Here is a 115,343-nt window from a genome sequence, read left to right as displayed (position 1 = left end):
TAAAAAGTACGAAGGGCGTGAGCACCCGTTCGTTCAGGCGCTGATTGACGAGTACCGTTTTGATCTGGTGATCCTGCTGGAAAACAACACGCCGTGGGTCGCAGACGGGATGCGCAGCCTCGGTAGCTCCGTTGATCGTAAAGAGTTCCAGACCATGCTGGTGGATATGCTGCGCGAGAATAACGTGGAGTTTGTTCACGTCGAAGAGTCGGACTACGATGGCCGCTTCCTGCGCTGTGTGGAGCTGGTGAAGGAGTTGATGGGGGAGCGGGAGTAAAGACTGCTCCGATCGATCCCCTCTCCCTTTGGGAGAGGGTTAGGGTGAGGGGGCAATGACCTCAGAACGCCACCACCACTTTTCCGCGCATATGCCCGTCCAGCACTTTCCGGTGTGCCTCGGTGATGCTCTCCACGCTTAAGCCGTGCAGGGTTTCGCTCAGCGAACTTTCCACCACGCCAGCATCAACCAGCTTCGCCACCTCATTCAGGATCTCGCCCTGACGCGCCATGTCTGCGGTCTGGTACATGCTGCGGGTGTACATAAACTCCCAGTGCAGCGCGGCAGATTTTGACTTCAGCTTACTCTGATCCAGCGGACGGTCGTTCTCCACGATGGTGCAAATATGCCCCTGCGGCGCAATCAGTTCGCTGACTGCGTCCCAGTGTCCGTCGGTGTCATTGAGGATGAAAATGTAGTCGACGAATTTGATGTCGTGCTTCGCCAGCTCGCCCTTCAGGTCACGATAATTCACCACCAGATCGGCGCCGCGATCCCGGCACCATTGGGCTGAGTCCTCGCGAGAGGCGGTGGCGATCACCTTGATCTGGCTGTTGTGTTTGGCGAAGGGGATCGCCAGCGATCCGACGCCGCCCGCACCGCCGATAATCAGCAGCGTTTTGTCCGATCCGGCGTCCTGAATATGCAGGCGTTCAAACAGTCCTTCCCATGCCGTCAACGCGGTTAAAGGCAGTGCCGCGGCGGCGGCCCAGTCGAGGCTTTGCGGTTTGTGGCCGACGATGCGCGCGTCAATCAACTGGTGGGTGGCGTTGCTGCCCGGACGGGTGATGTCACCGGCGTACCACACTTCGTCACCGGCTTGGAACTGCGTGACACTCGCACCGACCGCTTTCACAATGCCGCTCGCGTCCCAGCCCAGAATGCGCGGTGCTTGCAGGCCGTTCTTAGTCAAGCCCGCATGGACTTTGGTATCGACCGGGTTCACGGAAACGGCTTTCACTTCGACCAGCAGATCGTGCTCGCCGGGTTGCGGCATCGGCTGGGTAATTTCAATAAAAACAGACGGCTGGTCTGGATTAACGGCGATAGCTTTAACGGACATGGTGAGCTCCTCATGGAATACGTGTGTTGAGGCTAGTCTATTAAGTCACCACTTGCGTGATAAGATGGACAATCAATAACAAAGTGTTCGCATGAGATGAACAATTATGTTTAAGCAGCTTCAGGATATGGCCCTGTTTACGCTGGTGGCGGAGATGGGCAGTTTTACCGCGGCGGCGCAAAAAGCGGGGCTGCCGAAATCGAGCGTCAGCCAGCGCGTTAGTCAGCTTGAGCAGCAGGTAGGCATCCGGCTGCTGAACCGCACCACCCGCAAACTCAATTTAACTTTTGCGGGCGAGCACTATCTGGTGCATTGCCGCGAGATGCTGGCGGCCAGCGAGCGGGCGGAATACGCCATTCAGCGCCTGCGCGATAATCCCGGTGGACGGCTGCGCGTCACTTCCCCGGCGGGAATTGGCGCGACGCTGCTGGCGCATCTGAATGCGGAATTTCAGCGCCGATACCCGGACGTTTCTCTCGATGTCTGTATTTCCGATGATGTGCAGGATCTGGTGCAATCGGGCTATGACGTGGCGCTGCGCACCGGTAAACCGCAGGATTCTTCTCTGATTGGCCGCAAGATTGGTAACTGCCCGCGCTACATGCTGGCCTCACCCGAGTATCTGGCGCGTTTTGGCCCGCTGGAACATCCGCGGCAGTTGGTCGAACACCGGTGTATTACGCACAAGGCCTGGCCGGAGTGGCTTTTACGCCATAACGACGAGGATTATCGTCATCTGCCGAACAATGCCCACGTGACGGATAACCTGGTCTACGCCCGCGAAAGTGCCATCGCACGCGCGGGAATCACGCTGCTGCCCGCATTTTTGCTGGAAGATAAAATCGAGAAGGGCGCGCTGGTGCAGGTTTTGCCGGAATGGAGCGTGGAAGGAAACGAGCTGTGGCTGGTCTATCCGAGCAGGAAACTGAATTCACCTGCGCTGATGAGCTATATCCAGTTTGCGATGCAGTTTGATGAGGTGAAGCGGTTTTACGTTGGGATGTGATTGCCGGGTGAATAGTGCGGCCTGGTGCCCTCACCCCGGCCCTCTCCCACAGGGAGATGGAGCAAAGACTAAAAACGGCAACCGAAGTTGCCGTTTTGCTTTTATTTCGAAATACGCTTGTACTTGATACGTTTTGGCTCCAGCGCATCCGCGCCGAGGGTACGTTTCTTGTACTCTTCGTATTCGGTGAAGTTACCTTCGAAGAACTCCACTTTACCCTCGTCCTGGTAATCCAGAATGTGGGTCGCGATACGGTCAAGGAACCAACGGTCGTGCGAGATAACCATTGCACAGCCTGGGAACTCCAGCATGGCGTTTTCCAGCGCGCGCAGGGTTTCGATGTCCAGGTCGTTGGTTGGTTCATCGAGCAGCAGCACGTTACCGCCAACCTGCAGCAGTTTCGCCAGATGCAGACGACCGCGCTCACCACCGGACAGTTCGCCGACGCGTTTACCCTGATCGACACCTTTGAAGTTGAAGCGGCCAACGTAGGCACGGCTTGGCATCTCGGTGTTGCCGATACGCATAATATCCTGCCCGCCGGAGACTTCTTCCCACACGGTTTTGCTGTTATCCATCGCGTCACGGAACTGGTCAACGGAGGCCAGTTTCACGGTATCGCCCAGCGTAATGGTGCCGCTGTCAGGTTGTTCCTGACCGGACATCATGCGGAACAGCGTCGATTTACCCGCGCCGTTAGGACCGATGATCCCGACAATCGCCCCTTTCGGCACGGAGAAGCTCAGGTCGTCGATCAGCACACGGTCGCCGTAGGACTTACGCAGATTGCTCACTTCAACGACTTTATCGCCCAGACGTGCTCCAGGTGGAATAAACAGTTCGTTGGTTTCGTTACGTTTCTGGTACTCGGAATTGTTCAGCTCTTCAAAGCGTGCCAGACGGGCTTTGCCCTTAGACTGACGGCCTTTCGCGCCCTGACGAACCCACTCAAGCTCTTTCTCAATCGATTTACGACGAGCGGCTTCCTGAGAGGCTTCCTGCGCCAGACGCTGATCTTTCTGCTCCAGCCAGGAGGAGTAGTTGCCTTCCCACGGAATACCTTCACCACGGTCCAGCTCCAGGATCCAGCCCGCCACATTATCGAGGAAGTAACGGTCGTGGGTAATCGCCACAACGGTCCCTTCGAAGTCGTGCAGGAAGCGTTCCAGCCAGGCGACGGATTCGGCATCCAGGTGGTTCGTCGGTTCGTCGAGCAGCAGCATGTCTGGCTTTTCCAGCAACAGACGGCACAGCGCGACGCGGCGGCGTTCACCACCGGACAGTTTTTCAATTTTCGCGTCCCAGTCTGGCAGGCGCAGGGCATCGGCCGCACGCTCCAGCTGGACGTTCAGGTTGTGACCGTCGTGCGCCTGGATAATTTCTTCGAATTTACCCTGTTGCGCCGCCAGTTTGTCGAAGTCAGCATCCGGTTCAGCGTACTTCGCGTACACCTCATCCAGACCTTTCAGCGCGTTAACGACTTCGGCAACGGCTTCTTCGACGGATTCGCGAACGGTGTGTTCCGGGTTTAGCTTCGGTTCCTGCGGCAGATAGCCGATTTTAAGGCCCGGCTGTGGACGAGCTTCACCTTCGATGTCTGTATCGATGCCCGCCATGATGCGCAGCAGGGTGGACTTACCGGCACCGTTGAGACCCAGGACACCGATTTTTGCGCCCGGGAAGAAGCTCAGCGAGATATTTTTCAGAATATGGCGTTTCGGCGGAACGACTTTGCCGACACGATGCATGGTATAAACGAATTGAGCCACGTGGACTTCGCCTCTTTTATCGTGAAGAAAATAGAATTCAGCTGCGAAGTGTAGCCTTTTTCAGTGCCTAATCCCAGACACGAACGTCGGGAGTGTTAAAGCACGCAAGAAAGGTAAAAAAGTGTCCATGACGTGGCGCGTTGCCTTATGCCTGGTTAGCATAGATCCATTACATTTTTACGTGGCACGACGCTGCAACTGTATTTAACACATTGAGGAAGAGCTTGTGGAAAAAGCCAAACAGGTGGTCTGGCGTCTGCTGGCTGCCAGCGTATGCGTGATGACGATAAGCCACGCAGCGCATGCCGATTCACTGGATGAACAGCGTAACCGCTATGCGCAGATCAAGCAGGCGTGGGACAGCAAGCAGATGGATACCGTGCAGGCACTGATGCCGACGCTGAAAGAATATCCGCTGTACCCGTATCTGGAATACCGTCAGATTACCGACGATCTCATGAACCAGCCGACGCTCACCGTCGCCAATTTTATTCAGGCCAACCCGACGTTGCCGCCTGCTCGAACTCTACAGTCACGCTTTGTGAACGAACTGGCGCGACGTGAAGACTGGCGCGGCCTGCTGGCGTTCAGTCCGCAAAAACCAGGTACCACCGAAGCGCAGTGTAATTTCTATTACGCCAAATGGGCGACAGGCCAGCAGCAGGAAGCCTGGGACGGTGCGAAAGAGCTGTGGCTCACCGGCAAAAATCAGCCTAATGCCTGTGATTCCCTGTTTGGGGCCTGGCGTGCGTCGGGCCAGCAAGACCCGCTGGCCTACCTCGAACGTATTCGCCTGGCGATGAAAGCGGGTAATACGCGCCTCGTGACTACGCTCGCAGGGCAAATGCCTTCTGATTATCAGACCATTTCCACGGCGGTTATTCAGCTTGCCAACGATCCGAATTCTGTTCTGACTTTTGCTCGCTCAACGGGCGCGACCGATTTCACTCGTCAGATGGCGGCGGTGGCCTTTACCAGCGTGGCGCGTGACGACGTTGAAAATGCGCGGCTGATGATACCGCAGCTGGTTCAGGCGCAGCAGCTTAACGATGATCAAACTCAGGATTTGCGCGATATCGTCGCATGGCGTTTGATGGGCACCGATGTGACCGACGAACAGGCGCGCTGGCGTGACGACGCGATCATGCGCTCAAATTCGACCTCGCTTGTCGAACGTCGGGTGCGCATGGCGCTGGGCGCTGGCGATCGCCGTGGTCTTAATACCTGGCTTTCCCGCTTGCCGATGGATGCCAAAGAAAAAGATGAATGGCGCTACTGGCAGGCCGATTTGCTGATGGAGCGCGGACGCGATGACGAAGCGAAAGAGATCCTCCATTCTCTGATGCAGCAGCGTGGCTTCTACCCGATGGCGGCGGCGCAGCGTCTGGGCGAGGAGTACACGCTCAAAATCGACAAAGCTCCGACCAACCTCAACTCAGCTCTGGTTCAGGGGGCAGAAATGGCGCGCGTACGCGAGCTGATGTACTGGGGAATGGACAACACGGCGCGCAGCGAGTGGGCCAATCTGGTGACCAGCCGTACTACCGATGAAAAAGCGCAGCTGGCGCGTTATGCCTTTGATAATCGCTGGTGGGATCTGAGCGTTCAGGCAACGATCGCCGGTAAATTGTGGGATCATCTGGAAGAGCGTTTCCCGCTGGCCTATAAAGATCTGTTCGATCGCTACACCAGCGGAAAAGACATTCCGCAGAGCTATGCGATGGCAATTGCTCGTCAGGAAAGCGCATGGAACCCTAAAGTGCGCTCACCGGTGGGTGCCAGCGGCCTGATGCAAATCATGCCGGGCACCGCCACGCATACGGTGAAGATGTTTAATATTCCAGGCTACAGCAGCCCGTCGCAGCTGCTGGACCCGGATACCAACATCAATATCGGCACCAGCTATTTGCAGTATGTTTATTCCCAGTTCGGCAATAACCGCATCTTCTCGTCTGCGGCCTACAACGCAGGGCCTGGACGCGTGCGTACCTGGCTTGGCAACAGCGCCGGGCGCATCGACGCTGTGGCGTTTGTCGAGAGCATTCCGTTCTCTGAAACACGCGGTTATGTGAAGAATGTGCTGGCGTATGACGCTTACTATCGCTACTTCATGGGGCAGAAAGATACCCTGATGAGCGACGCCGAGTGGCAGAGAAAGTATTAATTACGTACACAAAATCATTCAAGTTGCATCGCGGCGGCAAGCCTGTGAATCCCCGGGAGCTTACATTAGTAAGTGACCGGGGTGAGCAGGCGCAGCCAACAAAGATGCAGATGGAATGATGAAGTGTATGTTATGCTTGTACTCGTCTAAGAGTACAAACGGCGGCATAACATGACCCAGCATTCCCCTTATTCATCGGCAATGGCCGAACAGCGCAATCAGGAGTGGCTTCGTTTTGTGGAGCTGCTTCGCCAGTCCTACGAACAAGATCTGCACTTACCGCTGATGCAATTGATGCTGACACCCGACGAGCGTGAAGCGTTGGGCACGCGTGTGCGTATCATCGAAGAGTTGCTGCGTGGTGAGATGAGCCAGCGTGAGCTGAAAAGTGAGCTGGGCGCAGGCATTGCGACGATTACCCGTGGTTCGAACAGTCTGAAATCGGCCCCGGTGGAATTGCGCCACTGGCTTGAGGACGTGCTGCTGAAAAATGCCTGATGGCGCTGCGCTTATCAGGCCTACGGTTCATGGATTGGGTTTTGTAGGCCGGGTAAGGCGAAGCCGCCACCCGGCAATGGCGTGGCCGGTTGCCTGATGGCACTGCGCTTATCAGGCCTACAACGGCGGAATCAGTCGTACACCGCGTTATGAAACGGGCTTAATGCCAACACCACCGCCTGATGATATACGCTCGAACGCGTCAAAGCTCCGGCGGTAAACACGCCAATAGCCCCTTCTTTGCGGCCAATTTCATCAATGCCGGTGTACTGAGACATCACCGGCCCGAGCGCTTCTCCAGCACGCACTTTATCCAGAATGATGGCCGGTAAAGGCAGCGTCGCTGAGCGCGATTCCCCACGCTGTTCGCGGCTTTCGATAACCACCCAGCTAAAGGTGGCACCCTCGTCAATCCCTGCTTCAATAGCCACCCAAAAATCTGCCTCAGGGCGTGCGGCCTTCGCATTCACGACGCGATTTCGTGCGCCAGCGCGCGTTTCCTCGCTCCCAAACGGCTGTTCAGGAACACCGCTCTCGACGCCGACGGCGTCAATATGGCAGGATCCTTCGCCGAAGATCTCTTCAAATGCCCTTAGAATTGCCTGAATTTTGGCAGGATTAGTGGTAGCAGAGACAACCTGGTGCATAATTAAGCTCGATTCAAAAAAAACTCATCGCATTATAACGGAAAAAAACATGTTACAGGTTTACCTTGTTCGCCACGGTGAAACGCAGTGGAACGCCGAGCGACGTATTCAAGGCCAGTCCGACAGCCCTCTCACCGCCAAGGGTGAGCAACAAGCGTGGCAGGTAGCGGAACGTGCCAGAACGTTAGGCATCACGCACATTATCTCCAGCGACCTGGGTCGCACGCAGCAAACGGCGCGCATTATCGCCGAGGCCTGCGGGTGCGACATTATCCTCGATCCTCGCCTGCGCGAATTGGATATGGGCGTGCTGGAAAAACGTCATGTGGATACACTGACAGAACAGGAAGAGGGCTGGCGCCGCACGCTGGTCAACGGTACGGAAGATGGCCGTATTCCTGAAGGCGAATCCATGCAGGAACTGAGCGTGCGCGTTCAGGCGGCGCTGGCGGATTGCCTCAAATTGCCGGCCGGCAGCCGCCCGCTGCTTGTTAGCCACGGTATTGCGCTGGGTTGTCTGGTGAGCACTATTCTCGGATTACCGGCCTATGCGGAACGCCGTTTGCGTCTGCGCAACTGCTCTATTTCCCGCATCGATTATCAGGAAAGCCCGTGGCTGGCGTCCGGTTGGGTGGTGGAAATGGCAGGGGACATATCGCATCTGGATGCCCCTGCGCTGGATGAGCTGCAGCGCTAGCGGCGCACAGGAATCAAGTATTCCATCCGCAGATTGATTGGGCCTACTTCCGGTTTTGCATCGCTGGCCGGATAGTAGCGCTCAATGTCCTGACCTTTGCGGCGGTTCAGATTCAGCATCGGCATACAGGTTCCGTAAACGGTCAGGATGAATTCCTGCACGCCAGTGCCCAGCCCTTCATAGTTGAACATGACGTATTCGCCGCCTTCCAGCACCACCGGTTTCGAGCCCTGAATATAGCCGTTGGCCATCTCTGGCGTGAGCGCGGTGGTATAAAACACTTCCTGCTCGTCGTCTTTTTCCTGGCTTGGGTGCGTCTCGTTCAAACCATATAGCAGCGGCGGAAGCGCCGGGGCGTGGCTGAGGAAATCGCGCCAGAACTGGGTTCGCATCTGATGGCGGAATTCTGAAATCTGTTCCAGTGAACACGTATAGCTTTGCGTGGTGCCGATCAGGTGCGTTTCTGGCAGGTCGAGGAATTCGTATTTTGGCATCGCGAATTCGCCCAGACGCAGCGGTGGACGCATGCCGAATGAGCTCCAGTCGGGAGAACGGCGATAGAGCGCAGGTGTCAGAGAGAACTGTTTTTTGAAGGCGCGAGTGAACGTCTGCTGAGAATCAAAACGGTATTGCAGGGCAATATCCAGAATCGGGCGCGCGGTCAGGCGCAGTGCCACAGCCGATTTTGACAGGCGACGAGCGCGAATATAGGCACCGATGGCATGACCGGTGACATCCTTGAACATCCTTTGCAAATGCCACTTGGAATAGCCTGCTTTTGCCGCCACATTATCCAGTGACAAAGGCTGGTCAAGATGACCTTCCAGCCAGGTAAGCAGATCGCGAATAATTCCAGCCTGATCCATATACTATCCTCATCCTTAAAACAGCAGGTGCCTGATAACAGGGTAGCGGATAATAGCATTTTTTGATGTTTTAGCATTCAGTGTTTTTTTTGCGCATAAATGCTTTTTGCCGCACATTATGGGCATCAAATTGCTAATCCTGTGATCTTGCTACATTTTTATTCTGTTTGTTGAATAATTGCCCAACGTAATTTTAAAGAATGGTAACAATATGAAATACAAGACATTGATCTTCACTGCTCTGATGCTGTTGGTTGGCCGGACGGCGTTTGCTGAACAAGTTGGCTCCGTCGATACCGTGTTTAAGATGTTTGGCCCGGACCATAAAATTGTGGTCGAAGCCTTTGACGATCCGGATGTGAAGAACGTGACCTGCTATATCAGCCGCGCGAAAACGGGTGGGATTAAAGGTGGGTTGGGGCTGGCAGAAGATACGGCCGATGCGGCGATTTCCTGCCAGCAGGTCGGGCCGGTTGAACTGAGCGATAAAATCAAAAACGGCAAAGCGCAGGGCGATGTGGTGTTCCAGAAACGGACATCGCTGGTGTTCAAAAAACTGCAGGTCGTGCGTTTTTATGATGCGAAACGCAACACCTTAGCGTACCTCGCCTACTCCGATAAAGTGGTCGAAGGATCGCCGAAAAACGCACTGAGCGCGGTGCCTATTATGCCGTGGCGCTAATTCAGGGACAGACAATGCAGCAACCGTTGATTTGGCTGGTGGAAGACGAAATCAGTATCGCTGAGACGCTGATCTATATGCTGTCGCAGGAAGGGTTTGCGGTGAAAGCCTTCGAGCGCGGGCTGCCTGCGCTCGAAGAGGCGCGTCGCCAGGCCCCGGCGCTGGCGATCCTTGATGTCGGTTTGCCTGATATCAGCGGGTTTGAGTTGTGCCGCCAGCTGCTGACGCAACATCCCTCGCTGCCGGTGCTGTTTCTCACGGCCCGCAGCGATGAAGTGGATAAGCTGTTGGGCCTGGAAATGGGAGCGGATGATTATGTTGCTAAGCCGTTTTCACCCCGCGAAGTCTGCGCCCGCGTACGGACCATTTTGCGGCGGATGCAGAAATCCACGCTGCCTTCAGCAATCGTGCGCATTGGACATTTTGAACTCAATGATCCAGCGGCGCAGATCAACTGGTGCGGCGAGCCGCTCATTCTGACGCGCTACGAATTTTTGTTGCTCAAAACCCTGCTTCACGCACCGGGCCGCGTTTTCTCGCGCCAGCAGTTGATGGACAAAGTCTGGGGCGAGGACGGCGACAGCTTTGACCGAACCGTCGATACCCATATCAAAACCCTGCGCGCCAAACTGCGCGCGGTGAATGCGGATCTTTCGCCGATCAGCACCCATCGCGGTTTGGGCTACAGCCTGGGGCTGGTGTAATGCGCATCGGAATGCGTCTGCTGCTGGGTTATTTTCTGATTGTGGCCATCGCTGCGTGGTTCGTGCTGTCGATCTTTGTGCAGGAGGTTAAACCCGGCGTGCGCCGGGCCACCGAAGGGACGCTTATCGATACCGCCACCTTGTTGGCGGAAGTGGGACGCGACGATCTCCTCACCGGTGCTGCGCAAAACGGTCGGCTGGCGCAGGCTTTTTCGCAACTGCATCAGCGCCCGTTCCGTGCCAACATTGGCGGTATTCACAAGGTTCGCAACGAATATCATGTTTACATGACTGACGCGCAGGGCCGCGTGGTTTTTGATTCGACCGGGAAAGGCCTGGGCGAAGATTACTCGCGCTGGAACGATGTCTGGCTGACTCTTCGCGGGCAGTACGGCGCACGCAGCACCCAGGACGATCCCAGCGATCCAGAAAGTACCGTGATGTACGTGGCGGCCCCGATTGTTGATCAGGGAAAAATAATTGGCGTCCTGTCGGTAGGAAAACCGAATAGCGCGATGGCCCCGGTCATCCACCGTAGCGAACGGCGCATTCTCTGGGCGGGTGGAGCGTTGCTGGGTATTGCCCTGTTGATCGGGCTGGTTGTGGCCTGGTGGATTAACCGCTCAATCAGCTCTTTATCACGCTATGCCGATTCGGTGACCCAGGATACACCGCTGCCGTTGCCCGATCCCGGCAGCAGCGAATTGCGCAAACTGGCACAGGCGCTGGAAAACATGCGTATTCGCCTTGAAGGCAAAAATTACATAGAGCACTACGTTCACGCCCTGACTCATGAGCTGAAAAGCCCGCTGGCGGCGATTCGCGGTGCGGCGGAGATCTTAGCAGAACAGCCGCCGCCGCAGGTGGCTGCGCGGTTTGTTGATAATATTCTGGTGCAGAATGCGCGGATGCAGTCACTGGTCGAAAAACTGCTTGAGCAGGCTAAGCTGGAAAACCGCGTGGAGATTATACCGACTCCCGTGAGTATTGATGCGCTGTTCACGCGCATCAGTGATGCCCGTTCTATGCAGCTGGCGGTGAAGAACATCACGCTGACAGGCAACGGCGCAGCGTTAACGGTTAATGGCGATGCGGATCTGCTGGAGCAGGCGCTCGGCAATTTGCTCGATAACGCCATCGATTTCACCCCCACAGGCGGGAGCATTATTCTCAGCGCTGAAGAGACGCAGAAACAGACCTTGTTAAAGGTGACGGACAACGGCAGCGGGATTCCTGATTACGCGCAATCACGCATCTTTGAGCGCTTTTATTCACTTCCCCGCGAGACGGGCCTGAAAAGCAGCGGCCTCGGGCTAGCGTTTGTGCAGGAGGTAGCGCGTTTGCATCATGGTGAAATCCAGCTTCAAAACCGCGAAGAGGGCGGTGTTGAAGCGATTCTGAGACTTCACCGTCCCTTCACATAGCTTCAAATTCAGCGCACATAGCCGCGTTACGCTCTCTCCATCAAATAAGGAGAAGGCAATGAAAAAATCCCCACTGTTCTGGAAAGTAAGCACCCTGATGGGGTGCATCCTGCTGCTGTTAGTTCCCCTGTTTATGGTGAGTAACCTGATTTCTGAGCGCGCTAGCTATCGCGATGACGTTGAGGATACGCTGCGTCAAAGCACCAGTGGGCCGCAGCAGCTCACCGGCCCGCTAATCGCCATTCCGGTCACGGAAATTTATTACAAGTTCGAAGATAACGTGAGGGTTGAGCATAAGCGCAGTTTCCTGCATTTTTTGCTGCCTGAATCGCTGGTGATTGACGGTAATCAACGGGTAGAGTCCCGAAGCATCGGGATCTACGACGGGCAAATCTGGAGCACCGATCTCAAACTGAAGGCGCAATTCAATACCGACAAGCTGGACGCGCTAAAAGGCGAAACGCTCTCTCTGGGGCAGCCGTTTATCGCTGTCGGCGTGGGCGATGCGCGTGGGATTGGCGCAGTGAAAGTATCTAACGTTAACGATGAAACGCTGACGGTCGAACCGGGTTCAGGTATTTCTGGGCAACAGGCGGGGGTCCACATTCCTCTGACGTGGGAGATGCTCAATGCGAAAAGTGTGGACCTTGAGATGTCGTTGAATCTCAACGGAACGGGAAGTTTCTCCGTCGTGCCAGTGGGGCGAAATAGTGAGTTAACCCTGCGCAGTAACTGGCCGCATCCGGGTTTTATGGGCGATTACTTGCCGTCTAAACGTGAAATCAGCGCGTCAGGCTTTGAAGCGCACTGGCAGAGCAGCTGGTTTGCCAACAATCTTGAAAGCCAGTTTAGCGCTATCGAACCGCCAGAGTTTCGTACCGTTCCCGCATTTAGCGTCACCGTGGCGACGCCAGCCGATCAGTATCAGCTAACTGACCGGGCGATTAAATATGCCATTTTGCTGATTGCTCTGACGTTTATGGCTTTCTTTGTCTACGAAACTATCACTCACCTTCGCCTGCACCCGATGCAGTATCTGCTGGTGGGGTTGTCACTGGTGCTCTTTTACCTGGTACTGCTGGCGCTCTCTGAGCACGTGGGCTTTACGGCTGCATGGATTATCGCAAGCTTGGTCGGGGCGATGATGAACGGTGTTTATCTTCATGCGGTGCTTAAGGGCTGGAAGCGCAGTGCGGTGTTTGTGGTGGCGTTGCTGGGGCTGGATGGCGTGATGTGGTGTTTGCTGCGATCTGAGGATAGCGCGTTGCTGCTGGGGTCCGGCGTGCTGGCGATAGCGCTGTTTGCGGTGATGTATCTGACGCGCCACTTTGACTGGTACTCGCTTTCACAGGTTAAGCAAAGTGTGCCGAAAGGGGAAGGGGACGACGATTCATTACGGATTTGGAAATAAAAAAACGGCGCGTAAAGCGCCGTTTTTACTGCGTGGCGTGCGGGATTACTCCTGCAGGTCGCCGCAGAAACGATAACCTTCGCCGTGGATAGTGGCGATGATTTCTGGCGTATCCGGCGTAGATTCGAAGTGTTTACGAATGCGACGGATCGTCACGTCAACAGTACGGTCGTGCGGCTTCAGCTCGCGACCGGTCATTTTCTTCAGCAGCTCTGCACGGGACTGAATTTTGCCCGGATTTTCGCAGAAGTGCAGCATGGCGCGGAATTCACTGCGCGGCAGCTTGTACTGTTCGCCGTTCGGGCTCACCAGCGAGCGGCTATTGATATCAAGTTCCCAGCCGTTGAATTTGTAGCTGTCGACGCTACGACGCTCTTCGCTCACCGTGCCCAGATTCATGGTACGGGACAGCAGATTGCGTGCACGAATGGTTAACTCGCGAGGATTAAACGGCTTGGTGATGTAATCATCAGCGCCGATTTCCAGGCCAAGAATTTTATCCACTTCGTTATCACGGCCTGTCAGGAACATTAATGCGACGTTCGCCTGTTCACGCAGTTCGCGTGCCAGAAGAAGGCCGTTTTTTCCTGGCAGATTGATGTCCATGATGACCAGATTGATATCATTTTCAGAAAGGATCTGATGCATCTCTGCGCCATCGGTCGCTTCAAAGACATCGTAGCCTTCTGCTTCGAAAATGCTCTTTAACGTGTTGCGTGTTACCAACTCGTCTTCAACGATAAGAATGTGCGGGGTCTGCATGTTTGCTACCTAAATTGCCAACTAAATCGAAACAGGAAGTACAAAAGTCCCTGACCTGCCTGATGCATGTCGCAAATTAACATGATCGGCCTAACGTGACTAAAGTACGTAATTGCGTTCTTGATGCACTTTCCATCAACGTCAACAACATCATTAGCTTGGTCGTGGGCACTTTCCCTCAGGACCCGACAGTGTCAAAAACGGCTGTCATCCTAACCATTTTAACAGCAACATAACAGGCTAAGTGACACCAGACACCCAATAAAACTACGCTTCGTTGACATATATCAAGTTCAATTGTAGCACGTTAACAGTTTGATGAAATCATCGTATCGGATTGCTAGCCTTTGTCACAAATTTTCAATAAACCAACTAGTTGCAGCTATTGATTAATAAACAACGCGAATCCAATTCGAAAAACCAATCATTACGAGTATTATCATTAATAAACATATGGATAACGACTGTCTGTTAACATTTGAATCAATAGTTCAGTCACGGAACAGTTTAGCGCTTTTAATTTGTGGTGAAACGCTATTTCGGTGATTTGTGTTGCAATTTTGTAAATTCGCGCTGCGTAATATGTTGAGCTGCATCACACTTTAGCGCGCTAACTGATTAAAAAGAGAGCATAAATGCACTTATCGATAGTGCTGGTATCGCCAGCAAGAGCAGAAAATATTGGCGCCGCTGCGCGCGCGATGAAGACGATGGGATTCACCGATTTGCGTATCGTGGCCAGTGAGGCGCACCTCGAACCCTCCACTCGCTGGGTGGCGCATGGATCGGGGGAAATTCTCGACAACATAACCACTTACGCGACGCTTGCCGACGCGCTGCACGATATTTCGTTCACCGTTGCGACCACGGCACGCAGCCGGGCGAAGTTCCATTACTACGCGACACCGACAGAACTGGTGCCTATTCTCGAAGAAAAAAGTACGTGGGCGACGAAGACCGCGCTGGTGTTTGGTCGTGAAGATTCGGGTCTGACCAATGAAGAGCTGGAGCTGGCAGACGTGCTAACGGGCGTACCGATGGTCGCGGATTACCCGTCGCTCAATTTGGGCCAGGCGGTGATGGTCTATTGCTATCAATTAGCATCCTTAATACAAATTCCCACACCTTCCGCAGATAGCGTAGATGAACACCAGCTGCGCGCGTTACGTGAACGGACACAATCGCTTTTGGCACAGCTGGGCGTGGATAACGATCGGAAAATGGTCGACTGGTTGCACCAGCGCCTCGGGCTGCTTGAACAGCGCGACACCGCAATGTTGCACCGATTGCTGCATGATATTGAAAAAAAATTGGCAGAATAAAAATCTGACATTTGTTTTTCGTATGGATTAACTGTCTGTGTATAAGGGTTGCAACTGGTGGTATGCGGTTAAAAATAAAACCGCAAGCAGCGGGTCGTGAAAGGGTTACAAATTGTGATCAAAGTAAAAATTCATTGACTTAAGGTGCCGGATACTTTAACCCTAAAAGGATACAGGACAGACAGAAAACAACACAGAGCACACAACATCCATGAATCGCGTTAGCACCACCACCATTACAACAACCATCATCATTACCACAGGTAACGATGCGGGCTGACGCGTAACAGGAAAAACAGAAAAAAGCCCGCACCTGAACAGTGCGGGCTTTTTTTTCGACCAAAGATCACGAGGTAAACCATGCGAGTCTTGAAGTTCGGCGGTACATCAGTGGCAAACGCAGAACGTTTTCTGCGCGTTGCCGATATCCTGGAAAGCAACGCCAGGCAGGGGCAGGTGGCTACCGTGCTTTCTGCTCCGGCGAAAATTACGAACCACCTGGTAGCGATGATTGAGAAAACCATCGGTGGTCAGGATGCCGTTGTGAACATCAGCGATGCCGAGCGTATTTTTGCAGAACTGCTTCAGGGACTGGCCGATATCCAGCCGGGTTTCCCGCACGCTCAGCTCAAGGCCTTTGTGGAGCAAGAGTTCGCCCAGATCAAACACGTTCTGCACGGCATCAGCCTGCTGGGCCAATGCCCGGACAGCATCAACGCGGCGCTGATTTGCCGCGGTGAAAAACTGTCCATCGCCATCATGGCGGGGCTGCTGGAAGCGCGCGGTCACGCTGTCTCGGTGATCGACCCGGTCGAAAAGCTATTGGCCGTTGGGCATTACCTCGAATCTACCGTCGATATCGCTGAATCCACGCGCCGCATCGCGGCCAGTAAAATCCCGTCTGAGAATATGATTTTGATGGCGGGCTTTACCGCCGGGAATGAGAAAGGCGAACTCGTGGTGCTGGGCCGTAACGGTTCTGACTACTCCGCCGCCGTGCTGGCTGCCTGTTTACGCGCTGATTGTTGCGAAATCTGGACCGACGTTGACGGCGTGTATACCTGCGATCCGCGCCAGGTACCGGACGCAAGGCTGTTGAAATCGATGTCTTATCAGGAAGCGATGGAGCTGTCGTATTTCGGCGCGAAAGTTCTCCACCCGCGCACCATCTCTCCGATTGCTCAGTTCCAGATCCCCTGTCTTATCAAAAACACCGGTAATCCGCAGGCACCGGGCACTCTGATTGGCGCCAGTCATGACGAAGACGATTTGCCGGTAAAAGGTATCTCTAATCTGAACAACATGGCGATGTTCAGCGTCTCCGGACCGGGCATGAAAGGCATGGTCGGCATGGCCGCGCGCGTCTTTGCTGCCATGTCCCGCAACGGTATTTCCGTTGTGCTCATTACGCAGTCCTCTTCTGAATACAGTATCAGCTTCTGCGTGCCGCAGGCCGATTGCGCCCGTGCGCGTCGTGCTCTGGAAGAAGAGTTCTATCTGGAGCTGAAAGAAGAGCTGCTGGAACCGCTGTCTATCCAGGAGCGTCTGGCGGTTATCTCGGTTGTCGGCGATGGAATGCGCACTCTGCGCGGGATCTCTGCCAAATTCTTTGCTGCCCTGGCGCGTGCCAACATCAATATCGTGGCCATTGCTCAGGGTTCTTCCGAGCGCTCCATTTCCGTTGTCGTGAGCAATGACGATGCAACAACCGGTGTGCGCGTAACGCACCAGATGCTGTTCAACACCGATCAGGTGATCGAAGTGTTTGTGATTGGCGTCGGCGGTGTCGGCGGGGCGTTGCTGGAGCAGGTGAAGCGTCAGCAAGGCTGGCTGAAGAACAAACATATCGATTTGCGCGTGTGCGGCGTGGCGAACTCTAAAGCACTGCTGACCAACGTGCATGGCCTTAATCTTGAAAGCTGGCAGGACGAGCTGGCGCAGGCCAAAGAGCCGTTTAATCTTGGCCGACTGATTCGCCTGGCTAAGGAGTATCACCTGCTGAATCCGGTGATTGTGGACTGCACCTCAAACCAGGCCGTAGCAGACCAGTATGCTGACTTCCTGCGTGAAGGCTTCCACGTGGTAACGCCGAACAAAAAGGCCAATACCTCGTCGATGGATTACTACCATCAGCTGCGTACCGCCGCCAGCAAGTCACGTCGCAAGTTTCTGTACGATACTAACGTCGGTGCAGGCCTGCCGGTGATTGAGAACCTGCAAAACCTGCTCAATGCGGGTGACGAACTGCAGAAATTCTCCGGCATTCTTTCCGGATCGCTGTCGTTCATTTTCGGCAAGCTGGATGAAGGGATGAGTCTTTCTGAAGCCACCCGCGCGGCGCGAGAGCTGGGCTATACCGAGCCGGACCCACGTGACGATCTCTCCGGGATGGACGTGGCGCGCAAGCTATTGATTCTCGCCCGTGAAACTGGCCGCGAGCTGGAGCTGTCCGATATTGTTATCGAGCCAGTGTTGCCTGCGAGTTTTGATGACAACGGTGATGTCGCCACGTTTATGGAACGCTTGCCGCATCTTGACGATGACTTTGCGGCGCGCGTGGCGAAAGCCCGTGATGAAGGCAAAGTATTGCGCTATGTTGGCAACATTGAAGACGACGGCGTGTGCCGCGTGAAGATTGCCGAAGTGGACGGGAACGATCCGCTCTTTAAAGTGAAAAACGGCGAAAACGCTCTGGCGTTTTACAGCCATTATTATCAGCCATTGCCGTTGGTGTTACGCGGTTACGGCGCAGGGAATGATGTGACAGCGGCTGGCGTGTTTGCCGATCTGCTGCGTACCCTGTCATGGAAGTTAGGAGTTTAACATGGTGAAAGTTTATGCCCCGGCTTCCAGCGCCAATATGAGCGTCGGATTTGATGTGCTGGGTGCGGCGGTTACGCCTCTCGACGGTTCTTTGCTGGGTGATACCGTCACCGTCGAAGCGGCGGACAGTTTCAGCCTCAATAATATTGGCCGCTTTGCCAGTAAGTTGCCGCCAGAACCGCGCGAAAATATTGTTTATCAGTGCTGGGAGCGCTTCTGTCAGGAGATCGGCAAAAACGTGCCGGTTGCCATGACCCTCGAAAAAAGTATGCCGATTGGCTCGGGCCTCGGCTCTAGCGCCTGTTCCGTCGTCGCCGCGCTGGTGGCGATGAACGAACACTGTGGTAAACCGCTGAATAATACCCGCCTGTTGTCGCTGATGGGCGAGCTGGAAGGGCGCATCTCTGGCAGCATTCACTACGATAACGTCGCGCCGTGCTTCCTCGGCGGCATGCAGCTGATGATCGAAGAGAACGGCATTATCAGCCAGCAGGTGCCAGGCTTTGATGAGTGGTTGTGGGTGCTGGCGTATCCGGGGATTAAAGTCTCGACTGCCGAAGCGCGCGCGATCCTGCCTGCGCAGTATCGCCGTCAGGACTGTATCGCGCATGGTCGCCATCTGGCGGGCTTTATTCACGCCTGCTACACCCGTCAGCCAGCGCTTGCCGCGAAGCTGATGAAAGATGTGATTGCCGAACCTTACCGCACCAAACTGCTGCCGGGCTTCAATGAAGCGCGTCAGGCGTCGATGGATATCGGCGCGCAGGCGTGCGGCATTTCGGGCTCCGGTCCGACGCTGTTCGCATTATGCGATAAGCCAGATACCGCGCAGCGCGTAGCGGACTGGTTGTCGAAAAACTACCTGCAAAATCAGGAAGGCTTTGTTCATATTTGCCGTCTGGACACGGCCGGCGCACGAGTACTGGGATAAACGATGAAACTCTACAATCTTAAAGATCATAACGAGCAGGTGAGCTTCGCGCAGGCCGTGACTCAGGGGCTGGGTAAAAATCAGGGGCTGTTTTTTCCGCACGATTTGCCCGAATTTAGCCTCACTGAAATAGACGAAATGCTGAAGCAGGATTTTGTCAGCCGCAGCGCGAAAATCCTGTCTGCCTTCATTGGCGATGAAATTCCACACGAGCTGCTGGAAGAACGCGTGCGTAGCGCCTTTGCCTTCCCGGCACCGGTGAAATCCGTTGAGCCGGATATCGGCTGTCTGGAGCTGTTCCACGGTCCAACTTTGGCGTTTAAAGATTTCGGCGGGCGCTTTATGGCGCAGATGCTGACCCACATCAGCGGCGACAAACCGGTTACGATTCTGACTGCCACGTCGGGTGATACCGGCGCGGCGGTAGCTCATGCGTTTTACGGGCTGAAAAACGTCCGCGTAATCATTCTTTATCCGCAGGGGAAAATCAGCCCGCTGCAGGAAAAACTGTTCTGCACGCTGGGTGGCAATATTGAAACCGTCGCCATCGACGGCGACTTTGATGCCTGCCAGGCGCTGGTGAAAAAGGCTTTCGACGACGAAGAACTGAAAGTAGCGCTGGGGCTGAACTCGGCAAACTCGATTAACATCAGCCGTCTGCTGGCACAGATTTGCTACTACTTCGAAGCGGTGGCACAACTGCCGCAGGAAGCGCGTAATCAACTGGTTGTCTCAGTGCCAAGCGGTAACTTCGGTGATTTGACCGCTGGTCTGCTGGCGAAATCTCTCGGCCTGCCGGTGAAACGTTTTATCGCTGCGACTAACGCCAACGACACGGTTCCACGTTTCCTGAAAGACGGGAAATGGACGCCAAACGCGACCCAGGCGACGCTGTCAAACGCGATGGACGTTAGCCAGCCGAACAACTGGCCGCGCGTGGAAGAACTGTTCCGCCGTAAGATCTGGCGTCTGGGCGATCTGGGCTATGCGGCAGTGAGTGATGACACCACCAAAGAGACGATGCGCGAGCTGAAAGCGGTGGGGTATACCTCTGAGCCGCATGCCGCGATTGCCTATCGTGCGCTGCGTGACCAGCTTAATCCGGGCGAGTACGGGCTGTTCCTCGGAACGGCGCATCCGGCGAAGTTCAAAGAGAGTGTGGATGAGATTCTGGGTGAATCGCTGCCACTGCCAAAAGAGTTGGCCGATCGCGCTGACCTGCCGCTGCTGTCCCACAACCTGCCGGCAGATTTTGCGGCGTTGCGTCAGTTGATGATGACGCGCGGTTAATTATTGTGTCGGGTGTCGGCTTCGCCTTACCCGACCGACAAAATTCACACTGTAGGCCGGGTAAGGCGAAGCCGCCACCCGGCTTTTTTGTGAAGAAATTATGGAGGAAAAATGCAGGGAATAAGTAGAAATTCCCAATAAATGCGGTTACTTACAGATTAGGATTGCAGAGAATAACATCCCCGACTTCCCTCACGTAATCTCCTTCCATCGGCCCACGTTGGGCAAGAATGAAAAGGAGTAACCTATGTCTAAATTGAAACCTGCACTACTCGCACTTTCACTGATGCTGGTCGCTCCCACGCTGGTACACGCCGGAGAAATCACCCTGATTCCGGCGGTAAAATTACAGATTGGCGATCAGGACAGAAGTGGACACTACTGGGATGGCGGTCGCTGGCGCGATCATGACTGGTGGAAATCGCATTACGAGTGGCGCGACAACCGCTGGCACCAGCATGACGATCATCGCGACCACCATGACAATCGTCACGGCGATAAACATGACGATCATGGGCGTGGACCGGACTGGAAGCATCATTAACAACGCCTGATGGCGCTGCGCTTATCAGGCCTACGTAAGCGTAGCGCCACCGGGGAAATTACTGCTCGTGCCGCTTAAACACCAGCTCGCCTTTCCCTGACGCTTCGCCGTCAAAGACATACCCGTCAGTGTTAAATTGGGTCAACTGCTCTGGCTTCGTCAGGCGGTTCTCAATGATGTAGCGGCTCATCAGCCCACGCGCTTTTTTGGCGTAGAAGCTGATCACTTTAAACTTGCCGTTCTTCTCATCCAAAAATACCGGCTTGATGACTTCCGCGTTGAGCTTTTTCGGCTTCACGGATTTGTAGTATTCGTCGGACGCCAGGTTGATGACGATGTTATCGCCCTGCGCTTTCAGCGCGTCGTTCAGTTTCTCGGTGATGATATCGCCCCAGAAGTGGTAAAGATCTTTGCCTTTGGCGTTTTCCAGACGGATACCCATCTCCAGGCGATACGGCTGCATCAGATCCAGCGGGCGCAGCACGCCGTATAAACCTGAAAGCATGCGCAAATGCTGCTGGGCAAAATCGAAATCGGCTTCGCTGAACTCTTCGGCCTGTAATCCGGTGTAAACATCGCCTTTAAACGCGAGGATCGCCTGACGGGCATTTTTCGGCGTGAAGTCCGGGTGCCAGTCGTGGAAGCGGGTGGCGTTGAGATCGGCCAGTTTGTCGCTGATGCTCATCAGCTTGCCGATCTGCGGGGCGGAAAGTTTACGCGCCTCACGGATCAGCTGCTGTGAATGGTCCAGCAGTTCGGGCTGGGTATAGCGCTCGGTGGCGAGCGGGCTCTGGAAATCGAGCGTTTTTGCAGGTGAAATCAGAATCAGCATATCCAGTCCTTGCAGGAAATTTAGTGCGACTTTAGCAAAAAAATGGCCTGATGAGATCGATGGCTGTTATTGACGTGGCAAATCATCCCAACTTCCCGGCGCAATTTGTGACTCAATTTCCGGATAACGGGTGGCGTCAAACACTGGCTGAACCCCGAGCTTGCGCTGGCGCAAATAGTCGCGGGCGATGAGCGTCACCACCGGCGACAGCAGCAAAATTGCCGTCAGGTTGGTAATGGCCATCAGCGCCATAATCACATCCGCCAGTTGCCAGACCAATGGCAGGCTCATCACCGAGCCGATCAGCACCATTCCCGCGATACCAATGCGCAAAAACCACAGCGTTTTACGCGAATCGAGACGCAGGAATATCAGATTGTTTTCGGCATAAATGTAATTGGCGACGATAGAGCTGAAGGCAAACAGCATGACAATCAGCGAGACAAATCCCGCGCCCCAGGTGCCGGACAAATTGACCAGCGCCTGCTGAACAAGCTGGATGCCTGCGGTGCTCGACGTATGAGCGACAGGCCCTGCCAGCAGAACAATCATTGCGCTGGCCGAACAGATGATGATGGTATCGGTAAACACCCCGATCATCTGCACGATCCCCTGCGCTGCCGGATGCGGGGGCCATGATGCCGCTGCCGCTGCGGCATTCGGCGTGGAGCCCATTCCTGCTTCATTCGAGAACATGCCGCGCTGAAAGCCCGCCGTCAGCGCCTGGCTGACGGTGTATCCCAGCGCGCCTGCTGCGGCCTCTTGCCAGCCAAATGCGGCTTTAAATATTGCGGCAATCACCGCCGGAACCTGTTCAATATGCATGGCCGTCACCACGAGGCTGGCGATCACCCACAGCAGCGCCATCACCGGAACCATCCACTGCATCAGGCGTGCAACGCCTCTGATTCCGGTCACGATGACTAAGAGTGTGAGTACGGCAAGGGAAACGCCTGTTATCCATTCAGGGAAGTCGAACGCATAGCGCAGCGCGTGGGCCACTGAGTTGGCTTGCACGGTGTTAAAAATGAGGCCATAAGCCACGAGAAGGAAGATTGAAAACAGGACGCCCATCCAGCGCATTCCAAGGCCTCGGGACATATACCAGGCCGGGCCGCCGCGAAACTGACCGTTTTTATCGCGCTCTTTGTAGAGTTGTGCCAATGAGCACTCAGCAAAGGAGGTCGCCATACCAATCATGGCCGTAACCCACATCCAGAACACCGCGCCAGGACCGCCCGCGCTGATGGCAAGCGCGACACCGGCTAAATTCCCACTGCCGACGCGCGCGGCAAGGCTGGTGCAAAGCGCCTGAAAGGAGGTTAATCCACCGGGCTGTGGGCTGACGCTGTTTTTAAGACTTTTGCCAAACTGGCGAATATAGCGAAATTGAATAAAACCGCTGCGGACGGTAAACCAAATTCCGGCCCCCAGTAATAAATAGATCATTACTGAGCCCCACAGGACTTCATTAATAAAAGCGAAGAAATCAGGCATTAACGTCCCTCTTGTTGATGCCACTGAATAGATACGCGGTAACGCTGAATGAGCACGCTGTTAATTAGCAGGCTGTTAATATTTCGAGTTTACCATACTATCAGTAAGCGCACTGTCTGCGGTTGCGCTGTCATTCCGTCGTGTTATCATCAGGGCAGACCGGTTACATCCCCCTAACAAGTAAACCTGTCATTTTTCCGCTGCTGGCAGGCTGTCGGTAGCGTGAATTATCCAGGGCACGTTAAAAGAGAAACACTATCATGACGGATAAATTGACCTCCCTTCGTCAGTTCACCACTGTCGTAGCTGACACCGGAGATATCGCGGCAATGAAGTTGTACCAGCCGCAGGATGCCACAACTAACCCTTCTCTGATTCTTAACGCCGCGCAGATCCCTGAGTACCGCAAACTGATCGACGAAGCTGTGACCTGGGCGAAAAGCCAGAGCAACGATCGTGCGCAGCAGGTTGTGGATGCAACTGACAAACTGGCTGTGAATATCGGTCTGGAAATCCTGAAACTGGTTCCGGGTCGTATTTCTACCGAAGTTGACGCGCGTCTGTCCTACGACACCGAAGCGTCTATCGCTAAAGCCAAGCACCTGATCAAACTGTATAACGATGCGGGCATCAGCAACGATCGTATTCTGATCAAACTGGCTTCCACCTGGCAGGGCATCCGCGCTGCAGAACAGCTGGAAAAAGAAGGCATCAACTGTAACCTGACTCTGCTGTTCTCCTTCGCTCAGGCGCGTGCGTGTGCAGAAGCAGGCGTGTACCTGATTTCTCCGTTTGTGGGCCGTATTCTGGACTGGTACAAAGCCAACACCGACAAGAAAGAGTACGCAGCATCAGAAGATCCAGGCGTGGTTTCTGTGACTGAAATCTACGAATACTACAAACAGCACGGTTATGAGACTGTCGTCATGGGCGCAAGCTTCCGTAACGTCGGTGAAATCATCGAGCTGGCTGGCTGTGACCGTCTGACCATCGCCCCTGCGCTGCTGAAAGAGCTGGCAGAGAGCGAAGGCGCACTGGAGCGTAAACTGAGCTACACCGGCGAAGTGAAAGCGCGTCCAGAACGCATCACTGAATCCCAGTTCCTGTGGCAGCACAACCAGGATCCAATGGCGGTAGACAAACTGGCGGACGGTATCCGTAAGTTTGCTGTTGACCAGGAAAAACTGGAAAAAATGATCGGCGATCTGCTGTAATCATTCTTCATGGCCGGGCGTTTGTCCGGCCATGTTACTTCGTTCGTCCCCTGTCTGATTTCCCCCTCTGCGTGTATCATTCCTCTTAATCAGTATTGTTATGAAGGGAATAGATATGAATACCTTACGCATCGGCTTAGTGTCGATTTCTGACCGCGCGTCCAGCGGCGTTTATGCCGATAAAGGCATCCCGGCTCTGGAAGAGTGGCTGGCAGCCGCGCTCACCACACCTTTTGAACTGCAAACCCGTCTGATCCCGGATGAACAGCCGATAATCGAGCAAACCCTGTGCGAGCTGGTGGACGAAATGAGCTGCCATCTGGTGCTGACCACCGGCGGAACAGGCCCGGCGCGTCGCGATGTCACGCCTGATGCGACAATGGCGGTAGCCGATCGCGAAATGCCTGGTTTCGGCGAGCAGATGCGTCAGATAAGCCTGCACTTTGTGCCGACGGCGATCCTGTCGCGCCAGGTGGGGGTTATCCGCAAACAGGCGCTGCTCCTCAATCTGCCGGGCCAGCCGAAGTCGATCAAAGAGACGCTGGAAGGTGTAAAAGCCGAAGATGGCAAAGTGGTGGTGGCGGGGATTTTTGCCAGTGTACCGTATTGTATACAGCTGCTTGACGGCCCTTACGTCGAGACCGATCCGCAAGTGGTAGCAGCTTTTCGCCCGAAAAGCGCACGTCGCGAAACATTATCCTGAAATGAATGCGTTTGTGACATAAGCTACAGCCTCAATGGCGTGTTAATTTATTTACGGTATAGTCATTTTTTCTTTACGATTACTGTAAAACTAAATCAACACCGCTGGTAAAAGGTTCGCTATGTCACATTACACCCGGCCTCTGAATCGTCAGGACTACAAAACGCTCACGCTCGCGGCTCTCGGCGGCGCGCTGGAGTTTTACGATTTCATCATTTTCGTCTTCTTTGCCGCCGTGGTAGGGGAACTCTTCTTCCCGGCGGATATCCCTGAATGGCTGCGTCAGGTTCAGACCTTCGGCATATTTGCTGCGGGCTATCTGGCGCGTCCGTTGGGCGGCATTATCATGGCGCACTTTGGCGATTTGGTCGGGCGCAAAAAAATGTTCACCCTCAGTATTCTGCTGATGGCGGTCCCGACGCTGGCGATTGGCTTGCTGCCGACGTATGCCTCGATGGGCATTGTTGCGCCGGTATTGCTGCTATTGATGCGCATTTTGCAGGGCGCGGCGATTGGCGGCGAAGTGCCGGGCGCATGGGTGTTTGTCGCTGAACACGTTCCGGCGCGTCGCATCGGGATTGCCTGCGGGACATTAACCGCCGGGCTGACCGTCGGTATTTTGCTCGGCTCGGTCGTTGCGACGCTCGTCAATACCAGCATGACCCCACAGGCTGTGCATGAGTGGGGCTGGCGTATTCCGTTCCTGCTTGGAGGGGCGTTTGGCCTGGTGGCGATGTATCTGCGCCGCTGGTTACAGGAGACGCCAATTTTCCTTGAGATGCAGCAGCGTAAAGCGCTGGCGCAGGAACTTCCGGTGAAAGCCGTGGTGGTGCGCCATCAGAAAGCGGTGGTGATTTCCATGCTGCTCACCTGGCTGCTGTCCGCAGGAATTGTGGTGGTGATTTTGATGTCGCCGGTCTGGCTGCAAAAACAGTACGGCTTTGCTCCCGCGGTAACGCTGCAGGCCAACAGCATTGCCACCATTATGCTGTGCTTTGGCTGTCTGATTGCCGGCCTGGCGGCGGATCGCTTCGGTGCCAGCCGCACGTTTATCGTCGGCAGCCTTCTACTGGCCGCATCGAGCTGGGCGTTCTATCACCTGGCGGGCGCACACCCGGAACAGCTGTTCCTGCTCTACGGCGTGGTGGGGCTGTGCGTCGGCGTTGTCGGGGCAGTGCCTTACGTCATGGTTCGTGCTTTCCCGGCGGAAGTGCGCTTCACAGGGATATCATTTTCCTACAACGTTTCGTACGCCATTTTTGGCGGCTTAACGCCGATTGCCGTCACGCTACTGATGGGCGCGTCGCCGATGGCGCCGGCCTGGTACGTGCTGGCACTTTCGCTGATGGGGTTAGGGCTTGGGATCTGGCTTCGCGGTGAGCGCCATCAGTTGATGGCGCACGCGCAGGCTAATGAGGGGTAAAGCTCAGGATGATGTTGTCATCCGGGATATGCGTAAAGCTTTTGATCAGCTCGTGATAGTCCGCCTGTGGATCAACATCTTTAAAAAGCGTTGGGTAGAAGATTTTACTCAACGCTTCAATAGCAATGATGTTGTACGGATTGTTGTAAAAATGATGGTACAACGCGCCGGTATGCCCTTCTGCAACGGCAGGGATGCTGCTCACGCCCTGACGCGCAACCAGCGCATTAAAGGCGCTAGCGACATCACTTTCCGCCACGTTGTAGCCAAACGGAATAATCGCGGTGCCTTTGCCTGAGCGTTTTGAACCGGTCATCAGGTAGTAATCTGGATTCAGGGAAATAATTTTCTCCACCGAGATATTCCCGGTTGCGCCCGGCAGCAGTTGCGAGCCAATATTCACGCCGCCTGCGGCTTCCACCAGTCCGCCCCAGCCGTTGTGTGCGTGGGTGAAACAGCAGCCGTTATCCAGTCCGGCCACGCCAGCGATCGGCTCGATAAACACCAGTGGTTTTTTCTCTGCTTCCGTCAGGCGCTGATGAATCCGGTCCAGACGCTGCTGATAGAAATCGACATAGGCCTGCGCACGATCAGTCTGGCCTAACACCTTGCCCAGCAGATCAATGCTCGGCAGGGTGTTTTCCACCGGATGCAGCTCGTAATCGACGAAGACTACCGGGATGTGCAGGGCCTCAAGCTGGGTTAACACACCGCTTTGCGTCAATGACGGTTTAGCGCGCAGCTGGGCAATCATCAGATCCGGATGGCGCGAGATCACCGTTTCAAGATCGACATTCCCCTGATCCGAGAACTGCATATCGAGGATCTTCTCGGCTTCTGGCCATTTGCGCTTCAGCACGTTCCAGGTTTCGGTGTCCTGTTTCTTCGGCAGGTTGTTCCACGCCACCACTTTGGCGAAAGGATCGTCGCGCTCCAGCATTGCCAGCGTCAGAATATCGCGGCCATCCTGCAAGATAATGCGTTGCGGCTCCTGAGGGATCGTCACCGTGCGGTTATCCATATCCTTCACGGTCACAGGCCAGTTTTGCGCCATCGCCAGCAGCGGCGAGAGCAGCAGCACTGCGCCGAAGATTGTCTTCTTAATGTTCATACTTCCCCGTCTCACGTTTATTGTGATGTTGTTAACCCACCGACCACCACATGCGGCAGCCCTTGTGAACATTGTTCCACCCGGCCTTTTACGCCGTAGACCGTCGCCAGATTTGCAGGCGTGACCACCTCGCGTGGAATGCCGCTCGCAACCAGCGCGCCTTCTTTGAGCATCACCGCATATTCGGCGTGGCGTAGCGCGATATTGATGTCGTGGATCACCACCACCGTCACGATATTGCGCAGTCGCGTTTCGCGGGCAACGATGTCCATGACGTGAAACTGATAGTTGAGATCGAGGGCGCTGAGCGGTTCATCCAGAAGCAGAAGATCGGGCTGGCGGATCAGCGACTGGGCCAGGCCAATCAGCTGTTTTTGTCCGCCGGAAAGCTGGTCGAGATAACTCATTGCCAGATGGGCGACGCCGAGTTTTTCCAGGATCGCAAAAGCTTCCTCCCCGGCGTTGCTGTCAACGGGAGAGCCGCTGGCGCGTCTCGCGACAATCACCGACTCCAGGGCATGCAGATGCACGCCTGCCGGGAGCGACTGCGGCAAATACACCACTTTTTGCGCCCGCTGCGCGGAGGGCAACGTCATCAAATCTTCGCCGTTCAGTTCAAGCTTGCCCTGGGCAGGATTCAGATCGGCCATCGCGCGCAGCAGCGTCGATTTCCCCGAACCGTTTGGCCCTAATAACGCGGTGATTTTTCCGCGCGGCAGCAGGGGCGTAGTCAGCCCGTCGATGATTTTCTTTTTGCGATAGCCGGTGTGCAGGTTGGTGACGATCAATCCATCCATTACAGCGTCCCCCGGTGACGAATAATGATGCTCAGGAAGAACGGCACGCCGACCAGTGAGGTGACGATTCCAACCGGAATGATGACGCCGGGAACGATATTTTTGGACAGAACCGAGGCCAGCGAGAGCACCAGCGCGCCGATCAGCATGCTGCCAGGCAGGTAAAAGCGATGGTCTTCGCCAAACATCATGCGTGAAATATGCGGGGCGACCAGACCTATAAACCCGACCGGGCCGACAAACGCCACCGTCAGCGCCGAGATAACGCTGATGCGTAGCAGCGTCGCCAGTCGTAGTTTGCGCACGTTGATGCCAAAACTCACGGCCCTGTCTTCGCCAAGGCGCAGGGCGGTGAGCTTCCACGCGTTTTTCAGCGACAGCGGGACGACGATGATTAACACCACGAGCAGAATAGCGAGTTTATCCCACGACGCGCGGGCCAGGCTGCCCATTGTCCAGAACACCAGCCCCTGCAAGGTATCTTCGCTGGCGACAAACTGCAAAATGGAGATCAGCGCGTTAAAGGTGAAGACCAGGGCGATACCAAACAGCACCACGCCGGAGGTGGCGACGCGCGTCCAGCGGCTGATGCCGTCGAGAACGAAGCACGCCATTAGCGCAAAGACAAAGGCATTGGCGGAGATAAACCATTGATCGGGAATACCGGGGATTCCCAGCCCAAGAATAATCGCCAGCGCGGCGCCAAAGGAGGCAGCAGAGGAGACGCCCAGCGTAAACGGGCTGGCGAGCGGGTTATTCAGAATGGTTTGCATTTCAGCGCCCGCCAGGCCCAGCGCCATTCCCACGACCACGGCCATCAGGGCGAAGGGCAGGCGTAAATCCCAGACAATCACCCGCGTGCCCGCGTCTGCGGAGGCGGCATCAAACAGCGTGTGCCACAGGGTGGTGATGGAAATTCCGGAAGGCCCGAGGGTAAAATCCAGCAGCAGCGAGAAGATGATCATCAGCAGGATCGCGCCTGCGACGATAAAGCGTTTCATCACGACTTTACGGTACTGTGACGCCACCGCCGATCCGTCAGGTTTCACGCTGGCGACAAGAGGGGAACTCATTGGCTTACCTTATGCAACAAAAGCAGAATCGTAGTTTATCCCGAAACGTTCCTGTCCAGTTGCTGCCTGATATCCAATATCCGGGGATGCTCCCGGCGACAATATTCGGGATGATAATGCTTATCAATTAAAATCATGAGAAGAGCGCAGCTCGTTTAGCTGCGGTTGCTGTTTTGTGCAAAAATCAGCCTTCCAGGTGTCGGCAGGTCATATAGGCTCCCGTCACGCACAGGGCCATCGGCACCAGAAAACTGTGGTCCATCCGGGTGGATTCCATGACCAGCACAACGGCGGTGATCGGCATTTGCAGGGAGGCGGCGAGAAAACCCGCCGCACCTGTTAATGCAAAACTCGCCATATCGGTTCCGGGGAAGGCTTTCCCCAGCAGAATAAACAGTACCGAGCCGAGCAGGCCGCCCACGGCGAGGCCTGGCGTCAGCAAACCGCCCTGAGCACCGGCGCGCAGTACCGCCCAGATCACCACCACTTTAAGAATGAGGATCGCGATGGCGAGCTGGAGTGTCACATCGCCGCTAAAGGCGAGCTGCGTCGGGCCTTTACCGTTGCCGGGCAACTGCGGGAACCAGACGGATAATGCGCCCAGCGCGGTAAACGCGATCAGACTAAAAAGCGGCATTTGCCAGTTGCTACGCACTTTGCTGCGTGCGCGCTGGGTAACGCGACGAAACAGAAACGCTGCGCCGCCGAACAGCGGGCCGGATAGCGCTCCCCAAAATACCAGCGAGGTGGCGGCGATTTCGGTGGTGAAGTGGTACTGATGTTCGTCACCCAGGCCCAGAGTAGCGATCCACGCCGCCAGTGCAGACGTTACCAGCGCTGCGACGGCTTTCTCCCAGCTAAAACTGACGAGTAAAACCTCAAGAGTAAAAATGGCTCCGGCCAGCGGAACGTTATAAACCGCCGCCAGCCCGGCACCCGCGCCGCAGGCGATCATCAGCTGGATATCGGCGGCGCTCAGGTGCAATCGACGGGCAACGCCACCAGCAAACAGTGCGCCGACTTCGCGGGGAGCGACTTCACGGCCCAACGGCGAGCCCATCGCGACGGTGACAATTTGCAGCAGTGCGTTAATGAGTGTGGTGACGGCGGGCATTGGTTTATCAGGGTTTTTTATTGCTTCGCCGATGCTGACGCGTTGCTTTGCAAATCGAGCGAGTAACCACCAGCCGATTCCCGCCACCAACCCTGCGGAAGTGAGAGCAAGAAAACGCCGCTGGGCGCTGGCATCCGTCACGCCCTCTAAAAAGGACTGCGGACTGATCAGGAGCGTTTGGCTGTATCCGTACACCAGATGTTGAATCTCATGCAGTAACATAGCGAGCAGCATACCGCCCAGCCCCGCCAGAATCCCGGTGAGCAGTAAAGCAGTCCAGCGATGCAGCCAAAAGGCGCGAGACGGATCATGAGCCATCATACGGAATGTCTTAATAAAAAGAGGGAGAAACAGTGTCCCACAAAGCGGCAAAACGCGGAATCAATCAGAAGAATTAAAGCGGGAGATTCGTGCCCGCGAAACGGGCACGAAAGGAGATTAGTGTTTTTCACCAATCGGCAGAACGGTGCGGCCAAATTGCTCGTTCAGCACTTCGCCCATTGCCAGGTAGATAGCGCTTGCGCCACACACCAGGCCAATCCAGCCAGCAACGTGAACGATGCTTTCGTTATCCGCCAGGTGGCCAATCGCCAGCAGGGCGAACAGTACGGTCAGGCTCAGGAACACGAACTGCAGGGCGCGGTTGGCGACCAGAGTACCGAAGAACATGAACAGGGTGAAGACGCCCCACAGGCCCAGATAAACGCCGAGGAAATGTCCGTTTGCTGGAGCAAAGCCCATATTTGGCATCACCAGAATGGCGACCAGAGTCAGCCAGAAAGAGCCGTAAGAGGTGAATGCGGTTAAACCGAAGGTGTTGCCTTTTTTATATTCCAGCAGGCCCGCGAAGATTTGCGCGATACCGCCGTAAAAAATGCCCATCGCCAGGATAACATTGTCCATCGGGAATAAGCCGATGTTATGCAGGTTCAGCAGAATGGTGGTCATGCCGAAACCCATCAGGCCCAGCGGAGCCGGATTAGCCAACTTAGTGTTGCCCATAAGTCCTCAAAAAATCATCATTAGTATGGTGAAATAGATAAATCCACGCCTACTCTCCCAGGCGTGGCGCGGCATAATAATCAGCGCGACCCTCGCCGTCTATGATCTGAGCAGGGTGAAATTAAAAAATTTTTTATCCTTCCCCCTTGATGGATGCCGTTACGACCCCATCTTGTAGTCAACCGCAGTGAGTGAAGCTGAAAAAAATCAAATTGGGGCAGTTGAAACCGCACGTTTCGCCCTTATTACAGATTCACAACCACATGATGAACAAATTTTTAGTGGAGACGTTTAGATGGGTAAAATTATTGGTATCGACCTGGGTACTACCAACTCTTGTGTAGCGATTATGGACGGCACTACTGCACGTGTGCTGGAGAACGCCGAGGGCGATCGCACCACGCCTTCTATCATTGCTTATACCCAGGATGGTGAAACTCTGGTTGGCCAGCCGGCTAAACGTCAGGCCGTGACTAACCCGCAAAACACTCTGTTTGCGATTAAACGCCTGATTGGCCGTCGCTTCCAGGACGAAGAAGTGCAGCGTGATGAAGCTATCATGCCGTACAAAATCATCGGTGCTGACAACGGTGATGCATGGATCGACGTGAAGGGTCAGAAAATGGCACCTCCGCAGATCTCTGCTGAAGTGCTGAAAAAAATGAAGAAAACGGCTGAAGATTACCTGGGCGAACCGGTGACTGAAGCGGTTATCACTGTACCTGCATACTTCAACGATGCTCAGCGTCAGGCTACCAAAGATGCCGGTCGTATCGCGGGTCTGGAAGTCAAACGTATCATCAACGAACCTACCGCAGCCGCACTGGCTTACGGTCTGGATAAAGAAGTTGGCAACCGTACTATCGCGGTTTACGACCTGGGTGGTGGTACTTTCGATATCTCTATTATCGAAATCGACGAAGTTGACGGCGAAAAAACCTTCGAAGTTCTGGCAACCAACGGTGATACCCACCTGGGTGGTGAAGACTTCGACAGCCGTATGATCAACTACCTCGTTGATGAATTTAAGAAAGATCAGGGCATTGACCTGCGTAACGATCCGCTGGCCATGCAGCGCCTGAAAGAAGCCGCAGAAAAAGCCAAAATTGAGCTGTCCTCTGCGCAGCAGACCGACGTGAACCTGCCGTACATCACTGCAGATGCGTCTGGTCCAAAACACATGAACATCAAAGTGACTCGTGCAAAACTGGAAAGCCTGGTCGAAGACCTGGTGAACCGTTCTATCGAGCCGCTGAAAGTTGCTCTGCAGGACGCTGGCCTGTCTGTCTCTGACATCCAGGACGTTATCCTGGTCGGTGGTCAGACGCGTATGCCAATGGTTCAGAAGAAAGTGGCTGAATTCTTTGGTAAAGAGCCGCGTAAAGACGTTAACCCGGACGAAGCTGTGGCAATCGGTGCAGCGGTTCAGGGTGGTGTATTGACCGGTGAAGTGAAAGACGTTCTGCTGCTGGACGTTACCCCGCTGTCGCTGGGTATCGAAACCATGGGCGGCGTGATGACTGCGCTGATCACCAAAAACACCACAATCCCGACCAAGCACAGCCAGGTGTTCTCTACCGCTGAAGACAACCAGTCTGCGGTAACCATCCATGTGCTGCAGGGTGAGCGTAAACGTGCTGCGGATAACAAAGATCTGGGCCAGTTTAACCTCGACGGTATCAGCCCGGCACCGCGCGGTATGCCACAGATCGAAGTCACCTTCGACATCGATGCTGACGGTATCCTGCACGTTTCCGCGAAGGACAAAAACAGCGGTAAAGAGCAGAAGATCACCATCAAGGCTTCTTCTGGTCTGAACGAAGAAGAGATTCAAAAAATGGTTCGTGAAGCGGAAGCAAACGCTGAATCTGACCGTAAATTTGAAGAGCTGGTTCAGACCCGTAACCAGGGTGACCATCTGCTGCACAGCACTCGCAAGCAGGTTGAAGAAGCAGGCGAACAACTGCCAGCTGACGACAAAACCGCTATCGAGACTGCACTGAGCGCGCTGGAAACTTCCCTGAAAGGCGAAGACAAAGCGGACATCGAAGCGAAGATGCAGGAACTGGCGCAGGCGTCCCAGAAGCTGATGGAAATCGCTCAGCAACAGCACGCACAGCAGCAGGCTGGCGCTGAAGCGGGTGCTTCCGCGAACAACGCGAAAGACGACGACGTTGTCGACGCTGAGTTCGAAGAAGTCAAAGACAAAAAATAATCGCCCTGATGCAGGGTAATTAATCAGCACGGGCGAAGAGGTTTCCTCTCCGCCCGTGCTCGCATGTTAAGGGGCTGAAAAAACCAATGGCAAAGCAAGACTATTACGAGATTTTAGGCGTTCCGAAAACAGCGGAAGAGCGTGAAATCAAAAAGGCGTACAAGCGCCTGGCCATGAAATTTCACCCGGACCGTAACCAGGGTGACAAAGAGGCCGAAGCCAAATTTAAAGAGATCAAAGAAGCGTATGAGATCCTGACCGACGCTCAGAAACGTGCAGCCTACGATCAGTACGGTCATGCGGCGTTTGAACAGGGCGGCATGGGCGGCGGCGGATACGGCGGTGGCTTTGGTGGCGGTGGCGCTGATTTCGGCGACATCTTTGGCGATGTTTTCGGTGATATCTTCGGCGGTGGCCGTGGTCGTCAGCGCGCGGCACGCGGCGCGGACCTGCGCTACAACATGGATCTGACGCTGGAAGAAGCCGTACGCGGCGTGACCAAAGAGATCCGTATTCCGACGCTGGAAGAGTGTGATATCTGCCACGGCAGCGGCGCGAAAGCGGGCACTAAACCGCAAACCTGTCCGACCTGTCACGGTTCCGGCCAGGTGCAGATTCGTCAGGGCTTCTTCGCGGTTCAACAGGCTTGTCCGCACTGTCATGGTCGCGGTACGCTGATTAAAGATCCGTGCAACAAATGTCACGGTCATGGCCGCATTGAGAAGACCAAAACCCTGTCCGTTAAAATTCCGGCAGGTGTGGATACCGGCGATCGCATTCGTCTCTCAGGCGAAGGTGAAGCAGGCGAGCATGGCGCACCGGCAGGCGATTTGTATGTTCAGGTCCAGGTTAAGCAGCACGCGATTTTCGAGCGTGAAGGCAATAATCTGTACTGTGAAGTGCCGATCAACTTTGCGATGGCAGCGCTGGGCGGTGAAATCGAAGTGCCTACGCTGGATGGCCGTGTGAACCTGAAAGTTCCGGGTGAAACACAAACCGGCAAGTTGTTCCGCATGCGTGGAAGAGGCGTGAAGTCCGTTCGTGGCGGAGCGCAGGGCGACCTGCTGTGTCGCGTGGTTGTTGAAACACCGGTCAGCCTGAATGACAAACAGAAACAGCTGTTGAAAGAATTGCAGGAAAGCTTCGGCGGCCCAACGGGTGAGAAAAACAGCCCGCGCTCTAAAAGCTTCTTCGATGGCGTGAAAAAATTCTTCGATGATTTGACCCGCTAAGACCTTAGCGAGTGTGAATTTTTCAAAGCCCGGAAGCCATTCCGGGCTTTTTCTTTTTGCGCGGTATAGCTCGGTAAAACCGAGCTTATGCTCAATATTAATCTGATTTTTTCGATCTGTTTACCTTGGTATTATGGTTTTATCGAGGTATGGTCTTAAAGAGAGAACTAAAGTGAAACTTTTACAACGATTCTTCAGCAATGAGGCATCCGGTGGCGTCATTTTGATTATCGCCGCTGTCGCTGCGATGGTGCTGGCAAACCTGGGGGCGACCCAGGGCGCGTATCATGCGTTTCTGGACACACCCGTTGAGCTGCGCGTGGGTGCGCTGGAAATTAACAAGAACATGCTGCTGTGGATCAACGATGCGCTGATGGCCGTGTTCTTCCTGCTGGTCGGTCTGGAGGTGAAGCGCGAGCTGGTGCTGGGCTCTCTTAACAGCCGTCAACGGGCTGCGTTCCCGGTTATCGCTGCGCTTGGCGGTATGGTGGTACCGGCGCTGCTCTATCTGGCGTTTAACTACCACGACCCGGTAGCGCGTCACGGTTGGGCTATTCCGGCGGCCACGGATATTGCCTTCGCGCTCGGCGTGTTGGCGCTGCTCGGCAGTCGTGTGCCGGTGGCGCTCAAGATTTTCCTGATGGCGCTGGCGATTATCGATGACCTGGGCGCGATCGTGATTATTGCCCTGTTCTATACCAGCGAGCTGTCGATTTTGTCGCTGAGTGTGGCGGCGGGCGCCATTGCGGTGCTGGCGTTGCTCAATATCTTTAACGTGCGCCGAATTGGCCTTTACGTGCTGGTGGGCGTTGTGCTGTGGACGGCGGTGCTGAAATCGGGTGTTCATGCGACGCTGGCGGGCGTCATTATCGGCTTCTTCGTCCCGCTGAAAGAGCAGGACGGTAACTCTCCGGCTAAAACGCTGGAGCATGTGCTGCATCCGTGGGTCGCGTTTATGATCTTGCCGCTGTTCGCTTTTGCCAACGCGGGCGTGTCGCTGCAAGGCGTGACCCTAAGTGGCCTGACGTCCATGTTGCCGATGGGCATTATCGCCGGGCTGTTTATTGGCAAGCCGCTGGGCATCAGCTTGTTCTGCTGGCTGGCTCTGAAGCTGAAGCTGGCATCGCTGCCGAATGGAACCACTTTCCGGCAGATTATGGCGGTCGGCGTACTGTGCGGAATCGGTTTTACGATGTCGATTTTCATCTCGACACTGGCGTTTGATTCGCTCGATCCGCAGCTCATTGTGTGGGCTAAGCTTGGGATCTTAACCGGTTCGTTGCTCGCGGCATTTAGCGGCTACACCTTACTGAAGGTGAAGCTGTCAGGACAGGTGCAGCCGGCGTAACAGACTAAGGGGGAGGGCAGAGGCCCTCTCCTGACAACATTCTCAGGGAGCGATTACGTAATGTCTCACATCAATTACAACCATCTGTACTATTTCTGGCATGTCTACAAAGAAGGCTCGGTCGTGGGCGCGGCGGAAGCTCTGTATTTGACGCCCCAGACGATTACCGGCCAGATAAAAGCGCTCGAAGAACGCCTGCAAGGAAAACTGTTTAAACGCAAAGGCCGTGGGATTGAGCCGAGCGAGTTGGGTGAGCTGGTTTTTCGTTACGCGGACAAGATGTTCACCCTGAGCCAGGAAATGCTCGATATTGTGAATTATCGCAAAGAGTCCAACCTGCTGTTTGATGTCGGTGTTGCGGATGCGCTATCTAAACGTCTGGTGAGCGGCGTGCTGGATGCGGCAGTGGTGGCCGATGAACAAATCCATCTGCGCTGCTTTGAATCCACTCATGAGATGCTGCTGGAGCAACTGAGCCAGCACAAGCTGGATATCATCATCTCGGACTGCCCGATTGACTCCACCCAGCAGGAAGGGCTGTTTTCAGTGAAGATTGGCGAATGTGGTGTGAGTTTTTGGTGCATCAACCCGCCGCCAGAAAAACCGTTTCCTGCCTGCCTTGAGGAGCGACGTTTGCTCATACCAGGGCGACGTTCGATGTTAGGCCGTAAATTGCTGAACTGGTTTAACTCACAGGGATTGAAGGTTGAGATTCTGGGGGAGTTTGATGATGCGGCGCTGATGAAAGCCTTTGGCGAAGCACATAACGCGATTTTCGTTGCCCCGACGCTGTATGCGCACGATCTTTATACCGACAACAGGGTCACGGAGATTGGCCGGGTGGATAACGTGATGGAAGAGTACCACGCGATTTTTGCCGAGAGAATGATTCAGCATCCGGCGGTACAGAGGATTTGTAACGGCGACTACTCGACGCTGTTTACGCCGCCAGCGCCAAAATGAGCCAATAAAAAAACCCGCATTAAGCGGGTTCTTTACAACAAGCAACAACAAGTGGCGATTAAGCCAGTTTGTTGATCTGCGCGGTCAGGTTTGCTTTATGACGCGCTGCTTTGTTTTTGTGGATCAGACCTTTAGCAGCCTGACGATCCACAATTGGTTGCATTTCGTTAAATGCGTTCTGCGCTGCAGCTTTGTCGCCAGCTTCGATTGCTGCGTATACTTTCTTGATGAAAGTACGCATCATAGAGCGACGGCTTGCATTGTGCTTACGAGCCTTTTCAGACTGAACGGCACGTTTCTTAGCTGATTTGATATTAGCCAAGTCCAACTCCCAAATATGATCTATGTGGACAATTCAAAGGCCGAGGAATATGCCCTCTATACCTTCTTTTGTCAATGGATTTGTGCAAATAAGCGCCGTTGAATGGCGACGCTACGTTACGTAGTGATGGCGCAGGATTCTACCAGCTTGTCTCACCTGAATACAGTCTTTCGGTGTAAAAAACGCAGTTTGCTGGCAGTTTTTTTGCCTCCTAATGGTAAGCATCATGAAATCATTACTGCTTTATGATTTGAGGCAACAATCGCCGGTTAACCTTAATCGCTGTACAAGGTATACTCGGGCGTTTTTCACTGTTTTGAGCCTGTCATGAAGCTGATACGCGGCATACATAATCTCAGTCACGCGCCGCACGGGTGCGTACTGACCATTGGTAATTTCGACGGCGTGCATCGTGGGCATCAGGCGCTGTTGCAGGGATTGCGTAAAGAGGGCCAGGCCCGTGGGCTGCCGGTCGTGGTGATGATTTTCGAACCGCAACCGCTGGAACTGTTTGCAGGTGATAAAGCGCCCGCGCGCTTAACTCGCCTGCGCGAGAAATTGCGCTATCTGGCGGAGTGCGGCGTGGACTACGTCCTGTGCGTGCGCTTCGACAGGCGTTTTGCGGCACTGACGGCGCAAAATTTTGTCGGTGAGTTGCTGGTCAAACGGCTGGGCGTGCAATTTCTCGCCGTGGGCGATGATTTCCGCTTCGGCGCTGGTCGTCAGGGCGATTTCTTGTTATTACAGAAGGCTGGTCTGGAGTATGGCTTTGATGTCACCAGCACCATGACCTTCTGCGAAGGCGGCGTGCGCGTGAGCAGCACGGCGGTGCGACAGGCACTGGCTGACGATCAGCTGGATGTGGCGGAGAACCTGTTAGGGCATCCGTTCTCTATCTCAGGTCGTGTCGTGCATGGCGATGAGTTAGGTCGCACAATAGGTTTCCCGACGGCGAACGTCCCGCTGCGCCGTCAGGTGTCCCCGGTAAAAGGGGTGTATGCGGTAGAAGTCACCGGACTGGGTGATAAACCGTTGCCCGGTGTTGCCAATATTGGCACCCGTCCCACGGTGGCAGGCGTACGCCAGCAGCTCGAAGTGCATCTGCTGGATGTTGTAATGGACCTCTATGGCCGCCATATAGAAGTTATCCTGCGTAAAAAAATACGCAATGAGCAGCGATTTGCATCGCTCGATGAGCTGAAAGCACAAATCGCGCGTGATGAGTTAACGGCCCGCGAATTTTTTGGGCTATCGAACCCGGCTTAATGCCTGAACGAGTTTTAAATACGGAACCGAGAATCTGATGAGTGACTATAAATCAACCCTGAATTTGCCGGAAACAGGGTTCCCGATGCGCGGCGATCTCGCCAAGCGTGAACCGGGAATGCTGGCGCGTTGGACCGATGATGACCTGTACGGCATCATCCGTGCAGCCAAGAAAGGTAAAAAAACCTTCATTCTGCACGATGGCCCTCCATATGCGAATGGCAGCATTCATATTGGTCACTCTGTAAACAAGATTCTGAAAGACATTATCGTGAAGTCCAAAGGACTCACCGGTTTTGACTCGCCTTACGTTCCGGGCTGGGATTGCCACGGTCTGCCGATCGAGCTGAAAGTGGAGCAGGAATACGGTAAGCCGGGTGAGAAATTCACCGCCGCCGAGTTCCGCGCAAAATGCCGTGAATACGCCGCTGCGCAGGTTGACGGTCAGCGTAAAGATTTTATCCGCCTCGGCGTGCTGGGCGACTGGTCTCGTCCATACCTGACGATGGACTTCAAAACTGAAGCCAACATCATCCGCGCGCTGGGCAAAATCATCGGCAACGGCCATCTGCATAAAGGCGCGAAGCCGGTGCACTGGTGCGTTGACTGCCGCTCTGCACTGGCAGAAGCGGAAGTGGAATATTACGACAAAACCTCTCCATCCATCGACGTGGCTTTCCACGCGGTTGATCAGGATGCGGTGAAAGCCAAATTCGGCGTGACCTCCGTCAACGGCCCAATTTCTCTGGTGATCTGGACCACCACCCCGTGGACCCTGCCTGCAAACCGCGCGATCTCTCTGTCCGCTGATTTCGACTATGCGCTGGTGCAGGTTGAAGGTCAGGCGGTGATCCTGGCGAAAGACTTGGTTGAGAGCGTCCTGAAACGTGCTCATATCAGCGAATACACCGTGCTGGGTACCGTGAACGGCGCTGAGCTGGAACTGCTGCGCTTCAAACATCCGTTCCTTGATTTCGACGTCCCGGCAATCCTGGGCGATCACGTCACTCTGGAAGCGGGTACCGGTGCGGTACATACCGCCGGTGGCCACGGCCCGGACGACTACAACATCAGCCTGAAATACGGTCTGGAAATCGCTAACCCGGTCGGTCCGGACGGTTCTTACCTGCCTGGCACTTACCCGGCGCTGGACGGTATCAACGTCTTCAAAGCTAACGACATTATCGTCGACATGCTGCGCACCAGCGGCGCGCTGCTGCACGTTGAGAAGATGCAGCACAGCTATCCGTGCTGCTGGCGTCACAAGTCGCCAATCATCTTCCGTGCGACCCCGCAGTGGTTCATTAGCATGGATCAGAAGGGCCTGCGTGAGCAGTCTCTGAAAGAGATCAAAGGCGTCCAGTGGATCCCAGATTGGGGCCAGGCGCGTATCGAATCTATGGTCGCTAACCGCCCTGACTGGTGTATCTCCCGTCAGCGTACCTGGGGCGTGCCGATGTCCCTGTTCGTTCATAAAGAGACGCAAGAACTGCACCCTCGCTCGCTGGAGCTGATGGAAGAAGTTGCTAAACGCGTTGAAGTGGATGGCATCCAGGCGTGGTGGGATCTGGACTCTAAAGAGATCCTGGGCGACGACGCAGCTAACTACGAGAAAGTGCCAGATACCCTCGACGTGTGGTTCGACTCCGGATCTACCCACTCATCTGTTGTGGATGTGCGCCCTGAGTTCTATGGTCACGCGGCCGATATGTATCTGGAAGGCTCTGACCAACACCGCGGCTGGTTTATGTCATCTCTGATGATCTCCACTGCGATGAAAGGCAAAGCACCGTACCGTCAGGTTCTGACCCACGGCTTTACCGTAGATGGTCAGGGACGCAAGATGTCCAAATCCATCGGTAACACCGTTTCTCCGCAGGACGTGATGAACAAACTGGGCGCGGACATTCTGCGTCTGTGGGTGGCCTCAACGGACTATACCGGCGAAATGGCGGTTTCCGATGAGATCCTCAAACGTGCTGCCGACAGCTATCGTCGTATCCGTAACACCGCGCGCTTCCTGCTCGCTAACCTGAACGGTTTCGATCCGGTTAAAGACATGGTGAAACCGGAAGAGATGGTGGTGCTGGATCGCTGGGCCGTAGGCTGTGCGCAAGCGGCGCAGGAAGATATCCTGAAAGCCTACGAGTCTTACGACTTCCACGAAGTGGTGCAGCGTCTGATGCGTTTCTGCTCCATCGAAATGGGCTCGTTCTACCTCGACATCATCAAAGACCGCCAGTACACCGCGAAAGCGGACAGCGTGGCGCGTCGTAGCTGCCAGACTGCGCTGTTCCACATCGCAGAAGCGCTGGTGCGCTGGATGGCACCGATCATGTCCTTCACCGCCGACGAAATCTGGGCTTACCTGCCTGGCGAGCGCGAGAAATACGTCTTCACCGGCGAGTGGTACGAAGGTCTGTTTGGTCTGGCCGACACCGAAGCGATGAACGATGGCTTCTGGGACGAGCTGCTCAAAGTGCGCGGCGAAGTGAACAAGGTGATCGAACAGGCGCGTGCTGACAAGAAAGTCGGCGGTTCTTTGGAAGCGGCAGTGACCCTGTACGCTGAGCCAGAGCTGGCGGCGAAACTGACGGCTCTCGGTGACGAATTACGATTTGTCCTGTTGACCTCCGGTGCAGCTGTTGCCGATTATGCACAGGCGAGCGCCGACGCCCAGCAGAGCGAACTGCTCAAAGGGCTGAAAGTGGCGCTGGTGAAAGCCGAAGGTGAGAAATGCCCGCGCTGCTGGCATTACACCACTGACGTCGGCCAGGTGGCGGAACACGCAGATATCTGTGGACGCTGTGTCAGCAATATCGCCGGTGATGGCGAAAAACGTAAGTTTGCCTGATGAGTCAATCAATCTGTAAAAGTGGACTGCGCTGGCTGTGGCTGGTCGTCGTCGTACTGATTATTGATCTGGGCAGCAAGTTCCTGATCCTCCAGAATTTTGCTCTGGGGGATACGGTCCCGCTGTTCCCGTCACTTAATCTGCATTACGCGCGCAACTATGGCGCAGCGTTTAGCTTCCTCGCCGACAGCGGCGGCTGGCAACGCTGGTTCTTCGCAGGCATCGCACTCGGTATCTGCGTAATTCTGGCGGTCATGATGTATCGCTCGAAAGCGACGCAGAAGCTGAACAATATCGCCTACGCGCTGATCATTGGCGGCGCGCTGGGCAATCTGTTCGACCGTCTGTGGCACGGCTTTGTCGTCGATATGATCGACTTCTATGTCGGTGACTGGCACTTCGCCACCTTCAACCTGGCCGATAGTGCGATTTGCATCGGTGCGGCGCTGATTGTGCTGGAAGGCTTTTTACCGAACGCAGCCGCGAAGAAACAGGCGTAAGGTCAATGCCGGGTGGCGCTTCGCTTACCCGGCCTACAGAATTTGTCGCCTCCCGTAGGCCCGGTAAGCGAAGTGCCACCGGGCAAACCGATGAGGCAAAACAAGCGAGCAACTGGCATGTCAAAATCCATACAGAGCAATAGCGCGGTGTTAGTCCATTTCACGCTGAAACTGGACGATGGCTCCACTGCGGAATCGACCCGCAATAATGGCAAACCTGCGCTGTTTCGCCTGGGCGATACCTCTCTTTCGGAAGGCCTGGAGCAGCAGCTGCTAGGCTTGAAAGAGGGCGAGAAAAAAGCCTTCTCTCTGGAGCCTGATGCGGCGTTTGGCGTGCCGACCCCGGATCTTATCCAGTATTTCTCGCGTCGTGAATTTATGGACGCAGGCGAGCCAGAAATCGGCGCGATTATGCTCTTTACCGCAATGGATGGCAGCGAAATGCCTGGCGTGATTCGTGAAATTAATGGCGACTCCATCACCGTTGATTTCAACCATCCTCTTGCCGGGCGTACCGTCCATTTTGATGTTGAAGTGCTGGAGATTGATCCGGCGCTGGAGGAAGTGAATGCAGATCCTGTTGGCTAACCCGCGCGGTTTTTGTGCCGGAGTAGACCGCGCTATCAGCATTGTTGAAAACGCGCTGGAAATTTACGGCGCGCCGATTTATGTCCGTCATGAAGTGGTGCACAACCGCTATGTGGTGGACAGCCTGCGCGAGCGCGGCGCAATCTTTATCGAGCAGATCAGCGAAGTGCCGGACGGTGCGATCCTGATCTTCTCGGCGCACGGCGTCTCTCAGGCGGTGCGTAACGAAGCGAAAAGCCGTGACCTGACCGTGTTCGATGCCACCTGCCCATTAGTGACCAAAGTCCATATGGAAGTGGCTCGCGCCAGCCGTCGCGGTGAAGAGTCGATTCTAATTGGCCACGCCGGTCACCCGGAAGTCGAAGGCACGATGGGGCAGTACAGCAACCCGGAAGGGGGGATGTATCTGGTTGAATCGCCAGACGATGTGCTGACGCTGAACGTGAAAAACGAAGCGCGCCTGTCGTTTATGACTCAGACCACGCTCTCGGTGGATGATACGTCAGATGTGATCGATGCTCTGCGCAGCCGATTCCCGAAAATCGTCGGGCCGCGTAAAGACGACATCTGCTACGCCACTACCAACCGCCAGGAAGCGGTTCGCGCGCTGGCGGAGCAGGCTGATGTAGTGTTGGTGGTCGGTTCCAAAAACTCTTCCAACTCTAACCGTCTGGCCGAACTGGCGCAGCGTATGGGGAAAGCGGCGTTTCTGATCGACGACTCCACCGATATCCAGGAAGCCTGGGTGAAAGATGCGACCTGTGTCGGTGTGACTGCCGGAGCCTCTGCGCCGGACATTCTGGTGCAAAACGTGATAAAGCGTTTGCAGGAACTCGGCGGTGGCGAGGCCGTGCCGCTGGAAGGCCGCGAAGAGAATATCGTCTTCGAAGTGCCGAAAGAGCTGCGCATCGACGCCAAAGAAGTCGAATAATCCCCTCTGTTTTGAAAATGCCGGTCCCGCAAGCGACCGGCATTTTTTTGTCTGATTACCTGTGATTAACCCGACAGTTCCTTTTTCCTGACATCAGGTTAATCGTTTAATCTGATAGGCTGGTGATGCCGTTCTCCTTGGGCCGGAGACCAACTATGATTCCTGATCTTATCCTGCCACCGCATGTGGCATGGGCCAGCGGCGCGTTCGCCAATGGTTCTGTTATTCATAAAGCCACGCGCGTGGGCGATCTTAATGGCGTGTTCAGCGACGTGCTCGCTTATCAGAAACGCGATCCGCTTGACGTCGTTTATCACGTTGAAGTGCTCGACTCCCCGGCAGACGCAGGGGCGCTGTATGTCGGCGTTACCCACCTCAATGCCGGGAAAATCGGCGACGAATTTTTTATGACGCGCGGGCATTTTCATAAGCAGAGAGAGCAGGGTGAAGTCTACTTTGGTCTCTGTGGCGAAGGTTTGCTGTTGCTCCAGACGGAGCAGGGGAATGCACGGCTGGAGCGCGTCGCGCCAGGCTCAGTGCATATTATTCCTCCCTTCACCGCGCACCGTTTGATCAACACCGGACCTGCAACCCTCTCTTCTCTCGCCGTCTGGCCGAGTGTCGCGGGACATGATTACGCCGCGCTGGCAGAGGGGTTTGCGCTTCGCGTGTTCTCCTCTGCTCACCACTCTGAAGGCTGGGAGGCGCGCCATGAATAAGTTTGGGCTGGACATGACCATCACTCATCAGCCGCTTGGGTTTAGCTACGGTGATGATGTCACCGGGCCGATGCCGGAGATCCGCACCCTGGATCAGATCCGCCTGTCGCTGCGCAACCCTGACTGCGCCGGGCCCGAGCAGGTCTATGCCATCGCGATGGACGTGGCGCGGATGGCGGATCGTCAGGAGCTGGAAAAACGGATGCTGCTGTTCGGCGTGGTGACCTATGCTGCCGGGACGCTGGGCGATGAGCCAGTGCGTAGTCAGGGACATGTGCACCGCAAAAGCCAGCACAGCGGCTGGTCACCGCCGGAGCTGTACGAGATCTGGCAAGGGAAAGCGATTATCTACATGCAGGAAAGGGTCGAGGACGATCCGGGGCGCTGTTTCGCGGTGCTCGCCGGACCAGGTGATAAAGTGCTGGTCCCGCCGGGATGGGGACACGCGACGATCTCCGCCTCGCCCGATGAACCACTGACCTTTGGCGCGTGGTGCGACCGGGAATACGGGTTTGAATATGAAGCCGTCCGTGCGCGCAAAGGGCTGGCATGGTATCCGCTGGTGCAGGGAAATCATATTATCTGGCAGCGCAATCATCACTATCAGCCGGGGCGATTACACACTATTACGCCGCGTCGATATAGCGAATTTGGGATTACCGACGAGCCAATCTATCAGCAGTTTATTGATGATCCGGCGCGTTTTCAGTTTATCTCCCGCCCGGACCGAGCGGCTGAGTTGTGGCAGAATTTCCATCCATAAACAGTGTTTCCCACAAAACTTAGGCCCGGTAAGCAAAGCGCCACCGGGCATTAAACCGCACGAGCTTTACCTTTTTGCCGGGTGGCGGCTGCGCCTTACCCGGCCTACGGTTCGAGCTGTTATAGGTCGGGTAAGCGCAGCGCCACCCGACATTTTTTAACCCGATGTAACATCCTTAGGCAAACAATCCGCTCGCCACGCCCGCCGCCGCCAGAATCAGCAGTAACACCATCGCTTTCACCGGCGACACGCCGCGTTTCGCCATCAGATACCAGGTCCCCAGCACCACAATCAGCGGCAACAGCTGCGGGAAAATCCCGTCGAGCATCTGCTGTACATGAATGTTCACGCCGTCTTTGGTGATGAACTCCAGCCCGGTGCCGAGCTTCACATAGCTCGCCGCCACGCCGCCCATGACGAACACACCCAGCAGCGACAGGGCTTCACGCAGGCGAGTCGATTTGCTGCTGACCAGCATCTCCACCGATCCCGATCCCATCTGATACCCTTTGAGAAACAGATACCAGGAGCCAGGAAGGATGATCGCCAGCCACGCGACGGTATAAAACAGCGGGCCGAGAATATTGCCGCCCGCCGCCAGCGCCATCCCGATACTCAGCAAGATCGGGATCAGCATGCCGGGGATCATCGAATCCCCGATCCCGGCGATCGGCCCCATCAGCCCGACTTTGAGGGTGTTAATAGTCTCGCCGTCGATCGGTTCGCCGTTGGCTTTTTTCTCTTCCAGGCCCAGCGCCATTCCGTTGACGATCGCGCCGATTTGCGGCTCGGTGTTGTAGAACGACGCATGGCGCTTAAGCATCTCCTTGCGCTGAGTGGCATCCGGATAGAGTTTTTTCGCCACCGGGAGCATGCTCAGGCAGAAGCCGAACGATTCCAGACGCTCAAAGCTCATCGACGACAGGTTGTGCATCATCCACGCGCGCCAGCAGCGGCGCAGATCTTTGCGGGTTAATTTACGCTCTTCCATCAGAATTCATCCTCATCGTCGTCAACCCTGCGTGCCGCCACCGCCTGCGGGGCTTCCGGTTTGTAGTTGTAGTGGATCAACGCCAGCAGACTGCCGACGATCACCAGCGCCACCATGTTCAGCTTCAGGAAAACGATGCAGATAAAGCCGACGAGGAAGTAGATCAGCATGGTGTAATTTTTGATGATCTGTTTCAGCAGAATGGCGATCCCCACCGCAGGCAAAATCCCGCCCAGCACGTTCATGGTGGAAAGCACGATTTTTGGCAGGCTGTCCATAAAGCCGCTGATGTACTGCGCGCCGAAATAGACCGCGATAAAGGTCGGCACAAAGCGCAGGACAAAGTTCATTGCCTGCGGGCCGATAGCGCTGTTGAAGTAGATTCCGCGCTCATCGCCTTTCTCCAGCGCCACATCGGCGCGGTGGTTCCAGTACGAGTTCAGCACCATCATCGCGTTGAACAAAATCGTCCCGGCGATGCCGATGGTCGCCGCCAGCGCGACGGCCACTTCCGGCCCTTTTCCAGAGAGAATGCCCAGCGCAATGGCGGGGTAGGCGACAAAGTTCAGATCGGCGGGCATCGAACCGCCCGGCGTGACCATCGCGATGTAGACCGCCTGCACCGCCACGCCGATCATGATCCCGGTTTTGACATCGCCCAGAATCAGACCGACCAGCATGCCGGAGACCAGCGGACGGGAAATCAGATACCAGCCGCCGGTTAGGCCCAACAGCCACGGGCTGCTGAGGGCGCCGAGATAGCACAGCAGGCCAATGAGTGAAGCTTCGATAATCATTCTGCGCTCCTTATTTCAGCTTTTGCCGTGCGTCCTGCCAGGTGTAAAAGCTGGCATCCGGCACGAGGCGAAACTCAACGGTATGCCCCTGAGCAGTCAGCCACTCAAACGCGGCGGCTTCGTCAGTGGTGACGGACTGATTTGGGCCGATGGTGGTGGTGTTAGCGCGTGCGCTCATCGGCCCGACGTTAATTTTGCCATTGCTGTTTTTTAAGCTGATCCCTGCCTGCTCAAGCCGTTGCAGGGTGACAGGCGATTTGCCAATCACGAAATAGCGCTTATCGCTGGCGATCACTTTGGGCAGTTTTTCGATGGCCGTTGCAGTGTCGAACAGCCACACTTTGGTGTCGGATACGGCACCTTTCATGACTGAAGAGAGCAGCGGATCGGCCGCGACGGCGTCGTCAATGGCGACGATACCGTCACAGGGCAGCTCTTTGGCCCAGCGTGTGATGAGCTGCCCGTGGATCACCCGGTCATCAATGCGAACAAACGAAATACTCATGGCATTCTCCTTAAAAGTCATCTGACTGCGCTGACACGACAGGTTTTGCCTGAATCAACGTAGGATGGGTCAGTTCAATCAGTCGGGCCGCCGCGATATTGACGTCGGGCAGGTGCGCCACGTCGTCGGTTTGCAACAGCATCGGGAAATTCACCCCAGCAACCACCGCGATGGGCGGTTGAGTGTGTGGATTAAATGCCGCTTCGCAGGCCACGTTCCACGGCGTACCGCTCTGCATATCGCACAGCACCAGAACGCCGTCTGCCTGTGCGCTGGCCGACTCCAGCACCGCAGCAAAATCGCGACGAAAACCTTCGATACCGGCCTGTTCGGTCAGGCATACCGCCTGAACGTGAGGAAGCTCGCCATAGACCATCCGCCCACTTTGCAGCAGCGCGTCGGCGAGCGGACCGTGGGTGGCGACGATAAATCGAATCATGTTTACCCCCTTACCCAGGCTTTAATGGTGGCCAGCGGCTTGCCGGGATTGGCTTCGGAAGGTGAGATGCGGTATTCGCCGACATCTGCCGGAATGATAAAGGTCTCGGCGTAACGCACGGTGAAGGGAGCAAAAGCACCGCTCGGGCTGTCGACGACAGCTTCTGTGCCTTCCACCAGATTGAGCACGTTGACGCCGCCGTGGGTGTGATGAATGACCGGGGCGCTAAACCAGTGACGGCGCGTTTCGATAAATTCGCGTTCGTGCAGCCCGGTGCGCTCTTCCCGCCAGCCTTCACCCTCGGCAATCGGCTCCACCTGATTCACCAGATGCTGATGCACCCATTGGGTATCGCGCTGCCAGTCGATCACTTTTTCACCGTGTTCCAGATGCACTGGTCGCGGCAGGCCGTCCATGCCCAGGCGGCCCCAGTCCCACAGTTTGAAGGTGAAGATATACGGCGTGGCGCTGATCTCCAGCACCATCGTCCCGGCACCGGAACAGTGAACAGTTCCCGCGGGGATCAGGAAATGATCGTGCTTCTTCGCCGGGATCTGATTCACAAAGCGCGCATCATCAAACGGCTGTTCACCGCGACCGGCGCTTCTGAGGTTGTCGAGTATCGCCTGCGGCTCAGTGCCGGTTTTGGTCCCGAGATAGACCATTGCGCCCGGCTCTGCTTCCAGAATGTAGTAGCTCTCATCCTGGGTGTAGTGCATGCCAAACTGCTGCTGGATGTACTCCGTGAGCGGATGCACCTGGAAACTGAGGTTCTGCCCGCCGATGGTATCGAGAAAATCGAAGCGAATCGGGAACTCGGCGCCAAAGCGGGCGTGGACTTTTTCACCCAACAGCGCGCGAGGCTCAAGCAGAACAAGGTCCTGAGAGGGGATCTCGATCCGCACCGCACCAAAACGCAGTAACAGGCTGTTCTCCTCGGGCACACAGTCAAAACACCATGCGTAATTGGGTGCGGAGGGATCGAGATCGAATTTTTGCTTCATCCACTGACCGCCCCAGACGCCGGGGTCGAAGAAGGGGACGACGCGAAACGGCTGCTGCGTGGTCTGTTTCAGTCCGGCACGCAGCGCGTCACCCGTGACCATTGCCGGGGTGTCGGCGAGGGTAGTATCCAGCAGGAAATCGGCGCGTTTTAAGAGCGGGGTTTTATGGCGGTCGAAGACGCGCCACTCGACGAAGAACGCGCGCTTGTAGCGCCTGAGTATATCTTCGCTCTGGTTCTCTGCGCCCCAGTTATCCAGCTCGCCGCTGCGCATCCGTTGCTGAATTTCCCAGCGCGGCAGATCCGCATACACCAGCACATCACCCGGATGCACCAGCGCCGCGCCGGGACCGTAAACCACAACCAGCCCTTCAGCCACGTTGTTCACCTGCTCTTTCAGCGCAGCCAGCTTTTGCGGGTCGATAAACTCGCTGAGCTGGTGGCAGGAGAGCACGCCAAAGACGCGGTCATCGGTGAGATTGCGCGCCAGAAGCTGATGCAGGGCCGACTCATCGAGCCGCGCCTGTTCGGCGTTAATCGCAAGGACCGGATTCAGCGCGGTCAGCAGTTTTTCTTCCAACTCGGCCAGCCGAACGCCCGGATAGCAGTCAATCACCACAACGGTTCGCTGGCCTGTTCTGGCGCCAAGCCGGGCCGTTATCGCTTCCCAGCCCTGCCAGGCGCTGTCGTCGTAGCCTTCAATCTGGAGCGTGGGATATTTCTCGTAGCAGCTCATTTTATCCTCCGTAATCGTTGCTTAAGGTTATTCGATTAACCGAGTTTGAGAAGGGTGGTTAACGCGATTAACCCGCCATTCCAGGCAATGAAAGGGGAAAAAGCGGGCGGAATGTGAAGAGGCTCACAGGGAAAAATGCAAAAAATAGGTTATTCGATTAATCTGGAATGAAGTCTTAAAGGAGTCACTATGACAGGAATCACGCTGGCCGATGTCGCGAAGCGGGCCGGAGTCTCAACGGCGACGGTCTCGATGGTGTTGTGCAACAAAGGGCGCATTTCGCAGGCGACGCGCGAGCGGGTGCTGAAAGCCCTGGATGAATCGGGCTACGTTTATAACCAGACGGCGGCCAACCTGCGCAATCGCAGCAGTAATCAGGTGGGACTGCTGCTGCACGATATCACTAACCCCTTTTACGGGGAGATGACGGCGGGGCTGAGCCACGAAATGGAGCGTCACGACCTGATGCTGTTTCTGGCGAACAGCGAAGAGTCCTCCCAGCGGCAGCAGAAATTTGTCGATTCCCTGATGCGCAATAACGTCGGCGGAATGGTGCTGTGCGCCGCCCGTGAAACGCCGCAGGCGTTTTTCGACGGTCTGAAGCGACGCAATATTCCGGCGATCATGGTGGTGCGTCCGCTCAACGACCCGGATTTCGATTTTGTCGGGACGGATAACTTCCTCGGCACGCAGATGGCGACGGAACATCTGCTGCGGCTGGGGCATCGGCAGATTGCGTTTATTGGCGGCAGCCAGAATTCCGGCTCGCGGGCGCAGCGTATCGGCGGCTTTACCAGCCAACTGCTGGAGTACGGCGTCGCGCCGAATCCCGACTGGATCATCACCTCCCAGGCCAGCCAGAGCGACGGCGCGCGCGTGGCGGAAACGCTGCTGAAAGAGAACCCGCAGATCACGGCGGCCATTTGCTATCAGGATATTGTGGCGCTCGGCGTTATGCAGAGTTTACGCAAACTGGGCCGCGAACCGGGGCGGGATTTTGCGCTGGTCGGCTTCGATGACATCACCGAAGCGGCGTTGGTGCAGCCCGCCCTGACCACGGTATCGGTCGCGGCCAAAGAGATTGGTCGTAAAGCGGGGGAGCTGTTATTCAGCCGGATTCAGGGGAACGATGAGCCAGCGAAAAGGATCATTTTACCGCCTGCGCTGGTGGTGCGTGAATCATGCGGTTTTCGCTGATCCTCATGTCTTTTACTGATACTGCTCCCTGTTTATCATAAAATTCTAATTATCGGCGTTTTAAGATAGCGGGTTCTTCACAGGCTGGTTAATCTGAAAACGATTTACATACTTTTAACGTAAGAGAATAACTATGCATGATGCACAGGTGCGTGTCGCGATAGCGGGCGCGGGTGGCCGTATGGGCCGTCAGTTAATTCAGGCAGCGCTGCAGTTAGACGGCGTTGCGCTTGGCGCGGCGCTGGAGCGCGACGGCTCCTCATTACTGGGAACCGATGCGGGCGAACTGGCAGGTGTGGGTAAGACGGGCGTCACTGTGCAAAGCAGCCTGGATGCGGTGAAAGACGATTTTGATGTATTCATCGATTTCACCCGCCCGGAAGGGACGCTGCACCATCTGGCCTTTTGCCGTCAGCACGGTAAGGGCATGGTCATCGGCACCACCGGTTTTGACGACGCGGGCAAACAGGCCATCAAAGAGGCGTCCCAGGACATCGCCATTGTCTTTGCGGCTAACTTCAGCGTCGGCGTGAACGTGATGCTCAAGCTGCTGGAGAAAGCGGCCAAAGTGATGGGTGACTACACGGACATCGAGATTATCGAAGCGCACCACCGTCATAAAGTGGATGCCCCGTCCGGTACAGCGCTGGCGATGGGCGAAGCGATTGCTTATGCACTTGATAAGGATTTAAAGGACTGCGCGGTCTACTCTCGCGAAGGGCATACCGGCGAGCGTGTTCCGGGCACTATTGGGTTTGCAACAGTGCGTGCGGGCGATATCGTCGGCGAACACACGGCTATCTTTGCCGATATCGGTGAGCGCGTGGAGATTACCCATAAAGCATCGAGCCGCATGACCTTTGCTAACGGTGCAGTGCGCTCCGCATTGTGGCTTAAAAATCTGGATAATGGTCTTTTTGATATGCGAGATGTGCTTAATCTTAACGATTTATAAGTGTTATTACCCATCGTGATGTGGTTATTGCAGTCTTAATTGATTGATTGCACAGGGTAATATTTTATTGCCCTTTTATTTTGGCTATTTAAGATGCTTTTTAAGCAATCATCATTAAAAATCACAGTTTTCTTCCATTTTTGTGTTATTGAACTGTAAATTTTGACCATTTGGTCTGGTTTTTACTGACTTAAACGTACAGATCCCACTAAACTCAGCATACAAACGTTTTCTAACGTGATTTTGTTGATCTTTTTATGGCTTAAACGCCGCCAAACGCCAAAGCCTTGCAAAATAATACACAAAAAAGCCGTTTTGAGTTGACTTTACCCCACCAAATCCCCAGAATGCCGCCGTTTGCCGAAAATCCACTGGCAGCAAATTTGCATTGATTCATAGCGCCGTTGTGAATTAATATGCAGATAAAGTGAGTGAATATTCTCTGGAGGGTGTTTTGATTAAGTCAGCGCTATTGGTTCTGGAAGACGGAACCCAGTTTATCGGTCGGGCCATAGGGGCAACAGGTTCGGCGGTTGGGGAAGTCGTTTTCAATACTTCAATGACCGGTTATCAAGAAATCCTCACTGATCCTTCCTATTCCCGCCAAATCGTCACCCTTACTTATCCTCATATTGGTAATGTCGGCACCAACGAAGCCGATGCCGAATCCTCCCAGGTCCACGCGCAAGGTCTGATTATTCGCGACCTGCCGCTGATTGCCAGCAACTACCGCAACACTGAAGACCTCTCTTCCTACCTGAAACGTCACAACATCGTGGCGATTGCCGATATCGATACCCGTAAGCTGACCCGTCTGCTGCGCGAGAAGGGCGCACAGAACGGCTGCATCATCGCGGGCGATAACCTGGATGCGGCACTGGCGCAGGAAAAAGCGAAAGCCTTCCCTGGCCTGAACGGGATGGATCTGGCGAAAGAAGTGACCACCGCGGAAGCTTACAGCTGGACGCAGGGGAGCTGGACGCTGGCGGGTGAACTGCCAGAAGCGAAGAAAGAAGAAGAGCTGCCGTTCCACGTGGTCGCCTACGACTACGGCGCGAAGCGCAACATCCTGCGCATGCTGGTGGACCGTGGCTGCCGCCTGACGGTGGTTCCGGCGAAAACGCCTGCGGACGAAGTGCTGAAGATGAACCCGGACGGGATCTTCCTCTCCAACGGCCCTGGTGACCCGGCGCCGTGCGATTACGCGATTGAAGCGATTAAAACCTTCCTCGAAACCGATATTCCGGTATTTGGCATCTGCCTCGGCCATCAGCTGCTGGCGCTGGCGAGCGGTGCGAAAACCGTCAAGATGAAGTTCGGTCACCACGGTGGTAACCACCCGGTGAAAGATATCGACAACAACACGGTGATGATTACCGCGCAGAACCACGGTTTTGCGGTGGACGAGGCGTCAATGCCTGCCAACCTGCGTGTCACCCACAAGTCGCTGTTCGACCACACCCTGCAGGGTATCCATCGCACCGACAAACCGGCGTTCAGCTTCCAGGGCCACCCGGAAGCCAGCCCAGGCCCGCACGATGCTGCGCCGCTGTTCGATCACTTCATCGAACTTATCGAGCAATACCGTCAGACCGCTAAATAATCAGGAGCCGAGAACAAAATGCCAAAACGTACAGATATAAAAAGCATCCTGATCCTTGGCGCTGGCCCGATCGTTATCGGCCAGGCCTGCGAATTCGACTACTCCGGCGCACAGGCGTGTAAAGCCCTGCGCGAAGAGGGTTACCGCGTCATTCTGGTGAACTCTAACCCGGCCACCATCATGACCGACCCGGAAATGGCTGATGCGACCTACATCGAGCCGATTCACTGGGAAGTGGTCCGCAAAATCATCGAAAAAGAGCGTCCGGACGCCGTGCTGCCAACCATGGGCGGCCAGACCGCGCTGAACTGTGCGCTGGAACTGGAACGCCAGGGCGTGCTGGCTGAGTTCGGCGTGACCATGATTGGTGCCACCGCCGACGCGATTGATAAAGCCGAAGACCGCCGCCGTTTCGACGTGGCGATGAAGAAAATCGGCCTCGATACCGCGCGCTCCGGCATCGCGCACACTATGGAAGAAGCGCTGGCGGTTGCCGCTGACGTGGGTTATCCGTGCATCATCCGTCCTTCGTTCACTATGGGCGGCACCGGTGGCGGTATCGCCTACAACCGCGAAGAGTTTGAAGAGATTTGCGAACGCGGTCTGGATCTTTCCCCCACCAAAGAGCTGCTGATTGACGAGTCGCTGATTGGCTGGAAAGAGTACGAGATGGAAGTGGTGCGTGATAAAAACGACAACTGCATCATCGTCTGCTCTATCGAAAACTTCGATGCGATGGGTATCCACACCGGCGACTCCATCACCGTGGCACCGGCTCAGACCCTGACCGACAAAGAGTATCAAATCATGCGTAACGCCTCGATGGCGGTACTGCGTGAAATCGGCGTCGAAACCGGCGGGTCCAACGTGCAGTTCTCCGTGAACCCGAAAAACGGTCGCCTGATTGTTATCGAAATGAACCCGCGTGTATCCCGCTCCTCGGCGCTGGCCTCCAAAGCCACCGGCTTCCCGATTGCGAAAGTGGCAGCGAAACTGGCGGTGGGTTACACCCTCGACGAGCTGATGAACGACATCACCGGCGGTCGCACACCGGCCTCGTTCGAACCGTCCATCGACTACGTCGTCACCAAAATTCCTCGCTTCAACTTCGAGAAATTCGCGGGCGCGAACGACCGTCTGACCACTCAGATGAAATCTGTCGGCGAAGTGATGGCTATTGGTCGCACTCAGCAGGAATCCCTGCAGAAAGCGCTGCGCGGCCTCGAAGTCGGCGCGATGGGCTTCGACCCGAAAGTGAGCCTGGATGACCCGGAAGCGCTGACCAAAATCCGCCGTGAACTGAAAGACGCGGGTGCTGAGCGTATCTGGTATATCGCCGATGCCTTCCGCGCGGGCCTGTCTGTCGACGGCGTCTTCAACCTGACCAACATCGACCGCTGGTTCCTGGTGCAAATCGAAGAGTTGGTGCGCCTGGAAGAGAAAGTGGCAGAGATGGGCATCACCGGTCTCGACGCTGACTTCCTGCGTATGCTGAAGCGTAAAGGCTTCGCCGACGCGCGTCTGGCTAAACTGGCGGGCGTGCGCGAATCTGAAATCCGCAAGCTGCGCGACCAGTACAACCTGCACCCGGTCTACAAACGTGTGGACACCTGCGCCGCAGAATTTGCCACCGACACCGCCTACATGTACTCCACGTACGAAGACGAGTGTGAAGCGAATCCGTCCAACGACCGCGATAAAATCATGGTCCTCGGCGGCGGCCCGAACCGTATCGGCCAGGGCATCGAGTTTGACTACTGCTGCGTACACGCTTCGCTGGCGCTGCGCGAAGACGGTTACGAGACCATCATGGTCAACTGTAACCCGGAAACCGTATCCACCGACTACGACACCTCTGACCGCCTCTACTTCGAGCCGGTAACGCTGGAAGACGTGCTGGAAATCGTGCGTATCGAGAAGCCAAAAGGCGTTATCGTGCAGTACGGCGGCCAGACTCCGCTGAAGCTGGCGCGCGCGCTGGAAGCGGCAGGTGTGCCGGTTATCGGCACCAGCCCGGATGCGATTGACCGCGCGGAAGACCGCGAGCGTTTCCAGCAGGCGGTTGACCGTCTGAAGCTGAAACAACCGGCCAACGCCACTGTGACCGCGATTGAAATGGCGGTTGAGAAGGCGAAAGAGATTGGTTACCCGCTGGTGGTGCGTCCGTCCTACGTGCTGGGCGGCCGTGCGATGGAAATCGTCTACGACGAAGCCGACCTGCGCCGCTACTTCCAGACCGCGGTAAGCGTCTCTAACGATGCGCCAGTGTTGCTCGACCGCTTCCTCGACGATGCGGTGGAAGTGGATGTGGACGCCATCTGCGACGGCGAAATGGTGCTGATTGGCGGCATCATGGAGCACATCGAGCAGGCGGGCGTGCACTCCGGTGACTCCGCGTGTTCTCTGCCAGCCTACACCCTGAGCCAGGAAATTCAGGATGTGATGCGCCAGCAGGTGCAGAAACTGGCCTTCGAGCTGCAGGTTCGTGGCCTGATGAACGTCCAGTTCGCCGTGAAAGATAACGAAGTTTACCTGATTGAAGTTAACCCGCGTGCGGCACGTACCGTACCGTTCGTCTCCAAAGCGACCGGCGTTCCGCTGGCGAAAGTGGCGGCGCGTGTGATGGCGGGCCAGACGCTGACCCAGCAGGGCGTGACCAAAGAAATTATTCCACCGTACTACTCGGTGAAAGAAGTGGTCCTGCCGTTCAACAAATTCCCGGGCGTTGACCCACTGTTAGGGCCAGAAATGCGCTCCACCGGTGAAGTCATGGGCGTTGGCCGTACCTTCGCAGAAGCGTTCGCCAAAGCACAGCTCGGCAGCAGCTCAACCATGAGAAAGCAGGGCCGTGCGCTGCTCTCCGTGCGCGAAGGCGACAAAGAGCGTGTGGTAGACCTGGCGGCGAAACTTTTGAAACAAGGCTTTGAGCTGGATGCGACCCACGGCACGGCTATCGTGCTGGGCGAAGCCGGTATCAACCCGCGTCTGGTCAACAAGGTGCATGAAGGTCGTCCGCACATTCAGGACCGTATCAAGAATGGCGAGTACACCTACATTATCAACACCACTGCGGGTCGTCAGGCGATTGAAGACTCCAAGCTGATTCGCCGCAGCGCGCTGCAGTACAAAGTGCATTACGACACCACCCTGAACGGCGGTTTCGCGACAGCGATGGCGCTGAACGCCGATGCCACCGAGAAGGTGATTTCGGTGCAGGAAATGCACGCGCAGATTAATAAGTAAGCCGCACCGCGTGTATCTGGCGGGTGGCGCTGCGCTTACCCGCCCTACAAAACCCAAATACTCCACTCGTAGGCCGGGTAAGGCGTAGCCGCCACCCGGCAATTTTTGTCCGTGCGGTCATCAGGCGGGTGGCGCTGCGCTTACCCGCCCTACAAAACCCAAATACTCCACTCGTAGGCCGGGTAAGGCGTAGCCGCCACCCGGCAATTTTTGTCCGTGCGGTCATCAGGCGGGTGGCGCTTCGCTTACCCGCCCTACAAAACTCAAATTCTCCACCTGTAGGCCGGGTAAGGCGCAGCCGCCACCCGGCAACACATCTCTTTGTACCTCTTCAGAGTGTTCTGGTTTTCCATCTCCCGTCAGTCAGTTAGCCTAAAATGGTTAGGTCGATAATTAAATTCAACTGAAAAGCAGGGAGAACACCATGCGAAATAAACTTCTGGCTACCTCAATTTTTGCTGCAGCAGCCCTCTTCACCGTTGCCGGTTGTTCATCCAACCAGGCGGTAAAAACCACCGATGGCAGAACGATCGTCACTGACGGTAAACCACAGGTGGATGACGACACCGGACTGGTGTCTTATAAAAACGCAGAGACCGGTAAAACCGAGCAGATTAACCGTGACCAAGTTAAGAACATGAGCGAACTGGATAACTAACTGTCTGGCAGGCCCTGCCGAGCGGCGGGGCCATCATGTGATGCTCAGAGCAGAGCATAGTCGATTTTGACAATGATTTTACGCAGCGGTGCGCCCGCACCAATTGCACCCATCGGACGATGAAGCTCACCCGGAAAAAGAATGGCCAGCTCAAACGGATGCAGGTGAATCAGGGTTTCACTGCTGATTTGCGTACAAAAACCGATATCATGAGCCTGATTAAACGGGCCATCTTCGATAATCTCCAGCCCTTTATTTCCCGCCCCAATGACCTCTTTACCCGCCAGCACAATGTGTATGTCGAGGTACTGACGATGATATTCCGGGCGCTGCTCTGCAAGCGGGCGCGTTTCGCCCTCGACCACCGTGAAGAAAAGATTATCCCCGTCGATGGTATATTTGCCGGGCGGCAGTGAATGTGGCTCTTGCCCAATCACTGCCTGTAGCGCTTTGCGGATGACAGGCGGATAAAAAGCATTTTTGGCGGCGGCGGTTAACGTATCAATAATCATGCGGGTACCCTTACAGAAGGCGTTTTGTCGAGCAACGCTAATGATTGCTCCACGATAAGACTGACGTCGGGGGCGATATCCACCGCGATAATATCCGGCTCGCTGTCGTCCGGGATTTCCAGTGCGGCAAACTGACTCTGCAAGAGCGCTTCAGGCATGAAATGGCCTTTGCGCTGCTGCATACGATGCAGAATGCAGGTGTAATCTCCGGTGAGCCAGAGAAAGCGCAGATTGCGGCTCCCCTCGCGCAGACGATCCCGGTAGCGCTTTTTCAGCGCGGAACAGACCAGTACACCTGACTCATTTTTTTGCTCAAGGCTAAAAATCACGTCGGCGATGCGTTCCAGCCAGGGCTGACGGTCATCGTCGTCAAGCGGCTGGCTGGCGGCCATTTTCACGATATTGTTTCGCGGATGCAGATCGTCACCGTCGATAAATTTTGCGCCAAGTACGCCGGCCAGCGCCTGGCCGACCGTCGTTTTTCCCGTGCCAGAAACACCCATCAAAATGATGCATTGTCCTGCCATAATTTCCCCCATGATCAGACGGCGACCAGCATGCCGCCATCAACGAATAGCAGGTGACCGTTGACAAAATTGGACGCCTTCGACGACAGAAATACCGCCGCACCGATCAGCTCTTGTGGATCGCCCCATCGCGCAGCGGGAGTGCGTTTGCACAGCCAGTCGGTGAACGCCTGGTCATCGACCAGAGTTTGGGTCATCGCCGTTTTGAAGTAGCCCGGCGCTATTCCATTCACCTGAATGTTGTAGCGAGCCAGCTCAACGCACATGCCACGGGTCAGCATTTTCACTGCACCTTTGGCGGCGGCGTAAGGAGTGATAGTGTCCCGGCCTAACTCGCTCTGCATCGAACAAATATTGACGATTTTTCCCTGATTGCGGGTGACCATTCGTTTTGCGACGGCCTGAGATACCAGGAACACCGCCGTCTGATTTACCGAAATAACGTCATTCCATTCCTGTACCGGGAATTCTGTAAATGGGTGACGACGCTGAATGCCCGCATTATTAAATAGCACGTCAATTACGCCTATTTCCGCTTCGATTTTAGCGACTGCATTTTCAACGGATTCTGCATCCGTCACATTAAAGACTGCGGAATGCGCAATTGCGCCTTCATCGCGTAATTTCATTACTGCATCATTTGCCCGTGGCGCAGAAATATCGTTGATGATTATCTCTGCTCCGTATTTCGCCAGCCCTTGCGCCATAACAAAACCAATACCTTGTCCGGCACCGGTAATTAAAATGCGTTTGCCTTGTAAGCTAAAAAGATCGTTCATTTCGCTATCCTGATTAACGGCTGAATATCAATGAATTCGTGTGTCCTATCTCACGGATTTTCGTCGCTTCAAACTGTGATAAAGATCACTCAACTCCGTGTTACGAAAAGGGGTTACGTTAAACGTGATGCGGGGCGGGAATCGGTGCGTCATACAGGGGATTCACGGGGGAAGGGCGATTCTCTTTTCCCCCTCTGACAGGCATAATGGCCTGAAGTCGTGGAAGTATTTGACGGACAAATGAATGAAAGCACAACGCATTACGCTCAATGATATCGCTGAGCTTGCTGGCGTAACGAAAATGACCGTCAGCCGTTATTTACGTACACCGGATAAAGTGAAACCTGAAACGGCAGAGCGTATTGCCAGTGTTATTGCGGAAGTGGGTTTCGAGCCAGACCCGGATAATCCGGCGATGAGCAGCGTCTCTGTTCCCCGCATCGGCGTGCTGATCCCTTCTTTTCATAATCAAATTTTTGCCGATCTGTTAGCCGGGATTGAGTCGGTGACGGCGGCTCACGGCTATCAAACGCTGGTCGTGAACTACGACTACGACCGCCAGCGCGAAGAAGAGCAAATTGCCGCCGTACTGGCCTTTAACGTCAAAGGGTTGCTGTTGACGGAGTCGGTGCACACGCTCAGAGCGGAGAAGTATCTCAACGCCGCGAAAATTCCTGTCGCTGAAGTGATGGGCTTATCGGACAACCCTGGGCGCATCAACGTCGGGTTTGATAACTTCAAAGCCGGTTTTGATATGACCAATATGCTGCTGGCGAGCGGTAAGCAGCATGTTATTTACTTTGGCTCGATGTCCGATGTGCGCGACGAGCAGCGTTACGCGGGTTACTGCGAAGCGATGAGCAATGCCGGGCTGGCCGTGGGGCGCATCGCGCCAAATAAAGTCTCGTCAGTGTCGATTGGCACCGGGATGATGACGCTGGCGCGGCAGATGTACGCCAGTATGGACGCTATTCTCTGTACCAACGACGATCTGGCTGTGGGTGTATTGCAGGAGTGCATTGCCAGTGGAATCGCGATTCCGCAGGAGATGGCCATTGCCGGTTTCCACGGTCTGGAGATTGGCCAGATCGTTTCACCGCGCCTGGCGAGCGTCCTGACCCCGCGTAGCGAAATGGGCAAAGTGGCGACCGAGATCCTGATTAAGAAAATTAAAGGGCTGCCCACCATCGAAAAAGTCGATCTTCATTATCGGCTGTCGATGGGTGAAACCATCTGATTTGTCATACAGATCACGGACGCTGTAACAGCGTTTGTTAACACGATTCAGCGTGACGCAGATCGCAAAAAACCCTACAAAAAACCCGTTTGATAGTGGCATCCATTTTCACGACACATCAAACAGGTGATCTGATGAATATTGCAAATAACCGCGCCGTCCTTTTAATCGCTCCCGTTGTCGAGAGCCTGCAACAGCAGCTCGCCAGCCAGTTCCCGCTGTATCGTCTCTATGAACAGGACGATCCCATCACCTTTTTACGCGAGCAGGGCGAGAACATCGCCGTGGTGGTGACGCGCGGCGATGTTGGTGTACAAAACAACGTTCTTGAGATGCTGCCACACGTAGGGCTGGTGGCGATTTTCGGTGTGGGAACTGATGCGGTCGATCTGGATTATCTCCGCACTCGCCAGATATCCGTCACCATCACCTCCGGCGTATTGACCAACGACGTGGCCGATCTGGCGATGGGGCTACTGCTATCCGGCGCACGCCAGCTGTGCCAGGGCGACCGCTTTGTGCGTGAAGGCCGCTGGGCGAACGGCGGTCTTGCGCTGGGAACTCAGGTCAGCGGCAAACGCATTGGGCTGCTGGGAATGGGGAACATTGGCCAGGCTATCGCCCGTCGTGCCCGTGGTTTTGATATGGAAGTGCTCTATACCGATCGCAAAAAGTTGGCTGATCTGGATTATCAGTGGTGCGCAGATTTACATACGCTGGCTCACGAGAGTGATTTTCTGGTGATTGCGGCCTCAGGCGGGGAAGCGAATCGCGGTTTGATCGACGCTTCAGTTTTTAACGTCATGCCGAAACACGCGTGGCTGATTAATATTGCTCGCGGCTCGCTGGTGGATGAAAAGGCGCTGATTCAGGCGTTACAGAAGGGTGTTATTGCCGGAGCCGGGCTAGACGTTTTTGACGATGAGCCCAATGTGCCGGCGGAACTGATGGCCCTCGATAATGTGGTTCTACAACCGCACGTCGCCAGCGCCACGCATGAGACGCGGCAAAAAATGAGTGACGTGGTTTTTGCTAACATCGCTGCTTATTTTTCCGGGACTGCTTTACCGAATGCGATTAATTAATTTAAGAGTCTTATTTCTGCCCCTGTTTTCATGAAATGACAACAATAACCTCTGCATAGAGAGTGAGAAATATGAACGATAACATTCCCAGCACTCGCTGGCTGCGTATCATTGCGCCGGTATTAATTGCGTGCATTATTTCGTTTATGGACCGGGTTAATATTAGTTTTGCGCTACCCGGTGGGATGGAAGCAGATTTAGGCATTACCAGTCAAATGGCCGGTGTCGCCAGCGGAATATTTTTTATTGGCTATCTTTTTTTACAAATACCGGGCGGGAAGATTGCTGTTAATGGCAGTGGAAAACGGTTTATTGCCTGGTCGTTGGTAGCCTGGGCGATCGTTTCTGTTGCGACCGGTTTTGTGACTCATGAATATCAATTGCTGGTCCTGCGCTTTATTCTGGGCGTTTCCGAGGGCGGGATGCTGCCGGTCGTTTTAACAATGGTCAGCAACTGGTTCCCCGAAAAGGAGGTGGGTCGCGCGAACGCATTTGTGATGATGTTTGCTCCGCTGGGTGGGATGCTGACCGCGCCCGTTTCCGGTGCCATTATCTCGGCGTTTGACTGGCGATGGCTGTTTATCATCGAAGGGTTGCTGTCGCTGGTAGTGCTGGCCGTCTGGTGGTTCATGATCAGCGACCGGCCCGAAGAGGCGCGCTGGTTGTCGGACCGTGAACGCGATTATCTGGTGACGACCTTAGCCGCCGAGCGCGCCGCAAAGCTTGCCGAAGCGCCGGTCAGCAACGCGCCGGTGAAAGATGTTTTTCGCAATTCAGGGCTGATGAAACTGGTGATCCTTAACTTCTTCTACCAGACCGGTGATTATGGCTACACCCTGTGGCTACCCACCATACTGAAAGGGCTGACGGGGGGGAGTATGACGAGCGTGGGTTTTCTGGCGGTGTTGCCGTTTGTTGCCACGCTGGCGGGGATTTACGTCATTTCACTGTTCAGCGATCGCAGTGGCAAACGTCGCCTGTGGGTACGGTTCTCCCTGTATAGCTTTGCTACGGCGTTGGTGGCCTCGGTTATCCTGCGTGAACATGTGGTTGCAGCCTATATTGCGCTGGTGATTTGCGGGTTCTTCCTCAAGTCTGCAACCAGTCCATTCTGGTCGATGCCTGGGCGGATTGCGGCTCCGGAAGTAGCCGGAAGTGCGCGTGGCGTGATTAACGGACTGGGGAATCTTGGGGGATTCTGCGGCCCGTATCTGGTGGGCGTGATGATTTATCTCTATGGGCAGAACGTTGCAGTGTGCGCCCTGGCGGGATCGCTGATTATCGCCGGGACGATGACTTTCCTGCTGCCGAAGAAATGCGACCTGGTGGTCAGCGAGCCGGACGTGAAGGTGAGCGAACAGCCTGGACACACATCACCGTGAATACATAAATAACAGTTATCATTGTAAGCGGTTCGATTAACTGTCTACACTCTTGCTGATTACAACAAGCGTTAAAACAGGCAATACAATGATTCTGATAATTTATGCGCATCCTTATCCGCAGCACTCTCATGCGAATAAGCGGATGCTTGAGCAAGCAAGGGAAATCGACGGCGTAGAGATACGCTCCCTCTATCAACTTTATCCTGACTTCAACATCGATATCGCCGCCGAACAGGAGGCGATATCCCGCGCAGATCTTATCGTCTGGCAACATCCGATGCAGTGGTACAGCACACCGCCACTGCTCAAACTGTGGATCGACAAAGTGTTCTCTCACGGCTGGGCCTACGGCCACAACGGTCACGCGCTGAAGGGCAAAAGCCTGCTGTGGGCCGTCACTACCGGCGGTGGTGAAAGCCATTTTGATATCGGCTCCCATCCGGGGTTTGACGTCTTGTCACAGCCGCTACAGGCAACGGCGGTTTACTGTGGGCTTACCTGGTTACCCCCTTTCGCCATGCACTGCACGTTCGTCTGTGACGACGAAACGCTGCAGGCGCAGGCCCGCCACTACAAACAACGCTTACTCGACTGGCAGGAGCACCATCATGGATAGCCATACGCTCATACAGGCGCTGATTTATCTGGGGGCGGCGGCGCTGATTGTGCCGGTTGCTGTGCGTCTGGGCCTGGGCTCGGTGCTGGGGTATTTGATTGCCGGTTGCGCTATCGGCCCGTGGGGGCTGGGGCTGGTTACGGACGCTGAGTCTATTTTGCATTTCGCCGAAATCGGCGTGGTGCTGATGCTGTTTGTCATTGGTCTGGAGCTGGACCCGCAGCGCCTGTGGAAACTGCGCGCCTCGGTGTTTGGCGGCGGGGCATTGCAGATGGTGGCGTGCGGCGCGCTGCTCGGCGGCTTTTGTATTCTGCTCGGCATGGACTGGAAGGTCGCCGAGCTGATCGGCATGACGCTGGCGCTCTCCTCGACGGCGATTGCCATGCAGGCGATGAATGAGCGCAACCTGACTGTTTCCCAGATGGGACGCAGCACGTTTTCTGTCCTGCTGTTCCAGGATATCGCCGCCATTCCGCTGGTGGCGATGATCCCGCTGCTGGCGGCAAGCGGGTCGTCCACCACGCTGGGGGCCTTCGCCCTGTCGGCGCTGAAAGTGGCGGGCGCGCTAGCGTTAGTGATTCTTTTAGGACGTTATGTGACGCGTCCGCTGCTGCGTTTTGTAGCCCGCTCTGGGCTGCGTGAAGTCTTCAGCGCCGTGGCACTGTTCCTGGTCTTCGGCTTTGGTTTGCTGCTCGAAGAGGCCGGTCTGTCGATGGCGATGGGCGCATTCCTGGCGGGCGTGCTGCTGGCCAGCTCCGAATACCGTCATGCGCTGGAAAGCGATATCGAACCCTTCAAAGGTTTGCTGCTGGGGCTGTTCTTTATCGGCGTCGGGATGTCGATCGACTTTGGTACGCTGGTAACGCACCCGCTGCGTATTCTGACTCTGCTGGTCGGGTTCCTGGTCATCAAGATGGGGATGTTATGGCTGATCGCGCGTCCGCTCAACGTGCCGAATAAACAGCGCCGTTGGTTTGCCGTCTTGCTTGGACAGGGGAGTGAGTTTGCTTTCGTGGTGTTTGGCGCTGCGCAGATGGCGAACGTGCTCGACGCAGAATGGGCAAAGGCACTGACGCTGGCGGTGGCACTGTCGATGGCTGCTACGCCAATACTTCTGGTGCTGTTGACTCGTCTTGAGCAGTCTAATAGCGGGCAGGATCGGGAAGCCGATGAAATTGATGAAGAACAGCCACGAGTGATTATCGCCGGGTTTGGCCGCTTCGGGCAGATCACAGGCCGTTTGCTGCTCTCCAGCGGAGTGAAAATGGTGATTCTGGATCACGATCCTGACCACATCGAAACCCTGCGTAAATTTGGTATGAAAGTGTTTTACGGCGATGCGACGCGCGTCGATCTGCTGGAGTCCGCCGGAGCGGCAAAAGCCGAAGTGCTGATCAACGCGATTGACGATCCGCAGGCCAGTCTTCAGCTGGCAGAGCTGGCGCTGGAGCATTTCCCGAACCTGAAAATCATCTCCCGCGCGCGTGATGTAGACCATTACATCAAACTGCGTCAGGCAGGGATTGAAGCGCCAGAGCGTGAAACCTTCGAAGGGGCGCTCAAGTCCGGGCGCATGGCGCTGGAAGGGTTAGGGCTGGGGGCTTATGAAGCACGAGAACGCGCCGACCTGTTCCGCCGTTTTAACACCGATATGGTCGAAGAGATGGTGGAGATGGCAGAAGAGGATGCATCGTCTCGCGCAGCAGTGGTGAAACGCACCAGCGCGATGCTGACGGAGATCATTAATGAGGATCGTAATCATCTGTCATTGACCCAGCGTCACGGCTGGCAGGGAACGGAAGAGGGGAAACATACCGGCGATCCGAAAGATGAACCCGAGAGTAAACCTGTCGCGTGAAGTGGAGTTGCCAGCAATATTGAAATATTTCCCTTTCTTTACTCGGGCTGGAGTCGACGAAAGATTAAGCTTTACGTATAGTGGCGGCAATTTTTTGCATCCGGGAAATTTTCAATGATCAGTCTGATTGCAGCGCTGGCGGTAGACCGCGTTATCGGCATGGAAAACGCCATGCCGTGGAACCTGCCTGCCGATCTCGCATGGTTTAAACGCACCACCTTAAACAAGCCGGTAGTGATGGGCCGCCTGACCTGGGAGTCAATCGGTCGTCCGCTGCCGGGCCGTAAAAACATCGTTATCAGTAGCCAGCCGGGTACCGACGATCGCGTCGAGTGGGTTAAATCCATCGACGACGCGATTGCCGCCTGCGGTGACGCGGAAGAGATTATGGTGATTGGTGGGGGGCGTGTTTACGAGCAGTTCCTGCCGAAAGCACAGAAGCTCTATTTGACCCACATTGACGCAGAAGTGGAAGGGGATACGCATTTCCCGGACTACGATCCTGACGAATGGGAATCTGTGTTCAGCGAATTCCACGACGCTGATGCGCAGAACTCCCACAGCTACTGCTTCGAAGTGTTAGAACGTCGTTAAGTTTTAGTCCCCGGTGGCGCTTCGCTTACCGGGGCTACAAAACCTGAACGTAGGCCGGATAAGGCGGAGCCGCCATCCGGCAATAGCATCAGGAGGCAACCGCCTCGCCATCTCCTAGCTCAAGATGCCGGTTCGACGGCTGTACAAAATACTGCTTATCTTCCCAGCGCAGGCAGGTTAAATCCCCGCCCCAGCAGCATCCCGTATCCAGCCCGTAAATATTCTCTGGCGTGCCTTTGCCTTCCAGCGACGCCCAGTGGCCAAACACCACGCTGTACTCGTCCGTCACCGGGCCAGGAATCGCAAACCACGGTTTGAGCGGCGACGGCGCGTTTTCCGGCGTGTCTTTGCAGTACATATCCAACTGGCCGTTCGGGAAGCAGTAGCGCATACGCGTGAAAGCATTGGTCACGAAACGCAGGCGTGCCAGACCGCTTAATTCCGGGCTCCAGTTGTTTGGCATGTCGCCATACATCGCATCAAGGAAGAACGGATAGGAGTCGCTCGCCAGCACCGCTTCGACGTCGCGCGCGCACTCTTTGGCCGTTTGCAGATCCCATTGCGGCGTTATTCCGGCGTGGGCCATCACCAGCTTCTTCTCTTCGTCGACCTGCAACAGCGGTTGACGGCGTAGCCAGTTCAGCAGCTCGTCGGCGTCAGCCGCTTCCAGCAGCGGTGTGATCCGGTCCTTCGGCTTATTGCGACTGATCCCGGCAAACACTGCCAGTAGATGCAGATCGTGATTGCCCAACACCAGGCGCACGCTGTCGCCCAGCGATTTGACGAATCGCAGGACATCCAGTGAGCCAGGCCCGCGCGCCACTAAATCGCCCGTCAGCCAGAGGGTGTCTTGTCCGGGTGTAAAATCCACCTGTTTTAACAACGCGATCAGTTCATCGTAGCAACCGTGAACGTCGCCAATGAGATATGTAGACATAGATTTAATGAATGAATGTAGGAACGGCGAGACGGAAAACAGGAACAGCAACACGGAAGGTATTGCCGTCTGGATCGACCATTTCATAATGGCCCTGCATGGTGCCCATCGGTGTCTCAATTACGGCACCGCTGGTGTATTGATACTCTTCGCCAGGGGCGATGTGGGGTTGTTCGCCCACCACACCTTCACCCTGGACTTCGATTTCGCGGCCATTGCCGTTGGTAATAAGCCAGTAGCGCCCGAGCAGTTGCACAGGCATCCGCCCCAGATTGCGAATGGTTACGGTGTAAGCAAAAACAAAACGCTCGTCGTCCGGTGTGGACTGAGATTCGATATAGACGCTTTGCACCTGAACACATACGCGGGGCGAATCAATCATGGCTTAGCTCTCCTTTGGCGGGGCGTTATCGCTAATGTAGTTTGCCAACTTACAGTACTGCTCAACGGAAATATTCTCCGCACGCATCGCCGGGTCGATACCTAATTCGGTCAGCACTTCAACGGTAAATGAATTACCCAGGCTGTTACGAATCGTTTTACGGCGCTGGTTAAAGGCCTCGGTGGTGATGCGGCTCAGTACGCGCAGCTCTTTAACCGGATGCGGCATCACCGCGTGCGGCACCAGGCGAACGACCGCAGATTCCACTTTTGGCGCTGGCGTAAACGCCGTTGGCGGAACTTCAAGCACCGGAATAATCTGGCAGTAATATTGCGCCATGACGCTCAATCGACCATACGCTTTACTGTTCGGTCCCGCAACCAGTCGGTTGACGACCTCTTTTTGCAGCATGAAGTGCATGTCGGCAATGGCATCAGTATAGCTAAACAGATGGAACATCAGCGGCGTGGAGATGTTATACGGCAGGTTGCCGAACACGCGCAGCGGCTGGCCCAGTTTCTCGGACAGCTCAGCGAAGTTCATGGTCATGGCGTCCTGCTGATAAATTGTCAGCTTTGGCCCCAGGAACGGGTGCGTTTGCAGACGCGCAGCCAGGTCGCGGTCCAGCTCGATAACCGTCATTTCGTCGAGGCGCTCACCCACTGGCTCAGTCAGTGCCGCAAGGCCCGGACCGATTTCGACCATCGCCTGGCCTTTTTGTGGATTGATAGCAGACACGATGCTTTCGATAACGAATTGATCGTTAAGGAAGTTTTGCCCGAAGCGTTTGCGGGCTAAGTGGCCCTGATGGACTCTAGTATTCATTGAGTATTAACAATCATTTTGATGGCGAGATTAAGCGCCGTAATAAAACTGCCGACATCCGCCTTGCCTTTTCCTGCCAGATCCAGCGCAGTACCGTGGTCAACGGACGTTCGAATAAAGGGTAAACCGAGCGTGATATTCACGGCGCGGCCAAATCCCTGGTATTTTAGCACGGGCAGGCCCTGATCGTGGTACATCGCGAGCACCGCATCGGCGTTATCGAGATATTTAGCCTGGAAAAGAGTATCGGCGGGCAGCGGTCCGCTGAGATTCATCCCTTTGGCGCGCATTTCTTCCAGGACCGGAATGATGGTGTCGATCTCTTCCGTGCCCATATGCCCGCCTTCGCCTGCATGCGGATTCAGCCCGCAGACCAGCACGTGTGGCGCTTTGATGCCAAATTTGGTTTGCAGGTCGTGATGCAAAATAGTGATGATTTCACGCAGTAACTCGGGCGTGATCGCATCCGATATCGCTTTGAGCGGTAAATGCGTTGTCACCAGCGCAACGCGCAGCTCTTCTGTCGCCAGCATCATCACTACGTTGTTGCTGTGCGAACGCTCTTCGAAGAACTCAGTGTGCCCGCTAAAGGGAACGCCCGCGTCGTTGATCACGCCCTTGTGCACCGGGCCAGTAATCAACGCGGCAAATTCACCGTTCAGGCAGCCATCACAGGCACGCGCCAGCGTATCGACAACGTAAAGACCGTTATCGGTGCTGAGCTGACCAAGGGTGACAGGGGCGCGAAGCGGGACGGGAAGAATCGTTAATGAGCCTGCCTGTTGCGGAACAGGGCGTTGGCTGGCGTCGTAAGGCAGAAGCGTTAAAGGCAGACCGAGCCATTCAGCCCGGTCTTTTAACAGTGTTGCATCAGCGCAGACAACCAGTTCCACCGGCCAGCTTCGCTGTGCGAGCTGGACGACGAGGTCAGGACCAATCCCGGCGGGTTCGCCGGGAGTGATGACAACACGATGTTGATTCATTAGTTGCTCAGGATTTTCACGTAAGCGCTGGCGCGTTGTTCCTGCATCCAGGTCGCTGCTTCTTCAGAGAACTTACGGTTGAACAGCATACGGTAGGCTCTGTCTTTCTGCGCCGCGTCGGTTTTATCCACGTTGCGGGTATCCATCAGCTGGATCAAGTGCCAGCCGAAGGAAGAGTGTACAGGTGCGCTCATCTGGCCTTTGTTCAGCTTCATCAGTGCATCGCGGAAGGCAGGATCGTAGATATCTGCAGCCGCCCAGCCAAGATCGCCACCCTGGTTGGCAGAACCTGGGTCCTGAGAGAACTCTTTTGCGGCATTCGCAAAGGAGGTTTTCCCGCTCTTGATATCTGCCGCAATCTGTTCCAGTTTCACGCGAGCCTGATCGTCAGTCATGATTGGTGATGGCTTAAGCAGAATGTGGCGAGCGTGGACTTCGGTGACGGAAATGCTCTGGCTCTGGCCGCGCATATCGTTCACTTTCAGGATGTGGAAACCAACACCGGAACGGATTGGACCGATAATATCGCCTTTCTTCGCCGTGCTCAGTGCCTGAGCGAAGATAGACGGCAGTTCCTGAATACGACCCCAGCCCATCTGGCCGCCTTTCAGCGCCTGCTGGTCAGCAGAATAGGTGATGGCAAGCTTGCCGAAATCACCGCCGTTACGCGCCTGTTCAACGATAGAACGCGCCTGGCTTTCGGCTTCAGCGGCCTGATCTGAGGTTGGGTTTTCCGACAGTGGCACCAGAATGTGGCTCAGGTTCAGTTCGGTACTGGCATCATTCTGATTGCCCACCTGCTTCGCCAGCTGATCCACTTCCTGTGGCAGGATCGTGACGCGACGACGCACTTCGTTGTTACGCACTTCAGAGATCAGCATCTCTTTGCGGATCTGATTACGGTATGTCGCGTAGCTGATGCCGTCATAGGCCAGACGGCTGCGCATCTGGTCGATCGTCATGTTGTTCTGCTTAGAAATGTTCGCGATCGCTTCATCGAGCTGCTGATCGGTCACTTTTACACCCATTTTCTGACCCATCTGCAGCACTATCTGATCCATGATCAAACGCTCGAGGATCTGATGACGCAGCGTGGCGTCATCTGGAAGTTGCTGACCTGCTTCGCCCGAATTGAGCTTCACAGATTGCATTAAACCATCTACGTCGCTTTCAAGTACTACACCGTTGTTAACAACGGCGGCGACTTTATCAACAACCTGTGGCGCGGCAAAGCTGGTGTTCGCAACCATAGCGATACCGAGCAGCAGCGTTTTCCAGTTCTTCATACTTTTTCCATTTCAATTAACCGCAAAGCGGATGGCGTTGTAAATCAAGCACATTACAAGGAACTACGATATGGCAGAATGTTCGAGCGCAGCATCTGCTGCGTGCCCAGGCCGTAATTGGAACTCAGGCCGCGCAATTCGACATTGAAGCCAATGACGTTATCGTATTTGCTCTGATTATTAGTGGTATCCCAGCCGTTAAGCTTGCGTTCGTAACCGACGCGAAGCGCGTAACAGCAGGAGTTATATTGCAAGCCAACCATCTGATCCGCTGGCTTGCTGGTATTGGTGTCAAAGTAATAAGCGCCCACAATTGACCAGCGATCGGCGATTGGCCAGCTTGCTGCGCCACCGACCTGCGAAATACCGTCCTTGTATTGCTCGGCTGTGGCGTAGTTTGGCAGCGTTGCCTGAATATACTCCGGGCTGGCGTAACGATAGGTCAGCTGCACCATCCGGTCTTCATCACGGCGATATTCAACGCTCGCGCTGCTGGTCGCAACGTTATCCAGTCGCGTGTCATATTGCAGACCACCGCGCAGACCCCAGCGATCGGTCATACGCCAGTAGGTATCACCCGCCCATACAAGAGCACCCGTTTTGTTGTCTTTTTCCCAGTTGATGTCGTCATCACCGGTTCGTGCTTCGGTGAAGTAGTAGATTTGACCCACAGAAACGTTAAAACGTTCAACTGCTGCGTCATCATATACGCGCGTCGTCACACCGGTCGTGACCTGGTTCGCGGACGCAATACGGTCGAGACCGCCATAGGTACGGTCGCGGAACAGGCCGCTATAGTCTGACTGAAGGAAAGAGGAGTCGTAGTTCTGGATTTTGCTCTGATCGCGATACGGCACATACAGATACTGCATGCGCGGCTCCAGCGTCTGGGTATATCCGTTCGCCAGGTTCATATCGCGTTCGAAAATCAGCTTGCCGTCCATTTTGAACTGCGGCAGTACGCGGTTAACGGACTCTTCGAGATCGGTGCCGTAACGGGTGTTATACCAGTCCAGATTTTTCTGCTGATAATGGGTGGCCATCATCTTGGCTTCGGTATTCAGACTTGCCCAGTCGTTAGACAGCGGCAGGTTGATAGTCGGCTCAAGGTGAACACGCGTCGCTTCCGGCATGTCGGAGTTGGTGTTGACGAAGTGGACGGCCTGACCATAAACGCGGGTATCAAATGGACCGACGTCGTTCTGGTACCAGTTAACGTCCAACTGCGGCTCTGCGCCGTAAGTGCTACGTGTCTGGGTACTAAACACCTGGAACTGTTTGGTGGAAACGGTGGCGTTGAAGTTCTGAATGGCGTAACCGACGCTGAATTTCTGCGTTGCGTAGCCATCGGTACTTGAACCGTATTTGGAATCGAAATCGTTAAAGTAGTATGGGTCGCTGACTTTGGTGTAGTCGACGTTGAAACGCCATACCTGATCCATCACACCCGAATGTTGCCAGTAGTACAGCCAGCGGTGGCGATCGCCCTCAGTCGGATGCTCATCGTTGAACACTTTATCTGATGGCAGATAATCCAGCTCCATCAAACCGGTACCGGCCTTGGTCAAATAGCGGAACTCGTTCTGCCACTGAATATTGCCGCGCTTGTGGATATAGTGCGGCGTAATCGTGGCGTCCATGTTCGGCGCGATGTTCCAGTAATACGGCAGGTAGAACTCAAAATAGTTCGTGGTGCTGTATTTGGCGTTCGGGATCAGGAAACCTGAACGACGCTTATCGCCAATGGGCAACTGGAGATAGGGACTGTAGAAGACGGGCACTGGGCCGAGTTTAAAGCGCGCATTCCAGATCTCTGCAACCTGCTCTTCGCGATCGTGGATGACTTCGCTACCGACGACGCTCCAGGTATTGGAACCTGGCAGGCAGGAGGTAAAGGAGCCGTTGTCCAGAATGGTGTAACGGTTTTCACCGCGCTGTTTCATCAGGTCCGCTTTACCGCGTCCCTGGCGACCCACCATCTGGTAATCACCTTCCCAGACGTTGGTATCTTTTGTATTCAGGTTTGCCCAGCCTTTCGGACCTTTCAGGATGACCTGATTGTCGTCATAGTGCACATTGCCCAGAGCATCCACGGTACGGACCGGCTCTGCCGCGCCCTCGGGTTGCTTCTGATGCAGCTGAACTTCGTCCGCCTGTAGACGGCTGTTACCCTGATTAATATCGACATTACCGGTAAAGGTCGCGTTATCAGGGTAATTCCCTTTCGCGTGGTCGGCATTAATCGTGACAGGTAAGTTATTGGTATCACCCTGCACCAGTGGGCGATCATAACTTGGAATGCCCAGCATACACTGCGAGGCAAGATCGGCGGCCATGCCCTGTTGGCTGTACAGAGCGGCGGCGATCATGGTGGCCAGGAGGGTGGGGATACGTTTTTTCATACGTTATATTTAGTGTTCCGTCATCAGTGGCTACGGCTTACAAACGCTCAGAGACTATCTTACTCATCTGCGCAGTGCCAGCGTTAATCCTGCCCGGTTACGAGTCAGAGTGTTAGGCTCGCTATCGAATGACGAGTATGATAATGCAAATTATAGGCGATGTCCCTCAATTGACCGTGGCTCGACCACTGAGATGATAGAGTTGCGTCGATACCTGGAACATGACTATACGGGGAGTATATGCAGTATTGGGGTAAAATAATTGGCGTCGCGTTCGCTTTATTGATGGGCGCAGGGTTCTGGGGCATCGTTCTGGGCCTGATTATCGGGCATATGTTTGATAAAGCGCGTAGCCGCAAGATGGCCTGGTTTGCCAATCAGCGCGAGCGTCAGGCGCTGTTTTTCGCAACGACCTTTGAAGTGATGGGGCATCTCACCAAATCAAAAGGTCGCGTCACCGAAGCAGACATTCAAATCGCCAGCGTGTTTATGGATCGCATGAGCCTGCACGGGGAATCCCGCGTTGCGGCGCAAAACGCGTTTCGTATCGGCAAGGCGGATAACTACCCGCTGCGCGAGAAAATGCGCCAGTTCCGCAGCATCTGTTTTGGCCGTTTCGATTTAATTCGGATGTTTCTCGAAATCCAGATCCAGGCGGCGTTTGCCGACGGTTCGCTACATCCAAACGAACGCGACGTGTTGTATGTGATTGCCGAGGAGCTGGGCATTTCCCGCATGCAGTTCGACCAGTTCCTGCGCATGATGCAGGGCGGAGCCCAGTTTGGTGGCGGTTATCAGCAGCAGTCTGCGGGCGGCGGCTGGCAGCAGACGCAGCGTGGTCCGACGCTGGAAGATGCGTGTAATGTGCTGGGCGTCAAAGCGACCGACGATGCGACGACCATCAAACGCGCCTATCGCAAGCTGATGAGCGAACATCACCCGGATAAACTGGTGGCGAAAGGTTTACCGCCAGAGATGATGGAGATGGCGAAGCAGAAAGCGCAGGAAATTCAGAAAGCGTACGAACTCATTAAAGAGCAGAAAGGCTTCAAGTAACATACGTTTGCCCGGCGAGCGCCGGGCAAACGGTTATGCTATACATCAAAAGTCAGCAGGGGCTTTAAACGTCATAAGATTGCCAAACTCCGGATGCGTTATTGTCAGCATCTGAGCATGCAATTGCAGGCGCGGCGCCATCGCCAGCGCTTCTGGCGTGGCGTAAAAACGATCCCCCAGAATCGGATGACCTAACGCCAGCATATGCACGCGCAGCTGGTGCGAGCGGCCGGTAATCGGTTTAAGCAGAATACGCGCGGTGTTATCCGCCGCGTAGTCCAGCACTTCATATTCCGTCTGCGCCGCCTTGCCGGTTTCAAAACAGACTTTTTGCTTAGGCCGGTTCGGCCAGTCGCAAATCAGCGGTAAATCCACCAGACCTTCTGCCTTTTCCGGGTGCCCCCAGATGCGCGCGACGTACTGTTTCTTCGGTTCACGATCGCGGAACTGGCGCTTTAACTCGCGTTCAGCCGCTTTGGTCAGAGCCACCACAATCACGCCGCTGGTTGCCATATCCAGGCGATGCACGGATTCGGCCTGCGGATAATCGCGCTGTACGCGCGTCATCACGCTGTCTTTGTGCTCCTCCAGACGTCCCGGCACGGACAACAGGCCGCTGGGCTTATTGACCACCATAATGTGCTCATCCTGATACAGAATGACCAGCCACGGGTCCATTGGCGGATTGTAGGTCTCCATGATCATGTCGCGCTCCGGTTACTGATGCGTCACAACGATCAGACGCAGGGCATCCAGTCGCCAGCTCGCCTGATCCAGGCTTTCCATGACCTGCTCGCGGTTGCTCTCAATGGCTGCCAGTTCGTCGTCACGGATGTTTGGGTTCACCGCTTTTAACGCTTCCAGACGCGACAGCTCGGCCGAGAGTTTATCGTCCGCTTCGCTGCGAGCGGCGTCAATCAGCGCGCGCGCGGCTTTCTCAATCTGCGCTTCGCCCTGCTGCAGGATGGCATGGACATCCTGCTGAACGGCGTTCACCAGCTTGCTGCCTGTGTGACGGTTCACCGCGCTCAACTGACGGTTAAAGCTCTCAAACTCCACCTGTGCGGCGAGGTTGGTACCGTTTTTGTCGAGCATCAAACGCACCGGCGTTGCAGGCAGGAAGCGGTTGAGCTGCAGCTGTTTTGGCGCTTGCGCCTCAACCACGTAAATGAGCTCAAGCAGCAGCGTCCCGACAGGCAGCGCTTTGTTTTTCAACAGTGAAATGGTGCTGCTGCCGGTATCGCCGGACAGAATCAAATCCAGACCGTTGCGAATCAGCGGGTGTTCCCAGGTGATAAACTGCGCATCTTCGCGGGAAAGCGCGACGTCACGCTCAAAAGTGATGGTGCAACCATCTTCCGGCAGGCCTGGGAAATCAGGCACCAGCATGTGATCGGACGGGGTCAGGACGATCATGTTTTCGCCGCGATCGTCCTGGTTGATACCCACAATATCAAACAGGTTCATTGCAAAGCTGATCAGGCTGGTGTCGTCGTCCTGCTCTTCGATGCTTTCGGCCAGGGCCTGCGCTTTTTCGCCGCCGTTGGAATGGATTTCCAGCAGACGGTCGCGCCCTTGCTCCAGCTGCAATTTCAGCGCATCGTGCTTCTCGCGACAGGATTTGATCAGGTCGTCGAAGCCCTCGGTCTCTTCGGGAGCCGCCAGATAACCGATCAGATCGCTATGTACCTGGTCGTAAATAGTGCGTCCGGTCGGGCAAGTATGTTCAAACGCATCCAGCCCTTCGTGGAACCAACGCACCAGTACGGACTGAGCGGTTTTTTCCAGGAACGGGACGTGGATTTGAATATCATGCGCCTGACCGATACGGTCCAGACGGCCAATACGCTGTTCCAGCAGATCCGGGTTAAACGGCAGATCGAACATCACCAGATGGCTGGCAAACTGGAAGTTACGGCCTTCGGAGCCAATTTCGGAACAGAGCAGAACCTGCGCGCCGCTGTCCTCTTCGCCGAACCAGGCCGCCGCGCGGTCACGTTCGATGATCGACATCCCTTCGTGGAACACGGCAGCGCGAATCCCTTCTCGCTCGCGCAGGACCTGCTCCAGCTGCAGCGCGGTGGCCGCTTTGGCGCAAATCACCAGCACTTTCTGCGAGCGGTGAGCCGTGAGATAACCCATCAGCCACTCAACGCGTGGATCGAAGTTCCACCAGGTTCCGGTATCGCCTTCGAATTCCTGGTAAATTTGTTCCGGATAGAGCATGTCGCGTGCGCGCTCTTCAGCACTTTTACGCGCCCCCATGATGCCGGAGACTTTAATCGCCGTCTGATACTGGGTTGGCAGCGGCAACTTGATGGTGTGCAGCTCGCGTTTCGGGAAGCCTTTCACGCCGTTACGGGTGTTACGGAACAACACGCGGCTGGTGCCGTGGCGGTCCATCAGCATCGAAACCAGCTCCTGACGCGCAGTTTCGGCGTCGTCGCGGTCGCTGTTCGCGGCGTGCAGCAACGGCTCAATATCCTGCTCGCCAATCAGCTCGCTCAGGGTGTTGAGTTCGTCGTTAGAGAGGTGTTTCCCGGCCAGCAGAAGAGCGACAGCATCAGCGACCGGACGGTAGTTTTGCTGTTCTTCGACAAATACCGAGAAATCGTGGAAACGGTTTGGATCGAGCAGACGCAGACGGGCAAAGTGGCTTTCCAGACCCAGCTGTTCCGGCGTGGCGGTCAGCAGCAGAATACCCGGCACGCGTTCCGCCAACTGCTCGATAGCCATATATTCACGGCTTGGCGCGTCTTCGCTCCACACCAGATGGTGCGCTTCGTCGACAACCATAATATCCCATTCGGCGTCGCACAGATGCTCAAGGCGTTGCTTGCTGCGGCGCACGAAATCGAGGGAGCAAATCACCAGCTGTTCCGTTTCGAACGGGTTATCCGCATCGTGCTGAGCTTCGGCGTAGCGTTCATCGTCAAACAACGAGAAGCGCAGGTTGAAGCGGCGCAGCATTTCGACCAGCCACTGGTGTTGCAGGGTTTCAGGCACCACAATCAGCACACGCTCGGCAGCGCCAGAAAGCAGCTGTTGATGCAGGATCATGCCCGCTTCGATGGTTTTACCTAAGCCCACCTCATCAGCCAGCAGCACGCGTGGTGCATGACGACGACCGACGTCGTGGGCGATGTTCAACTGGTGCGGGATCAGGCTGGTGCGCTGACCGCGCAGGCCGCTCCACGGCATACGGTACTGCTCGCTCTGGAACTTACGCGCGCGATAGCGCAGGGCAAAACGGTCCATGCGGTCAATCTGACCGGCGAACAGACGGTCCTGCGGCTTGCTAAACACCAGGCGGCTGTCGAGTAAGACTTCGCGCAGGATGACATTCGTTTCTTCAGTATCCACTCGCGTACCGATGTAGGCGAGGATCCCATTCTCTTCTTTTACGTCTTCAATCTTCAGCTGCCAGCCTTCATGGCTGGTAACGGTGTCGCCCGGATTAAACATGACGCGGGTAACAGGGGAATCATTGCGTGCATACAGACGGTTTTCACCGGTGGCCGGGAACAGGATGGTGACCATACGCGCATCCAGCGCTACCACAGTTCCTAATCCAAGCTCGCTTTCTGTATCGCTGATCCAGCGTTGACCAAGTGTAAAAGGCATAGTTGTTCGGCTCTAATCTTTTAATTTGCAGGCAATAGTTCGACCACCGTCGAAAAGTGACGGCCATCGAAAAATGGGTCCGGGAATGGAAAGGGCGCTATGGTACTGGATGGCGGCGTTTTCGTCACGCGTCAAAATAGCCCCAGTTGCCCTGTCATGAGTGTAGCAAAATCATCGTCGACAAAGGGTAATATTCCATCGGCGACAGGCATGAGTTGACGCGTCAGATAGTGATCGTAATCCAGCGGCGAGTGCTGATAATCCACCGGCTCCGGGCCGCTGGTGGTCCAGACGTATTTGATGGTTCCCCGGTTTTGATATTGTGGCGCACGCCCGAGGCGCACGTTTTCCTCATCGGCCAGCCGTGCGGCGCGAACGTGCGGCGGAATATTGCGCTGATACTCCGCCAGCGGGCGGCGCAGGCGCTTGCGATACACCAACTGACTGTCCAGCTCTCCGGCCAGCAGGCTGGCGATGGTCTCGCGGACATAATCCTGATACGGCTCGTTGCGGAATACGCGCAAATAGAGCGTTTGCTGGAACTGTTGCGCCAGCGGGGTCCAGTCGGTGCGAACCGTTTCTAGCCCTTTAAACACCATGCGCTGGGTGTCACCTTCCTGAATCAAACCGGCGTAACGCTTCTTGCTGCCCTGCTCGGTGCCGCGAATCGTCGGCATCAAGAAGCGGCTGAAGTGGGTTTCAAATTCAATCTCTAGCGCACTGGTTAACCGCTCTTTTTGCAAATGGTTTTGCCACCAGTCGTTAATGAAAGCCACCAGATCGTTGCCGATTTTTGCGGCGGCCTCTTCGCTGTGCGCGCCTTTCAGCCAGACGAACGTCGAGTCCGTATCGCCGTAGATCACGTCATAGCCCTGGGATTCCACCAGCGCTTTGGTCTGGCGCATGATCTCATGCCCGCGCATGGTGATCGAGGATGCGAGACGCGGATCGAAAAACCGGCACGCGCTGGTTCCGAGCACACCATAGAAGGCGTTCATGATGATTTTCAGCGCCTGAGAAAGGGGTTTATTGTGATGGCGCTTGGCCTCGTCGCGCCCGTGCCAGATCTGGCTGACGATCTCCGGCAGGCAGTGTTTCTCCCGCGAGAAACGTGCGCCGAGAAAACCTTCCGTGCTGTGGGCGTCATCGGGCTGAGCTATGCCCTCGACCAGCCCGACAGGATCGATCAGAAAGGTGCGAATGATCGACGGGTACAGGCTTTTATAGTCCAGCACCAGCACCGAATCATACAGCCCAGGCCGGGAATCCATCACATACCCGCCGGGGCTGGCCTGCGGTGGCACTTCGCCGAGATTCGGCGCGACATAGCCCGCGCGGTGCATACGTGGAATATAAAGGTGCCCAAACGCAGCGACGGATCCGCCGTGGCGATCGATCGCCAGGCCGTTGACGGTCGCGCGTTCCAGCAGGAACGGCATGATCTCAGTTTTGTGGAAAATCCGCGTCACCAGCTCGCAGTCTTTCAGGTTGTAGGTCGCCAGCGCTGGTTTGTCTTCATTGAAGCGCCGGTCGATCTCGTCCATCCGATCCCAGGGATTGTCGATGGATTTCCCTTCGCCGAGCAGCTCCTGCGACACCGCTTCCAGCGAGAAAGAGGAGAAACTCCAGAAAGCGGATTTGAGGGCGTCGATGCCGTCGATAATCACCCGGCCATTGGCCTGAGCGAAGAACACGCCGTTCTTGAAACCGTGCTCGCGCCACTCCAGTTCGCTGTTGCCGCGCCCGAGCATCAGTGGGATGCGATACCGTTCGGCATGTTTTTGCAAAACGCGCAGGTCAAACTGCACTACGTTCCAGCCAATCAGTACATCAGGGTCGTGGGTGGCAAACCACTGGTTGAGTTTTTCGATCAACTGCGGGCGGCTGTTGACGTACTCCAGTTCGAAATCGAGAGCTGAGGCATCGCCATTTTCTGGCCCCAGCATATAAACAATCCGCTGGCCGCAGCCTTCCAGCCCGATGCAGTAGAGCTCGCCGTGGCGCGTGGTTTCGATATCCAGCGACACCCATTTCAGCGGCGGGCGGTAGTGGGGATTGGGTTTCAGACGGGCGTTGATCAGCCTGTCACCTTGCGGTGTGCCGTCGACCCAGACGGGGGCGGTGATAAAGCGCTCCATCAGGAAACGCTCAGGCGGACGAACGTCGGCTTCGTAGAGTGTCACGCCCGCTTCACGCAGCAGCTTTTCATAGCGCATCAGCTGGCGATGCGCGCGGCAATAAAGCCCGTACACCGGCTGGCGGTGGAAATCTTTCAGTTCCAGCGGCGTGATGCGCCAGCCGTTTTCACCGCGCAATACCTCGCGCGTTTTTTCAACATGCTGTTCCGGGATAAAGGCCACGGACTCCTGCGGCGCAAGTGTGACGTTCAGCGGGCCGTCGTCCGTTGCCAGCCAGAATTCCACCTCGGTTCCCTGAGGAGTGTCCCGCCAGTGTCGGGTCAGTAAAAAGCCTTCTCGCGCCTGCGCCACGCCGTTATCCCATAAAACAAAACCAGGCGTGAGTATAGCCTGGTTGAGAGGTGTTTGCTGGGTTTATATACAGGTGTGTTTGTTGCCGGATGACGCTGCGCTTATCCGGCCTACAAAACCCTAACCGATCACTGCCCGTAATACGCCGTCGCCCCATGCTTGCGCAGATAGTGTTTATCCAGCAGCGTTTGCTGCATGTCCGGGAGCTGCGGTGACAACTGGCGGCAGAAGATCCCCATGTAGGCAACCTCTTCGAGCACGATGGCGTTATGCACCGCATCTACGGCGTTTTTCCCCCATGCGAACGGGCCGTGGGAGTGAACCAGCACGCCAGGCATTTGCGCCGCGTCGATCCCCTGTTTTTCAAAGGTTTCGACAATCACGTTGCCCGTTTCCCACTCATATTCGCCGTTGATTTCGGCGTCGGTCATTTTGCGCGTGCAGGGGATAGAGCCGTAGAAATAGTCGGCGTGCGTCGTGCCCGTCGCCGGTATCGACTGCCCGGCCTGCGCCCAGATGGTGGCGTGGCGCGAGTGGGTGTGGACGATGCCGCCAATAGACGGGAATGACTGATACAGCAGGCGATGGGTTGGCGTATCGGAAGAGGGCTTTTTAGTCCCTTCGACGACTTCGCCGGTGGCGATGCTCACCACGACCATGTCCTCGGCGGTCATCATGCTGTAATCCACGCCAGAGGGTTTGATCACAAACACGCCTTGCTCACGATCGACGGCGCTGACGTTACCCCAGGTGAGGGTGACGAGGTTGTGTTTCGGCAGGGCCAGATTGGCTTCCAGCACCTGACGTTTGAGATCTTCTAACATTGTTGTCTCCATGCCGGGTGGCGCACAGCGATCCCGGCCTACAGTATTTGCGCCCTCCCGTAGGCCCGGTAAGCGAAGCGCCACCGGGCAATCCGGCAGCGTGCTTAACGTTTTGAACCGTAATAGACTTCGTTCCAGCGCAGCGCATCTTTAAACGCTGGCAGACGGGTGTCGTTGTCGATAACGGTCAGCTCGATGTCATGCAGTTCCGCGAACTGACGCATATCGTTCAGATCCAGCGAATGGCTGAAGACCGTATGGTGTGCGCCACCGGCGACGATCCAGGCTTCGGATGCGGTCGGCAGATCCGGCTGTGCTTTCCACAGGGCGTTTGCCACCGGCAATTTCGGCAGGGAATGCGGGGTCTCGACGGCATCCACGCAGTTCACAAGCAGGCGGAAGCGATCGCCCAGATCAATCAGGCTGGCGTTAATCGCCGGGCCGGTGCGGGTGTTGAAGATCAGACGGGCCGGATCGGCTTTGCCGCCGATGCCCAGGTACTGCACATCGAGGATCGGTTTCTCTTCGACGGCGATGGAAGGACACACTTCCAGCATGTGCGAGCCCAGCACCAGATCGTTGCCGTTCTCAAAGTGGTAGGTGTAATCCTCCATAAACGAGGTGCCGCCCTGTAGACCGGTCGACATCACCTTCATGATGCGAAGCAGGGCGGCGGTTTTCCAGTCGCCTTCGCCCGCAAAGCCGTAGCCTTGCTGCATCAGACGTTGTACCGCCAGGCCGGGCAGTTGTTTCAGGCCGTGGAGGTCTTCAAAAGTGGTGGTAAAAGCGTGGAAACCGCCCTGTTCGAGGAAGCGTTTCATGCCTAACTCAATGCGCGCCGCATCGATGACATTCTGACGCTTGTCGCCGTTGATCTGCGCCGCTGCGGTCAGGCGATAGCTGCTTTCGTATTCATCCACCAGCGCGCTGATGTCGCCCTCGCTAATTTCATTCACTACCTGCACCAGGTCGCCCACAGCCCAGGTGTTAACCGAGAAACCGAACTTAATCTGCGCGGCGACTTTATCGCCGTCCGTCACCGCCACTTCGCGCATGTTGTCGCCAAAACGCACCACTTTCAGATGGCGGGTATCTTGTTTCGATACCGCCTGGCGCATCCAGGAGCCGATGCGCTGCTGGGCGTGTTGATCCTGCCAGTGACCGGTTACCACGCCGTGCTGCTGACGCATACGCGCGCCAATGAAGCCAAATTCACGGCCGCCGTGTGCGGTCTGGTTCAGGTTCATAAAGTCCATATCGATGCTGTCCCACGGCAGGGAGGCGTTGAACTGGGTATGGAACTGGAGAAGCGGTTTGTTAAGGATCGTCAGACCGTTGATCCACATTTTGGCTGGAGAGAAGGTGTGCAGCCACACCACCATCCCGGCGCATTTGTCGTCGTAGTTCGCGTCGCGGCAGATGTTAGTGATCTCATCCGGCGTGGTGCCGAGCGGTTTCAGCACCAGTTTGCACGGCAGCTTAGCCTCGGCGTTCAGGGCATTAACCACGTGTTCCGCGTGTTTCGTCACCTGTTGCAGCGCTGCCGGTCCGTATAAATGCTGGCTGCCAATGACAAACCACACTTCATAATTGTTAAAAATGCTCATTATCGTGTCCTTAATGTGTCAGGGTTGCCGGTTTTTCCGCGGTGTTTTTGGCCGGGGCGGCGACAGGGAGATAGTGTTGTTCGGCGCTTTTCGACCATTGCAGGTAGCGCTGATAAAGCTGTTCGAAGCGTTGAGCCTGTGCGGTGCGAGGCTGGAGCGTGCTTTCTACGGCACTCGCCATATGTTGCTGCGCGGTCGGGATATCCGCGTGAACGCCTGCCGCCACGGCGGCGAAAATGGCAGCACCGAGGGCACAGCACTGATCGGAGGCGACGATTTGCAGCGGACGGTTCAGCACGTCGCAGCAGGCCTGCATGATGACCGGGTTTTTACGCGCGATACCGCCGAGCGCCATCACCTCGTTGACCGCGATGCCCTGCTCGGTGAGGCATTCCATGATGGCGCGTGCGCCAAAGGCGGTGGCTGCAATCAGGCCGCCAAACAGCGCGGGCGCGTCGGTTGCCAGGTTGAGGTCGGTAATCACGCCTTTGAGACGCTGGTTAGCAAACGGCGTACGGCGGCCGTTAAACCAGTCGAGCACCACCGGGAGATGATCCAGCGACGGGTTTTTGGCCCAGGCTTCGGTGAGTTGCGGGAGAAGCTGTTTTTTGCTGGCAGCGATCTGAGCTTTCAGCTCTGGATGGGTTTCCGCCAGCTGATCCAGCGGCCAGCCGAGTACGCGGCCAAACCAGGCGTAGATATCACCGAAGGCCGATTGCCCCGCTTCCAGACCGATAAAATCAGGCACTACGCTGCCGTCAACCTGTCCACAAATGCCTTTCACCGCGCGGTCGCCGACGGTGGCTTTATCGGCGGTGAGGATGTCGCAAGTCGACGTGCCAATGACTTTCACCAGCGTGTTCGGCTGTGCGCCTGCGCCAACGGCACCCATATGGCAGTCGAACGCGCCGCCGGAAATGGCGACATTTTGCGGCAAGCCCAGACGCTGCGCCCACTCTTCGCTGAGCGTGCCGACCGGAATCTCAGCGGTATAAGTGTCGGTAAACAGTGGGTATTTCAGGCTTTGATTGATGAGTGGGTCGAGTTCATCAAAGAACGCCGCCGGAGGCAGTCCGCCCCAGCTTTCATGCCACAGTGATTTATGCCCGGCGCTGCAGCGTCCACGGCGAATATCCTGCGGACGGGTGGTGCCTGACAGCAGCGCAGGCACCCAGTCGCACAGCTCAATCCACGACACCGCGGCTTGCGCCACGTCGCGGTCGGCGCGGGTGACATGTAAAATTTTTGCCCAGAACCACTCGCTGGAATAAATTCCGCCAATGTAACGGGAGTAGTCCACCTTGCCGGATTGATGGCACAAACGGGTGATGGCTTCGGCCTCTTCAACCGCAGTATGGTCTTTCCACAGTACGAACATGGCGTTCGGGTTGTCGGCAAACTCAGGGCGTAGCGCTAGCACCCGGCCTTCGGCATCTACCGGAGCAGGTGTAGAGCCGGTGCTGTCGACGCCAATCCCGACGATCTCCGCACGTTGCGATTCGCTCAGTTCGGCGAGGACGGTTTTGATCGCCGCTTCCATCGATTCGATGTAATCGCGCGGATGATGGCGGAACAGATTATTTGGCGCATCGCAGTAACGCCCCTCTTGCCAGCGCGGATACCACTCAACGCTGGTCGCTATTTCTTGGCCCGTACCACACTCCACCGCCAGGGCGCGTACCGAGTCACTGCCAAAATCGAGGCCAATCGCAATTGCCATTTATGTTGCTCCATCAAAAAACGGGTATGGATCAACATTAGAGATTGGGGGCGAAAATCGTCAGGCAGGATTCGCTAATCTTATGGATTAAATTGCTGTTGAGGTGGAAAGTGTGACGCCGTGCAAATATTCAATGTGGACATTTCTGCCGCAGTTATAGACACTTTTGTTACTGCTGATGTGCACGATGTCGCGGATAAATCTGGGGTAAAGGCTGAGGAAAAGCGGAGTTAAAAGAGCGGACATACGATTGGGATCTTTTAACGACTCGTTTTAAGGCAGTTTTTATCGATATGGACAATTTGTTTCCTTTATCACCGTCGGGAGTCACCTGTTTATGGCTGAAATACAAAACGATCCCCTGTTGCCGGGTTACTCCTTCAACGCCCATCTGGTGGCGGGTTTGACCCCCATCGAAGCCGACGGCTACCTCGACTTTTTTGTCGATCGCCCGCTGGGTATGAAAGGCTACATTCTGAATATTACCGTGCGCGGCGAAGGGGTGATTGAAAATAACGATCGGCAGTTTATCTGTCGCCCTGGCGATATTTTGCTGTTTCCCCCGGGGGAGATTCACCACTATGGCCGCCATCCCGATGCGAAAGAGTGGTATCACCAGTGGGTCTATTTCCGCCCGCGCGCCTATTGGCAGGAGTGGCTTGCGTGGCCAGCGATTTTTGCCCATACCGGTTTTTATCGCCCCGACGAGGCGCACCAGGCGCAGTTCCGCGAGCTGTTTGCGCAGATTATCGAGGCCCAGGCGGGCGGGCGCTATGCCGAACTGCTGGCGATAAATCTGCTGGAACAGCTGCTGTTGCGCCGCATGGAGGCGATTAACGAATCGCTCAATCCGCCGTTGGATAACCGCGTGCGCGATGCCTGTCAGTACATTAGCGATCATCTGTCGGACAGCCAGTTTGATATTGCGGGCGTGGCGCAGCACGTCTGTTTGTCGCCGTCGCGCCTGTCGCACCTGTTCCGCCAGCAGCTCGGCGTGAGCGTCCTGAGCTGGCGCGAGGATCAACGCATCAGCCAGGCCAAACTGCTGCTCAGCACCACGCGGATGCCGATCGCCACCGTCGGGCGTAACGTTGGCTTTGAAGATCAGCTCTATTTTTCGCGCGTCTTTAAGAAATGCACCGGCGCCAGCCCGAGCGAATTCCGCGCCGGGTGTGAATAAAACGTAAATAAAACTAAACAAACAGGTGAAGTCTGGCGGCACCCGGTAAACTATTCAGACAATTGTTGTCTTGACGCGGCAGGATGCACTTCGCAGAATCCGTGCTTCGTTATCTGACCGGAATCGTTATGCAGGCATTGCTGGAACATTTTATTACGCAGTCCGTCGCCTACTCGCTGCTTGCCGTCGCGCTAGTGGCTTTCCTTGAATCGCTGGCGCTGGTCGGGCTGATTTTACCCGGTACGGTAATGATGGCGGGCCTCGGAGCGCTGATCGGCAGCGGCGAGGTTAACTTCTGGCAGGCGTGGATGGCCGGTATTATCGGCTGTTTGCTGGGTGACTGGATCTCTTTCTGGTTAGGCTGGCGCTTTAAAAAGCCGCTGCATCGCTGGTCGTTCATGAAAAAGAACAAAGCGCTGCTCGATAAAACCGAACATGCCCTGCATCAGCACAGCATGTTTACGATCCTGATCGGACGGTTTATTGGGCCAACGCGGCCGATTGTGCCGATGGTTGCCGGGATGCTGGACCTGCCCGTCGCAAAGTTTCTTCTGCCGAACATCATCGGCTGTATCCTGTGGCCGCCGCTCTACTTCCTGCCGGGTATTCTTGCCGGTGCGGCGATTGATATTCCTGCCGATGCGCAAAGCGGTCATTTTAAATGGCTGTTGCTCGCCACCGCGCTATTACTGTGGGTGGCGGTGTGGTTGTGCTGGAGATTGTGGCGCAGTGCGAAAGCGGGGACCGATCGTCTGACCCACTATCTGCCGCGTGGCCGCCTGATGATGCTCGCGCCCTTAACACTGGGAATTGCCGTGATAGCGCTGGTGGCGTTGATTCGTCATCCATTGATGCCGGTGTATGGCGAGATTTTGTTGAAGGTGGTGAGCCGGTAGTTTATCGCCCGGTGGCGCAGGCCTACATCGGCCCGAACGGCGGTGCGGCCTGATATTGCCCGATGGCGCTACGCTTATCGGGCCTACAAGGGCTCGAATGACTAAACATGGTGCGGTCTGATATTGCCCGGTGGCGCTTCGTTTACCGTGCCTACAAGGGCTCGAACCGTAGGCCGGATAAGGCGTAGCCGCCATCCGGCGTTTTTACTGCGGCACGATTCCCAACAACGCTGAGGCACTCGCCTTCCCACTTACCAGCTCTTGCGTTTCCCCGTCCCACGCAATGCGTCCGTCGGCGATCACCACGGAGCGCGCCGCGATCCGCGCGGCGTCTTCTACGCTGTGCGACACCATCAGCATGGTGAGGTTCTTCTGCTGGCACACCTCCTTCACCAGCAACAGCATCTCCTGGCGTAGCGCCGGGTCGAGAGCGGAGAACGGTTCGTCGAGGAGTAAAATCGGCTGTTCGCGAACCAGACAACGGGCTAGCGCGACGCGCTGACGCTGGCCGCCGGAAAGCTCACCCGGCAGTCGGTCGAGAAATTCATTCAGTCCCATTTGCTGCGCGATAGCGTCCAGTTTCTCACGCTGGGCCTCGGTCAGCTTCAGGCCGGGATTCATCCCTAAGCCGATATTCTGGCGCACCGTCAGATGGGTAAACAGGTTGTTTTCCTGGAACAGCATCGACACCGGGCGCTGGGAAGGCGGCGTGTGGGTGTGGTTCTGCCCGTCAATCACCATCTCCCCGCGCGCCGGAGGCAAGAAACCTGCAATCAGATTCAGTAGCGTGCTTTTCCCCGCACCGCTTGGCCCGAGGATCGCAATCATCTCCCCGCGCTCGACGGAGAGCGTAAAGCGCATCGGCAGATGCTGATAAAGCCAGGTTACATCAGTCAGTTTTAGCATCGCGCCCCGGAAGTTTTTCGATAACGGTAAAGAGGGTAAAGCACAGCAGCAGCAGGAGCAGGGCGGTGACCGCGCCATCCTGACTGCGATACGAGCCGATCTGCTGATACAGCCAGAACGGCAGGGTGCGGAAATCGTCGTTGCCAAACAGCGCCACTACGCCGAAATCGCCAATCGACAGCACGCTGGCAAACGCCAGCGCCTGTGCCAGTGGGCGCTTCAGTGCGCGGAGTTCCACAACCTTCAACCGCTGCCAGCCGCGCATATCCAGTGACTGACACAGCAGCGTGTAGCGGGCGCTCAGATCGCGCATCGGATTTTCCAGCACTTTCAGCGCGTAGGGGATAGCCATCAGCGCGTTGGTGAAGATAACGATCCCGTCGGCATGGTCAGGTAATCCGAGGGTACTGTTGAACAGTAAAAAGAATCCGGTCGCCAGCACAATGCCTGGCATCGCCAGAATCAGCATTCCACTCAGCTCAAGTGCCTGTCCGAAGATGCGGGACTGGCGGGCGTACAGTTCGCGACTGCTCCACAGCAGCATCATAGTCAGCACAACGCACAGCAACCCGGCCCCGAGAGCGATGCGCAGTGACGTCCACAGCGCCTGCCACAGCACCGGCTGTTGTAGCACGGATAACAGATTCAGATTCAGACCGTCTACCACCACTGCCAGCAGCGGCGGGAGGAGTAATAAGAGCGCGAGGGCGATCAGCACGAGATCGCTCAGACGGCTGCGCAGGCTGTCCTGCGGGTCGCGCCAGCCGTTCACCTGATGACTGCCGACGGCAATCGCCTTGCTCAGGCGCTGGCTCAGCAGCACCAGCCCCAGACAGCAGAACATCTGGATCATCGCCAGCACTGCCGCGCGGCCCGGATCGTAGTCAAAGCTCAGCGCCTGATAGATCGCCAGTTCAATAGTGGTCGCCTGCGGCCCGCCACCAAGCGACAGCACGGTGGCAAAGCTGGCGAAGCAGAGCATAAAAATCAGTGCCGCGACGGGCGGGATCTGTCGACGCAGCCACGGCCACTCGACAAAGCGGAAGAAGGCGAAACCGCGCATCCCGAGCTGCGCCGCCAACTGGCGCTGTTCGCCGGGAATATTTTCCAGCGCTTGCAGGAACAATCGCGTCGCCATCGGCATATTAAAGAATACGTGAGCGAGTAAAATGCCCTGCAGGCCGTAAGGGGAGAAACTCCATTCGATGCCAAGCGCATTCAACAGCGTGGCGATCCACCCCTGTCGTCCGTATACGCTCAAAATGCCAAACACGGCGACCAGCACGGGCAGAATTAAGGTCATTGCGCACAGGCGCAGCAGGGCTTGCCTGCCGGGGAAGCGGCGGCGGTACAGTGCTCGCGCCAAAAAAATCGCCGGGACGACAGAAAGCAATGCCGAGAGAAACGCCTGCCAGAAGGAGAAGCGCACCACGTGCCAGAGATAGCTATCGTGCCACAGCGCGGCAATATCGCTTTCCGGTGCGTTCAGCCACAGGGCAAGAAATGCCCCGAGACTGACCACCACCATCAGCGTGGCAGCGGTCAGCCCAGGGATCAGCCAGCCGGGGATTAACGGCTGACGGCGCGTTGCCATTCACTGATCCAGGCGGCGCGCTGAGTGGAAACCTGCTGTGGAGTAAATTCCAGCGTGGTTTGCGGTTTGCTCAGCTGATCAAAGCCTGCGGGCAGCGTCACGTCGGTCACCGGATACATCCAGTTGCCGGTCGGGATCGCATTCTGGAACGCAGGTGAGACCATAAATTTCAGGAATTTTTCTGCCAGTTCTGGCTGTTTGCTGGCGGCGGTACGCGCGGCGACTTCCACCTGCAGATAATGGCCTTCGGCAAAGTTTGCGGCGGCGTAGTTGTCTTTTTTCTCTTCGATGATGTGATAGGCCGGAGAGGTGGTGTAGCTCAGAACCAAATCGCTTTCACCTTTCAGGAACAGGCCGTAGGCCTCACTCCAGCCTTTGGTGACGGTGACGGTTTTGGCCGCCAGTTTTTGCCAGGCTTCCGGCGCTTTATCGCCGTACACTTTTTGCATCCACAGCAGCAAGCCCAGGCCTGGCGTGCTGGTGCGCGGGTCCTGATAAATTACGCGCCATTTCTGGTCGCTCTCAACCAGTTCTTTCAGGCTTTTCGGCGGGTTCTTGAGCTTGTTTTTGTCATAGACGAAGGCGAAGTAGCCGTAATCGAAGGGCACGAAGGTGTCGTTTTTCCAGCCGCCTGGAACGCTCACCGCATCGGTGGCGATCCCACTTTTGACGAACAGATTAGTTTGCGAGGCCGCTTCCAACAGATTGTTGTCGAGACCCAGCACCACGTCGGCTTTGCTGTTTTTGCCTTCCATCCGCAGACGGTTCAGCAGGGAGACGCCATCTTCCAGCGCCACGAATTTCAGCTCGCAGTTGCAGTCGGCTTCAAAGGCTTTTTTGACCACCGGGCCAGGGCCCCAGTCGGCGGCAAAGGAGTCGTAGGTGTAGACCGTCAAAACGGGTTTGGCAAAAGCAGGCAGCGCGAACAGCGCCAGCAGGGGGAGAACTTTTTTTAACACTTTGCACCTCAAAGTTGAGTGGCAAAGGATTTTGAGCGACAGCCTCAAATCCCTTCGCCGGCGTTATCCGGATCAGGTTCGACGGGTATTATCTCAGCGCACATCGTTGATGCAGCACCCCGTTGAGAACGGCGGTATTGTAATGATTTGGTGAATATTACGAAAGTGTTATGGTTCCGGCGGCGCAAACCAGGCTGATTTAAAGTCAAACCAGCCGAGGGTGTTCATGCGCAGGCCGCGCATACTGCGCTGTCCCTGAATCATTAGCCAGTGGTGGATCAGCGGCACCATCGCCTGCTGGGCCAGCAGTTGCTGACACCAGACCGCCAGATTCATATCGCCCGCTCGCCACTGGGCGGCGTCCTGCTGCCAGTTGCGGGCGATGCAGTGCTGGATCAGCGGCGTTTCATACAGATGCGAGAATAACGAGAAATCGAGCGGCAGGGTGAAGTTCGCGCTGTTGAGCCAGATATCGCTCACCGCTTCGCCGCGATGCCATTCGTCGTATTCCACTTCCTGAATGTCTAGCACCACCCCTTCTGCGGCCAGCAGCTTGCTCATGATGCGGGCGATAAACCGGTGCTCAACGTGTTCGCGATAATAGGTCAGGGTAATGGATTCCAGCCCGGCAGGCTTTTCGCACCGCCCTGGACGGGCGTGGTGCCAGCGGGGCAGCAGCCCGTAGGCCGGGAACCAGTAGGTCTGGTGCTGATCTTCCGCCTGATAAATCAGATTGGCAGGTGCGAGGATTTGGCTGACCCACTGGCGCACTTCGGGGCTCGCGCCCCGGTGGGTGCGAGCATCGAACAATAGATAGTAGCAGCCCTCTTCAAGACGGCTTTCGACCGCTTTTTCGCCGTCGGTCGGGCCTTCCAGCGTCAGGCCGGGGCTGAACTCTTCGCTGATCTCCGGCAGCACCCAGACATTCACTTCATCAATCAATGCGCGATAGCCAAAATAGTCATCGAAGGCACGAATTTTCAGCTGATTGTTATTATTGCGCGTCACCGCGTAAGGGCCGGTTCCTACCGGCTGACTGGCGAAATTCGCCATCGAACCCCACTCGTGCGGCAAAATCATCGACGGAATATGGCCCATCAGCCACGGCAACCACTGGTCTGGCTCGGAAAGCTCAATATCCAGCGTCCAGGCGGTAGGGGAGTGAATGTGCGTAATGTGGGAGTAGAGCGGCAGCTCGCGGGCGCGTTGCAGGGAGGCAATAACGTCGTCCATCTCCAGCTCGCGGCCATGATGAAAATGAATACCGGGGCGTAAAAAAAAGCGCCAGTGTAACGGGGATAATTGCTGCCAGTGATGGGCGATATCGGCTTCCAGTTCCCCATTTTCCTCATTTATACGCGTCAGGCCGCTAAATATTTGTCTCGCCATGTGCGTTTCGGAACGACGTAAGGCGCTGCCGGGCAGCAGGTTTTTCATCGGACGATAGTAAAGCACGCGCAGGATGTGCTTGCCCTGGCGGAAGCTGCGGCCCAGATGAGAGACCAGCATCTGGCGCACGGCGGCTTTGTCGCCCACCAGTTGCACCAGCTGATCGATGCGGTCCTGCTCCAGCAGGTCTTCGGCGCGCTGTTGCTGGAGTGCCAGCCCGGTATAAAGGAAGGTTAAGCGCGAGCGCTTTCCGCGTCCGGCCTCCGCCTCCCAGCTGAGCCATCCCTGCTGCTGCATGGTGTTGAGCAGCGTTCGCATATGGCGGCGCGAGCAGTTCAGCAGTTCTGCCAGTTCGCTCAACGTGGTCTCTTTCGGCTGGCCTTCGCAGCATTGCCAGAGGCGGATGAATTGTTGTTGCAGACGACCAGACGGCATAAAAGGGGAACTCCTGACAAAAAATCAGCAATTTATTATTCCTCATAATAAGCCAATAATTGATTTCGATGAAGTGAGGAGGTGAATATGAAGAGGTCTACCGCACGTCAGTTTTATCAGCAGTACTTTTCAGCGACAAAAGGAGTGTCCTGGCTGGCCCGCCAGTGTGCAGAACAGCGCCTGAAAATGCTCGAAGATCTGATGCAGTGGGATGTTACGAATCCGACCTCTTCCCGCTGACTTGCCTCGATCATGTGTGACTGAGTATTGGTGCTTATCACCCGCCAGCAAAATGTTTTTGCTGGCTTTTTTCGTTTACACTGCCTCCTGATTTCGCTCCTCTTTGACAAGGAACTGCGCATGCTCTGGTTGATGACGATGGGCCGCCGCCTTAACGGTGTGTATGCCGCTTTTATGCTGGTGGCCTTTATGATGGGCGTCGCGGGTGCGCTGCAAGCGCCGACCCTGAGCCTGTTCCTGAGTCGCGAGGTGGGCGCACAGCCTTTTTGGGTGGGCCTGTTTTATACGGTCAACGCCATCGCCGGGATTTTGGTTAGCCTTGCGCTGGCGAAACGCTCTGACAGCAAGGGCGATCGCCGCAAACTAATCCTCTTTTGCTGCGCGATGGCCATCGGCAACGCGCTGCTGTTCGCTTTCAACCGCCACTATCTGACGCTGCTCACCTGCGGTGTGCTGCTGGCGTCGCTCGCCAATACCGCCATGCCGCAGCTCTTTGCGCTGGCGCGTGAGTATGCGGATAACTCGGCGCGAGAAGTGGTGATGTTCAGCTCGGTGATGCGTGCCCAGCTTTCGCTGGCGTGGGTCATTGGCCCGCCGCTGGCCTTTATGCTGGCGCTGAATTACGGCTTTACGATGATGTTCTCGATCGCGGCGGGGATTTTTGCCATCAGCCTGGTGCTCATCGCGTGCGTATTGCCGTCCGTCGCCAGGGTCGAACAGGCTGCAGATACGCCCGTCACCCAGGTGAGCGGCTGGAGTAACAAAAACGTCCGTATGCTGTTTATCGCTTCGACGCTGATGTGGACCTGCAACACTATGTACATCATCGATATGCCACTGTGGATCAGTAGCGATCTGGGGCTACCGGATAAACTCGCCGGGATTTTGATGGGCACCGCCGCCGGGCTGGAGATCCCAGCGATGATCCTCGCGGGCTATTACGTGAAACGCTTTGGCAAGCGCCGGATGATGGTGATCGCGGTGGCGGCTGGCGTGCTGTTTTATCTTGGGTTAATTCTGTTCCATTCCCGCGAGGCGCTGCTGGCGTTGCAGTTGTTTAATGCGATTTTTATCGGGATTGTCGCCGGGATTGGTATGCTCTGGTTCCAGGATCTGATGCCCGGACGTGCGGGTTCAGCCACCACACTTTTCACTAACAGTATTTCGACCGGCGTGATTCTGGCGGGGGTGATTCAGGGGGCGCTGGCGCAGAGCTACGGTCACTTTGCGGTGTACTGGGTGATTGCGGGAATATCGTTGGTGACGCTGGGGCTGACGCTTCGTGTCCGAGATGTATAAGTTTGCCGGATGGCGCTGCGCTTATCCGGCCTACAAAGCTACAAAGCTACAAACCAAACAAAATGGCCCGCTTTCGCGGGCCTTTTTCGTTAACGCATAAACGCCGGTTGTTTGTTTTCGTAGGTCGCAATCGACTCTTCGTGTTGAAGGGTCAAACCGATGCTGTCCAGACCGTTGATCATGCAATGGCGGCGGAAATCATCGATTTTAAAGCTGTAGGTTTTTTCACCTGCTTTCACCACCTGCGCTTCCAGATCCACTTCAAACGAAATGCCCGGATTGGCTTTCACCAGCGCGAACAGCTCATCGACCTGCTCATCGCTCAGGGTCACCGGCAGCAGCTGATTGTTGAAGCTGTTGCCGTAGAAGATGTCGGCAAAGCTCGGGGCGATCACCACTTTAAAACCGTAGTCGGTCAGTGCCCACGGCGCGTGTTCACGGGAAGAACCACAGCCGAAGTTTTCGCGCGCTAACAGAATCGATGCGCCTTTAAATTCCGGGAAGTTCAGGACGAACTCAGGATTCGGCTTCTGACCTTCATCGTCGAGAAAACGCCAGTCATTGAACAGGTGGGCACCAAATCCGGTGCGAGTGACTTTCTGCAAAAACTGCTTCGGAATAATGGCGTCCGTATCCACGTTCGCCGCATCCAGCGGGACAACCCGGCCCGTATGTTGGGTAAATTTCTCTGCCATGATTGTCTCCTTATTTCAAACCACGAATATCGGCAAAATGACCGGTGACAGCTGCCGCTGCCGCCATCGCCGGGCTGACCAGATGGGTGCGTCCACCACGACCCTGGCGGCCTTCAAAGTTACGGTTGCTGGTAGATGCGCAGCGCTCGCCTGGATTCAGACGGTCGTTGTTCATCGCCAGGCACATGGAGCAGCCGGGTAAACGCCACTCAAAACCGGCTTCGATAAAGATCTTATCCAGACCTTCGGCTTCCGCCTGCGCTTTTACCGGGCCGGAGCCTGGTACCACCAGCGCCTGCACGCCAGGAGCCACTTTACGGCCTTTGGCAATTTCCGCCGCCGCGCGCAAATCTTCGATACGGGAGTTGGTGCAGGAGCCGATAAACACTTTATCGATCGCCACGTCCGTCAGCGGCACGCCCGGTTTCAGGCCCATATAGGCCAGCGCTTTCTCGGCGCTCGCACGTTCAACCGGATCGGCAAACGAGGCCGGATCGGGGATGTTGTCGTTGACGGAAATCACCTGGCCTGGGTTGGTGCCCCAGGTGACCTGCGGGGCGATCTCTTCGGCCTGCAGCGTCACCACGGTGTCGAAGGTCGCGCCGTCGTCAGTTTGCAGGGTTTTCCAGTATTGCACCGCATCGTCGTAATCTTTGCCTTTCGGCGCGTGCAGACGGCCTTTCACATAGTTAAACGTGATGTCGTCTGGCGCAACCAGACCGGCTTTGGCGCCCATCTCAATTGCCATGTTACACAGCGTCATGCGGCCTTCCATGCTCAGTGCACGGATAGCATCACCGCAGAATTCCACGACGTGGCCGGTACCGCCTGCGCTACCGGTTTTACCGATAATTGCCAGCACGATATCTTTGGCGGTAATACCCGGTGCCGCTTTGCCATTGACTTCGATTTTCATGGTTTTCGCGCGGCCCTGTTTCAGGGTTTGCGTCGCCAGAACGTGCTCCACTTCGGAGGTGCCGATACCAAACGCCAGTGCACCGAACGCGCCGTGGGTAGCGGTGTGGGAGTCGCCGCAGACGATGGTCATGCCCGGCAGGGTGATGCCCTGCTCAGGCCCCATCACGTGGACGATGCCCTGATACGGATGATTCAGGTCGTACAGCTCAACGCCGAACGCGTTGCAGTTCTTGATCAGCTCCTGCATCTGGATACGCGCCATTTCGCCGGACGCGTTGATATCTTTGGTCTGGGTCGAAACGTTGTGATCCATCGTGGCGAAAGTTTTACCCGGCTGGCGAACCGGACGGTTGTGCGCGCGCAGGCCATCGAATGCCTGTGGGGACGTCACTTCGTGGACCAGATGACGGTCAATGTACAGCAGCGGGGTTTCGTTTTGTGCCTCAAAAACCACGTGAGCATCAAACAATTTTTCGTATAACGTCTTCGCCATGATTACACCCCTTCAGCGACATAGCGGGCAATGATGTCGCCCATTTCATCGGTACTGACCGCCGCCGCGCCGCGCGCTAAGTCGCCGGTGCGGATGCCTTCTTCTAATGCGCGGTTGATGGCGCTTTCGATTGCGTCTGCAGCGTCGTTCGCGTCGAGGCTGTAGCGCAGCAGCAGGGCCAGAGAGAGGATCTGCGCAATCGGGTTGGCGATGTTTTTACCGGCGATATCCGGCGCGGAGCCGCCCGCTGGCTCGTACAGACCAAACCCTTCTTCGTTCAGGCTGGCGGACGGCAGCATGCCCATCGAGCCGGTGATCATCGCGCACTCGTCAGACAGAATATCGCCGAACAGGTTGGAGCACAGCAGCACGTCAAACTGCGACGGGTCTTTGATCAACTGCATAGTGGCGTTGTCGATGTACATGTGTGCCAGCTCAACGTCCGGATACTCTTTGGCGATTTCGTTGACGATTTCGCGCCACAAAATCGAAGATTGCAGAACGTTAGCTTTATCAATGGAGGTCACTTTGTGACGGCGTTTACGCGCAGACTCAAAGGCGATGCGGGCAATGCGTTCGATTTCAAAACGATGATACACCTCGGTATCAAACGCTTTCTCGTGCTGACCGCTGCCTTCGCGACCTTTTGGCTGGCCGAAATAGATGCCACCGGTTAATTCACGCACGCACAGAATGTCGAAGCCGTTGGCGGCAATATCGGCACGCAGCGGGCAAAACTCTTCCAGCCCCTGATACAGCTTCGCCGGACGCAGGTTGCTGAACAATTTGAAGTGCTTACGCAGCGGGAGCAGCGCGCCACGCTCTGGTTGCTCTGCTGGCGGCAGGTGTTCCCATTTTGGGCCGCCGACGGAGCCGAACAAGACCGCATCAGCGTTTTCACAGCCTTCAACGGTGGCTTTCGGCAGTGGAGTGCCGTGGTTATCAATCGCAATGCCACCCACATCATAGTGGCTGGTGGTGATTTTCATCGCGAAACGTGCGCGAATGGCTTCCAGGACTTTCAGGGCTTGTGTCATCACTTCCGGGCCAATTCCATCCCCCGGCAACACAGCAATATGGTAATTCTTCGACATTACACGGTTTCCTTATTGTTCTCTTTATTCTGAGCTTTGCGTTGCAATTCTTTTTCGACTTCGGCGGCGCGCCAAATGTTGTTCAGAACGTGAACCATCGCTTTGGCGGAGGATTCAACGATATCCGTCGCCAGACCGACGCCGTGGAAACGGCGGCCATTGTAGGTGACGACGATATCGACCTGACCGAGTGCGTCTTTGCCGTGGCCTTTGGCGCTGAGATCGTATTTGACCAGCTCGATGTCATAGGCGGTGATGCGGTTGATGGCCTGGTAAATCGCGTCGACCGGGCCATTACCGTTGGCGGCTTCCGCTTTGATGTCTTCGCCGCAGGCCAGTTTTACAGAGGCGGTGGCGATGTCGCTGGAGCCGGACTGGACGCTGAAGTAGTCCAGGCGGAAGTGCTCTGGTTCTTCCTGCTGTTTGTTGATGAACGCCAACGCTTCCAGGTCGTAATCGAACACCTGACCTTTTTTATCGGCCAGTTTCAGGAACGCGTCGTACAGGTGATCCATGTTGTAGTCGCTTTCCTTGTACCCCATCTCTTCCATACGGTGTTTTACCGCCGCGCGGCCAGAACGGGAGGTCAGGTTCAACTGTACCTGGTTCAGACCGATGGATTCCGGGGTCATGATTTCGTAGTTTTCGCGGTTCTTCAGCACGCCGTCCTGGTGGATGCCGGAGGAGTGGGCGAATGCGCCGGTACCGACAATCGCTTTGTTTGCCGGGATCGGCATGTTGCAAATCTGGCTGACGGTCTGGCTGGTGCGCCAGATTTCGTTGTGATTAATGCGGGTCTGCACATTCATGATGTCTTTACGCACTTTGATCGCCATGATCACTTCTTCCAGCGAACAGTTACCGGCGCGCTCACCGATGCCGTTCATTGCCCCTTCTACCTGACGTGCGCCAGCATGGACGGCTGCAATTGCATTGCCAACGGCCAGGCCCAAATCGTCGTGAGTGTGGACGGAAATAATCGCTTTATCGATATTCGGTACGCGTTCGTACAGGCCGGTAATGATGTTGGAGAACTCGAACGGCATGGTGTAGCCGACGGTGTCCGGGATATTGATGGTGGTGGCACCGGCGTTAATCGCGGCTTCAACCACGCGTGCCAGATCGGCGATTGGCGTACGACCGGCATCTTCACAGGAGAATTCAACGTCGTCGGTGTAGTTGCGAGCCCGTTTGATCATGTAAATCGAACGCTCAATAACTTCATCCAGCGTGCTACGCAATTTTGTGGCGATATGCATCGGGGAGGTGGCGATAAAAGTATGGATTCGGAATGCTTCGGCCACTTTCAACGATTCTGCTGCCACGTCGATATCTTTTTCTACGCAGCGAGCCAGAGCACATACGCGGCTATTTTTGATGGTGCGGGCGATAGTCTGCACGGACTCGAAGTCACCCGGTGAGGAGACCGGGAAACCCACCTCCATTACATCGACACCCATCCGTTCAAGGGCCAGCGCAATCTGCAGTTTCTCTTTCACGCTCAGGCTTGCCTGTAACGCCTGTTCACCGTCACGTAAGGTTGTATCGAAAATTACGACTTGCTGGCTCATGGGTTTGGTCCTTGTCTGTCCTGGGGCGCCTTGCTACGAGCATAAAAAAACCCGCGCAGTGGCGCGGGTTTTTTTGTTTACTGGAGACGATTCAACGTTGAATTTCGCCCGCCAGCCTACCGCGCAAAGTGGATGCGTTTAGTAGTAGTAGGCTGAGGAAGCGAATGGTACGAATCATGAATCAGGCTCCAGATGAATGCGTTATGCTTTTAGTGGTACTGGATATGCGGATTCAAGTCAACCCTTGAGGTGAAAAACAGCAACAATCATTGAAAGCAATAAGCGGAACGCTTTAGCGTATTGTGCTGGGTTATGCCTCTGCGGCTATTTAAATTGTCTAATTTTGGACTTTGATTAAATGTTTGGAATGAAATTAATATATTTCGTTTCAATTATCCTTGAGACTGGTCGAACGATTGATAATTTCTAATTTCATTAAATTCATAGGGTTGTAGGTTTTCATGGGGTGTGAAGAGTGAATGAATATGGAACCATGATAATGAAATGTTAACCGGTGGTCGTTAGTCGTGTTGAATAGTTTAATAAAACTTAAATATTTGTTTATCAGTAGGCTTATTGTTTATTCATTGGATTTATGGTTTCATTCGAATCCTAATGTTTTACTTATTACTTTTATTTCTCATCGCGTGATCGCGTATGTTCCTGTATGTGCTATTTAGTGTGAGTCCTTTGAATATTCCGATTTTTAATCTTTTCTCATTTTCTGGTTTTATCTGCATGATAAATAATATTTTTAAAAGTTATTACTGCACTAAAGCAAAGGGAGTGTAGCGTGACAGTGGAGTTAGGTATGTTAGAAAAAAGAAATGAACGGCCTCACGCCAGTGAAGGGAGCAGGCCACAATTACGCACCGTTGATCTTAACTTATTAACCGTTTTTGATGCAGTCATGCAGGAGCAGAATATCACTCGAGCGGCACAGTCTCTGGGGATGTCCCAGCCTGCTGTGAGTAATGCTGTAGCAAGGCTTAAACTGATGTTTAACGACGAACTGTTCGTGCGGTATGGCCGGGGTATCCAGCCGACCGCCAGAGCTTATCAGCTTTTTGCTTCTGTACGACAAGCATTACAACTGGTGCAAAATGAGCTCCCTGGGTCCGGTTTCGAACCTTTAAGCAGCGAGCGTATTTTCCATCTTTGTGTATGCAGCCCACTGGATAATTACCTGACCTCTATTATTTATAATAAAGTTGAAGCCATTGCGCCGAATATTAATTTGATATTTAAGTCCTGCTTAAATCAGAATACAGAGCACCAGCTACGTTATCAGGAAACGGAATTTGTACTGGGCTATGAAGAGTTTCGGCGTCCAGAGTTTTCCTGCGTGCCGCTATTCAAAGATGAAATGGTATTAGTCGCCAGCAAAACCCATCCGCGCATAAATGGGCCGTTGCTCGAAAGTGACGTGTATAATGAGCAGCACGCGGTTGTTGCCCTTGACAGGTACGCTTCATTTAGCCAGCCGTGGTATGACACCCCGGATAAACAGGCCAGCGTGGCATATCAGGGAATGGCTATGGTGAGTGTGTTGAATATCGTTTCGCAGACGCATCTGGTGGCTATTGCCCCTCGCTGGCTGGCGGAAGAGTTCTCATCCCAATTGAATTTGCAAATATTATCGCTGCCGCTAAAACTCAATAGCCGCACTTGTTATCTTTCCTGGCATGAAGCAGCAGGGCGAGATAAAGGCCATCAGTGGATGGAAGAGCTATTGGTAAGCGTTTGTCGGCGTTAATCACCATCAGGATAAATCGGTGTAACTCATCCGCTTTATCCTGCATTTATTTTATCGACCAGTATTTTATGCTGTTCTGAATTTTTCCTTTCGCTTTTTACCACGCAAAAATAGATGAATTACTGATTCAATGCCTTTTTAAGCGACGAATCATCATCACAAAAGTCTATTCCAGTGGAATTCACCATATCTTGTCATAATGCCTGTGTATTCTGCTTTTACCCTCATTTTCACGCCTCCGTTTGCTGATTGCCTGCCTCATAGGGAGCGGTTAAGGTGAAGGTCACTCTGCAAAAATGACAGACAGGGGAAACCCTGGAAAGTAAGACGGCGAGGAAATGAATTTCTCGGTTCGTCTATAACAACAAGAAGCCTGGAGGCAAACCATGGAGATGTTGTCTGGCGCCGAAATGGTCGTCCGGTCGCTTATCGATCAGGGCGTCAAGCAAGTATTCGGCTATCCCGGAGGCGCGGTCCTCGATATTTACGATGCCCTGCATACCGTGGGCGGTATCGATCATGTACTGGTTCGCCATGAGCAAGCTGCCGTACATATGGCCGATGGCCTGGCGCGTGCAACCGGAGAAGTGGGCGTGGTGCTGGTCACCTCCGGCCCTGGAGCCACCAACGCCATTACGGGCATTGCGACTGCCTATATGGATTCCATCCCGCTGGTCATTTTATCCGGACAGGTTGCGACTTCCCTGATTGGCTACGATGCCTTTCAGGAGTGCGACATGGTGGGGATCTCCCGCCCGGTGGTAAAACACAGCTTCCTGGTCAAGCAAACGGAAGACATTCCGGGCGTACTGAAAAAAGCGTTCTGGCTGGCGGCCAGCGGTCGTCCAGGCCCGGTGGTGGTCGATTTACCGAAAGATATTCTTAATCCGGCCAATAAGCTGCCGTACGTCTGGCCGGATTCCGTGAGCATGCGTTCCTATAACCCGACGACTCAGGGACATAAAGGTCAAATCAAACGTGCGCTGCACACGCTGATCGCCGCCAAAAAACCGGTGGTTTACGTCGGCGGTGGGGCGGTAAATGCACATTGTCACGCGCAGCTACGCGAACTTATCGAAAAATTAAACTTACCCGTGGCCTCATCGTTAATGGGGCTGGGTGCGTTTCCGGCTACCCATCGCCAGGCATTGGGTATGTTAGGCATGCATGGCACTTATGAAGCCAACATGACGATGCACAACTCCGATGTGATTTTCGCCGTCGGCGTACGTTTTGACGATCGCACCACCAACAATCTGGCGAAGTACTGCCCGAATGCGACAGTGCTGCATATCGATATCGACCCGACTTCCATTTCCAAAACGGTTCCAGCCGATGTGCCGATTGTGGGCGATGCCCTTCAGGTTCTGGAACAGATGCTGGAGCTGCTGGCGCAGGACGTTCCTGCACAGCCGCTAGATGATATTCGCGACTGGTGGCAGCAGATTGAGCAGTGGCGCGCCCGTCAGTGTCTGAAGTACGACACCCAGAGTGAACACATTAAACCGCAGGCGGTGATCGAAACGATCTGGCGGTTGACCAAAGGAGAGGCTTACGTCACCTCCGATGTGGGCCAGCACCAGATGTTTGCTGCCCTTTATTATCCATTCGATAAACCGCGTCGCTGGATTAACTCCGGTGGCCTGGGAACCATGGGATTCGGTCTGCCTGCGGCACTGGGCGTTAAGCTGGCATTGCCGGATCAAACCGTGGTGTGCGTGACCGGGGATGGCAGTATCCAGATGAACATTCAGGAACTCTCCACCGCGTTGCAATACGATCTTCCGGTGCTGGTGCTGAACCTCAACAACGGCTATCTGGGGATGGTGAAGCAGTGGCAGGATATGATCTACTCTGGCCGCCATTCGCAATCCTATATGAAATCGTTGCCGGACTTTGTGCGTCTGGCAGAAGCCTACGGCCACGTGGGGATTCGCGTTAGCGATCCAAATGAGCTGGAGGCAAAACTCGGCGAAGCGCTGGAGCACGTCAGGAACAACCGCCTGGTCTTTGTGGATGTGATCGTCGATGGAACGGAGCACGTCTATCCGATGCATATTCGCGGCGGCGGTATGGATGAAATGTGGTTAAGCAAAACGGAGAGAACCTGATGCGCAGGATATTATCTGTACTCCTGGAAAACGAATCTGGCGCGTTATCGCGCGTCATTGGGCTCTTTGCGCAGCGCGGCTACAACATTGAAAGCCTGACCGTGGCACCGACCGACGATCCGACGTTGTCGCGAATGACCATCCAGACCGTCGGCGATGCAAAAGTGCTTGAGCAAATTGAAAAGCAGCTGCATAAATTAGTCGATGTGCTGCGAGTCAGTGAATTAGGGCAGGGGGCCTACGTCGAGCGCGAAGTCATGCTGGTGAAAATTCAGGCCAGCGGATACGGGCGCGAAGAGGTGAAGCGCAATACGGATATCTTCCGTGGGCAGATCATCGATGTCACGCCGTCTATCTATACCGTTCAGCTTGCCGGAACCAGCGATAAGCTTGATGCGTTTCTGGCTTCTGTTCGCGATGTAGCAAAAATTGTTGAGGTCGCGCGCTCAGGCATCGTGGGCTTGTCCCGCGGTGATAAAATCATGCGTTAACGACCAAAAAGGTTCGCCTCTTTCAGCCCGGTCTGCAAAGCCGGGCTTTTTTTTGCCTAAACGCAGCCTAACTGAGAGAAAAGCGGTTGCCGCAAGGACTATTCTGCGTTTAGATGTTAAAAGATATAACCATAAACCTGACAAGGCCATGGACTCTTTTATTTCGTTTAAGGGGCAATTGTGAAACTGGATGAAATCGCCCGGCTAGCCGGCGTGTCACGAACTACGGCGAGCTATGTGATTAACGGTAAAGCAAAGCAGTACCGTGTTAGCGACAAAACCGTTGAAAAAGTCATGGCGGTGGTTCGCGAGCATAACTACCATCCGAACGCCGTCGCGGCTGGGTTACGTGCCGGGCGCACTCGCTCTATTGGTCTGGTGATTCCGGATCTTGAGAACACCAGCTATACCCGCATTGCGAATTATCTCGAACGTCAGGCGCGCCAGCGTGGCTATCAGCTGTTGATCGCCTGCTCGGAAGATCAGCCGGATAACGAGATGCGTTGCATTGAACATCTCCTGCAACGCCAGGTTGATGCGATTATTGTTTCCACCTCTCTGCCGCCAGAGCATCCTTTCTATCAGCGCTGGGCGAATGGCTCGTTCCCGATCGTCGCACTGGATCGTGCACTGGATCGCGAGCATTTCACAAGCGTAGTGGGTGCGGATCAGGACGATGCTGAGATGCTAGCCGCCGAGCTGCGCACTTTCCCGGCGGAAACCGTGCTTTATCTCGGCGCGTTGCCGGAGTTGTCCGTTAGCTTCTTGCGCGAGCAGGGGTTCCGTACCGCCTGGAAAGACGATCCGCGCGAAGTGCATTATCTGTATGCCAATAGCTACGAGCGTGAAGCCGCTGCACAGCTGTTTGAGAAATGGCTTGAGACTCATCCGATGCCGCAGGCGTTGTTCACCACTTCTTTTGCTCTCCTTCAGGGGGTGATGGACGTTACGCTGCGTCGTGAAGGGAAACTGCCTTCCGAGCTGGCTATTGCCACTTTTGGCGATAACGAATTACTCGATTTCTTGCAATGTCCGGTTCTGGCCGTTGCTCAGCGTCATCGTGACGTCGCGGAGCGTGTACTGGAAATTGTGCTGGCGAGCCTTGATGAGCCGCGCAGGCCAAAACCTGGGCTGACGCGTATCAAACGTAATCTGTACCGCCGTGGTGTGCTGAGCCGTCATTAATTGAATTATCAGGGCAGTTGACTGCCCTGATTGTTTCTCATTATCACGCTAAATAATAACCTGACCAAAATTAGGATAATTCTTTAAGAATCATAGCCTGCTATTCTTCTTATTTCATTTTGCGTTCTTCGCGGTCTTTTTAAGGTTATTTCGGCAACAGTCATCACTATTTTTTGTATTGTTTTGTTACAAAGGCCATTCTCTCGCTGAAATATCAGCCGTTTTTTCCTCATTGACTCCAGCCTGCGCGCCAGGTCTTGTGCCTTCACGCTTCTGGGCTGCATCTGGCGCTGTCATCCCTGTGCGTAATGTCTTAAAATGCCGTCCGCGTCGCAAACTGACACTTTATATTTGCCTCTGATGATATGAAGTGAAATTTAACGCCCGTATGCCTGTTTGTTTTTTTTCTTACAAATATTCATGACGTTAATTTTGCCTCGCCAGTTGTGCAGTTATTAATCAAGTTGGGTTATGTCTGTAAATAGGGGTCTTCCAGACCCATATCGCGGCAGTCCTGGCTTGACAAGCTTTTCCTTCGCTCCGTAAACTCCTTTATGTGGGAATTTGTGGGTTAAAGTGGTGATAAGGGGTGAAGCTGGCATGTTCCGTGGGGCGGCGTTAGTTAATCTCGACAGCAAAGGACGTTTATCGGTACCAACCCGATATCGCGATCTGCTGATCGAAAACGCTTCTGGTCAAATGGTTTGCACCATTGACATCAACCACCCCTGCCTGCTGCTTTACACCTTGCCCGAATGGGAAATTATTGAGCAAAAACTGTCGCGACTGTCGAGCATGAACCCGCAGGAACGCCGCGTGCAGCGGTTGTTATTGGGACATGCCAGTGAATGTCAGATGGACAATGCAGGGCGATTATTGATAGCGCCTGTGTTGCGGCAACATGCCGGTCTGACGAAAGAAGTGATGCTGGTCGGGCAGTTCAATAAGTTTGAACTGTGGGATGAAACGACCTGGTATCAACAGGTCAAGGAAGATATCGACGCTGAGCAGTCAGAATCCGCAGTGTTGTCGGATCGATTGCAGGACTTGTCTCTATAAATATGATGGAAAATTTTAAACATACTTCGGTGCTACTGGATGAGGCCGTCAACGGCCTGAATATTCGTCCTGATGGCATCTATATCGATGGAACATTTGGTCGCGGTGGTCACTCGCGTCTGATCCTCTCCCAACTGGGAGCGGAAGGTCGCTTACTGGCAATCGATCGCGATCCGCAGGCTATTGCCGTGGCGAAGACTATCGATGATCCACGCTTTTCCATCGTCCACGGACCTTTTTCTGCGCTGGCTGATTATGTCGCTGAGCGCGGCCTGACGGGCAAGATCGACGGAATCCTTCTCGATCTTGGCGTCTCTTCTCCACAGCTTGATGATGCAGAACGCGGTTTTTCCTTTATGCGTGACGGGCCGCTGGATATGCGTATGGACCCGACGCGCGGCCAGTCTGCTGCCGAGTGGCTGCAAACTGCTGACGAAGCGGATATTGCGTGGGTAATTAAAACCTTCGGCGAAGAGCGTTTCGGCAAACGCATTGCGCGCGGCATCGTTGAGCGTAACCGCATCGAACCGATGACGCGCACTAAAGAGCTGGCAGAAGTTGTTACGGCGGCCACGCCGGTCAAAGACAAATTCAAACATCCTGCGACCCGTACCTTCCAGGCGGTGCGCATCTGGGTAAACAGTGAACTGGAGGAGATAGAGCAGGCGCTAAAAAGCTCGCTCGGCGTACTGGCCCCCGGTGGGCGTTTATCCATCATCAGCTTCCACTCGCTGGAAGACCGTATTGTGAAGCGCTTTATGCGTGAGCAAAGCCGCGGTCCTCAAGTGCCAGCTGGGCTGCCGATGACGGAAGAACAACTCAGGAAACTGGGCGGTCGTCAGCTGCGAGCATTAGGCAAGATGATGCCGGGCGAAGAAGAGGTGGCAGAGAATCCACGTGCCCGTAGTTCAGTGCTGCGTATTGCAGAAAGGACGAACGCATGATCGGCAGAGTAGCAGAGACCTTAAGCAAGGTTAAAGGATCGTTAGGAAGCAACGAGCGCCATGCCTTGCCTGGCGTGATCGGCGACGATCTCTTGCGGTTTGGGAAGCTGCCACTCTGCCTGTTCATTTGCATTATTGTGACGGCTGTGACGGTGGTGACCACCGCACACCATACCCGTTTATTAACCGCGCAGCGCGAACAGATGGTTCTGGAACGTGATGCGCTGGATATCGAATGGCGAAATTTGATTCTTGAAGAAAACGCGCTCGGCGATCATAGCCGGGTTGAACGGATCGCAACGGAAAAGCTGCAATTGCAGCATGTTGATCCTTCTCAGGAAAATATCGTAGTACAAAAATAAGGGAACACGCGACGCATGAGAGCAGCGGCGAAAACGCAAAAACCGAAACGTCAGGAAGAACAAGCCAACTTTGTGAGTTGGCGTTTTGCGTTGCTTTGTGGCTGTATTTTACTGGCGCTGGTTTTCCTGCTGGGTCGTGCGGCGTGGTTGCAGATTATCGCCCCTGACATGCTGGTGCGTCAGGGGGACATGCGCTCCCTGCGCGTCCAGGAAGTGGCGACATCACGTGGTTTGATAACCGATCGTTCCGGTCGTCCACTGGCGGTGAGTGTGCCGGTGAAAGCGATCTGGGCCGACCCGAAAGAGCTGCATGATGCGGGTGGTGTGACGCTCGATAACCGCTGGAAAGCGCTGGCCGATGCGCTAAAAATGCCGCTCGATCAGATGGCGGCTCGCGTGAACGCTAACCCGAAAGGACGCTTTATCTATCTGGCGCGTCAGGTGAACCCTGACATGGCCGACTACATCAAAAAATTGAAACTGCCGGGCATTCATCTGCGCGAAGAATCACGCCGTTATTACCCGTCGGGAGAAGTGACCGCTCACCTCATTGGTTTTACAAACGTGGATAGCCAGGGGATTGAAGGGGTCGAAAAAAGCTTTGATAAATGGCTGACCGGCCAGCCAGGTGAACGCGTGGTGCGTAAAGACCGCTACGGTCGTGTTATCGAGGATATCTCCTCAACTGACAGCCAGGCCGCGCACAACCTCGCGCTGAGCATCGACGAGCGCCTGCAGGCGCTGGTCTACCGTGAACTGAACAACGCCGTGGCTTTCAACAAAGCCGAATCCGGCAGCGCCGTGCTGGTGGATGTCAGCACCGGCGAAGTGCTGGCGATGGCCAACAGCCCGTCCTATAACCCGAACAACCTGACCGGCACGCAGAAAGATGTCATGCGTAACCGCACCATTACTGACGTCTTTGAGCCTGGTTCTACCGTTAAACCGATGGTGGTGATGACCGCACTTCAGCGCGGTATCGTCAATGAAAGTACCGTTCTGAATACCATACCTTACCGAATCAACGGCCATGAAATCAAAGACGTGGCGCGTTATAGCGAATTGACCCTGACGGGGGTTTTGCAGAAGTCGAGTAACGTCGGTGTTTCTAAGCTGGCGTTAGCGATGCCGTCCTCAGCGTTGGTAGATACTTACTCACGTTTTGGGCTAGGAAAGGCGACCAATTTGGGGTTGGTCGGAGAACGCAGTGGCTTATATCCTCAAAAACAACGGTGGTCTGACATAGAGAGGGCCACCTTCTCTTTCGGCTATGGGCTAATGGTAACGCCGTTACAGTTAGCGCGAGTCTATGCAACGATTGGCAGCTATGGCGTTTATCGCCCGCTGTCGATTACCAAAGTTGATCCACCGGTTCCGGGGGAGCGAATCTTCCCGGAAGCGACGGTGCGTACCGTCGTTCATATGATGGAAAGCGTCGCCCTGCCGGGCGGCGGTGGCGTGAAGGCCGCCATCAAAGGCTATCGCATCGCGATTAAAACCGGTACCGCGAAAAAAGTGGGGCCGGATGGCCGCTACATCAACAAATACATTGCTTATACCGCAGGCGTTGCGCCTGCCAGTAATCCACGTTTTGCGCTGGTGGTCGTCATTAACGATCCACAGGCGGGTAAATACTACGGCGGCGCCGTTTCCGCGCCAGTGTTCGGTGCCATCATGGGCGGTGTGTTACGTACCATGAACATCGAACCTGATGCGCTGGCCACGGGCGATAAAAATGAATTCGTAACTAATCAAGGCGAGGGAACAGGTGGCAGATCGTAATTTGCGCGACCTTCTTGCTCCGTGGGTGCAATCGCTACCTGCGCGGGCACTGCGAGAGATGGTACTCGACAGCCGTGTGGCTGCATCGGGCGATCTTTTTGTAGCAGTAGTCGGTCATCAGGCGGACGGGCGTCGTTATATCCCGCAGGCGATAGCGCAAGGTGTAGCTGCCATTATTGCTGAGGCAAAAGATGAAGCAACCGATGGTGAAGTCCGTGAAATGCACGGCGTTCCGGTCATCTATCTCAGCCAGTTAAATGAGCGTCTTTCCGCCCTGGCGGGACGTTTTTATGATGAACCGTCTGACCAGCTGCGTCTGGTTGGCGTGACGGGCACCAACGGTAAAACCACCACCACGCAGCTGATGGCGCAGTGGGCCGAACTGCTGGGCGAAACCAGCGCGGTGATGGGTACCGTCGGTAACGGTCTGTTGGGCAAAGTGAATCCAACGGAAAATACCACCGGTTCTGCGGTCGACGTGCAGCACGTGCTGGCGGGTCTGGCAGGGCAGGGCGCAACCTTTGCCGCGATGGAAGTCTCTTCTCACGGGTTGGTCCAGCATCGCGTCGCCGCGCTGAAATTTGCGGCGTCGGTATTCACCAACCTGAGTCGCGATCACCTCGATTATCACGGCGATATGGAAAGCTACGAAGCGGCGAAATGGCTGCTGTACTCCACGCACCACTGCGGCCAGGCGATTGTTAACGCTGATGACGAAGTGGGTCGTCGCTGGCTGGCTAAGCTGCCGGATGCGGTTGCGGTGTCGATGGAAGACCATATTAATCCGAACTGTCATGGCCGTTGGCTGAAAGCTACGGACGTGAAGTACCACGACAGCGGCGCGACGATCCGCTTTGACTCCAGCTGGGGCGAAGGCGAAATTGAAAGCCGCCTGATGGGCGCTTTTAATGTCAGCAATTTACTGCTGGCACTGGCAACGCTGCTGGCGCTGGAGTACCCGCTGGCAGAATTGCTGAAAACCGCCGCGCGTTTGCAACCTGTTTGTGGGCGTATGGAAGTGTTTACCGCGCCGGGCAAACCGACGGTAGTGGTTGATTATGCCCACACTCCGGACGCGCTGGAAAAAGCGCTGCAAGCGGCGCGTCTGCACTGCACGGGTAAACTGTGGTGTGTCTTCGGCTGCGGCGGCGATCGCGACAAAGGTAAACGCCCACTGATGGGGGCTATTGCCGAAGAGTTCGCGGATATTCCTGTTGTGACCGACGACAACCCGCGTACCGAAGAGCCGCGTGCGATCATCAACGATATTCTCGCCGGCATGATTGATGCTGGCCGCGCACGTGTGATGGAAGGCCGCGCAGAAGCGGTCACGAATACCATCATGCAGGCCAAAGAGAACGACGTGGTGCTGTTGGCCGGTAAAGGCCACGAAGATTACCAGATTGTCGGCGCACGTCGTCTCGACTATTCCGACCGCGTTACCGCGGCCCGTCTGCTGGGAGTGGTAGCATGATTAGCTTAACGCTAAGCCAGGCTGCTTCTGTGCTCAAGGGCGAGCTGCAGGGTCAGGATCTGACTATTGATGCCGTCACGACCGACACCCGCAAAATCACCGCGGGCTGTCTGTTTGTGGCGCTGAAAGGCGAGCGCTTTGATGCGCACGATTTTGCCGACCAGGCGAAAGAAAACGGCGCGGGCGCACTGCTTGTCAGCCGCAAGCTGGATATCGACCTGCCGCAGATTGTGGTGAAAGACACCCGTCTGGCGTTTGGTGAGCTGGCGGCGTGGGTTCGTCAGCACGTTCCGGCACGCGTAGTCGCGCTGACCGGTTCTTCTGGCAAGACCTCCGTAAAAGAGATGACGGCGGCTATCCTGAGCCAGTGTGGCAACACGCTGTACACCGCAGGCAACCTGAATAACGACATTGGTGTGCCAATGACGCTGCTGCGTCTGACCAAAGAATATGACTACGCCGTGATTGAATTAGGCGCCAACCACCAGGGCGAAATCGCCTGGACCGTCGGTCTGACGCGTCCGGAAGCGGCGTTAGTCAACAATCTGGCTGCAGCACATCTTGAAGGTTTTGGTTCGCTGGAAGGCGTGGCGAAAGCCAAAGGTGAGATTTACACCGGTCTGCCGACAGACGGTATCGCCATCATGAATGCCGATAACAACGACTGGCTGAACTGGAAAGAGGTGATTGGCTCGCGCAAGACCTGGCGTTTTTCGCCAAATGCCGCCAACAGCGACTTTACGGCGACCAATATCCATGTGACCTCGCACGGCACCGAATTTACGTTGCAAACCCCAACGGGTGGCGTTGATGTTTTACTCCCGCTGCCGGGCCGCCACAATATCGCTAATGCCCTGGCCGCTGCCGCGTTGTCGATGGCGGTCGGCGCCACGCACGAGGCGATCAAAACGGGTCTGGCAAATCTGCAAGCAGTACCAGGACGTCTGTTCCCGGTCCAACTGGCGGAAAACAAGCTGCTACTGGATGACTCCTACAATGCCAACGTCGGTTCCATGACCGCCGCAGTGCAAGTGCTATCAGAAATGCCGGGCTATCGCGTGATGGTCGTGGGCGATATGGCAGAACTGGGTGTCGAGAGCGAAGCCTGTCATATCCAGGTCGGCGAAGCGGCGAAAGCTTCAGGAATTGATCGTGTATTGAGCGCCGGAACCTTGAGCCAGGCGATTAGCCAGGCGAGTGGCGTCGGTGAACATTTCGCTGATAAATCGGCGCTGATTACGCGCCTTAAAACACTGGTAGAAGAACACCAAATTGTGACGGTTTTAGTGAAAGGTTCACGTAGTGCCGCCATGGAAGAGGTTGTGCACGCATTACAGGAGAACGGAACATGTTAGTTTGGCTGGCCGAACATTTGGTCAAATATTATTCAGGCTTTAACGTCTTTTCCTATCTGACGTTTCGCGCCATCGTCAGCCTGCTGACCGCGCTGTTCATCTCTTTGTGGATGGGCCCGCGCATGATCGCCCGTCTGCAAAAACTCTCTTTTGGCCAGGTTGTGCGTAACGACGGCCCAGAATCGCACTTCAGCAAACGCGGTACGCCGACGATGGGCGGGATCATGATCCTGACCGCCATTGTGGTCTCCGTTCTGCTGTGGGCTTATCCGTCAAACCCGTACGTCTGGTGTGTTCTGACCGTTCTCATCGGCTACGGGATTATCGGTTTTGTTGATGACTATCGCAAAGTTGTTCGCAAAGACACTAAAGGTCTGATTGCACGCTGGAAATACTTCTGGATGTCGGTCATTGCGCTGGGTGTAGCCTTCGCACTTTACCTGGCAGGGAAAGATACTCCGGCCACTGAGCTGGTGGTGCCGTTCTTTAAAGACGTGATGCCACAGCTGGGTCTGTTCTACATCCTGCTGGCCTACTTCGTGATTGTCGGTACCGGCAACGCCGTGAACCTGACCGATGGCCTGGATGGCCTGGCGATTATGCCAACCGTCTTTGTGGCCGGTGGTTTTGCGCTGGTGGCGTGGGCGAGCGGTAACATGAACTTTGCCAGCTACCTGCACATTCCGTATTTGCGTCACGCCGGTGAACTGGTGATCGTCTGCACGTCGATTGTCGGTGCTGGCCTCGGCTTCTTATGGTTCAACACCTATCCGGCGCAGGTCTTTATGGGCGACGTCGGTTCGCTGGCACTGGGCGGGGCGCTTGGCATCATCGCTGTACTGCTGCGTCAGGAGTTCCTGCTGGTGATCATGGGCGGCGTGTTTGTGGTTGAAACTCTTTCGGTGATTTTGCAGGTCGGCTCCTTCAAGCTGCGCGGTCAGCGCATCTTCCGTATGGCGCCGATTCACCATCACTATGAGCTGAAAGGCTGGCCAGAACCGCGCGTCATTGTGCGCTTCTGGATTATTTCGCTGATGCTGGTCCTGATTGGCCTGGCCACGCTGAAGGTACGTTAATCATGGCAGATTACCAGGGTAAAAAAGTCGTTATCATCGGGTTAGGCCTTACGGGGCTTTCCTGCGTGGACTTTTTCCTCGGGCGTGGCGTGACGCCGCGTGTGATGGATACGCGTGTTTCTCCGCCTGGCCTGGACAAGTTGCCAGAACAGGTTGAACGCCACCTTGGTGGTCTGAATGATACCTGGCTACTGGATGCCGATCTGATTGTTGCCAGCCCTGGTATGGCGCTGGCGCACCCGTCCTTAAGCGCGGCGGCGGATGCAGGCGTTGAGATCGTCGGCGATATCGAACTGTTTTGCCGTGAAGCCCAGGCGCCAATTGTGGCGATTACGGGTTCCAACGGTAAAAGCACGGTCACGACGCTGGTGGGCGATATGGCAAAAGCGGCGGGCGTGAACGTCGGTGTCGGCGGCAATATCGGCCTGCCAGCGCTGATGCTGCTCGATCCTGCGCGCGAGCTGTATGTGCTTGAACTGTCCAGCTTCCAGCTGGAAACCACTTCCAGTCTGCAGGCCGTGGCTGCCACGATCCTGAACGTGACGGAAGATCATATGGATCGCTATCCGTTTGGCCTGCAGCAGTACCGTGCGGCCAAACTGCGCGTGTATGAAAATGCAAAAGTGTGCGTGGTGAATGCGGACGATGCGTTAACCATGCCAGTGCGCGGCGCCGATGAGCGCTGCATCAGCTTTGGCGTGAATATGGGTGACTATCACCTGAATCACCAGCAGGGCGAAACCTGGCTGCGCGTTAAAGGCGAAAAAGTGCTGAACGTGAAAGAGATGAAGCTTTCCGGACAACACAACTACACCAATGCTCTGGCGGCACTGGCGCTGGCGGATGCCGCAGGTTTACCGCGTGCTTCCAGCCTGAAAGCCCTGACCACCTTTACCGGTCTGGCGCATCGCTTCCAGCTGGCGCTGGAACATAACGGTGTGCGCTGGATTAACGATTCTAAAGCCACCAACGTCGGCAGTACCGAAGCGGCGCTGAACGGTTTACGCGTCGATGGCACGCTCTACCTCCTGCTCGGCGGCGACGGTAAATCGGCAGATTTCTCCTCTCTTAAGCAATATCTGACGGGTGATAACATCCGCCTGTACTGCTTTGGCCGCGATGGCGCTGAGCTGGCGGACCTACGTCCAGAGATTGCGGTGCAAACCGAAACTATGGAACAGGCGATCCGCCTGATTGCGCCTCTGGTCAAAGCGGGCGATATGGTGCTGCTGTCGCCAGCGTGCGCCAGCCTCGACCAGTTTAAGAATTTCGAACAGCGTGGTGATCTCTTTACCCGCCTCGCGAGGGAGTTAGGCTGATGCGTTTATCTCTCCCTCGCCTGAGAATGCCGCGTATGCCGGGATCGCGTATCTTTGGCTGGCTGTTTGCGGCGCTGAAAGGCTGGGTGATGGGCTCGCGGGATAAAGATTCCGATAGCCTGGTGATGTATGACCGTGCGCTGCTGTGGTTCACGTTGGGCCTGGCGGCGGTCGGTTTCATCATGGTGACTTCGGCTTCGATGCCTGTCGGGCAGCGTCTGGCGAACGATCCTTTCCTGTTCGCCAAACGTGACGGTTTGTACATCATCCTCGCATTCTGTCTGGCGATGATTACCTTGCGTTTGCCGATGGAGTTCTGGCAGCGCCACAGTACCGCGATGCTGATTGCTTCCATCATCATGCTGCTGATCGTATTGGTGGTGGGGAGCTCGGTAAACGGTGCATCGCGCTGGATTGCCTTCGGCCCGCTGCGTATCCAGCCAGCGGAATTTACCAAGTTGTCGCTGTTTTGCTATCTCGCCAACTACCTGGTGCGCAAGGTCGATGAAGTGCGAAATAACCTGCGCGGCTTCTTAAAACCGATGGGTGTGATTCTGGTGCTTGCAGTTCTTTTGCTGGCGCAGCCTGACCTCGGTACGGTAGTCGTACTGTTCGTGACCACGCTGGCAATGCTGTTCCTGGCGGGCGCGAAACTGTGGCAGTTCATCGCCATCATCGGGATGGGGATTTCGGCAGTGGTCCTGCTGATCCTCGCCGAGCCGTATCGTATTCGCCGCGTGACCTCTTTCTGGAACCCTTGGGAAGATCCATTTGGCAGCGGTTATCAGCTGACTCAGTCTCTGATGGCGTTTGGGCGAGGCGAGGTTTGGGGCCAGGGGCTGGGCAATTCAGTGCAAAAACTGGAGTATTTACCCGAGGCACATACCGACTTCATCTTCTCCATTATTGGGGAAGAACTGGGTTATATCGGTGTGGTACTGGCACTTTTAATGGTATTCTTCGTCGCTTTCCGCGCCATGTCGATTGGCCGAAAAGCGCTGGAAATCGATCACCGCTTCTCAGGTTTCCTGGCCTGCTCAATTGGTATCTGGTTTAGCTTCCAGGCATTGGTCAACGTTGGCGCGGCAGCCGGTATGCTGCCGACAAAGGGCCTGACGTTGCCGTTGATCAGTTACGGTGGTTCGAGTCTGTTGATCATGTCGACAGCGATTATGTTCTTGTTACGTATAGATTATGAGACGCGTCTGGAAAAAGCCCAGGCGTTTACACGAGGTTCACGATGAATCAACCGAAGCGGTTAATGGTGATGGCGGGCGGCACCGGCGGACATGTTTTCCCTGGGCTCGCGGTTGCGCACCATTTAATGGATCAAGGCTGGCAAGTTCGCTGGCTCGGAACCGCCGATCGCATGGAAGCCGATCTGGTGCCAAAGCACGGTATCGAGATCGACTTTATTCGGATTTCAGGCTTACGTGGCAAAGGTATCAAAGCTCAGCTGCTAGCTCCGGTGCGCATCTTCAATGCCTGGCGTCAGGCGCGCGCAATCATGAAGCGCTTTAAACCTGATGCGGTGCTGGGTATGGGCGGGTACGTTTCCGGTCCGGGCGGATTGGCTGCCTGGTCGCTGGGCATTCCGGTTGTGCTTCATGAGCAGAACGGTATTGCCGGGTTGACCAATAAATGGCTGGCAAAAATTGCCACCAAAGTGATGCAGGCTTTCCCTGGCGCGTTTCCGAAAGCGGACGTGGTGGGCAATCCGGTGCGCGTTGATGTGCTGGCGTTACCGCTACCGCAGGAGCGCCTGATCGGGCGCGAAGGCCCGGTGCGGGTGTTAGTCGTCGGCGGCTCGCAGGGCGCACGTATTCTGAACCAGACGCTTCCGCAGGTTGCGGCAAAACTGGGCGACAGCGTGACCATCTGGCATCAGAGCGGGAAGGGCGGGCAGCAAACGGTTGAACAGGCTTATGCCGAGGCGGGCCAGCCACAGCATAAAGTCACAGAATTTATTGACGACATGGCAGCGGCGTATGCCTGGGCCGATGTCGTGGTGTGTCGTTCCGGTGCGCTGACGGTGAGTGAAATTGCCGCCGCGGGTTTACCAGCGGTGTTTGTGCCTTTCCAGCACAAAGACCGGCAGCAGTACTGGAACGCGTTGCCGCTTGAGAAAGCCGGTGCCGCCAAAATTTTTGAACAGCCACAGTTTACCGCTGACGCAGTCGCTACCACCCTTGCGGGCTGGAATCGTGTGACGCTGCTGGAAATGGCCGAACGCGCGCGCGCGACGGCGATCCCGGATGCGACCGAGCGGGTGGCAAATGAAGTGAGCCTGGCAGCAAAGGCTTAACCCTTGTAGCGCGTTTTGCGTTGCACGAATTTTTAGAAGTATCGATGGCGGTTAGAGAATGAATACACAACAACTGGCGAAACTGCGTTCAATCGTGCCCGAGATGCGTCGCGTCCGGCACATTCACTTCGTTGGCATCGGCGGCGCAGGTATGGGCGGTATTGCCGAAGTTTTAGCAAACGAAGGTTACCAGATCAGCGGTTCCGATCTGGCGCCGAATCCTGTTACGCAGCAGTTGGCGTCGCTTGGGGCG

General features: G+C 55.4%; 103 protein-coding genes, 1 riboswitch and 1 other annotated feature (2 of these 105 cut by a window edge). Of the genes, 61 read left to right on the top strand and 42 right to left on the bottom strand.

What is annotated here, in order from left to right:
- Positions 1-277 carry the final stretch of a multifunctional transcriptional regulator/nicotinamide-nucleotide adenylyltransferase/ribosylnicotinamide kinase NadR gene (gene nadR, locus JBO43_RS07480; RefSeq protein ID WP_095280678.1) on the top strand. It extends 956 nt beyond the left edge of the window, so 277 of the gene's 1,233 nt are visible here — the last part of the coding sequence; its start codon lies beyond the left edge, outside the window; it ends in the stop codon at positions 275-277.
- Positions 278-338: 61 nt separating this feature from the next.
- On the opposite strand, the gene JBO43_RS07475 is transcribed toward nadR, so the two are convergent.
- Positions 339-1,340: a zinc-binding alcohol dehydrogenase family protein gene (locus tag JBO43_RS07475; RefSeq protein ID WP_202674028.1), complete on the bottom strand. Its 1,002-nt coding sequence runs from the start codon at positions 1,338-1,340 to the stop codon at positions 339-341.
- Positions 1,341-1,446: 106 nt separating this feature from the next.
- Here JBO43_RS07475 and JBO43_RS07470 point away from each other — a divergent pair, with 106 nt between their 5' ends.
- Complete coding sequence (locus tag JBO43_RS07470; RefSeq protein ID WP_202674027.1) at positions 1,447-2,346, top strand: LysR family transcriptional regulator; 900 nt, start codon at positions 1,447-1,449, stop codon at positions 2,344-2,346.
- Between the two features lie 101 nt (positions 2,347-2,447).
- Here JBO43_RS07470 and ettA read toward each other — a convergent pair whose 3' ends face one another.
- Entirely contained in the window at positions 2,448-4,115 is a 1,668-nt protein-coding gene (gene ettA, locus JBO43_RS07465) for an energy-dependent translational throttle protein EttA (RefSeq protein WP_095280681.1), read from the bottom strand.
- A gap of 226 nt (positions 4,116-4,341) precedes the next feature.
- On the opposite strand from ettA, the gene sltY reads away from it, so the two are divergent.
- On the top strand, positions 4,342-6,279 hold the full coding sequence (sltY, locus tag JBO43_RS07460) for a murein transglycosylase (protein WP_095280682.1): 1,938 nt from the start codon (positions 4,342-4,344) through the stop codon (positions 6,277-6,279).
- A gap of 171 nt (positions 6,280-6,450) precedes the next feature.
- Positions 6,451-6,777, top strand: coding sequence for a trp operon repressor (gene trpR / locus JBO43_RS07455; protein WP_095280684.1), 327 nt, complete (start codon positions 6,451-6,453; stop codon positions 6,775-6,777).
- Between the two features lie 131 nt (positions 6,778-6,908).
- Here the strand turns inward: trpR and yjjX are convergent, their stop codons facing one another.
- Positions 6,909-7,424, bottom strand: a complete 516-nt coding sequence (gene yjjX / locus JBO43_RS07450) for an inosine/xanthosine triphosphatase (RefSeq protein WP_103949169.1) — start codon at positions 7,422-7,424, stop codon at positions 6,909-6,911.
- 49 nt (positions 7,425-7,473) lie between these two features.
- On the opposite strand from yjjX, the gene gpmB reads away from it, so the two are divergent.
- Positions 7,474-8,121: a 2,3-diphosphoglycerate-dependent phosphoglycerate mutase GpmB gene (gene gpmB / locus JBO43_RS07445; RefSeq protein WP_095280686.1), complete on the top strand. Its 648-nt coding sequence runs from the start codon at positions 7,474-7,476 to the stop codon at positions 8,119-8,121.
- Here gpmB and robA read toward each other — a convergent pair.
- Positions 8,118-8,987: an MDR efflux pump AcrAB transcriptional activator RobA gene (robA, locus tag JBO43_RS07440; RefSeq protein ID WP_095280687.1), complete on the bottom strand. Its 870-nt coding sequence runs from the start codon at positions 8,985-8,987 to the stop codon at positions 8,118-8,120. The two genes, gpmB and robA, sit on opposite strands and share 4 nt — an antisense overlap.
- 211 nt (positions 8,988-9,198) lie before the next feature.
- On the opposite strand from robA, the gene creA reads away from it, so the two are divergent.
- From creA to creD, 4 genes are read left to right on the top strand one after another with little or no spacing between them, the layout of a single operon-like run.
- Positions 9,199-9,669: a protein CreA gene (creA, locus tag JBO43_RS07435; protein WP_095280688.1), complete on the top strand. Its 471-nt coding sequence runs from the start codon at positions 9,199-9,201 to the stop codon at positions 9,667-9,669.
- 14 nt (positions 9,670-9,683) lie between these two features.
- Complete coding sequence (gene creB, locus JBO43_RS07430; protein ID WP_202674026.1) at positions 9,684-10,373, top strand: two-component system response regulator CreB; 690 nt, start codon at positions 9,684-9,686, stop codon at positions 10,371-10,373.
- Complete coding sequence (gene creC / locus JBO43_RS07425) at positions 10,373-11,797, top strand: two-component system sensor histidine kinase CreC (RefSeq protein ID WP_202674025.1); 1,425 nt, start codon at positions 10,373-10,375, stop codon at positions 11,795-11,797. Before creB ends, creC begins: the two co-directional genes overlap by 1 nt.
- Before the next feature lie 58 nt (positions 11,798-11,855).
- A complete protein-coding gene (creD, locus tag JBO43_RS07420) occupies positions 11,856-13,208 on the top strand; it encodes a cell envelope integrity protein CreD (RefSeq protein ID WP_202674024.1) in 1,353 nt (450 codons plus the stop codon).
- A gap of 45 nt (positions 13,209-13,253) precedes the next feature.
- On the opposite strand, the gene arcA is transcribed toward creD, so the two are convergent.
- Positions 13,254-13,970, bottom strand: coding sequence for a two-component system response regulator ArcA (gene arcA, locus JBO43_RS07415; protein ID WP_006174002.1), 717 nt, complete (start codon positions 13,968-13,970; stop codon positions 13,254-13,256).
- A gap of 95 nt (positions 13,971-14,065) precedes the next feature.
- Here arcA and yjjY point away from each other — a divergent pair, with 95 nt between their 5' ends.
- From yjjY to JBO43_RS07380, 7 genes are all read left to right on the top strand, one after another.
- Positions 14,066-14,206: a YjjY family protein gene (gene yjjY / locus JBO43_RS07410; RefSeq protein WP_001303782.1), complete on the top strand. Its 141-nt coding sequence runs from the start codon at positions 14,066-14,068 to the stop codon at positions 14,204-14,206.
- Positions 14,207-14,605: 399 nt separating this feature from the next.
- A complete protein-coding gene (locus tag JBO43_RS07405; RefSeq protein WP_202674023.1) occupies positions 14,606-15,292 on the top strand; it encodes a tRNA/rRNA methyltransferase in 687 nt (228 codons plus the stop codon).
- A 211-nt stretch (positions 15,293-15,503) separates the two neighbouring features.
- Positions 15,504-15,572: a thr operon leader peptide gene (thrL, locus tag JBO43_RS07400; protein WP_107704209.1), complete on the top strand. Its 69-nt coding sequence runs from the start codon at positions 15,504-15,506 to the stop codon at positions 15,570-15,572.
- Positions 15,511-15,629, top strand: a sequence feature (Thr leader region). It overlaps the preceding gene by 62 nt.
- Positions 15,630-15,652: 23 nt before the next feature.
- Positions 15,653-18,115: a bifunctional aspartate kinase/homoserine dehydrogenase I gene (gene thrA / locus JBO43_RS07395; RefSeq protein WP_103947133.1), complete on the top strand. Its 2,463-nt coding sequence runs from the start codon at positions 15,653-15,655 to the stop codon at positions 18,113-18,115.
- A gap of 1 nt (position 18,116) precedes the next feature.
- Positions 18,117-19,046, top strand: coding sequence for a homoserine kinase (gene thrB, locus JBO43_RS07390; protein ID WP_095280694.1), 930 nt, complete (start codon positions 18,117-18,119; stop codon positions 19,044-19,046).
- A gap of 3 nt (positions 19,047-19,049) precedes the next feature.
- Complete coding sequence (thrC, locus tag JBO43_RS07385; protein WP_095280695.1) at positions 19,050-20,336, top strand: threonine synthase; 1,287 nt, start codon at positions 19,050-19,052, stop codon at positions 20,334-20,336.
- A gap of 247 nt (positions 20,337-20,583) precedes the next feature.
- Entirely contained in the window at positions 20,584-20,880 is a 297-nt protein-coding gene (locus tag JBO43_RS07380) for a DUF2502 domain-containing protein (protein WP_202674022.1), read from the top strand.
- Between the two features lie 58 nt (positions 20,881-20,938).
- Here the strand turns inward: JBO43_RS07380 and yaaA are convergent, their stop codons facing one another.
- Together yaaA and JBO43_RS07370 are read right to left on the bottom strand one after the other, a co-directional pair.
- Positions 20,939-21,712, bottom strand: a complete 774-nt coding sequence (gene yaaA, locus JBO43_RS07375) for a peroxide stress protein YaaA (RefSeq protein ID WP_202674021.1) — start codon at positions 21,710-21,712, stop codon at positions 20,939-20,941.
- Between the two features lie 66 nt (positions 21,713-21,778).
- Positions 21,779-23,209 (bottom strand): alanine/glycine:cation symporter family protein, encoded by a 1,431-nt coding sequence (locus JBO43_RS07370; protein WP_202674020.1) that lies wholly within the window; start codon positions 23,207-23,209, stop codon positions 21,779-21,781.
- A gap of 260 nt (positions 23,210-23,469) precedes the next feature.
- On the opposite strand from JBO43_RS07370, the gene tal reads away from it, so the two are divergent.
- From tal to JBO43_RS07355, 3 genes are all read left to right on the top strand, one after another.
- Positions 23,470-24,423, top strand: coding sequence for a transaldolase (gene tal / locus JBO43_RS07365; protein WP_095280699.1), 954 nt, complete (start codon positions 23,470-23,472; stop codon positions 24,421-24,423).
- Positions 24,424-24,538: 115 nt separating this feature from the next.
- Positions 24,539-25,126 (top strand): molybdopterin adenylyltransferase, encoded by a 588-nt coding sequence (mog, locus tag JBO43_RS07360; protein ID WP_202674019.1) that lies wholly within the window; start codon positions 24,539-24,541, stop codon positions 25,124-25,126.
- Positions 25,127-25,247: 121 nt separating this feature from the next.
- Positions 25,248-26,549, top strand: coding sequence for an MFS transporter (locus JBO43_RS07355; RefSeq protein WP_103947129.1), 1,302 nt, complete (start codon positions 25,248-25,250; stop codon positions 26,547-26,549).
- Here the strand turns inward: JBO43_RS07355 and JBO43_RS07350 are convergent.
- The 5 genes from JBO43_RS07350 to satP form a co-directional block, all read right to left on the bottom strand.
- Positions 26,536-27,660 carry an ABC transporter substrate-binding protein gene (locus JBO43_RS07350; protein ID WP_202674018.1) on the bottom strand — a complete coding sequence of 375 codons (1,125 nt, stop codon included), beginning with the start codon at positions 27,658-27,660 and terminating at the stop codon, positions 26,536-26,538. The two genes, JBO43_RS07355 and JBO43_RS07350, sit on opposite strands and share 14 nt — an antisense overlap.
- A gap of 17 nt (positions 27,661-27,677) precedes the next feature.
- The gene (locus JBO43_RS07345) at positions 27,678-28,457 is read right to left on the bottom strand and encodes an ABC transporter ATP-binding protein (protein WP_202674017.1); all 780 of its coding nucleotides are present in this window, start codon (positions 28,455-28,457) and stop codon (positions 27,678-27,680) included.
- A complete protein-coding gene (locus JBO43_RS07340; RefSeq protein WP_407929812.1) occupies positions 28,457-29,458 on the bottom strand; it encodes a FecCD family ABC transporter permease in 1,002 nt (333 codons plus the stop codon). Before JBO43_RS07340 ends, JBO43_RS07345 begins: the two co-directional genes overlap by 1 nt.
- Positions 29,459-29,714: 256 nt before the next feature.
- Positions 29,715-30,965, bottom strand: coding sequence for a chloride channel protein (locus JBO43_RS07335; protein WP_202674015.1), 1,251 nt, complete (start codon positions 30,963-30,965; stop codon positions 29,715-29,717).
- Positions 30,966-31,082: 117 nt separating this feature from the next.
- Positions 31,083-31,646 carry an acetate uptake transporter gene (gene satP / locus JBO43_RS07330; RefSeq protein ID WP_095280706.1) on the bottom strand — a complete coding sequence of 188 codons (564 nt, stop codon included), beginning with the start codon at positions 31,644-31,646 and terminating at the stop codon, positions 31,083-31,085.
- A gap of 295 nt (positions 31,647-31,941) precedes the next feature.
- Between satP and dnaK the strand changes: the two genes are divergently transcribed.
- The 4 genes from dnaK to nhaR all read left to right on the top strand — a co-directional run bounded on the left by dnaK (position 31,942) and on the right by nhaR (position 37,404).
- Entirely contained in the window at positions 31,942-33,861 is a 1,920-nt protein-coding gene (gene dnaK, locus JBO43_RS07325) for a molecular chaperone DnaK (protein WP_095280707.1), read from the top strand.
- An 86-nt stretch (positions 33,862-33,947) separates the two neighbouring features.
- Entirely contained in the window at positions 33,948-35,093 is a 1,146-nt protein-coding gene (dnaJ, locus tag JBO43_RS07320; protein WP_095280708.1) for a molecular chaperone DnaJ, read from the top strand.
- Positions 35,094-35,265: 172 nt separating this feature from the next.
- Positions 35,266-36,441, top strand: a complete 1,176-nt coding sequence (gene nhaA, locus JBO43_RS07315; RefSeq protein WP_095280709.1) for a Na+/H+ antiporter NhaA — start codon at positions 35,266-35,268, stop codon at positions 36,439-36,441.
- A 60-nt stretch (positions 36,442-36,501) separates the two neighbouring features.
- Positions 36,502-37,404, top strand: coding sequence for a transcriptional activator NhaR (nhaR, locus tag JBO43_RS07310; RefSeq protein ID WP_095280710.1), 903 nt, complete (start codon positions 36,502-36,504; stop codon positions 37,402-37,404).
- Between the two features lie 58 nt (positions 37,405-37,462).
- Here the strand turns inward: nhaR and rpsT are convergent, their stop codons facing one another.
- Positions 37,463-37,726: a 30S ribosomal protein S20 gene (gene rpsT, locus JBO43_RS07305; RefSeq protein ID WP_003856458.1), complete on the bottom strand. Its 264-nt coding sequence runs from the start codon at positions 37,724-37,726 to the stop codon at positions 37,463-37,465.
- 327 nt (positions 37,727-38,053) lie between these two features.
- On the opposite strand from rpsT, the gene ribF reads away from it, so the two are divergent.
- The 7 genes from ribF to JBO43_RS07270 all read left to right on the top strand — a co-directional run bounded on the left by ribF (position 38,054) and on the right by JBO43_RS07270 (position 45,347).
- A complete protein-coding gene (gene ribF, locus JBO43_RS07300) occupies positions 38,054-38,992 on the top strand; it encodes a bifunctional riboflavin kinase/FAD synthetase (RefSeq protein WP_095280711.1) in 939 nt (312 codons plus the stop codon).
- 37 nt (positions 38,993-39,029) lie between these two features.
- Positions 39,030-41,846, top strand: a complete 2,817-nt coding sequence (gene ileS, locus JBO43_RS07295; RefSeq protein WP_095280712.1) for an isoleucine--tRNA ligase — start codon at positions 39,030-39,032, stop codon at positions 41,844-41,846.
- The gene (gene lspA, locus JBO43_RS07290) at positions 41,846-42,346 is read left to right on the top strand and encodes a signal peptidase II (protein WP_095280713.1); all 501 of its coding nucleotides are present in this window, start codon (positions 41,846-41,848) and stop codon (positions 42,344-42,346) included. The genes ileS and lspA overlap by 1 nt, the downstream gene beginning before the upstream one ends.
- A gap of 117 nt (positions 42,347-42,463) precedes the next feature.
- Positions 42,464-42,934: an FKBP-type peptidyl-prolyl cis-trans isomerase gene (gene fkpB / locus JBO43_RS07285; RefSeq protein WP_095280714.1), complete on the top strand. Its 471-nt coding sequence runs from the start codon at positions 42,464-42,466 to the stop codon at positions 42,932-42,934.
- Positions 42,915-43,865, top strand: a complete 951-nt coding sequence (gene ispH / locus JBO43_RS07280; RefSeq protein WP_103949159.1) for a 4-hydroxy-3-methylbut-2-enyl diphosphate reductase — start codon at positions 42,915-42,917, stop codon at positions 43,863-43,865. The genes fkpB and ispH overlap by 20 nt, the downstream gene beginning before the upstream one ends.
- Positions 43,866-44,020: 155 nt before the next feature.
- Positions 44,021-44,584, top strand: coding sequence for a glucose-6-phosphate isomerase family protein (locus JBO43_RS07275; protein ID WP_202674014.1), 564 nt, complete (start codon positions 44,021-44,023; stop codon positions 44,582-44,584).
- Positions 44,577-45,347: a glucose-6-phosphate isomerase family protein gene (locus tag JBO43_RS07270; RefSeq protein ID WP_202674013.1), complete on the top strand. Its 771-nt coding sequence runs from the start codon at positions 44,577-44,579 to the stop codon at positions 45,345-45,347. The genes JBO43_RS07275 and JBO43_RS07270 overlap by 8 nt, the downstream gene beginning before the upstream one ends.
- Positions 45,348-45,522: 175 nt before the next feature.
- On the opposite strand, the gene JBO43_RS07265 is transcribed toward JBO43_RS07270, so the two are convergent.
- Genes JBO43_RS07265 through JBO43_RS07245 form a run of 5 tightly spaced genes read right to left on the bottom strand, consistent with a single transcriptional unit; the run spans position 45,523 to position 49,818 of the window.
- Entirely contained in the window at positions 45,523-46,338 is an 816-nt protein-coding gene (locus JBO43_RS07265; RefSeq protein ID WP_103949157.1) for a PTS system mannose/fructose/sorbose family transporter subunit IID, read from the bottom strand.
- A complete protein-coding gene (locus JBO43_RS07260) occupies positions 46,338-47,135 on the bottom strand; it encodes a PTS mannose/fructose/sorbose/N-acetylgalactosamine transporter subunit IIC (RefSeq protein WP_202674012.1) in 798 nt (265 codons plus the stop codon). The genes JBO43_RS07265 and JBO43_RS07260 overlap by 1 nt, the downstream gene beginning before the upstream one ends.
- A gap of 10 nt (positions 47,136-47,145) precedes the next feature.
- Positions 47,146-47,640 (bottom strand): PTS sugar transporter subunit IIB, encoded by a 495-nt coding sequence (locus JBO43_RS07255; RefSeq protein ID WP_095280720.1) that lies wholly within the window; start codon positions 47,638-47,640, stop codon positions 47,146-47,148.
- A gap of 10 nt (positions 47,641-47,650) precedes the next feature.
- Positions 47,651-48,079, bottom strand: coding sequence for a PTS sugar transporter subunit IIA (locus tag JBO43_RS07250; RefSeq protein ID WP_202674011.1), 429 nt, complete (start codon positions 48,077-48,079; stop codon positions 47,651-47,653).
- Positions 48,080-48,081: 2 nt separating this feature from the next.
- Positions 48,082-49,818: a class I mannose-6-phosphate isomerase gene (locus JBO43_RS07245; RefSeq protein WP_202674010.1), complete on the bottom strand. Its 1,737-nt coding sequence runs from the start codon at positions 49,816-49,818 to the stop codon at positions 48,082-48,084.
- A 189-nt stretch (positions 49,819-50,007) separates the two neighbouring features.
- On the opposite strand from JBO43_RS07245, the gene JBO43_RS07240 reads away from it, so the two are divergent.
- The 5 genes from JBO43_RS07240 (at position 50,008) to JBO43_RS07220 (ending at position 57,474) form a co-directional block, all read left to right on the top strand.
- A complete protein-coding gene (locus JBO43_RS07240) occupies positions 50,008-51,015 on the top strand; it encodes a LacI family DNA-binding transcriptional regulator (RefSeq protein ID WP_202674009.1) in 1,008 nt (335 codons plus the stop codon).
- 133 nt (positions 51,016-51,148) lie between these two features.
- On the top strand, positions 51,149-51,970 hold the full coding sequence (dapB, locus tag JBO43_RS07235) for a 4-hydroxy-tetrahydrodipicolinate reductase (protein WP_103947117.1): 822 nt from the start codon (positions 51,149-51,151) through the stop codon (positions 51,968-51,970).
- Between the two features lie 454 nt (positions 51,971-52,424).
- Entirely contained in the window at positions 52,425-53,573 is a 1,149-nt protein-coding gene (gene carA, locus JBO43_RS07230) for a glutamine-hydrolyzing carbamoyl-phosphate synthase small subunit (RefSeq protein WP_202674008.1), read from the top strand.
- An 18-nt stretch (positions 53,574-53,591) separates the two neighbouring features.
- Complete coding sequence (gene carB, locus JBO43_RS07225) at positions 53,592-56,816, top strand: carbamoyl-phosphate synthase large subunit (protein ID WP_095280726.1); 3,225 nt, start codon at positions 53,592-53,594, stop codon at positions 56,814-56,816.
- A gap of 424 nt (positions 56,817-57,240) precedes the next feature.
- The gene (locus JBO43_RS07220) at positions 57,241-57,474 is read left to right on the top strand and encodes a YgdI/YgdR family lipoprotein (protein ID WP_095280727.1); all 234 of its coding nucleotides are present in this window, start codon (positions 57,241-57,243) and stop codon (positions 57,472-57,474) included.
- 44 nt (positions 57,475-57,518) lie between these two features.
- Here JBO43_RS07220 and JBO43_RS07215 read toward each other — a convergent pair whose 3' ends face one another.
- Genes JBO43_RS07215 through idnO form a run of 3 tightly spaced genes read right to left on the bottom strand, consistent with a single transcriptional unit; the run spans position 57,519 to position 59,292 of the window.
- Complete coding sequence (locus JBO43_RS07215; RefSeq protein ID WP_202674007.1) at positions 57,519-57,986, bottom strand: NanQ anomerase/TabA/YiaL family protein; 468 nt, start codon at positions 57,984-57,986, stop codon at positions 57,519-57,521.
- On the bottom strand, positions 57,983-58,513 hold the full coding sequence (locus JBO43_RS07210; protein ID WP_095284173.1) for a gluconokinase: 531 nt from the start codon (positions 58,511-58,513) through the stop codon (positions 57,983-57,985). Before JBO43_RS07210 ends, JBO43_RS07215 begins: the two co-directional genes overlap by 4 nt.
- A 14-nt stretch (positions 58,514-58,527) precedes the next feature.
- A complete protein-coding gene (gene idnO, locus JBO43_RS07205) occupies positions 58,528-59,292 on the bottom strand; it encodes a gluconate 5-dehydrogenase (RefSeq protein ID WP_202674006.1) in 765 nt (254 codons plus the stop codon).
- Positions 59,293-59,536: 244 nt separating this feature from the next.
- Here idnO and JBO43_RS07200 point away from each other — a divergent pair, with 244 nt between their 5' ends.
- From JBO43_RS07200 to folA, 6 genes are all read left to right on the top strand, one after another.
- Positions 59,537-60,529: a LacI family DNA-binding transcriptional regulator gene (locus JBO43_RS07200; protein ID WP_095280730.1), complete on the top strand. Its 993-nt coding sequence runs from the start codon at positions 59,537-59,539 to the stop codon at positions 60,527-60,529.
- Positions 60,530-60,663: 134 nt separating this feature from the next.
- Positions 60,664-61,614 carry a 2-hydroxyacid dehydrogenase gene (locus JBO43_RS07195; RefSeq protein ID WP_202674005.1) on the top strand — a complete coding sequence of 317 codons (951 nt, stop codon included), beginning with the start codon at positions 60,664-60,666 and terminating at the stop codon, positions 61,612-61,614.
- A gap of 71 nt (positions 61,615-61,685) precedes the next feature.
- Positions 61,686-62,996 carry an MFS transporter gene (locus JBO43_RS07190; protein WP_095280732.1) on the top strand — a complete coding sequence of 437 codons (1,311 nt, stop codon included), beginning with the start codon at positions 61,686-61,688 and terminating at the stop codon, positions 62,994-62,996.
- A gap of 88 nt (positions 62,997-63,084) precedes the next feature.
- The gene (kefF, locus tag JBO43_RS07185) at positions 63,085-63,615 is read left to right on the top strand and encodes a glutathione-regulated potassium-efflux system oxidoreductase KefF (RefSeq protein ID WP_095280733.1); all 531 of its coding nucleotides are present in this window, start codon (positions 63,085-63,087) and stop codon (positions 63,613-63,615) included.
- Positions 63,608-65,473 (top strand): glutathione-regulated potassium-efflux system protein KefC, encoded by a 1,866-nt coding sequence (kefC, locus tag JBO43_RS07180; protein WP_103947114.1) that lies wholly within the window; start codon positions 63,608-63,610, stop codon positions 65,471-65,473. The genes kefF and kefC overlap by 8 nt, the downstream gene beginning before the upstream one ends.
- Before the next feature lie 114 nt (positions 65,474-65,587).
- Complete coding sequence (gene folA / locus JBO43_RS07175; RefSeq protein WP_095280736.1) at positions 65,588-66,067, top strand: type 3 dihydrofolate reductase; 480 nt, start codon at positions 65,588-65,590, stop codon at positions 66,065-66,067.
- Positions 66,068-66,155: 88 nt separating this feature from the next.
- On the opposite strand, the gene apaH is transcribed toward folA, so the two are convergent.
- The 6 genes from apaH to lptD are packed head-to-tail and all read right to left on the bottom strand — an operon-like array spanning position 66,156 to position 72,882.
- Positions 66,156-67,004: a bis(5'-nucleosyl)-tetraphosphatase (symmetrical) ApaH gene (gene apaH / locus JBO43_RS07170; RefSeq protein WP_095280737.1), complete on the bottom strand. Its 849-nt coding sequence runs from the start codon at positions 67,002-67,004 to the stop codon at positions 66,156-66,158.
- Between the two features lie 4 nt (positions 67,005-67,008).
- A complete protein-coding gene (gene apaG, locus JBO43_RS07165) occupies positions 67,009-67,386 on the bottom strand; it encodes a Co2+/Mg2+ efflux facilitator ApaG/CorD (protein WP_095280738.1) in 378 nt (125 codons plus the stop codon).
- A 3-nt stretch (positions 67,387-67,389) separates the two neighbouring features.
- Complete coding sequence (gene rsmA, locus JBO43_RS07160) at positions 67,390-68,211, bottom strand: 16S rRNA (adenine(1518)-N(6)/adenine(1519)-N(6))-dimethyltransferase RsmA (RefSeq protein WP_095280739.1); 822 nt, start codon at positions 68,209-68,211, stop codon at positions 67,390-67,392.
- Positions 68,208-69,194 (bottom strand): 4-hydroxythreonine-4-phosphate dehydrogenase PdxA, encoded by a 987-nt coding sequence (gene pdxA, locus JBO43_RS07155; RefSeq protein WP_202674004.1) that lies wholly within the window; start codon positions 69,192-69,194, stop codon positions 68,208-68,210. The genes rsmA and pdxA overlap by 4 nt, the downstream gene beginning before the upstream one ends.
- Positions 69,194-70,480 (bottom strand): peptidylprolyl isomerase SurA, encoded by a 1,287-nt coding sequence (gene surA, locus JBO43_RS07150; RefSeq protein WP_095280741.1) that lies wholly within the window; start codon positions 70,478-70,480, stop codon positions 69,194-69,196. The genes pdxA and surA overlap by 1 nt, the downstream gene beginning before the upstream one ends.
- A gap of 53 nt (positions 70,481-70,533) precedes the next feature.
- Complete coding sequence (gene lptD / locus JBO43_RS07145; protein ID WP_103949146.1) at positions 70,534-72,882, bottom strand: LPS assembly protein LptD; 2,349 nt, start codon at positions 72,880-72,882, stop codon at positions 70,534-70,536.
- 240 nt (positions 72,883-73,122) lie between these two features.
- Between lptD and djlA the strand changes: the two genes are divergently transcribed.
- On the top strand, positions 73,123-73,938 hold the full coding sequence (gene djlA, locus JBO43_RS07140; RefSeq protein WP_095280743.1) for a co-chaperone DjlA: 816 nt from the start codon (positions 73,123-73,125) through the stop codon (positions 73,936-73,938).
- Between the two features lie 45 nt (positions 73,939-73,983).
- On the opposite strand, the gene rluA is transcribed toward djlA, so the two are convergent.
- From rluA to araB, 6 genes are all read right to left on the bottom strand, one after another.
- Positions 73,984-74,643, bottom strand: coding sequence for a bifunctional tRNA pseudouridine(32) synthase/23S rRNA pseudouridine(746) synthase RluA (gene rluA / locus JBO43_RS07135; RefSeq protein WP_103947109.1), 660 nt, complete (start codon positions 74,641-74,643; stop codon positions 73,984-73,986).
- A gap of 12 nt (positions 74,644-74,655) precedes the next feature.
- The gene (gene rapA, locus JBO43_RS07130) at positions 74,656-77,562 is read right to left on the bottom strand and encodes an RNA polymerase-associated protein RapA (RefSeq protein ID WP_095280745.1); all 2,907 of its coding nucleotides are present in this window, start codon (positions 77,560-77,562) and stop codon (positions 74,656-74,658) included.
- Between the two features lie 131 nt (positions 77,563-77,693).
- Positions 77,694-80,051 carry a DNA polymerase II gene (gene polB, locus JBO43_RS07125; protein ID WP_202674003.1) on the bottom strand — a complete coding sequence of 786 codons (2,358 nt, stop codon included), beginning with the start codon at positions 80,049-80,051 and terminating at the stop codon, positions 77,694-77,696.
- Between the two features lie 128 nt (positions 80,052-80,179).
- Positions 80,180-80,875, bottom strand: a complete 696-nt coding sequence (araD, locus tag JBO43_RS07120) for an L-ribulose-5-phosphate 4-epimerase (protein ID WP_202674002.1) — start codon at positions 80,873-80,875, stop codon at positions 80,180-80,182.
- Positions 80,876-80,979: 104 nt separating this feature from the next.
- A complete protein-coding gene (gene araA, locus JBO43_RS07115; RefSeq protein WP_095280748.1) occupies positions 80,980-82,482 on the bottom strand; it encodes an L-arabinose isomerase in 1,503 nt (500 codons plus the stop codon).
- 10 nt (positions 82,483-82,492) lie between these two features.
- Positions 82,493-84,202: a ribulokinase gene (gene araB / locus JBO43_RS07110; RefSeq protein ID WP_202674001.1), complete on the bottom strand. Its 1,710-nt coding sequence runs from the start codon at positions 84,200-84,202 to the stop codon at positions 82,493-82,495.
- 337 nt (positions 84,203-84,539) lie between these two features.
- Between araB and araC the strand changes: the two genes are divergently transcribed.
- Complete coding sequence (gene araC / locus JBO43_RS07105) at positions 84,540-85,382, top strand: arabinose operon transcriptional regulator AraC (RefSeq protein ID WP_095280750.1); 843 nt, start codon at positions 84,540-84,542, stop codon at positions 85,380-85,382.
- A 128-nt stretch (positions 85,383-85,510) separates the two neighbouring features.
- Positions 85,511-86,278, top strand: a complete 768-nt coding sequence (locus JBO43_RS07100) for a DedA family protein (protein ID WP_103947105.1) — start codon at positions 85,511-85,513, stop codon at positions 86,276-86,278.
- A 204-nt stretch (positions 86,279-86,482) separates the two neighbouring features.
- Here JBO43_RS07100 and thiQ read toward each other — a convergent pair whose 3' ends face one another.
- From thiQ to sgrR, 4 genes are all read right to left on the bottom strand, one after another.
- A complete protein-coding gene (gene thiQ, locus JBO43_RS07095; protein ID WP_202674000.1) occupies positions 86,483-87,184 on the bottom strand; it encodes a thiamine ABC transporter ATP-binding protein ThiQ in 702 nt (233 codons plus the stop codon).
- Positions 87,168-88,778 carry a thiamine/thiamine pyrophosphate ABC transporter permease ThiP gene (gene thiP, locus JBO43_RS07090; RefSeq protein ID WP_202673999.1) on the bottom strand — a complete coding sequence of 537 codons (1,611 nt, stop codon included), beginning with the start codon at positions 88,776-88,778 and terminating at the stop codon, positions 87,168-87,170. The genes thiQ and thiP overlap by 17 nt, the downstream gene beginning before the upstream one ends.
- Positions 88,754-89,737 carry a thiamine ABC transporter substrate binding subunit gene (gene thiB, locus JBO43_RS07085; RefSeq protein WP_202673998.1) on the bottom strand — a complete coding sequence of 328 codons (984 nt, stop codon included), beginning with the start codon at positions 89,735-89,737 and terminating at the stop codon, positions 88,754-88,756. The genes thiP and thiB overlap by 25 nt, the downstream gene beginning before the upstream one ends.
- A 31-nt stretch (positions 89,738-89,768) precedes the next feature.
- Positions 89,769-89,869, bottom strand: a riboswitch (TPP riboswitch).
- Between the two features lie 36 nt (positions 89,870-89,905).
- Positions 89,906-91,561, bottom strand: a complete 1,656-nt coding sequence (gene sgrR / locus JBO43_RS07080) for an HTH-type transcriptional regulator SgrR (RefSeq protein WP_202673997.1) — start codon at positions 91,559-91,561, stop codon at positions 89,906-89,908.
- 87 nt (positions 91,562-91,648) lie between these two features.
- Between sgrR and sgrT the strand changes: the two genes are divergently transcribed.
- Together sgrT and JBO43_RS07070 are read left to right on the top strand one after the other, a co-directional pair.
- A complete protein-coding gene (gene sgrT, locus JBO43_RS07075) occupies positions 91,649-91,801 on the top strand; it encodes a glucose uptake inhibitor SgrT (RefSeq protein ID WP_095280755.1) in 153 nt (50 codons plus the stop codon).
- 120 nt (positions 91,802-91,921) lie between these two features.
- Positions 91,922-93,100, top strand: a complete 1,179-nt coding sequence (locus JBO43_RS07070; RefSeq protein ID WP_095280756.1) for a sugar efflux transporter — start codon at positions 91,922-91,924, stop codon at positions 93,098-93,100.
- An 89-nt stretch (positions 93,101-93,189) separates the two neighbouring features.
- On the opposite strand, the gene leuD is transcribed toward JBO43_RS07070, so the two are convergent.
- From leuD to leuL, 5 genes are all read right to left on the bottom strand, one after another.
- On the bottom strand, positions 93,190-93,795 hold the full coding sequence (leuD, locus tag JBO43_RS07065) for a 3-isopropylmalate dehydratase small subunit (protein WP_095280757.1): 606 nt from the start codon (positions 93,793-93,795) through the stop codon (positions 93,190-93,192).
- Positions 93,796-93,805: 10 nt separating this feature from the next.
- Positions 93,806-95,206 (bottom strand): 3-isopropylmalate dehydratase large subunit, encoded by a 1,401-nt coding sequence (gene leuC / locus JBO43_RS07060; RefSeq protein WP_095280758.1) that lies wholly within the window; start codon positions 95,204-95,206, stop codon positions 93,806-93,808.
- Positions 95,207-95,208: 2 nt separating this feature from the next.
- Positions 95,209-96,300 carry a 3-isopropylmalate dehydrogenase gene (gene leuB / locus JBO43_RS07055; protein ID WP_100777637.1) on the bottom strand — a complete coding sequence of 364 codons (1,092 nt, stop codon included), beginning with the start codon at positions 96,298-96,300 and terminating at the stop codon, positions 95,209-95,211.
- Positions 96,300-97,871, bottom strand: a complete 1,572-nt coding sequence (leuA, locus tag JBO43_RS07050; protein ID WP_103947099.1) for a 2-isopropylmalate synthase — start codon at positions 97,869-97,871, stop codon at positions 96,300-96,302. Before leuA ends, leuB begins: the two co-directional genes overlap by 1 nt.
- Before the next feature lie 91 nt (positions 97,872-97,962).
- On the bottom strand, positions 97,963-98,049 hold the full coding sequence (gene leuL, locus JBO43_RS23170; RefSeq protein WP_103947098.1) for a leu operon leader peptide: 87 nt from the start codon (positions 98,047-98,049) through the stop codon (positions 97,963-97,965).
- 633 nt (positions 98,050-98,682) lie between these two features.
- Between leuL and leuO the strand changes: the two genes are divergently transcribed.
- The 15 genes from leuO to murC form a co-directional block, all read left to right on the top strand.
- Positions 98,683-99,627 (top strand): transcriptional regulator LeuO, encoded by a 945-nt coding sequence (gene leuO / locus JBO43_RS07040; RefSeq protein WP_095280761.1) that lies wholly within the window; start codon positions 98,683-98,685, stop codon positions 99,625-99,627.
- 386 nt (positions 99,628-100,013) lie between these two features.
- Positions 100,014-101,738, top strand: a complete 1,725-nt coding sequence (ilvI, locus tag JBO43_RS07035; protein ID WP_103947097.1) for an acetolactate synthase 3 large subunit — start codon at positions 100,014-100,016, stop codon at positions 101,736-101,738.
- Entirely contained in the window at positions 101,738-102,229 is a 492-nt protein-coding gene (ilvN, locus tag JBO43_RS07030) for an acetolactate synthase small subunit (protein ID WP_006173870.1), read from the top strand. Before ilvI ends, ilvN begins: the two co-directional genes overlap by 1 nt.
- Positions 102,230-102,409: 180 nt before the next feature.
- Positions 102,410-103,414, top strand: a complete 1,005-nt coding sequence (gene cra, locus JBO43_RS07025; RefSeq protein WP_095280763.1) for a catabolite repressor/activator — start codon at positions 102,410-102,412, stop codon at positions 103,412-103,414.
- Positions 103,415-104,014: 600 nt separating this feature from the next.
- The gene (gene mraZ, locus JBO43_RS07020; protein WP_095280764.1) at positions 104,015-104,473 is read left to right on the top strand and encodes a division/cell wall cluster transcriptional repressor MraZ; all 459 of its coding nucleotides are present in this window, start codon (positions 104,015-104,017) and stop codon (positions 104,471-104,473) included.
- 2 nt (positions 104,474-104,475) lie between these two features.
- Positions 104,476-105,417 (top strand): 16S rRNA (cytosine(1402)-N(4))-methyltransferase RsmH, encoded by a 942-nt coding sequence (gene rsmH, locus JBO43_RS07015; RefSeq protein WP_095280765.1) that lies wholly within the window; start codon positions 104,476-104,478, stop codon positions 105,415-105,417.
- A complete protein-coding gene (gene ftsL / locus JBO43_RS07010) occupies positions 105,414-105,779 on the top strand; it encodes a cell division protein FtsL (RefSeq protein WP_095280766.1) in 366 nt (121 codons plus the stop codon). The genes rsmH and ftsL overlap by 4 nt, the downstream gene beginning before the upstream one ends.
- A gap of 15 nt (positions 105,780-105,794) precedes the next feature.
- On the top strand, positions 105,795-107,561 hold the full coding sequence (locus JBO43_RS07005; protein ID WP_095280767.1) for a peptidoglycan DD-transpeptidase PBP3: 1,767 nt from the start codon (positions 105,795-105,797) through the stop codon (positions 107,559-107,561).
- A complete protein-coding gene (gene murE / locus JBO43_RS07000; protein ID WP_202673996.1) occupies positions 107,548-109,035 on the top strand; it encodes a UDP-N-acetylmuramoyl-L-alanyl-D-glutamate--2,6-diaminopimelate ligase in 1,488 nt (495 codons plus the stop codon). Before JBO43_RS07005 ends, murE begins: the two co-directional genes overlap by 14 nt.
- A complete protein-coding gene (gene murF, locus JBO43_RS06995; RefSeq protein WP_095280769.1) occupies positions 109,032-110,390 on the top strand; it encodes a UDP-N-acetylmuramoyl-tripeptide--D-alanyl-D-alanine ligase in 1,359 nt (452 codons plus the stop codon). Before murE ends, murF begins: the two co-directional genes overlap by 4 nt.
- A complete protein-coding gene (gene mraY / locus JBO43_RS06990; RefSeq protein ID WP_202673995.1) occupies positions 110,384-111,466 on the top strand; it encodes a phospho-N-acetylmuramoyl-pentapeptide-transferase in 1,083 nt (360 codons plus the stop codon). The genes murF and mraY overlap by 7 nt, the downstream gene beginning before the upstream one ends.
- 2 nt (positions 111,467-111,468) lie before the next feature.
- The gene (gene murD / locus JBO43_RS06985) at positions 111,469-112,785 is read left to right on the top strand and encodes a UDP-N-acetylmuramoyl-L-alanine--D-glutamate ligase (protein ID WP_202673994.1); all 1,317 of its coding nucleotides are present in this window, start codon (positions 111,469-111,471) and stop codon (positions 112,783-112,785) included.
- Positions 112,785-114,029, top strand: a complete 1,245-nt coding sequence (gene ftsW / locus JBO43_RS06980) for a cell division protein FtsW (protein ID WP_095280772.1) — start codon at positions 112,785-112,787, stop codon at positions 114,027-114,029. Before murD ends, ftsW begins: the two co-directional genes overlap by 1 nt.
- On the top strand, positions 114,026-115,090 hold the full coding sequence (murG, locus tag JBO43_RS06975; protein WP_202673993.1) for an undecaprenyldiphospho-muramoylpentapeptide beta-N-acetylglucosaminyltransferase: 1,065 nt from the start codon (positions 114,026-114,028) through the stop codon (positions 115,088-115,090). The genes ftsW and murG overlap by 4 nt, the downstream gene beginning before the upstream one ends.
- A gap of 58 nt (positions 115,091-115,148) precedes the next feature.
- Positions 115,149-115,343: the 5' end (the start) of a UDP-N-acetylmuramate--L-alanine ligase gene (gene murC, locus JBO43_RS06970; protein ID WP_095280774.1), read on the top strand. It continues 1,281 nt past the right edge of the window; the window shows 195 of its 1,476 coding nt (coding positions 1-195); its start codon is at positions 115,149-115,151; its stop codon lies beyond the right edge, outside the window.

It is taken from the genome of Lelliottia jeotgali (genome assembly GCF_016771845.1).
GTDB classification, from domain to species: Bacteria; Pseudomonadota; Gammaproteobacteria; order Enterobacterales; family Enterobacteriaceae; genus Enterobacter; species Enterobacter jeotgali.
Note: the sequence above shows the minus strand (reverse complement) of the source record. Positions and strands in the feature narration are given on the sequence as shown.

Coding starts and splice junctions, on each gene's coding strand:
- JBO43_RS07475 (WP_202674028.1), bottom strand. CDS start 1,340: ATGTCCGTTAAAGCTATCGCCGTTAATCCAGACCAGCCGTCTGTTTTT.
- JBO43_RS07470 (WP_202674027.1), top strand. CDS start 1,447: ATGTTTAAGCAGCTTCAGGATATGGCCCTGTTTACGCTGGTGGCGGAG.
- trpR (WP_095280684.1), top strand. CDS start 6,451: ATGACCCAGCATTCCCCTTATTCATCGGCAATGGCCGAACAGCGCAAT.
- yjjX (WP_103949169.1), bottom strand. CDS start 7,424: ATGCACCAGGTTGTCTCTGCTACCACTAATCCTGCCAAAATTCAGGCA.
- gpmB (WP_095280686.1), top strand. CDS start 7,474: ATGTTACAGGTTTACCTTGTTCGCCACGGTGAAACGCAGTGGAACGCC.
- robA (WP_095280687.1), bottom strand. CDS start 8,987: ATGGATCAGGCTGGAATTATTCGCGATCTGCTTACCTGGCTGGAAGGT.
- creA (WP_095280688.1), top strand. CDS start 9,199: ATGAAATACAAGACATTGATCTTCACTGCTCTGATGCTGTTGGTTGGC.
- creB (WP_202674026.1), top strand. CDS start 9,684: ATGCAGCAACCGTTGATTTGGCTGGTGGAAGACGAAATCAGTATCGCT.
- creC (WP_202674025.1), top strand. CDS start 10,373: ATGCGCATCGGAATGCGTCTGCTGCTGGGTTATTTTCTGATTGTGGCC.
- creD (WP_202674024.1), top strand. CDS start 11,856: ATGAAAAAATCCCCACTGTTCTGGAAAGTAAGCACCCTGATGGGGTGC.
- arcA (WP_006174002.1), bottom strand. CDS start 13,970: ATGCAGACCCCGCACATTCTTATCGTTGAAGACGAGTTGGTAACACGC.
- JBO43_RS07405 (WP_202674023.1), top strand. CDS start 14,606: ATGCACTTATCGATAGTGCTGGTATCGCCAGCAAGAGCAGAAAATATT.
- thrA (WP_103947133.1), top strand. CDS start 15,653: ATGCGAGTCTTGAAGTTCGGCGGTACATCAGTGGCAAACGCAGAACGT.
- thrB (WP_095280694.1), top strand. CDS start 18,117: ATGGTGAAAGTTTATGCCCCGGCTTCCAGCGCCAATATGAGCGTCGGA.
- thrC (WP_095280695.1), top strand. CDS start 19,050: ATGAAACTCTACAATCTTAAAGATCATAACGAGCAGGTGAGCTTCGCG.
- JBO43_RS07380 (WP_202674022.1), top strand. CDS start 20,584: ATGTCTAAATTGAAACCTGCACTACTCGCACTTTCACTGATGCTGGTC.
- yaaA (WP_202674021.1), bottom strand. CDS start 21,712: ATGCTGATTCTGATTTCACCTGCAAAAACGCTCGATTTCCAGAGCCCG.
- JBO43_RS07370 (WP_202674020.1), bottom strand. CDS start 23,209: ATGCCTGATTTCTTCGCTTTTATTAATGAAGTCCTGTGGGGCTCAGTA.
- tal (WP_095280699.1), top strand. CDS start 23,470: ATGACGGATAAATTGACCTCCCTTCGTCAGTTCACCACTGTCGTAGCT.
- mog (WP_202674019.1), top strand. CDS start 24,539: ATGAATACCTTACGCATCGGCTTAGTGTCGATTTCTGACCGCGCGTCC.
- JBO43_RS07355 (WP_103947129.1), top strand. CDS start 25,248: ATGTCACATTACACCCGGCCTCTGAATCGTCAGGACTACAAAACGCTC.
- JBO43_RS07350 (WP_202674018.1), bottom strand. CDS start 27,660: ATGAACATTAAGAAGACAATCTTCGGCGCAGTGCTGCTGCTCTCGCCG.
- JBO43_RS07345 (WP_202674017.1), bottom strand. CDS start 28,457: ATGGATGGATTGATCGTCACCAACCTGCACACCGGCTATCGCAAAAAG.
- JBO43_RS07340 (WP_407929812.1), bottom strand. CDS start 29,458: ATGAAACGCTTTATCGTCGCAGGCGCGATCCTGCTGATGATCATCTTC.
- JBO43_RS07335 (WP_202674015.1), bottom strand. CDS start 30,965: ATGATGGCTCATGATCCGTCTCGCGCCTTTTGGCTGCATCGCTGGACT.
- satP (WP_095280706.1), bottom strand. CDS start 31,646: ATGGGCAACACTAAGTTGGCTAATCCGGCTCCGCTGGGCCTGATGGGT.
- dnaK (WP_095280707.1), top strand. CDS start 31,942: ATGGGTAAAATTATTGGTATCGACCTGGGTACTACCAACTCTTGTGTA.
- dnaJ (WP_095280708.1), top strand. CDS start 33,948: ATGGCAAAGCAAGACTATTACGAGATTTTAGGCGTTCCGAAAACAGCG.
- nhaR (WP_095280710.1), top strand. CDS start 36,502: ATGTCTCACATCAATTACAACCATCTGTACTATTTCTGGCATGTCTAC.
- ribF (WP_095280711.1), top strand. CDS start 38,054: ATGAAGCTGATACGCGGCATACATAATCTCAGTCACGCGCCGCACGGG.
- ileS (WP_095280712.1), top strand. CDS start 39,030: ATGAGTGACTATAAATCAACCCTGAATTTGCCGGAAACAGGGTTCCCG.
- lspA (WP_095280713.1), top strand. CDS start 41,846: ATGAGTCAATCAATCTGTAAAAGTGGACTGCGCTGGCTGTGGCTGGTC.
- fkpB (WP_095280714.1), top strand. CDS start 42,464: ATGTCAAAATCCATACAGAGCAATAGCGCGGTGTTAGTCCATTTCACG.
- ispH (WP_103949159.1), top strand. CDS start 42,915: ATGCAGATCCTGTTGGCTAACCCGCGCGGTTTTTGTGCCGGAGTAGAC.
- JBO43_RS07275 (WP_202674014.1), top strand. CDS start 44,021: ATGATTCCTGATCTTATCCTGCCACCGCATGTGGCATGGGCCAGCGGC.
- JBO43_RS07270 (WP_202674013.1), top strand. CDS start 44,577: ATGAATAAGTTTGGGCTGGACATGACCATCACTCATCAGCCGCTTGGG.
- JBO43_RS07265 (WP_103949157.1), bottom strand. CDS start 46,338: ATGGAAGAGCGTAAATTAACCCGCAAAGATCTGCGCCGCTGCTGGCGC.
- JBO43_RS07260 (WP_202674012.1), bottom strand. CDS start 47,135: ATGATTATCGAAGCTTCACTCATTGGCCTGCTGTGCTATCTCGGCGCC.
- JBO43_RS07255 (WP_095280720.1), bottom strand. CDS start 47,640: ATGAGTATTTCGTTTGTTCGCATTGATGACCGGGTGATCCACGGGCAG.
- JBO43_RS07250 (WP_202674011.1), bottom strand. CDS start 48,079: ATGATTCGATTTATCGTCGCCACCCACGGTCCGCTCGCCGACGCGCTG.
- JBO43_RS07245 (WP_202674010.1), bottom strand. CDS start 49,818: ATGAGCTGCTACGAGAAATATCCCACGCTCCAGATTGAAGGCTACGAC.
- JBO43_RS07240 (WP_202674009.1), top strand. CDS start 50,008: ATGACAGGAATCACGCTGGCCGATGTCGCGAAGCGGGCCGGAGTCTCA.
- dapB (WP_103947117.1), top strand. CDS start 51,149: ATGCATGATGCACAGGTGCGTGTCGCGATAGCGGGCGCGGGTGGCCGT.
- carB (WP_095280726.1), top strand. CDS start 53,592: ATGCCAAAACGTACAGATATAAAAAGCATCCTGATCCTTGGCGCTGGC.
- JBO43_RS07220 (WP_095280727.1), top strand. CDS start 57,241: ATGCGAAATAAACTTCTGGCTACCTCAATTTTTGCTGCAGCAGCCCTC.
- JBO43_RS07215 (WP_202674007.1), bottom strand. CDS start 57,986: ATGATTATTGATACGTTAACCGCCGCCGCCAAAAATGCTTTTTATCCG.
- JBO43_RS07210 (WP_095284173.1), bottom strand. CDS start 58,513: ATGGCAGGACAATGCATCATTTTGATGGGTGTTTCTGGCACGGGAAAA.
- idnO (WP_202674006.1), bottom strand. CDS start 59,292: ATGAACGATCTTTTTAGCTTACAAGGCAAACGCATTTTAATTACCGGT.
- JBO43_RS07200 (WP_095280730.1), top strand. CDS start 59,537: ATGAAAGCACAACGCATTACGCTCAATGATATCGCTGAGCTTGCTGGC.
- JBO43_RS07195 (WP_202674005.1), top strand. CDS start 60,664: ATGAATATTGCAAATAACCGCGCCGTCCTTTTAATCGCTCCCGTTGTC.
- JBO43_RS07190 (WP_095280732.1), top strand. CDS start 61,686: ATGAACGATAACATTCCCAGCACTCGCTGGCTGCGTATCATTGCGCCG.
- kefF (WP_095280733.1), top strand. CDS start 63,085: ATGATTCTGATAATTTATGCGCATCCTTATCCGCAGCACTCTCATGCG.
- kefC (WP_103947114.1), top strand. CDS start 63,608: ATGGATAGCCATACGCTCATACAGGCGCTGATTTATCTGGGGGCGGCG.
- folA (WP_095280736.1), top strand. CDS start 65,588: ATGATCAGTCTGATTGCAGCGCTGGCGGTAGACCGCGTTATCGGCATG.
- apaH (WP_095280737.1), bottom strand. CDS start 67,004: ATGTCTACATATCTCATTGGCGACGTTCACGGTTGCTACGATGAACTG.
- apaG (WP_095280738.1), bottom strand. CDS start 67,386: ATGATTGATTCGCCCCGCGTATGTGTTCAGGTGCAAAGCGTCTATATC.
- rsmA (WP_095280739.1), bottom strand. CDS start 68,211: ATGAATACTAGAGTCCATCAGGGCCACTTAGCCCGCAAACGCTTCGGG.
- pdxA (WP_202674004.1), bottom strand. CDS start 69,194: ATGAATCAACATCGTGTTGTCATCACTCCCGGCGAACCCGCCGGGATT.
- surA (WP_095280741.1), bottom strand. CDS start 70,480: ATGAAGAACTGGAAAACGCTGCTGCTCGGTATCGCTATGGTTGCGAAC.
- lptD (WP_103949146.1), bottom strand. CDS start 72,882: ATGAAAAAACGTATCCCCACCCTCCTGGCCACCATGATCGCCGCCGCT.
- djlA (WP_095280743.1), top strand. CDS start 73,123: ATGCAGTATTGGGGTAAAATAATTGGCGTCGCGTTCGCTTTATTGATG.
- rluA (WP_103947109.1), bottom strand. CDS start 74,643: ATGATCATGGAGACCTACAATCCGCCAATGGACCCGTGGCTGGTCATT.
- rapA (WP_095280745.1), bottom strand. CDS start 77,562: ATGCCTTTTACACTTGGTCAACGCTGGATCAGCGATACAGAAAGCGAG.
- araD (WP_202674002.1), bottom strand. CDS start 80,875: ATGTTAGAAGATCTCAAACGTCAGGTGCTGGAAGCCAATCTGGCCCTG.
- araA (WP_095280748.1), bottom strand. CDS start 82,482: ATGAGCATTTTTAACAATTATGAAGTGTGGTTTGTCATTGGCAGCCAG.
- araB (WP_202674001.1), bottom strand. CDS start 84,202: ATGGCAATTGCGATTGGCCTCGATTTTGGCAGTGACTCGGTACGCGCC.
- araC (WP_095280750.1), top strand. CDS start 84,540: ATGGCTGAAATACAAAACGATCCCCTGTTGCCGGGTTACTCCTTCAAC.
- JBO43_RS07100 (WP_103947105.1), top strand. CDS start 85,511: ATGCAGGCATTGCTGGAACATTTTATTACGCAGTCCGTCGCCTACTCG.
- thiQ (WP_202674000.1), bottom strand. CDS start 87,184: ATGCTAAAACTGACTGATGTAACCTGGCTTTATCAGCATCTGCCGATG.
- thiP (WP_202673999.1), bottom strand. CDS start 88,778: ATGGCAACGCGCCGTCAGCCGTTAATCCCCGGCTGGCTGATCCCTGGG.
- sgrR (WP_202673997.1), bottom strand. CDS start 91,561: ATGCCGTCTGGTCGTCTGCAACAACAATTCATCCGCCTCTGGCAATGC.
- sgrT (WP_095280755.1), top strand. CDS start 91,649: ATGAAGAGGTCTACCGCACGTCAGTTTTATCAGCAGTACTTTTCAGCG.
- JBO43_RS07070 (WP_095280756.1), top strand. CDS start 91,922: ATGCTCTGGTTGATGACGATGGGCCGCCGCCTTAACGGTGTGTATGCC.
- leuD (WP_095280757.1), bottom strand. CDS start 93,795: ATGGCAGAGAAATTTACCCAACATACGGGCCGGGTTGTCCCGCTGGAT.
- leuC (WP_095280758.1), bottom strand. CDS start 95,206: ATGGCGAAGACGTTATACGAAAAATTGTTTGATGCTCACGTGGTTTTT.
- leuB (WP_100777637.1), bottom strand. CDS start 96,300: ATGTCGAAGAATTACCATATTGCTGTGTTGCCGGGGGATGGAATTGGC.
- leuA (WP_103947099.1), bottom strand. CDS start 97,871: ATGAGCCAGCAAGTCGTAATTTTCGATACAACCTTACGTGACGGTGAA.
- leuL (WP_103947098.1), bottom strand. CDS start 98,049: ATGATTCGTACCATTCGCTTCCTCAGCCTACTACTACTAAACGCATCC.
- leuO (WP_095280761.1), top strand. CDS start 98,683: ATGTTAGAAAAAAGAAATGAACGGCCTCACGCCAGTGAAGGGAGCAGG.
- ilvI (WP_103947097.1), top strand. CDS start 100,014: ATGGAGATGTTGTCTGGCGCCGAAATGGTCGTCCGGTCGCTTATCGAT.
- ilvN (WP_006173870.1), top strand. CDS start 101,738: ATGCGCAGGATATTATCTGTACTCCTGGAAAACGAATCTGGCGCGTTA.
- mraZ (WP_095280764.1), top strand. CDS start 104,015: ATGTTCCGTGGGGCGGCGTTAGTTAATCTCGACAGCAAAGGACGTTTA.
- rsmH (WP_095280765.1), top strand. CDS start 104,476: ATGATGGAAAATTTTAAACATACTTCGGTGCTACTGGATGAGGCCGTC.
- ftsL (WP_095280766.1), top strand. CDS start 105,414: ATGATCGGCAGAGTAGCAGAGACCTTAAGCAAGGTTAAAGGATCGTTA.
- JBO43_RS07005 (WP_095280767.1), top strand. CDS start 105,795: ATGAGAGCAGCGGCGAAAACGCAAAAACCGAAACGTCAGGAAGAACAA.
- murF (WP_095280769.1), top strand. CDS start 109,032: ATGATTAGCTTAACGCTAAGCCAGGCTGCTTCTGTGCTCAAGGGCGAG.
- mraY (WP_202673995.1), top strand. CDS start 110,384: ATGTTAGTTTGGCTGGCCGAACATTTGGTCAAATATTATTCAGGCTTT.
- murD (WP_202673994.1), top strand. CDS start 111,469: ATGGCAGATTACCAGGGTAAAAAAGTCGTTATCATCGGGTTAGGCCTT.
- ftsW (WP_095280772.1), top strand. CDS start 112,785: ATGCGTTTATCTCTCCCTCGCCTGAGAATGCCGCGTATGCCGGGATCG.
- murG (WP_202673993.1), top strand. CDS start 114,026: ATGAATCAACCGAAGCGGTTAATGGTGATGGCGGGCGGCACCGGCGGA.